Origin of the sequence: Arthrobacter sp. efr-133-TYG-120 (genome assembly GCF_030209785.1) — a bacterium.
GTDB lineage: Bacteria > Actinomycetota > Actinomycetes > Actinomycetales > Micrococcaceae > Arthrobacter.
Map to the genome: position 1 here is coordinate 1 of NZ_JARVRI010000003.1, position 115343 is coordinate 115343.

At 64.0% G+C, this 115343-nt stretch carries 107 protein-coding genes (1 of these 107 running past the window's edge); 36 read left to right on the forward strand and 71 right to left on the reverse strand.

Features of this window, described 5'->3' with window-relative positions; genetic code table 11:
- The 4 genes from QRN51_RS02515 to QRN51_RS02530 all read right to left on the reverse strand — a co-directional run.
- Positions 1 to 3054 (reverse strand): fibronectin type III domain-containing protein (locus tag QRN51_RS02515; protein ID WP_284988490.1); only part of this gene is annotated, 3054 nt, incomplete at its 3' end.
- A gap of 230 nt (positions 3055 to 3284) precedes the next feature.
- Positions 3285 to 4667 (reverse strand): NAD(P)(+) transhydrogenase (Re/Si-specific) subunit beta, encoded by a 1383-nt coding sequence (locus QRN51_RS02520; protein WP_284988491.1) that lies wholly within the window; start codon positions 4665 to 4667, stop codon positions 3285 to 3287.
- A complete protein-coding gene (locus QRN51_RS02525) occupies positions 4664 to 5005 on the reverse strand; it encodes an NAD(P) transhydrogenase subunit alpha part 2 (RefSeq protein ID WP_284988492.1) in 342 nt (113 codons plus the stop codon). The genes QRN51_RS02520 and QRN51_RS02525 overlap by 4 nt, the downstream gene beginning before the upstream one ends.
- Positions 5005 to 6195, reverse strand: a complete 1191-nt coding sequence (locus tag QRN51_RS02530) for a Re/Si-specific NAD(P)(+) transhydrogenase subunit alpha (protein ID WP_284988493.1) — start codon at positions 6193 to 6195, stop codon at positions 5005 to 5007. Before QRN51_RS02530 ends, QRN51_RS02525 begins: the two co-directional genes overlap by 1 nt.
- A 228-nt stretch (positions 6196 to 6423) precedes the next feature.
- On the opposite strand from QRN51_RS02530, the gene QRN51_RS02535 reads away from it, so the two are divergent.
- Together QRN51_RS02535 and QRN51_RS02540 are read left to right on the forward strand one after the other, a co-directional pair.
- Positions 6424 to 7035 carry an NADPH-dependent FMN reductase gene (locus QRN51_RS02535; RefSeq protein WP_284988494.1) on the forward strand — a complete coding sequence of 204 codons (612 nt, stop codon included), beginning with the start codon at positions 6424 to 6426 and terminating at the stop codon, positions 7033 to 7035.
- A gap of 146 nt (positions 7036 to 7181) precedes the next feature.
- Positions 7182 to 10853: an RCC1 domain-containing protein gene (locus QRN51_RS02540; protein WP_284988495.1), complete on the forward strand. Its 3672-nt coding sequence runs from the start codon at positions 7182 to 7184 to the stop codon at positions 10851 to 10853.
- Between the two features lie 23 nt (positions 10854 to 10876).
- Here the strand turns inward: QRN51_RS02540 and QRN51_RS02545 are convergent, their stop codons facing one another.
- From QRN51_RS02545 to QRN51_RS02600, 12 genes are all read right to left on the reverse strand, one after another.
- Positions 10877 to 11698, reverse strand: coding sequence for an IclR family transcriptional regulator domain-containing protein (locus tag QRN51_RS02545; protein ID WP_059388800.1), 822 nt, complete (start codon positions 11696 to 11698; stop codon positions 10877 to 10879).
- Positions 11699 to 11784: 86 nt separating this feature from the next.
- Positions 11785 to 12456 (reverse strand): 3-oxoacid CoA-transferase subunit B, encoded by a 672-nt coding sequence (locus tag QRN51_RS02550; protein ID WP_059388801.1) that lies wholly within the window; start codon positions 12454 to 12456, stop codon positions 11785 to 11787.
- 1 nt (position 12457) lies between these two features.
- A complete protein-coding gene (locus QRN51_RS02555) occupies positions 12458 to 13117 on the reverse strand; it encodes a 3-oxoacid CoA-transferase subunit A (RefSeq protein WP_234752852.1) in 660 nt (219 codons plus the stop codon).
- A 5-nt stretch (positions 13118 to 13122) separates the two neighbouring features.
- Positions 13123 to 14346, reverse strand: coding sequence for a thiolase family protein (locus tag QRN51_RS02560; RefSeq protein ID WP_284988496.1), 1224 nt, complete (start codon positions 14344 to 14346; stop codon positions 13123 to 13125).
- A gap of 72 nt (positions 14347 to 14418) precedes the next feature.
- Positions 14419 to 14874 (reverse strand): 4-carboxymuconolactone decarboxylase, encoded by a 456-nt coding sequence (gene pcaC / locus QRN51_RS02565; protein ID WP_284988497.1) that lies wholly within the window; start codon positions 14872 to 14874, stop codon positions 14419 to 14421.
- The gene (locus QRN51_RS02570) at positions 14871 to 15686 is read right to left on the reverse strand and encodes an alpha/beta fold hydrolase (protein ID WP_284988498.1); all 816 of its coding nucleotides are present in this window, start codon (positions 15684 to 15686) and stop codon (positions 14871 to 14873) included. Before QRN51_RS02570 ends, pcaC begins: the two co-directional genes overlap by 4 nt.
- Positions 15679 to 17124, reverse strand: a complete 1446-nt coding sequence (locus QRN51_RS02575) for a lyase family protein (RefSeq protein ID WP_284988499.1) — start codon at positions 17122 to 17124, stop codon at positions 15679 to 15681. The genes QRN51_RS02570 and QRN51_RS02575 overlap by 8 nt, the downstream gene beginning before the upstream one ends.
- Positions 17121 to 17687 carry a protocatechuate 3,4-dioxygenase subunit alpha gene (pcaG, locus tag QRN51_RS02580; RefSeq protein WP_059388804.1) on the reverse strand — a complete coding sequence of 189 codons (567 nt, stop codon included), beginning with the start codon at positions 17685 to 17687 and terminating at the stop codon, positions 17121 to 17123. The genes QRN51_RS02575 and pcaG overlap by 4 nt, the downstream gene beginning before the upstream one ends.
- A 3-nt stretch (positions 17688 to 17690) precedes the next feature.
- On the reverse strand, positions 17691 to 18563 hold the full coding sequence (gene pcaH / locus QRN51_RS02585; RefSeq protein WP_284988596.1) for a protocatechuate 3,4-dioxygenase subunit beta: 873 nt from the start codon (positions 18561 to 18563) through the stop codon (positions 17691 to 17693).
- Positions 18564 to 18617: 54 nt separating this feature from the next.
- Positions 18618 to 20558, reverse strand: a complete 1941-nt coding sequence (locus QRN51_RS02590) for a bifunctional sugar phosphate isomerase/epimerase/4-hydroxyphenylpyruvate dioxygenase family protein (protein WP_284988500.1) — start codon at positions 20556 to 20558, stop codon at positions 18618 to 18620.
- A complete protein-coding gene (locus QRN51_RS02595) occupies positions 20558 to 21481 on the reverse strand; it encodes a shikimate dehydrogenase (protein ID WP_284988501.1) in 924 nt (307 codons plus the stop codon). Before QRN51_RS02595 ends, QRN51_RS02590 begins: the two co-directional genes overlap by 1 nt.
- A gap of 169 nt (positions 21482 to 21650) precedes the next feature.
- A complete protein-coding gene (locus tag QRN51_RS02600; protein ID WP_059388805.1) occupies positions 21651 to 22421 on the reverse strand; it encodes an IclR family transcriptional regulator in 771 nt (256 codons plus the stop codon).
- A gap of 208 nt (positions 22422 to 22629) precedes the next feature.
- Here QRN51_RS02600 and QRN51_RS02605 point away from each other — a divergent pair, with 208 nt between their 5' ends.
- Together QRN51_RS02605 and QRN51_RS02610 are read left to right on the forward strand one after the other, a co-directional pair.
- A complete protein-coding gene (locus QRN51_RS02605) occupies positions 22630 to 23946 on the forward strand; it encodes an MFS transporter (RefSeq protein WP_284988502.1) in 1317 nt (438 codons plus the stop codon).
- A 184-nt stretch (positions 23947 to 24130) separates the two neighbouring features.
- Positions 24131 to 24367 (forward strand): hypothetical protein, encoded by a 237-nt coding sequence (locus QRN51_RS02610; protein WP_059388807.1) that lies wholly within the window; start codon positions 24131 to 24133, stop codon positions 24365 to 24367.
- Positions 24368 to 24383: 16 nt separating this feature from the next.
- On the opposite strand, the gene QRN51_RS02615 is transcribed toward QRN51_RS02610, so the two are convergent.
- The 7 genes from QRN51_RS02615 to QRN51_RS02645 form a co-directional block, all read right to left on the reverse strand.
- A complete protein-coding gene (locus tag QRN51_RS02615; RefSeq protein WP_284751077.1) occupies positions 24384 to 24671 on the reverse strand; it encodes a MoaD/ThiS family protein in 288 nt (95 codons plus the stop codon).
- Positions 24672 to 24679: 8 nt separating this feature from the next.
- Complete coding sequence (locus tag QRN51_RS02620) at positions 24680 to 25846, reverse strand: WD40/YVTN/BNR-like repeat-containing protein (RefSeq protein WP_284988503.1); 1167 nt, start codon at positions 25844 to 25846, stop codon at positions 24680 to 24682.
- 57 nt (positions 25847 to 25903) lie between these two features.
- Entirely contained in the window at positions 25904 to 26104 is a 201-nt protein-coding gene (locus QRN51_RS02625; protein WP_059388808.1) for a hypothetical protein, read from the reverse strand.
- Positions 26105 to 26438: 334 nt separating this feature from the next.
- On the reverse strand, positions 26439 to 27830 hold the full coding sequence (locus QRN51_RS02630; RefSeq protein ID WP_284988504.1) for a GntP family permease: 1392 nt from the start codon (positions 27828 to 27830) through the stop codon (positions 26439 to 26441).
- A gap of 22 nt (positions 27831 to 27852) precedes the next feature.
- Positions 27853 to 28488, reverse strand: a complete 636-nt coding sequence (locus tag QRN51_RS02635; RefSeq protein ID WP_284988505.1) for a bifunctional 4-hydroxy-2-oxoglutarate aldolase/2-dehydro-3-deoxy-phosphogluconate aldolase — start codon at positions 28486 to 28488, stop codon at positions 27853 to 27855.
- Entirely contained in the window at positions 28478 to 30136 is a 1659-nt protein-coding gene (locus QRN51_RS02640) for an N-acyl-D-amino-acid deacylase family protein (protein ID WP_284988506.1), read from the reverse strand. Before QRN51_RS02640 ends, QRN51_RS02635 begins: the two co-directional genes overlap by 11 nt.
- 10 nt (positions 30137 to 30146) lie before the next feature.
- Positions 30147 to 31481, reverse strand: coding sequence for a type III PLP-dependent enzyme domain-containing protein (locus QRN51_RS02645; protein ID WP_284988507.1), 1335 nt, complete (start codon positions 31479 to 31481; stop codon positions 30147 to 30149).
- Between the two features lie 248 nt (positions 31482 to 31729).
- Here QRN51_RS02645 and QRN51_RS02650 point away from each other — a divergent pair, with 248 nt between their 5' ends.
- Genes QRN51_RS02650 through QRN51_RS02665 form a run of 4 tightly spaced genes read left to right on the forward strand, consistent with a single transcriptional unit; the run spans position 31730 to position 35343 of the window.
- Entirely contained in the window at positions 31730 to 32761 is a 1032-nt protein-coding gene (locus QRN51_RS02650; protein ID WP_284988508.1) for a sugar kinase, read from the forward strand.
- The gene (locus QRN51_RS02655; RefSeq protein WP_059388813.1) at positions 32758 to 33519 is read left to right on the forward strand and encodes an IclR family transcriptional regulator; all 762 of its coding nucleotides are present in this window, start codon (positions 32758 to 32760) and stop codon (positions 33517 to 33519) included. Before QRN51_RS02650 ends, QRN51_RS02655 begins: the two co-directional genes overlap by 4 nt.
- Positions 33516 to 33920: a RidA family protein gene (locus QRN51_RS02660; protein WP_059388814.1), complete on the forward strand. Its 405-nt coding sequence runs from the start codon at positions 33516 to 33518 to the stop codon at positions 33918 to 33920. Before QRN51_RS02655 ends, QRN51_RS02660 begins: the two co-directional genes overlap by 4 nt.
- A 34-nt stretch (positions 33921 to 33954) precedes the next feature.
- Positions 33955 to 35343 (forward strand): sensor domain-containing phosphodiesterase, encoded by a 1389-nt coding sequence (locus QRN51_RS02665; RefSeq protein WP_284988509.1) that lies wholly within the window; start codon positions 33955 to 33957, stop codon positions 35341 to 35343.
- 9 nt (positions 35344 to 35352) lie between these two features.
- Here QRN51_RS02665 and QRN51_RS02670 read toward each other — a convergent pair whose 3' ends face one another.
- The 6 genes from QRN51_RS02670 to QRN51_RS02695 are packed head-to-tail and all read right to left on the reverse strand — an operon-like array spanning position 35353 to position 41474.
- Positions 35353 to 35802, reverse strand: a complete 450-nt coding sequence (locus QRN51_RS02670) for a rhodanese-like domain-containing protein (protein ID WP_284988510.1) — start codon at positions 35800 to 35802, stop codon at positions 35353 to 35355.
- 8 nt (positions 35803 to 35810) lie between these two features.
- Positions 35811 to 36626: an IclR family transcriptional regulator gene (locus tag QRN51_RS02675; RefSeq protein ID WP_084784493.1), complete on the reverse strand. Its 816-nt coding sequence runs from the start codon at positions 36624 to 36626 to the stop codon at positions 35811 to 35813.
- 7 nt (positions 36627 to 36633) lie between these two features.
- Positions 36634 to 38244: a beta-N-acetylhexosaminidase gene (locus QRN51_RS02680; RefSeq protein ID WP_284988511.1), complete on the reverse strand. Its 1611-nt coding sequence runs from the start codon at positions 38242 to 38244 to the stop codon at positions 36634 to 36636.
- Positions 38241 to 39149 carry a carbohydrate ABC transporter permease gene (locus QRN51_RS02685; protein ID WP_284988512.1) on the reverse strand — a complete coding sequence of 303 codons (909 nt, stop codon included), beginning with the start codon at positions 39147 to 39149 and terminating at the stop codon, positions 38241 to 38243. The genes QRN51_RS02680 and QRN51_RS02685 overlap by 4 nt, the downstream gene beginning before the upstream one ends.
- Positions 39146 to 40138, reverse strand: a complete 993-nt coding sequence (locus tag QRN51_RS02690; protein ID WP_284988513.1) for a carbohydrate ABC transporter permease — start codon at positions 40136 to 40138, stop codon at positions 39146 to 39148. Before QRN51_RS02690 ends, QRN51_RS02685 begins: the two co-directional genes overlap by 4 nt.
- A 43-nt stretch (positions 40139 to 40181) precedes the next feature.
- Entirely contained in the window at positions 40182 to 41474 is a 1293-nt protein-coding gene (locus tag QRN51_RS02695; protein ID WP_284988514.1) for an extracellular solute-binding protein, read from the reverse strand.
- Positions 41475 to 41689: 215 nt separating this feature from the next.
- On the opposite strand from QRN51_RS02695, the gene QRN51_RS02700 reads away from it, so the two are divergent.
- From QRN51_RS02700 to QRN51_RS02710, 3 genes are all read left to right on the forward strand, one after another.
- On the forward strand, positions 41690 to 42091 hold the full coding sequence (locus QRN51_RS02700; protein WP_284988515.1) for a metal-sensitive transcriptional regulator: 402 nt from the start codon (positions 41690 to 41692) through the stop codon (positions 42089 to 42091).
- A gap of 49 nt (positions 42092 to 42140) precedes the next feature.
- Positions 42141 to 42380 carry a heavy-metal-associated domain-containing protein gene (locus tag QRN51_RS02705; protein WP_059388821.1) on the forward strand — a complete coding sequence of 80 codons (240 nt, stop codon included), beginning with the start codon at positions 42141 to 42143 and terminating at the stop codon, positions 42378 to 42380.
- A gap of 71 nt (positions 42381 to 42451) precedes the next feature.
- Positions 42452 to 44905: a heavy metal translocating P-type ATPase gene (locus QRN51_RS02710; RefSeq protein ID WP_502870843.1), complete on the forward strand. Its 2454-nt coding sequence runs from the start codon at positions 42452 to 42454 to the stop codon at positions 44903 to 44905.
- A 98-nt stretch (positions 44906 to 45003) separates the two neighbouring features.
- On the opposite strand, the gene QRN51_RS02715 is transcribed toward QRN51_RS02710, so the two are convergent.
- Positions 45004 to 45276 carry a DUF2277 domain-containing protein gene (locus tag QRN51_RS02715; RefSeq protein WP_284988517.1) on the reverse strand — a complete coding sequence of 91 codons (273 nt, stop codon included), beginning with the start codon at positions 45274 to 45276 and terminating at the stop codon, positions 45004 to 45006.
- A 40-nt stretch (positions 45277 to 45316) separates the two neighbouring features.
- Complete coding sequence (locus QRN51_RS02720; RefSeq protein WP_284988518.1) at positions 45317 to 46342, reverse strand: EamA family transporter; 1026 nt, start codon at positions 46340 to 46342, stop codon at positions 45317 to 45319.
- A 70-nt stretch (positions 46343 to 46412) separates the two neighbouring features.
- Here QRN51_RS02720 and QRN51_RS02725 point away from each other — a divergent pair, with 70 nt between their 5' ends.
- Positions 46413 to 46961, forward strand: a complete 549-nt coding sequence (locus QRN51_RS02725; RefSeq protein ID WP_284988519.1) for a CGNR zinc finger domain-containing protein — start codon at positions 46413 to 46415, stop codon at positions 46959 to 46961.
- Between the two features lie 128 nt (positions 46962 to 47089).
- On the opposite strand, the gene QRN51_RS02730 is transcribed toward QRN51_RS02725, so the two are convergent.
- From QRN51_RS02730 to QRN51_RS02740, 3 genes are all read right to left on the reverse strand, one after another.
- Positions 47090 to 47440, reverse strand: a complete 351-nt coding sequence (locus QRN51_RS02730) for a hypothetical protein (protein WP_284988520.1) — start codon at positions 47438 to 47440, stop codon at positions 47090 to 47092.
- A gap of 67 nt (positions 47441 to 47507) precedes the next feature.
- Entirely contained in the window at positions 47508 to 48062 is a 555-nt protein-coding gene (locus QRN51_RS02735; RefSeq protein ID WP_059388826.1) for a hypothetical protein, read from the reverse strand.
- 9 nt (positions 48063 to 48071) lie between these two features.
- Complete coding sequence (locus QRN51_RS02740; protein WP_284988521.1) at positions 48072 to 49415, reverse strand: MATE family efflux transporter; 1344 nt, start codon at positions 49413 to 49415, stop codon at positions 48072 to 48074.
- Between the two features lie 193 nt (positions 49416 to 49608).
- Between QRN51_RS02740 and QRN51_RS02745 the strand changes: the two genes are divergently transcribed.
- The gene (locus tag QRN51_RS02745; protein ID WP_059388828.1) at positions 49609 to 50043 is read left to right on the forward strand and encodes a DoxX family protein; all 435 of its coding nucleotides are present in this window, start codon (positions 49609 to 49611) and stop codon (positions 50041 to 50043) included.
- Between the two features lie 104 nt (positions 50044 to 50147).
- Positions 50148 to 51116: an acyl-CoA thioesterase gene (locus tag QRN51_RS02750; RefSeq protein WP_284988522.1), complete on the forward strand. Its 969-nt coding sequence runs from the start codon at positions 50148 to 50150 to the stop codon at positions 51114 to 51116.
- 180 nt (positions 51117 to 51296) lie between these two features.
- Here QRN51_RS02750 and dnaB read toward each other — a convergent pair whose 3' ends face one another.
- Entirely contained in the window at positions 51297 to 52676 is a 1380-nt protein-coding gene (gene dnaB / locus QRN51_RS02755) for a replicative DNA helicase (RefSeq protein ID WP_184739940.1), read from the reverse strand.
- Positions 52677 to 53303: 627 nt separating this feature from the next.
- Between dnaB and QRN51_RS02760 the strand changes: the two genes are divergently transcribed.
- Both QRN51_RS02760 and QRN51_RS02765 read left to right on the forward strand, forming a co-directional pair.
- Positions 53304 to 53783: a hypothetical protein gene (locus QRN51_RS02760; RefSeq protein WP_059388831.1), complete on the forward strand. Its 480-nt coding sequence runs from the start codon at positions 53304 to 53306 to the stop codon at positions 53781 to 53783.
- Positions 53784 to 53786: 3 nt separating this feature from the next.
- Positions 53787 to 54362, forward strand: coding sequence for a hypothetical protein (locus QRN51_RS02765; RefSeq protein WP_284988523.1), 576 nt, complete (start codon positions 53787 to 53789; stop codon positions 54360 to 54362).
- A gap of 25 nt (positions 54363 to 54387) precedes the next feature.
- Here QRN51_RS02765 and QRN51_RS02770 read toward each other — a convergent pair whose 3' ends face one another.
- From QRN51_RS02770 to rpsF, 7 genes are all read right to left on the reverse strand, one after another.
- Positions 54388 to 54747 carry a TFIIB-type zinc ribbon-containing protein gene (locus QRN51_RS02770; RefSeq protein ID WP_284988524.1) on the reverse strand — a complete coding sequence of 120 codons (360 nt, stop codon included), beginning with the start codon at positions 54745 to 54747 and terminating at the stop codon, positions 54388 to 54390.
- Between the two features lie 76 nt (positions 54748 to 54823).
- Positions 54824 to 55450 carry an FMN reductase gene (locus tag QRN51_RS02775; protein WP_284988525.1) on the reverse strand — a complete coding sequence of 209 codons (627 nt, stop codon included), beginning with the start codon at positions 55448 to 55450 and terminating at the stop codon, positions 54824 to 54826.
- A 100-nt stretch (positions 55451 to 55550) separates the two neighbouring features.
- A complete protein-coding gene (locus QRN51_RS02780; RefSeq protein ID WP_284988598.1) occupies positions 55551 to 56387 on the reverse strand; it encodes a PhzF family phenazine biosynthesis protein in 837 nt (278 codons plus the stop codon).
- 187 nt (positions 56388 to 56574) lie between these two features.
- Complete coding sequence (rplI, locus tag QRN51_RS02785; RefSeq protein ID WP_059388834.1) at positions 56575 to 57027, reverse strand: 50S ribosomal protein L9; 453 nt, start codon at positions 57025 to 57027, stop codon at positions 56575 to 56577.
- 17 nt (positions 57028 to 57044) lie between these two features.
- Positions 57045 to 57284, reverse strand: a complete 240-nt coding sequence (rpsR, locus tag QRN51_RS02790; protein WP_003800144.1) for a 30S ribosomal protein S18 — start codon at positions 57282 to 57284, stop codon at positions 57045 to 57047.
- 125 nt (positions 57285 to 57409) lie between these two features.
- Positions 57410 to 57985 carry a single-stranded DNA-binding protein gene (locus QRN51_RS02795; RefSeq protein ID WP_078107100.1) on the reverse strand — a complete coding sequence of 192 codons (576 nt, stop codon included), beginning with the start codon at positions 57983 to 57985 and terminating at the stop codon, positions 57410 to 57412.
- A 55-nt stretch (positions 57986 to 58040) separates the two neighbouring features.
- Entirely contained in the window at positions 58041 to 58346 is a 306-nt protein-coding gene (gene rpsF, locus QRN51_RS02800; protein ID WP_028267876.1) for a 30S ribosomal protein S6, read from the reverse strand.
- A 259-nt stretch (positions 58347 to 58605) separates the two neighbouring features.
- On the opposite strand from rpsF, the gene QRN51_RS02805 reads away from it, so the two are divergent.
- Both QRN51_RS02805 and QRN51_RS02810 read left to right on the forward strand, forming a co-directional pair.
- On the forward strand, positions 58606 to 58944 hold the full coding sequence (locus tag QRN51_RS02805) for a YnfA family protein (protein ID WP_059388837.1): 339 nt from the start codon (positions 58606 to 58608) through the stop codon (positions 58942 to 58944).
- 171 nt (positions 58945 to 59115) lie between these two features.
- Positions 59116 to 59787 carry a DUF1345 domain-containing protein gene (locus tag QRN51_RS02810; RefSeq protein WP_284988526.1) on the forward strand — a complete coding sequence of 224 codons (672 nt, stop codon included), beginning with the start codon at positions 59116 to 59118 and terminating at the stop codon, positions 59785 to 59787.
- 1 nt (position 59788) lies between these two features.
- Here the strand turns inward: QRN51_RS02810 and QRN51_RS02815 are convergent, their stop codons facing one another.
- From QRN51_RS02815 to QRN51_RS02840, 6 genes are all read right to left on the reverse strand, one after another.
- Positions 59789 to 61090 (reverse strand): M18 family aminopeptidase, encoded by a 1302-nt coding sequence (locus QRN51_RS02815; RefSeq protein ID WP_284988527.1) that lies wholly within the window; start codon positions 61088 to 61090, stop codon positions 59789 to 59791.
- A 54-nt stretch (positions 61091 to 61144) separates the two neighbouring features.
- The gene (locus QRN51_RS02820) at positions 61145 to 61840 is read right to left on the reverse strand and encodes a response regulator (protein ID WP_059388839.1); all 696 of its coding nucleotides are present in this window, start codon (positions 61838 to 61840) and stop codon (positions 61145 to 61147) included.
- The gene (locus QRN51_RS02825) at positions 61837 to 63123 is read right to left on the reverse strand and encodes a sensor histidine kinase (protein ID WP_284988528.1); all 1287 of its coding nucleotides are present in this window, start codon (positions 63121 to 63123) and stop codon (positions 61837 to 61839) included. Before QRN51_RS02825 ends, QRN51_RS02820 begins: the two co-directional genes overlap by 4 nt.
- 64 nt (positions 63124 to 63187) lie before the next feature.
- Positions 63188 to 64078, reverse strand: coding sequence for an ABC transporter permease (locus tag QRN51_RS02830; RefSeq protein ID WP_284988529.1), 891 nt, complete (start codon positions 64076 to 64078; stop codon positions 63188 to 63190).
- Positions 64075 to 65073, reverse strand: a complete 999-nt coding sequence (locus tag QRN51_RS02835) for an ABC transporter ATP-binding protein (RefSeq protein ID WP_284988530.1) — start codon at positions 65071 to 65073, stop codon at positions 64075 to 64077. Before QRN51_RS02835 ends, QRN51_RS02830 begins: the two co-directional genes overlap by 4 nt.
- Positions 65074 to 65240: 167 nt before the next feature.
- The gene (locus tag QRN51_RS02840) at positions 65241 to 66746 is read right to left on the reverse strand and encodes a bifunctional phosphatase PAP2/diacylglycerol kinase family protein (RefSeq protein ID WP_284988531.1); all 1506 of its coding nucleotides are present in this window, start codon (positions 66744 to 66746) and stop codon (positions 65241 to 65243) included.
- Positions 66747 to 66783: 37 nt separating this feature from the next.
- Here QRN51_RS02840 and QRN51_RS02845 point away from each other — a divergent pair, with 37 nt between their 5' ends.
- The 5 genes from QRN51_RS02845 to QRN51_RS02865 all read left to right on the forward strand — a co-directional run bounded on the left by QRN51_RS02845 (position 66784) and on the right by QRN51_RS02865 (position 71541).
- Positions 66784 to 67491 carry a phosphatase PAP2 family protein gene (locus tag QRN51_RS02845; protein WP_284988532.1) on the forward strand — a complete coding sequence of 236 codons (708 nt, stop codon included), beginning with the start codon at positions 66784 to 66786 and terminating at the stop codon, positions 67489 to 67491.
- A gap of 57 nt (positions 67492 to 67548) precedes the next feature.
- Positions 67549 to 69087, forward strand: coding sequence for an efflux RND transporter periplasmic adaptor subunit (locus QRN51_RS02850; protein WP_284988533.1), 1539 nt, complete (start codon positions 67549 to 67551; stop codon positions 69085 to 69087).
- A 6-nt stretch (positions 69088 to 69093) separates the two neighbouring features.
- A complete protein-coding gene (locus QRN51_RS02855) occupies positions 69094 to 69822 on the forward strand; it encodes an ABC transporter ATP-binding protein (RefSeq protein ID WP_284988534.1) in 729 nt (242 codons plus the stop codon).
- Positions 69819 to 71066, forward strand: a complete 1248-nt coding sequence (locus tag QRN51_RS02860) for an ABC transporter permease (protein WP_059388845.1) — start codon at positions 69819 to 69821, stop codon at positions 71064 to 71066. The genes QRN51_RS02855 and QRN51_RS02860 overlap by 4 nt, the downstream gene beginning before the upstream one ends.
- 61 nt (positions 71067 to 71127) lie before the next feature.
- On the forward strand, positions 71128 to 71541 hold the full coding sequence (locus QRN51_RS02865) for a hypothetical protein (protein ID WP_284988535.1): 414 nt from the start codon (positions 71128 to 71130) through the stop codon (positions 71539 to 71541).
- A 75-nt stretch (positions 71542 to 71616) separates the two neighbouring features.
- Here QRN51_RS02865 and QRN51_RS02870 read toward each other — a convergent pair whose 3' ends face one another.
- The 9 genes from QRN51_RS02870 to QRN51_RS02910 form a co-directional block, all read right to left on the reverse strand.
- On the reverse strand, positions 71617 to 72810 hold the full coding sequence (locus tag QRN51_RS02870; RefSeq protein WP_284988537.1) for an MFS transporter: 1194 nt from the start codon (positions 72808 to 72810) through the stop codon (positions 71617 to 71619).
- Entirely contained in the window at positions 72807 to 73577 is a 771-nt protein-coding gene (locus QRN51_RS02875) for a DeoR/GlpR family DNA-binding transcription regulator (protein ID WP_284988538.1), read from the reverse strand. The genes QRN51_RS02870 and QRN51_RS02875 overlap by 4 nt, the downstream gene beginning before the upstream one ends.
- A gap of 294 nt (positions 73578 to 73871) precedes the next feature.
- Complete coding sequence (locus tag QRN51_RS02880; RefSeq protein ID WP_284751030.1) at positions 73872 to 75554, reverse strand: ABC-F family ATP-binding cassette domain-containing protein; 1683 nt, start codon at positions 75552 to 75554, stop codon at positions 73872 to 73874.
- A gap of 34 nt (positions 75555 to 75588) precedes the next feature.
- The gene (locus QRN51_RS02885; protein WP_284988539.1) at positions 75589 to 76167 is read right to left on the reverse strand and encodes a TetR/AcrR family transcriptional regulator; all 579 of its coding nucleotides are present in this window, start codon (positions 76165 to 76167) and stop codon (positions 75589 to 75591) included.
- A gap of 23 nt (positions 76168 to 76190) precedes the next feature.
- A complete protein-coding gene (locus tag QRN51_RS02890) occupies positions 76191 to 77471 on the reverse strand; it encodes an FAD-dependent oxidoreductase (protein WP_284988540.1) in 1281 nt (426 codons plus the stop codon).
- Between the two features lie 204 nt (positions 77472 to 77675).
- Positions 77676 to 77966 carry a hypothetical protein gene (locus QRN51_RS02895; RefSeq protein WP_284988541.1) on the reverse strand — a complete coding sequence of 97 codons (291 nt, stop codon included), beginning with the start codon at positions 77964 to 77966 and terminating at the stop codon, positions 77676 to 77678.
- Positions 77967 to 78014: 48 nt separating this feature from the next.
- Positions 78015 to 80006, reverse strand: coding sequence for a penicillin-binding transpeptidase domain-containing protein (locus QRN51_RS02900; protein WP_284988542.1), 1992 nt, complete (start codon positions 80004 to 80006; stop codon positions 78015 to 78017).
- 191 nt (positions 80007 to 80197) lie between these two features.
- Positions 80198 to 80857, reverse strand: a complete 660-nt coding sequence (locus QRN51_RS02905) for a response regulator transcription factor (RefSeq protein ID WP_284988543.1) — start codon at positions 80855 to 80857, stop codon at positions 80198 to 80200.
- On the reverse strand, positions 80854 to 82110 hold the full coding sequence (locus QRN51_RS02910) for a sensor histidine kinase (RefSeq protein WP_284988544.1): 1257 nt from the start codon (positions 82108 to 82110) through the stop codon (positions 80854 to 80856). The genes QRN51_RS02905 and QRN51_RS02910 overlap by 4 nt, the downstream gene beginning before the upstream one ends.
- A gap of 268 nt (positions 82111 to 82378) precedes the next feature.
- On the opposite strand from QRN51_RS02910, the gene QRN51_RS02915 reads away from it, so the two are divergent.
- Both QRN51_RS02915 and QRN51_RS02920 read left to right on the forward strand, forming a co-directional pair.
- The gene (locus QRN51_RS02915; RefSeq protein WP_284988545.1) at positions 82379 to 83470 is read left to right on the forward strand and encodes an ABC transporter permease; all 1092 of its coding nucleotides are present in this window, start codon (positions 82379 to 82381) and stop codon (positions 83468 to 83470) included.
- 39 nt (positions 83471 to 83509) lie between these two features.
- Positions 83510 to 84208 (forward strand): ABC transporter ATP-binding protein, encoded by a 699-nt coding sequence (locus QRN51_RS02920; protein WP_284988546.1) that lies wholly within the window; start codon positions 83510 to 83512, stop codon positions 84206 to 84208.
- Positions 84209 to 84280: 72 nt separating this feature from the next.
- Here the strand turns inward: QRN51_RS02920 and QRN51_RS02925 are convergent, their stop codons facing one another.
- A complete protein-coding gene (locus QRN51_RS02925) occupies positions 84281 to 84673 on the reverse strand; it encodes a winged helix-turn-helix transcriptional regulator (protein ID WP_284988547.1) in 393 nt (130 codons plus the stop codon).
- An 82-nt stretch (positions 84674 to 84755) separates the two neighbouring features.
- Between QRN51_RS02925 and QRN51_RS02930 the strand changes: the two genes are divergently transcribed.
- The gene (locus QRN51_RS02930) at positions 84756 to 85361 is read left to right on the forward strand and encodes an NAD(P)-dependent oxidoreductase (RefSeq protein WP_284988548.1); all 606 of its coding nucleotides are present in this window, start codon (positions 84756 to 84758) and stop codon (positions 85359 to 85361) included.
- 200 nt (positions 85362 to 85561) lie between these two features.
- Here QRN51_RS02930 and QRN51_RS02935 read toward each other — a convergent pair whose 3' ends face one another.
- The 5 genes from QRN51_RS02935 to QRN51_RS02955 form a co-directional block, all read right to left on the reverse strand.
- Entirely contained in the window at positions 85562 to 87007 is a 1446-nt protein-coding gene (locus tag QRN51_RS02935) for a phytoene desaturase family protein (protein WP_284988549.1), read from the reverse strand.
- Positions 87000 to 88553, reverse strand: coding sequence for a glycosyltransferase family 87 protein (locus QRN51_RS02940; RefSeq protein ID WP_284988550.1), 1554 nt, complete (start codon positions 88551 to 88553; stop codon positions 87000 to 87002). The genes QRN51_RS02935 and QRN51_RS02940 overlap by 8 nt, the downstream gene beginning before the upstream one ends.
- Before the next feature lie 191 nt (positions 88554 to 88744).
- Entirely contained in the window at positions 88745 to 88885 is a 141-nt protein-coding gene (locus QRN51_RS02945) for a hypothetical protein (protein WP_284988551.1), read from the reverse strand.
- Positions 88886 to 89466: 581 nt separating this feature from the next.
- A complete protein-coding gene (locus tag QRN51_RS02950) occupies positions 89467 to 90051 on the reverse strand; it encodes a histidine phosphatase family protein (protein WP_059388855.1) in 585 nt (194 codons plus the stop codon).
- Positions 90052 to 91548, reverse strand: a complete 1497-nt coding sequence (locus QRN51_RS02955; RefSeq protein ID WP_284988552.1) for a CCA tRNA nucleotidyltransferase — start codon at positions 91546 to 91548, stop codon at positions 90052 to 90054.
- A gap of 216 nt (positions 91549 to 91764) precedes the next feature.
- Here QRN51_RS02955 and QRN51_RS02960 point away from each other — a divergent pair, with 216 nt between their 5' ends.
- From QRN51_RS02960 to trxA, 5 genes are all read left to right on the forward strand, one after another.
- Positions 91765 to 92265, forward strand: a complete 501-nt coding sequence (locus QRN51_RS02960) for an NUDIX hydrolase (protein WP_059388857.1) — start codon at positions 91765 to 91767, stop codon at positions 92263 to 92265.
- Positions 92266 to 92325: 60 nt separating this feature from the next.
- The gene (murJ, locus tag QRN51_RS02965; protein ID WP_284988553.1) at positions 92326 to 94389 is read left to right on the forward strand and encodes a murein biosynthesis integral membrane protein MurJ; all 2064 of its coding nucleotides are present in this window, start codon (positions 92326 to 92328) and stop codon (positions 94387 to 94389) included.
- Between the two features lie 143 nt (positions 94390 to 94532).
- Entirely contained in the window at positions 94533 to 96179 is a 1647-nt protein-coding gene (locus tag QRN51_RS02970; protein WP_284988554.1) for an ABC transporter substrate-binding protein, read from the forward strand.
- 268 nt (positions 96180 to 96447) lie between these two features.
- A complete protein-coding gene (gene trxB / locus QRN51_RS02975; RefSeq protein WP_284988555.1) occupies positions 96448 to 97404 on the forward strand; it encodes a thioredoxin-disulfide reductase in 957 nt (318 codons plus the stop codon).
- A 36-nt stretch (positions 97405 to 97440) separates the two neighbouring features.
- On the forward strand, positions 97441 to 97767 hold the full coding sequence (gene trxA / locus QRN51_RS02980; RefSeq protein ID WP_059388860.1) for a thioredoxin: 327 nt from the start codon (positions 97441 to 97443) through the stop codon (positions 97765 to 97767).
- Positions 97768 to 103863: 6096 nt separating this feature from the next.
- Here the strand turns inward: trxA and QRN51_RS02985 are convergent.
- From QRN51_RS02985 to rpmH, 8 genes are all read right to left on the reverse strand, one after another.
- Entirely contained in the window at positions 103864 to 105060 is a 1197-nt protein-coding gene (locus QRN51_RS02985) for a ParB/RepB/Spo0J family partition protein (protein ID WP_284988556.1), read from the reverse strand.
- A 67-nt stretch (positions 105061 to 105127) separates the two neighbouring features.
- Positions 105128 to 106183 carry a ParA family protein gene (locus QRN51_RS02990; RefSeq protein ID WP_253257323.1) on the reverse strand — a complete coding sequence of 352 codons (1056 nt, stop codon included), beginning with the start codon at positions 106181 to 106183 and terminating at the stop codon, positions 105128 to 105130.
- An 86-nt stretch (positions 106184 to 106269) separates the two neighbouring features.
- Positions 106270 to 106920, reverse strand: a complete 651-nt coding sequence (gene rsmG / locus QRN51_RS02995) for a 16S rRNA (guanine(527)-N(7))-methyltransferase RsmG (RefSeq protein WP_059388861.1) — start codon at positions 106918 to 106920, stop codon at positions 106270 to 106272.
- Positions 106921 to 106926: 6 nt separating this feature from the next.
- Positions 106927 to 107502 carry a Jag family protein gene (locus QRN51_RS03000; RefSeq protein WP_284988558.1) on the reverse strand — a complete coding sequence of 192 codons (576 nt, stop codon included), beginning with the start codon at positions 107500 to 107502 and terminating at the stop codon, positions 106927 to 106929.
- A complete protein-coding gene (gene yidC / locus QRN51_RS03005) occupies positions 107502 to 108476 on the reverse strand; it encodes a membrane protein insertase YidC (protein ID WP_059388863.1) in 975 nt (324 codons plus the stop codon). Before yidC ends, QRN51_RS03000 begins: the two co-directional genes overlap by 1 nt.
- A 17-nt stretch (positions 108477 to 108493) precedes the next feature.
- A complete protein-coding gene (yidD, locus tag QRN51_RS03010; protein ID WP_284988599.1) occupies positions 108494 to 108883 on the reverse strand; it encodes a membrane protein insertion efficiency factor YidD in 390 nt (129 codons plus the stop codon).
- Between the two features lies 1 nt (position 108884).
- Positions 108885 to 109292, reverse strand: a complete 408-nt coding sequence (gene rnpA / locus QRN51_RS03015) for a ribonuclease P protein component (RefSeq protein WP_084784496.1) — start codon at positions 109290 to 109292, stop codon at positions 108885 to 108887.
- 40 nt (positions 109293 to 109332) lie between these two features.
- The gene (gene rpmH / locus QRN51_RS03020) at positions 109333 to 109470 is read right to left on the reverse strand and encodes a 50S ribosomal protein L34 (protein WP_011776797.1); all 138 of its coding nucleotides are present in this window, start codon (positions 109468 to 109470) and stop codon (positions 109333 to 109335) included.
- A gap of 456 nt (positions 109471 to 109926) precedes the next feature.
- On the opposite strand from rpmH, the gene dnaA reads away from it, so the two are divergent.
- From dnaA to QRN51_RS03045, 5 genes are all read left to right on the forward strand, one after another.
- Positions 109927 to 111348: a chromosomal replication initiator protein DnaA gene (gene dnaA, locus QRN51_RS03025; RefSeq protein ID WP_059388864.1), complete on the forward strand. Its 1422-nt coding sequence runs from the start codon at positions 109927 to 109929 to the stop codon at positions 111346 to 111348.
- 536 nt (positions 111349 to 111884) lie between these two features.
- Positions 111885 to 113009, forward strand: coding sequence for a DNA polymerase III subunit beta (gene dnaN / locus QRN51_RS03030; RefSeq protein ID WP_059388865.1), 1125 nt, complete (start codon positions 111885 to 111887; stop codon positions 113007 to 113009).
- Between the two features lie 96 nt (positions 113010 to 113105).
- A complete protein-coding gene (gnd, locus tag QRN51_RS03035; protein ID WP_059388866.1) occupies positions 113106 to 113990 on the forward strand; it encodes a phosphogluconate dehydrogenase (NAD(+)-dependent, decarboxylating) in 885 nt (294 codons plus the stop codon).
- Positions 113991 to 114013: 23 nt separating this feature from the next.
- Positions 114014 to 115207 (forward strand): DNA replication/repair protein RecF, encoded by a 1194-nt coding sequence (recF, locus tag QRN51_RS03040; protein ID WP_284988560.1) that lies wholly within the window; start codon positions 114014 to 114016, stop codon positions 115205 to 115207.
- Positions 115194 to 115343, forward strand: the 5' portion of a protein-coding gene (locus tag QRN51_RS03045) for a DciA family protein (RefSeq protein WP_284988561.1). The gene runs 405 nt beyond the window's last position; the window shows 150 of its 555 coding nt (coding positions 1-150); it begins with the start codon at positions 115194 to 115196; its stop codon lies off the right edge, out of view. The genes recF and QRN51_RS03045 overlap by 14 nt, the downstream gene beginning before the upstream one ends.

Here is a 115343-nt window from a genome sequence, read left to right on the forward strand (position 1 = left end):
GCCGGTGGTCCAGGCGGTGAGCCCGGATTCGAAGCCGCCGTTGGTGATGGCCGAGGTCGTTGTTCCCGTGGGGGTGACCGGTGCCGAGGCCGCCGAGGCCGGGGAGGTGCCGACGGCGTTGGTGGCGGTGACGGTGAAGGTGTAGGCGGTGCCGTTAGTGAGTCCGGTGATGTTCGCCGTCGTCGCGGGCGGGTTGCCGGTGACGGGGACCGGGGCCAGGGTGGTGGTTCCGGCGTGCGGGGTGACCGCGTAGGAGGTGATCGCCGAGCCGCCGTTGCCCGGCGCGGTCCAGGACACGGTGGCTGAGGCGTTCCCGGCCGCCGCGGTGACCCCGGTGGGGGCTGCGGGTGCCGTGGTGCCTGCGGTGGGGGTGACTGCGGCCGAGGCCGCCGACGCCGGGGAGGTGCCGATGGCGTTCGTGGCGGTCACCGTGAAGGTGTAGGCCGTGCCGTTAGTGAGTCCGGTGATGTTCGCCGTCGTCGCGGGCGGGTTCCCGGTCACGGTGACCGGGGCCAGGGCGGTGGTTCCGGCGTGCGGGGTGATGGCGTACGAGGTGATCGCCGAGCCGCCGTTGGCCGGGGCCGTCCAGGTCACGGTGGCTGAGGCGTTCCCGGCGGCCGCGGTGACCCCGGTGGGGGCTGCGGGTGCGGTGGGGGTGGTCTGGGTGTTGGTGAGGGTGACGTCGTCCAGGTACATCCAGGTGTCATCCGCCGGGCTGGAGCCGTCGAGGTGGACGTTGAACCAGAGCACGACGGTTTGGCCGTTGTAGGCGGAGAGGTTCGTGCTGAGCTGGGTCCAGGTGCCGGAGTTGCTGCTGAGCTTGAACAGGCTCGCCAGGGTGGTGCCGCCGGTGGTGCGGACTTGTGCTTCCATCCAGTCGTAGCGGCAGGCGGTGCCGGTGCAGGTGTCGTCGGCGGTGTGGGGCTGGTACCAGAAGGACAGGGTGGAGGTCCCGGTGGCGGGCATGGTGAGGGTCTGGGCCAGGGTGCTGTCACCGAGCGGTTCGGTGCCGGAGGCCAGGCCCAGGAGCGCGGAGCCGGTGCCGGTGTGCGCGGTGGTGGAGGCCACGGGTGCCCTGACGCCGCCGGTGGTCCAGGACGTGAGCCCGGATTCGAACCCGCCGTTGGTGACCCCGGGAACCGGGGCCGTCGGGGTCACCGGAGCCGACGCCGCCGACGGCGCGGAGGTCCCGACGGCGTTCGTCGCCGTCACCGTGAACGTATACGCCGTGCCGTTGGTGAGTCCGGTGACGGTCACCGTCGTCGAGGGCGGATTCCCGGTCACCGTCACCGGAGCCAGGGCCGTGCCACCGGTGGAAGGCGTCACCGCATAGGAGGTGATCGGGGAGCCGCCGTTGCCCGGCGCCGTCCACGACACGGCCGCCGAGGCGTTTCCCGCCGTCGCGCTCACGCCGGTGGGAGTCCCCGGAACCGTTGGGGCCGTCGGGGTGACGGGAGCCGACGCGGCCGACGGGGGTGACATCCCGACGGCGTTCGTTGCCGTGACGGTGAAGGTGTAGGCGGTGCCGTTGGTCAGCCCGGTGACGGTCGCCGTCGTTGAGGGCGGGTTACCGGTGACCGTCACCGGAGCCAAAGCCGTGCCACCGGACGAAGGCGTCACCGCATACGAAGTGATGGGGGAGCCGCCGTTGGCCGGCGCCGTCCAGGACACCACCGCCGAAGCGTTACCCGCCGTCGCGGCCACCCCCGTGGGAGCAGCCGGCGCCGTCGCCGCGGCCTGGGTGATGTCGATCATCGAATAGTCGTCCGTGGTGATCGAACCGTTGGATTGGATGTTCAGTCCGTAGCTGATTCCCGAGGCACCTGCCGGGAGCGCCGGTGTGGTCCACGTGATTTGCGTCCAATTACTGCTCGCGTTGAACAACGGGCTCGCCGTCCAATAGGTCCAGTACCCCGTTCCGGTGCGGTAGTAGACCTCGAATTGGGTGATGATGTTGGATTTATACCAAGCGCTGAGCTGATAGATATGACCCGGAGTGCCCGTGGGAGAACAGCCGCCAAGATCCAGGGCTGGCAGGAGTTTCGCGTCACCGCTGACGTAGCCGCTCATAGTCAGTCGTTCTGCGTTATTGCCCGTGTGGCCAGGCGAGACCACTGAAAAGCTGGGGGTGTTGGTGCCGTATCCACCAGCAGCCCAGCACAGCGGAATCCCGCTGGTCAGTGTCTCGAGGCTCGGGTTCTGGATCATGTTGGTCCCCTGGGGAGGCGGGGGCGGCACCGGCGGGCCGGAGACGAGGGGCTGGACCGCGCCACCGATTACCTGGTCAACCGTCTTCACGGCGATGCTGCCCGCTGCCTGTTGTTGCGCTAGCCAGGAAGCGAATTGGTTGAACAGGCTGGGGCTGATGGTAAGGGTGGGATCGGTCCCCACGGCGATGTGGTGGAACGTCAATTGAACCCAGCCACCGCCGGCGGCCTGGGCCCTGGTCACGGAGTTTTCAAGGTTGGACAGCGTCCATGTGCTGTCCACTTCCTCCGGGGCCGCGGTGTCATAGGGGTTGGCGGGCGGAATGGTTTCGGCAGCCGGGAGCCCGGGATCGTCCTTGCTGTAAAGGTCCCCGAGCCCGCGTGCACTGTTGAACCCGCAATTCTTTACGATGGTCTGCACGGCGGGGTCCAAGGAGGCGAAGGGGTAGGCGAAGCTGGTGACCTTGAAGCCCATGTTTGCCAGGGCCACCCTGCCGTTGCACACCTGGCGCGTCACTTCATCCGAGGTCAAGGTGACCAGGTCGGGGTGGGTGACCGTGTGCCCGGCAATCTCATTTCCGTCGGCGAAAAGTTGCTGCAGGTTCGCCGAGGTGAAATAGCTCGGCTGATCGACCCATCCGGAGGGGACGAAATAGGTGCCGTGGAGTCCGAGGTTCTTCAGCGTGGCTGCGGCGGTCAGTTGGTCGGCGTTGCCGTCATCGAAGGTCAGCGTGATGACGGTGTTTGCAACCGCATGAGCCGGCAAAGCAAAGCCACTGAGGAGTGCCAGGACCATTGCCGCGCACGCTCCAACGGCGGCCCAACGGACGCCGATGCGCCGCGTCACCGCCTGCTCCTGAATCGAGAGTCCAGCCACTCCGCTCACCGTCCATTCGAAGCCCGGGCAACCGTCAAGGGCGGGAGCGTTCCCACCCTAGGTCTTCGGCCGATGATAGGGCCTTGGATTCTTCCGCGTCTTGAGTGGGCTCACCCGGCTGGGCGGCAGCTTCGCCTAGCGATCCTGAGTGTGCTCACCCGATTGGGCAGCAGAAAGGCCGGCGGGCACCCCAGATTTGATTAACTAAGCTTGAGCGCCTTGACCGCACTCAACACTTTGGTGAGGGATTCCTTCGCGTCGCCGAACAGCAGTGTGGTCTGCGGTTCGTACATGAGTTCGTTCTCGATTCCCGCGAATCCCGGCCGCATGGAGCGCTTCAGGAAGACTACTTGTCGCGCGTCGGCCACTTCAAGGATGGGCATGCCGTAGATCGGCGAACCCGCGGTGGTTTTCGCGGCCGGATTGACGACGTCGTTCGCGCCGACCACCAGCGCGACGTCGGCTGTCCGGAATTCCGAGTTGATCTCGCCCATTTCCTTGAGGGACTCATAGGGCACATTGGCTTCGGCAAGCAGGACGTTCATGTGCCCGGGCATGCGGCCGGCCACCGGATGGATGGCGAAATCCACGTCGATGCCCCGCGCCTCCAACGCAAGGGCCAGCTCGGCCGCCGTGTGCTGCCCTTGTGCTACAGCGAGCCCGTAGCCGGGAACAATAATGACCCGTTGCGCATAGCCAAGGAGCACGGCCACGTCTTCGGGGCTGGAGGAGCGGACGGGGCGGTCGCTCACCGCCGTCGACCCCGCCGTCGAGCCTCCTTTGAACGCGCCAAAGAGGATGCCGGCAACACTGCGGCCCATGGCCGCGGCCATGGCCCTGGTAAGGATGGTGCCCGAGGCACCCACCAACGTGCCGGCCACCACCAAAAGCACATTGCCAAGCACCAGGCCCGAGGCTGCCACGGCCAGGCCGGTGAAGGCATTCAGCAGCGAGATGACGATCGGCACGTCCGCGCCGCCTACAGGGAGCACCAGCAACACGCCCGCCGCCAGACCGAGCACCAAAAGCAGGAATGCGAGCGCGATGGAACCGCTAAAAACGACGGCGACGGCGGCACCCACCGCCGCTAGCAGCACCGCCCCCATGAGGGTCGGCAGACCGGGGAACACCACGGGGCGGGTGGTCATGAGCTCCTGGAGTTTGGAGAACGTGATGGCGGAACCCGCGAAGGACACCGCGCCCACCAGCAGCGTGAAGACGATCGCCACGCGCACCCAGTGGTCCTCCGTGTGCGCAAGTTCCAAGAGTGCAACGAGCGCTGCGGCACCACCGCCCACGCCATTGAAAAGCGCGACGAGCTGCGGCATCTGGGTCATCTTGACCTGGCGCGCGACCGGCGCGGCCACGCCCGAACCGATCACCATGGCGCCCAGGATCCAGGGAACGTTGTCCATCTTGACCGAGAGGAAGACCGTGGCGACGGCGAGTGCCGCACCGAATGCGCCCACCAGGTTGCCTCGCCGGGCGGTTCGTGGCGAATTGAGTCCCTTGAGCGCGAGGATGAAACAGACTGCGGCCGCGAGGTAGAGGAGCGAAGTCCACACCGGATCGATGAGGGTCATCGCGTGCGCTCCTTGGACGCAGCGTCTATGGACTCCGGCTTCCCGCCGGGCGGCGCAACGCGTTTACGGCCGCGGAACATCTCCAGCATGCGGTCGGTCACCACGAATCCGCCTACCAGGTTGGCCGTGGCGAGGACGACGGCGAGCAAGGCCACCGCGAGGACCCATGGGTCCGAGGCCTGCCCTGCGACGATGATCGCGCCCACCAGGATGATTCCGTGGATGGCGTTCGCGCCGGACATCAAGGGAGTGTGCAGTGTGCTTGAGACCTTGGAGACCACTTCGAAGCCCACGAAGACGGCCAGAACGGTGATGGTGAGCAGGGCGATTCCGTCCATCAGGAAACCCCCTCGTTTGCAGAGCTCACGGATTCCGCCGTCTCGGCGGAGAGCGCAGCAAGCGCCTCGGCCGTCGGACCGTGCCGCACCTCGCCGTCGTGCGTCAGGCACGCACCCGCCACCACCTCATCGCCGAAGTCCGGGACGACGGCACCATCACACGTCATCAGGGCCAGCAGGTTCGCGACGTTCTTCGCGTAGAGGCGCGAGGCGTCAGCGGGCATGGCGGAGGCGGCGTCCTTCATCCCCACCAGGGTGACCGTGCCTTGGCCGTCCGCCGTCGGGATTTGAAGATCCAGCCCCGGTACCGAGCCCTCCACATTGCCGCCGGACTCTGCGGCGAGGTCGACGACCACCGAGCCCGGGCGCATGTGCTGGACCATTTCGCGGCTCACGAGGAGAGGGGCCCGCCGTCCGGGGACCGCCGCCGTCGTGATGAGCACATCCGCCTGGGCCACGTGCGGGGCGAGCAGCTCACGCTGCAGGGCACCGCGGTCGGCGCTGAGTTCGCGCGCGTAGCCGCCGGACGATTCGGCCGTCTCCACGTCAAGTTTGATGAAGGTGCCGCCCATGGATGCGACCTCGTCCGCCGAGGCGGGCCGGATGTCGTTGGCGGAGACGCGTGCGCCCAGCCTTTTCGCGGTGCCGATGGCCTGCAAGCCTGCCACGCCCGCTCCCAGCACCAGCACACGGGCCGGGGGAATGGTTCCGGCGGCCGTCATGTAGAGCGGAAAGAAGCGCGGGAGCCGCATGGCCGCCTCGAGCACGCAGCGGTACCCGGCCACCAGGGCCTGGGAGGTGAGCGCATCCATGGATTGTGCCCGGGAAATGCGCGGCACCAGCTCAAGCGCGAAGGAGGTCACGCCCGCTTCGGCGAGCGCGCGGACGGTGGGAAGTTCCGACGACGGCGAGGCCAGGCCAACGGTGACGGCGCCCCGTCGCAGCGCGGCCGCCGTCGTTGGTTCGAGTGGGCGGACGTGAGCGTAGACGTCCAGTCGGGCCAGGTCCAAGTCGGGGACGATGAGCGCGCCTGCTTGGCGGTAGTCCTCGTCGCTGTGGCCCGCAGCGCCTCCGGCTCCGCTTTCGACGACGACGTCCAGTCCCAGTCCGGCCAACTGCGTGACCGTCTCCGGCGTCGCAGCCACACGACGTTCACCATCGAGCCGTTCCCGCGCTATGCCAAGTTTCACCCGCGCTCCCTTTCCGAAACCCCAACGTCCTTCTGAACAGCATTGTCCCGAGCCGTTGTTGGCTTGAGTCTAGGACGCGGAAGGCCCGGGCGGGAGTAGGTGTGGCGGCGGCGTCCGGCCATTCCCATCTTCGGGCTGCTCTAATAAGCTCGCTGTGGGCTGGGAGACTCCAGTTACCGCACCGTCGATGAGCCGGTTCCGGCCGCGCCGTCGGGAAGGAACACAGTCATGGCAACGTACAAGATCGGATACTTCGTCGGCAGCCTTTCAAGCCGCTCCATCAACCGGGTCCTGTCCAAGGCGCTCATCAGTGTAGCGCCGGAAGAGCTCGAATTCACCGAGATTCCCATCAAGGACCTGCCCTTGTACAGCCCGGACTACGACGCCGACTACCCGCCTGCCGGCCGGGCCCTCAAGGACGCGATCGCGGCGTCGGACGGCATCCTGTTCGTTTCCCCCGAGTACAACCGCTCCGTCCCCGGCGCCTTGAAGAACGCCATCGACTGGGGATCGCGGCCGTGGGGAACCAACTCCTTCGCGCGCAAGCCAACAGGAATCATCGGCACATCACCCGGAAGCATCGGGACGGCCGTGATGCAGGCATCCATGCGTAGCGTCCTGAGCTTCCTCGACGCACCTCAGCTGAATGCTCCCGAGGCCTACATCAAGTTCAATCCGGCGGCCTACAACGAGGACGGATCGGTCAGGGACGAAGGCACGGCATCCATCCTGCGCCACTACATGGAGGAGTACAGCGCGTTCGTCGAGCGCGTCCTGGCCGCCAACGCTCCCGGGCACATCGGCGACGAACACCCGGACGGCGCCAAGCTGACGCGGTGATGCGGTGGGCGCAGCTTCGCCCGCGCCGCGAGCCCACGCGCTACAACGCGCCGTGGCAACCACGCCCGGATCTACCCATGTGGTAATTTTCGCGAGGATCAATACCGGCTTGCCCGTCATCGGGAGCCCAGTCCTTCGGAGATTTCATGGGGTCTTTGCGTGCGTGGCTGAGGCGTGGTGCCACTGGCCTTGCTGGCGCAATGGGCGTCCTGCTGATCTTGTCCGGCCTTGCGGCGCCCGGCGCCTGGGCTGCCGGCACGGGCGGTTCCACGAGCGCGCCGGTCGCCGTCGTGGGAACTTCGGCGAGGCCGACGGCGGCCGGAGCCTTCATTCCGATCTCACCCGCCAGGCTCCTGGACACCCGTACCAGCACGCCTGTGGGCCCCGACGGGACCGTGTCCTTCCAGGTGGGCGGCATGAACGGAATTCCCGCTGCGGCCGCGGCGGTGGTCTTCAACCTCACCGTCACCGGCCCGCAATCGTTCGGATTCGTCACGGCCTACGCTTCCGGTGCCGCACGGCCGAACTCCTCCAACGTGAACTTCGCTGCCGGCCAGACCGTACCGAACTCCGTGACTGTACCGGTCGGCGTCGACGGCAAAGTCACCCTTTTCAACCGCTCCTCCGGCAGCACCCAGCTGATTGCCGACGTGTCCGGGTACTACCTCCCCGGAACGCCGACCGTACCCGGCGCCTTCGTCCCGATAGCCCCAGCCAGGCTGCTGGACACCCGCGGCAGCACGCCTGCGGGCCCTGACGGAACAGTGTCTTTCCAAGTGGGAGGCGTGGGCGGGATTCCGGCTTCGGTCTCGGCGGTGAGTTTCAACCTCACCGTGGCGAATCCGACGTCGTTCGGGTTCATCACGGCCTACGCCTCCGGAACCACGCGGCCGAACTCTTCAAACATCAACTTCGCCACAGACCAAACGGTTCCGAACTCCGTAACGGTTCCAGTGGGCGTCGACGGCAAAGTCACCCTCTTCAACCGTTCCTCCGGCAGCACCCAGCTGATCGCCGACGTCGCCGGCTATTTCCTCTCAGGGACCCCGAGCGCTCCGGGCGCTTTCGTTCCCGTGAATCCCGCACGACTCCTGGATACACGGAACAGCGCGCCGGCAGGTCCGGACGGGACGGTGTCCTTCCGCGTGGGCGGCGCGGGCGGGATTCCCGCCAACGTCGCGGCCGCGGTTTTCAACCTGACCGTCACCGGCCCGCAATCGTTCGGGTTCATCACCGCTTACGCTTCGGGGAGCATCCGGCCGAATGCGTCCAATGTGAATTTCGCGAGCGGCCAGACTGTTCCGAGCTCCGTCACCGTCCCCGTGGGGGCCGACGGCAAGATCACCCTCTTCAACCGTTCCGACGGCGCCACGCAGCTGATCGCCGACGTCGCGGGCTACTACCTACCCGGAGCGTCAAGCGGTTCAGCTGTCACCTGGGGTAACAACCAATCCAGCCAGCTGGGCAACGGGACCACCCCTTACCTCGCCAACCCTGCCGCCGTTACCGGCCTCTCCGGAGTCAAGTCGATCGCCGGCGATGGTTCCACCAGTTACGCGCTGCTGGCCGACGGGACCGTACGCGCCTGGGGCAGCAACCAGTCCGGGCAGCTCGGCAACGGAACCACCAACGACAGCAGCACTCCCGTGCAAGTCCAGGGCCTCAGCGGAGTCACATCGATCACGATCAACGGTCGCACAGCGTACGCACTCCTCGGCGACGGGACCGTACGCGCTTGGGGCGAGAGTTCCACCGGACAACTCGGCAGCGGGATCACCTTCAGCAGCACCCCCATCCAGATCCAAGGCCTCACTGGCGTCACCGCGATCACGGCCACTTATTACGGCGCATATGCCCTGCTCAATGACGGAACCGTCCGTGCTTGGGGTTCCAACTTCGTGGGTCAACTCGGCAACGGCACCACAGGAATCGGAAGCAGCGCGCCGGCCCAGGTCACCGGCCTCACGGGGGTCGCCGCCGTCACCGCCAGCGACTTCAGCGCCTACGCACTGTTGTCCGACGGGACCGTCCGGGCATGGGGCGACAATTCGAGCGGGCAGCTTGGCAGCGGAACCTCCGCCAACAGCAGCAACAGACCGGTTCAGGTCCAAGGCCTCAGCGGCGTCACCTCCACCGTGGCCAGCAACTACAACGCGTACGCGCTACTGGCCGACCGGACCGTGCGTTCCTGGGGCGCGAACGGGAGCGGCCAGCTCGGAAACGGGACGACGTCGGAGAGCTACACCCCGGTCCGCGTCCAGGGGATCAGCAACGTCACGTCCATGGCAGCCGGCAAAGGCAGCGTATACGCCGTACTTGGCGACGGGACAGCACGGGCATGGGGCCTCAACCAGTCCGGGCAGCTCGGCACCGGGACCACCACCAACAGCACCACTGCCATCCAGCTAAGCGGCCTCACCACGGCCTTGTCCATCACTGCTGGCAAAGGGGACACCAACAACCCGGTGGCGTATGCCGTGCTGCGTGACGGGACGGTCCGTGCCTGGGGCGTCAACCCGACCGGACAACTCGGCAACGGCTCTACCGCTAACAGCAATGTTCCCACCCAAGTCACGGGTCTCACCGGCCTAGCGGGAACAGCATCGATCTCGGCGGCACGAGGGACCGCATTCGCCGTGCTTGCAGATGGAACCATCCGCGCATGGGGTGACAATTACAACCACCAACTCGGCGTTACCGGCACAACTTCGTTCAGCAACGTGCCGCTTGGCGTCACGGGACTGTCCGGGGTCGCCATGGGAGCCCAAGGTCCCAGCACCAAGTACGCCGCGCTGGTCAACGGAACAGCGTGGGCCTGGGGCGGAAACAGTTTTGGCCAGCTCGGAAACGGCACTACGAGCGATAGCAGCGTGCCCGTCCAAGTCAGCGGACTCTCCGGAGTCGTATCCATCACCGCCAGCGGAGGCACGGCCTACGCCCTGCTGGGCGATGGAACAGTATGGGCATGGGGAGACAATTCCTCCGGCCAGCTCGGCAATGCAACCACCAGCAACAGCAGCGTCCCCGTCCAGGTCCAGGGGGTCACCAGGGCCGGCTCCATCACAGCCAGCGGGGGCTCCGCCTACGCGGTTCTGACTGACGGGACGGTGCGCGCCTGGGGCAGCAACCAATCCGGGCAACTGGGCAACGGCACCAACGCCGACAGCAACACCCCGGTCCAAGTCACCGGCCTCACGGGCGTCTCCTCCATCACGGCCAGTTACGGCACGGCGTACGCAGTCCTGGCTGACGGGACGGTCCGGGCCTGGGGCTACAACGGCTACGGCCAGCTGGGCAACGGCACCAACGCGAACGCCAACACCCCGGTCCAAGTCTCCGGTTTGGCAGGAGCCGTGTCCCTCGCAGCCAACGGCGGCACGGCTTACGCGGTGTTGGGGAACGGGACAGTCCGGGCTTGGGGGGCCGGCACGTATGGCGAGCTAGGCAATGGCACCGCCAGCAGCAGCGTGCCAGTCCAAGTTCCGGGTCTCACCGCAGTCGCGAGCGTCGCCGCAAGCGAAATCTCGGCGTACGCGGTCCTCAAGGATGGAACAGTCCGCGCATGGGGTGCCAACTGGTATGGCCAGCTGGGGAACGGCACCACCACTGACAGCCCCGCCCCGGTGCAGGTCCAGGGCCTCACCGGGGTGAGCTCGCTGGCATGCACCATGTACGACGCATTCGCTGTGCTCAGTGATGGAACGGTCCGCGCCTGGGGTGACAACGCGCAGGGTCAACTTGGCAACGGCGCCGCGACCAGCAGCAACACACCCGTCCAGGTCCAAGGCCTCACGGGCGTGACGAGCTTGTGGCCCTAGACATTCGGCCCCGAGCGCCTCTGCTAGTGCTTGGCGGCAATATCCGCCGAAATCAGCCCGGCAGTGCGTACGATTTCGTCGCGAACCGACTCGATATAGGCCCGCGGATCACGCTGCGCGGCGACGTTTTGGGCCTGGAGCGAGACGTTGACGGCGGCCACCACCTTGCCGGCAGCGTTGCGAACGGGCGCTGCCACGGACATAAGTCCGAGCTCCAGCTCTTGGTCCAAAACGCACCAATCCTGCCTGCGCACGCGGTCCAGCTCGGCCACCAGCTCTTCGCGGGACGTGATGGTCCGCGGCGTCAGGGCTTTGAACTCCACCGAGGACAGGTACTCGTCCAGTTTCTGCGGCGTCAGGCCAGCCAGAAGCACCCTACCCATGGACGTGGCGTAGGCGGGAAAGCGGGTGCCCACCGAGATCCCGACCGTCATGATCCGGCGCGTGGTCACGCGGGCCACGTAGAAGATGTCCGCGCCATCCAGTACCGCGGCCGACGTCGACTCCCCCAGTTTGAGGGAAAGTTCTTCAAGGTGCGGCTGTGCGAGCTGGGGCAGGGACAACGCCGACAGGTACGAATAGCCAAGCTGCAACACCATCGCCGTGAGGGCGAAGGTCTTGCCATCCGTGCGGACATAGCCCAGCTCAACCAGGGTATGCAGGAACCGTCGCGCCGTGGCACGCGTCAGGTTAGTGCGTGCCGCCACCTCACTGAGCGTCATGACGGGGTTGGCCGCGTCGAAAGCGCGGATCACGGACAATCCGCGTGCCAGCGATTGCACGTACTGGTCGCTGGCCTGGGGAGCACCCGCCTGCGGGGCTCCGGCTACTGCTGCGTCGGTCATGGTTACCAATCTTATTGGCGCGAACTGGCAGCACTTGCCCCGTGGATTGCTTCCAGAGGGCATCTGCTGCCAGCTCGCGCTGCCCTTTAGACGCCGACGACGGCGCCCGCCGCCTTCAGCGGGACCGGCACCAGGGCTTGGAGTTCTTCGAAGGTGCAGCCAAACGTCTCACGCACGGTCACGCCGTCGGGCCCTATCAGGAAGACTGCTTTGTCCGTGTACACGCGCGTCACGCAGCCCACGCCGGTGAGCGGGTAGCTGCAGTGCTCCACGAGTTTGGACACGCCCTCGCGGGTCAGGAGCGTCATCATGACGAACACGTCCTTCGCGCCGGTGGCCAGGTCCATCGCCCCGCCGACGGCCGGGATGGCGTCCGGTGCTCCAGTGTGCCAGTTGGCGAGGTCCCCCGTGGCGGATACCTGGAACGCGCCGAGCACGCAGATATCCAGATGCCCGCCGCGCATGATCGCGAAGGAATCGGCGTGGTGGAAATACGAGGCGCCGGGGAGCTCGGTGACGGGGATCTTGCCGGCGTTGATGAGGTCGCCATCGATCTCCTCGCCCTTGGCCTCAGGGCCCATCCCGAGCATCCCGTTCTCCGTATGGAGGGTGATGTTCTGCTCTTCGGTGAGGTAATTGGAGACGAGCGTGGGCTGGCCGATGCCGAGGTTCACGAACGAGCCGGGAGCGATGTCCCGCGCCACGAGCCGCGCGAGATCGTCGCGTCCCAAGGGTGTTGTTGACGTTTGGATGCTCATGTCAGGCCACCTTCACGATGCTGTTGACGTAGATTCCCGGGGTCACCACGTTCTCCGGGTCCAGGGCGCCGGTCGGGACGATCTCCGACACCTGGACGATGGTGTGTTTGGCCGCGGCGGCCATGATGGGGCCGAAGTTCCGGGCGGTCTTGCGGTAGACGAGGTTGCCCTTGCCGTCGGCCTTGAGGGCCTTGATGAGTGCGACGTCGGCGTGGATGGGCGTCTCGAACACTTGCCATTTGCCGTCGAGGAAGCGCGTGTGCTTGCCTTCCGCGAGCATGGTGCCGTAACCGGTGGGGGTGAAGAACCCGCCAATACCCGCGCCCGCGGCCCGGATACGCTCGGCGAGGTTCCCTTGCGGGACGAGTTCCAGTTCGATTTCGCCGGCCTTGTACTTGGCGTCGAAGTGCCAGGAATCCGACTGGCGCGGGAAGGAGCAGATCATCTTCCGGACCCGCCCTTCCTTGATCAGCAGTGCAAGGCCTTGGTCGCCTTGGCCGGCGTTGTTGTTCACCACGGTGAGGTCGGTGGCGCCGGAATCGAGCAGCGCGTCGATGAGTTCGAACGGCTGGCCCGCATTGCCGAAGCCCCCGATCATGACGGTTGAGCCATCCTTGATGCCGGCGACAGCCTCGCCCACGGTGTCAATGAATTTCAGCATTTCCTCTAGGCTCCTTTTCCGGCTACGCCGGAGGTGACGTTCTCCAGCACCACGGCCAGTCCTTGCCCGACCCCGATGCAGATGGCCGCGACACCCCATCGCTCACCAGAAGCCTGCAGGCTGCGGGCCAAGGTGCCCAGGATCCGGGTGCCGGAGGCGCCCAGCGGGTGGCCCATCGCAATCGCTCCGCCGTGCCGGTTCACGATGGACGGATCGATACCCCACGCATCGATGCAGGCCAGGGACTGCGCGGCAAAAGCTTCGTTAAGTTCGACGGCGCCCACCTGCTCCCAGCCGATTCCCGCCTTCGCGAGTGCCTTGTTGGCGGCCTCAACCGGGGCGGAGCCGAAGAACTGCGGATCGTTTCCGTGTGCTCCGCGGCCGGCGATGCGGGCCAGCGGCTCCAGCCCGAGCAGCCCGGCGGCGCTTTCGCTGCCGATCCACGCCGCGGACGCGCCGTCGGACAGCGGAGAAGCGTTGCCCGCCGTGACCGTTCCACCCTCCGGACCGCCGGCCTCGGGCCGGAACACGGTCTTGAGCCCGGCCAGCTTCTCCGCCGTCGAACCCGCCCTAATGCCTTCGTCACGGACCAGCTCCGTGCCCGGAACCTGCGTCACCAGCTGGTCGTAGAAGCCCTCGTCCCACGCCGCGGCCGCGAGGTTGTGCGAGGCCGCCGCGAACTCGTCCTGGCGTTCCCGGGTGACTCCGTACTTCTCACGCAGCCGCTCGGTCGCCTCGCCCAGGGAAATGGTCCAATCCTTCGGCATCGCCGGATTCTCGAGGCGCCAGCCCAGCGTGGTCGAAGCCAGGGTCATGTCCCCGGCAGGGTACGGCTTGGACGTCTTGGGCAGCACCCAGGGTGCACGGGACATCGACTCGGCCCCGCCCACCAGGACCAGTTCGGCGTCGCCGGCGTTGATCTGGCGGGAGGCGATGATCGCGGCATCCAGGGACGAACCGCACAGCCGGTTGACCGTAGTGCCCGGGATCGACGTCGGGAGCCCGGCCAGCAAGGTGGCCATGCGGGCGATGTTGCGGTTCTCCTCGCCGGCGCCGTTGGCGTTCCCGAACACCACCTCGTCGATCCGCTCAACATCCAAAGCAGGGGCCCGCTTGACGGCTTCGCGCACCACGTGGGCAGCTAGGTCGTCCGGGCGCACCCCGGCCAGGCCGGAGCCGAATTTTCCAAAAGGTGTGCGCACGGCGTCGTACACATACGCCTGGTTCATGGGGTCTCCTCTAAGTTTCTGTGATCCCAACCAACTCGCAGTTAATGTCGTTATGAGGGCTCAAAACGACATCTAATGCGAGTTAGTTGGGTGGGTGGGGGCTTCAGGGGTGTTATCGAGCTCCGCGAAGACGCCTTGAGCGGTCTTGAATGCGGTGTTGGCGGAGGGGACTCCGCAGTAGATGGCGGTCTGTAGCAGGATTTCCTTGATCTCGTCCCTGCTCAGCCCATTCGTGATGGCCGCGCGGATGTGCATGGCCAGTTCTTCCCAGTGGCCGTGCGCCACCATCGCGGTGATGGTGACGGCGGAGCGCATCTGCCGCGTCAGGCCGGGCCGGGTCCAGATGCCTCCCCAGGCGATGCGGGTGATCATGTCCTGGAAGTCTTCGGTGAATTCGTCCTTCTTGGCGTTGGCGCGGTCCACGTGCGCATCGCCGAGCACTTCGCGGCGGACCACCATGCCGGCGTCGTAGATTTCCTGCGAGCTAGCGTCGCGCTGAACGGCGCCTTGCGAAGAATCAGTGCTCATTTTCCGGCCTCCGTCATGAATGTCCGCATGAGGTCCGCGACGACGGCAGGCGTCTCCGCGGGCGCTAGGTGCCCGACGCCGTCGAGCGCTACGGCAACAGCGCTGCCGCCACCTGTGTTGAATCTGGAGTTGATGCCCGCGGCAATTTCTTCAGCGAACGACGGCGGCGCAACGGTGTCCTCGACGCCCGCCAGTGCCTGCGTGGGGACTGTGATGCTGCCGAGTTCCGCGCGGACGTCGAATCCGGCGAGGGCTTCACAGCAGAAGGCGTAGCTGAAGCGGTCGGCGTCCCGCAGGGCATGCAGGAGTCGGCTGCTGACCACGGGCTGGCGATCCATGAAACCGGGGGCGAACCAACGCTGCGCGGAACCCTGGATCATCACCGCGGTTCCTTGTGCGCGGACGGTTTCGGCACGTTCCAGCCATCCCTCGGGCGTACCGAGCTTCGCTCCGCTGCACTGCACGGACAGGGACTTGAGCCGTTCTCCGTGCTTGATGCCGAGCTGCAGTCCGGTGGCACCGCCCAGGGAATCGCCGGCGTAGTGGAACACGGCACCGGGCGCGATCGAGTCCACCAAGTCAATCACCGCGTCCGCGAGTTCGGCGACGCTGAACGTTTCGGAGGCCGCGGGCGAGACGCCGTGGCCGGGCAGGTCCCAGCCGATGACGTCGAACTCGTTGCCGAGCAGGGCAGCGGCCTCGGTCCAGAGAACGGTGGACGTTCCGAGCGAGGGCCCCACCACCAGGAGCGGCTTCTCCCCCAGCGTGCGCTGCGGGGACAGCAGCACCGCCTTGACGATGGGCTTAGCCACGATCGGTTCCCTTCAGGTTGGTGTGTGTGAATTCCGGGTACGCGGCGAAGATGCGACGGCTGATCTCGGCAGCCTCACCGACGTAGTTCGCAGGGTCTAGAAGGGCCTGCAGTTCCTCATCGGACAGCTTGCTGGCCGGGACGGCTTCGCGGAGGAGCTTGGTGTAGATCCGGGCTTGCTCGGCTGCGGGTGCTTGCAGGGTCTCGTCGACAACGGACTGCAGCTTGGCCTTCGCCTCGCCCCTGTCCGCGCCGAGGAGCGGAGCTACGGAGGATGCGACGGCTTCGCTGAGGAGTAACGGCCCGGAGATTTCCAGGTTGCGGCGCATTGCCTCTGGGAAGACGCGGAGGCCTTCGGCGAGCTCGCGCAGCTGGGTGGCTGCGCCGAGTGTGAGCCGAAGCAAGCCACGCAGGGCAGGCCATTCGCTGTGCCAGGCGCCGTCCGGGCGTTCGTCGTTGAAGTTCGCGGCTGCAAGGTGCAGCTGCGAAGCCAGCCCGGGCGCCTGGAGCGCCGCGCTGCGGATCAGCACGGACAACACGGGGTTCTGCTTTTGGGGCATGGCCGACGAGACTCCGCGGCCAGCGGCAAGGGGCTCACCGAGCTCGGCAACCTCGGGTCGGCTGAGGAACAGCAGGTCCGAGGCGATCTTGCCGAAGGAGTCCGTGAGGGAAGCCAAGGCGTCGCCGAGTCCAGTGACCGCCAGGCGGTTGGTGTGCCACGGCGCAGGAACGGGAGCGAGGTCCAGCCTTCCGGCCAAGGCATCCGCCAGCGCAAAGGGGCTCGACGACGAGCCTTCCGTGAGTACGGTGCCGGCGGCCAGGGTGCCGCCGGCACCGCCGAACTGCACGGGCAACTCCAGCGCTTCGAGGCGACGGGCCGCGGCTGCCACTCCGTGGAACCACTGCGCCGCCTTGAGCCCGAAGGTGAACGGAAGCGCGTGCTGCGTCAGGCTTCTGCCCACGCACAGCGTGTCCGCATGCTGTTCCGCAAGGGCGGCGAGCGCCGTCGTCGTACCTTTTACTTCGGCGAGAAGCGCCGAAAGCACGCGGTGCGCGAGCAGCATCAGGGCCGAATCCAGGACGTCTTGGCTGGTCAGGGAGGTGTGCACCGCGGCAAACGCGCCGATCGGCCCGCCGGGGCGCCCAGCCTCGAGCTGCCTGACCCTCCCCCGGAGATCGGCCAGCAGCGGAATGACCGGATTGGCGCCACCTTGTGCGCGTTCGGCGATGGAAGCGGCGTCGTAGGCCCAGGATTCCGTGGCCTCGGTGACGACGGCGGCAGAACCGGCCGGCGCGAAGCCCGCCTCTTCGAGCACGGATGCCCAGGCGGCTTCGACGTCGAGGATGGCCGCGATCACCGCACGGTCACCTGTCAGCGCCACGACGGCGGGCGACGCCGAAACCGGGCTGAGCAGCCCGAAATCGCCGTCGCCACTCACTGGGAGGCGCCTTCGAAGTCGAGAAAAACAGTCTCGTTCCGGCCCTGCAGGCGCAGATCCCACGTGAGTCCGCCATCCGCGTCGCGACGCGCGATCAGGGTCTTGCGGCGCTCGGGATCGAGGGAGTTGAGCAGCGGGTCGGCAGCGAGCGCTTCCTCGTTTTCCGGCAAGTAGATGCGGGTGAACAGGCGGTTCATGAGGCCACGCGCAAAAACGGCGACGGAAATGAACGGAGCCGCGCCCGCTTCGGTGGGGCCGGGGTTGACCGTGGTGAACGTGAACACACCGGAGTTGCCCACCGCGGCGCGGCCCCAACCGGTGAAGGTGTAGCCGTCGCGGACCAGGGAGCCGGTGCGCTGGACTACCTTGCCTTCGGAGTCCGGCTGCCAGATCTCCAGGATGGCGTCCGGGATAGCTTCTCCGGCGCCGTCATACACGGTGCCTTGCAGGCGGATGCTTCCGGCGCTGCCCGGGGCGAGGAGCTCGTTGTCCTTATTAAAGGGGAGCGCGTAGCCGTAGAACGGGCCAACGGTCTGGCCTGGTGTGGGTGTCAGCTTGCTCATGTTCTACTCCTCGTCCCCGGCGTCGCCAAAGGCTTCGTTTTCGGTCCAGGTCCGCTTCGAACCGCTCAGGACGATGTCCCAGTTGTAGCCGAGGGCCCATTCGGGGCTCGTCAGCTCGTGGTCGTACTTGGCGACGAGGCGGTCGCGGGCGTCCTGGTCCACGATCGATTGGTAGATGGGGTCCAGCGGGAACAACTGGTCGCCCGGGAAGTACATCTGGGTGACGATGCGCTGCGTGAAATCCGTGCCGAAGAGGGAGAAGTGGATGTGCGCCGGGCGCCAGGCGTTGAGGTGGTTCTTCCATGGGTAGGCGCCGGGCTTGATGGTGGTGAATCGGTAGGTGCCGTCCGGTCCGGTGATGCAGCGTCCGACGCCGGTGAAGTTCGGGTCGAGGGGGGCGGGGTGCTGGTCACGCTTGTGGATGTAACGGCCGGCAGCGTTGGCCTGCCAGATCTCTACGAGTTGGCCGGCAACCGGGCGGCCGTCGCCGTCGAGCACTTTGCCCTGAACGATGATCCGCTCGCCCTGGGGTTCACCGTTGTGCTGGATGGTGAGGTCCGACTCCAACGCATGCACGTCCTGGTGCCCGAACGCCGGCGAGTACAGCTCGATAGTCTCAGGGTCCGCGTGGTGCAGGCTCTTGGTGGGGTGGCGCAGGATGCTGCTGCGGTACGGCGCAAAGTCCAGGCGGGGCTGGGTCTCCGGCGCGGCACCGTTCTTGAGCGCCTGGGCGTACGCTTCGCCGATCGCTTTGATCTCGGCGCTGAGATCCGCTTGGGTTTCGGCTGCGGCGTCCAACGGCGCGTGCCCGGCATGCGGTTCGGCCGCAGGTACGAGCTCGTCGTCTTGGTAGTGCCCGGCATTTGCGTCTAGCAGCACGGCCGGCTCCTTTCGGGTGGTTTCTTTCGTTGCTTCTGGTTGAGTTTCTGCTTAGCGCTGCACGTGGTGGGCGTGAAGCGAGTCGTACTGGACGGCGTGCCGCACGGGGGCGTTGGGGGCGCCGTAGCCGTCGTAATTGCCGCGGCGTTCCACCATTTCGAAGAACACGCTGCCCACTGTGGCGGTGTAGAAGTGGAGGAATTCACCGTTGGCGTCCCTGTCGTAGAGAAGGTTCAATTCCTTGAGGGTGGCCAGGAAGGCAGGATCCAAGGCGAACCGCGCATCCAGGTCCTCGTAGTAGTTGGCCGGTATCCGGAGGAAGTCGAGTCCCCGTGCCTGCGCCGCCCGGGCCGTGGCCACGAGGTCATCCACCGCGAAGGCGATGTGTTCCTGGTAGCTCTTGCGGGCGCCGTTGCCCTTCTGGCCGGGCTCCTGCTGAAGCATCGGAGCCAGGTTCAGCACCATGCGCACGGCACGGTCGGACGTCACCATGACCTGCGAGCGCACCAGGCCGCTGGGACTCGGCACTTCGGCGAACGGTTGAGGTTCCAGCGCGAGGGCACTCGTGTAGAAGAGGACGGCTTCGTCGAAATGCTGCCACGGCTGGGCCAAATTCACGTGGTCGATCGCCGCTTGCGCTCCCGCTGTAGGGTGCTTGAGGCCTTCGCCGAATTCATGGGTCTGCCCGAATTCGCTGGTCCATGCCGCGGTCCCGTCCGGGCTGCCCTGGCACAGGAAGATCTCGGTGGAGTCCGGGGCGGCGATGCCTTGGAACACTTCCTCGTCCGCCTGCACCTTGCGTGGCACCACGGGAGCCTTGAGCTGCTGGGCGCGGGCCGAGGCAATCACCGGAGAGTCGACGTCGAACCCCAACGCCGCGATGGCGGGTTCACTGTGCGACGGCGCTTGTTCGTTGATGATGACGCGGGCGTGGCCCATGGACCACAACTGCACGTCCTTGGTCCGGTGCCGGCCGTCGAATTCGAAGCCGAGTTGGCCCAGGAGAGTTTCGAGCTGTGCGGGCTCATCGGTTTTGACTTCTGCGAAGTTGAACCCGGCCGGTTCGGCGACCTTGGGCAGCGTGGCCAGTTCCATGGGATAACGACGGCGGCCGGCTGCGTTGGCGGGCGAGTCACCAGAGACGCCTTCCGCCGCAAGGGATGCCGCTTTCGCGTCGAGCCATTTGGCGCTTTGTTCCTCAAGCCAGATCAGCGAGCGCATCGCGTCGACGGCCGTGCGCTCCACATCGGACTGGCGGAAGACGTCGTTGAAGACCTCCAGCGAGACCGGGCCGGAATAGCCCGCGCGTGCCACGTGGCCCATGAACTTGGCCAGTTCAAATTGTCCTTCGCCCGGGAACACGCGGTAATGGCGGCTCCAGGACAGGACATCCATGGAGAGTTTCGGGGCGTCGGCCACCTGGACGAAGAAGATCTTCTCAGGCTTGATGGCCTCGATGGGTGCGGTGTCCCAGTCGCGGGAAAGGATGTGGAAGGAGTCGAGGCAGGTGCCCAGGTTGGGGTGGTCCACGGTGTCCACCAAGCGGTGCGCGTGCTCGTAGTCGTTGACATACTTGCCCCAGGCCAGGGCCTCGTACGCCACTTTGACGCCGTGGTTCCCGGCCAATTCCGCCAGCCGGGATAGCTGCTCGGCCCGGAGGCTGTCGTCGTCGATCGTGGCGGTTCCCACGTTGGTGCACACCAGGATGGTGTCCATTCCGAGGCGGGACATGAGCTTGAACTTGGCATCCGCCCGGCGCAGGTTTTCCTGCAGGATGTCTTCGGAGACACTGTCAAAGTCGCGGAACGGCTGGTAGAGGTCCAGTCCGAGTCCCAGGTCAGCGGCCATTTTCCGCACGTCCTCCGGGCTAAGCGGGGAGGTGACGAGGTCCTGTTCGAAGATCTCGATGCCATCGAAGCCCGCGATAGCGCAGGCCTGCATCTTTTCCTTGAGCGTACCGGAGAGGCAGACGGTGGCGATTCCCGTGCGCATCAGTGCCCCGCCCCGGCGAGCGCCTTGTCGGCCTTGGACTCTTCGGCCCTGGATACCTCGGCGCCCACAAGCTCCAGGAAATGCGCCCGCATCCGTTCTGGATCGGCATCGCGGCCGGTGAAGATGCGGAAGGCGTCGGCGGCCTGCCCCACGGCCATGCGACCGCCGTCGAGAACGCGGCAACCCTTGGCGCGGGCCTCGAGCACCAGCTGCGTTTCGATCGGCCGGTAGACGATGTCAGCCACCCAGTGGCGGGGTTCCACGAGGGACATGTCCAGCGGGAGGCCTGGATGCGCGGCCATGCCCACCGGGGTGCAGTGCACCAAACCGTCGGCCAGCGGCATGAGTTGCGGCAGCTCCGCCGTCGTGCGCGCCGTGACGGTGCTGCCCGGGAACAGCGCGGCAAGTTCCGCCGCCCGTTCCGCGCAGCGCACCGGATCGACGTCCACAAGGTCCAGTGACTTGACCCCCGCGGAAAGGAGGGCGTATGCGACGGCGGAGCCCGCACCCCCGGCGCCGAGCTGGACGACTCGCTCCAGGCCGGCGTCGGGAAGGCCGCTGGCCAAAGCTGAGCCGAAGCCGGAGAAGTCCGTGTTGTGGCCGGTAAAGCGGCCGTCCTTGATCAGCACGGTGTTCACAGCGCCGAGCCGCCTTGCGTCCTCGGAAACCTCATCCAGGAACGGCAGCACCAATTGCTTGCACGGATGCGTGATGTTGAGGCCGTTGTAGCCAAGCCGGGAAGCAGCGGTCAGCAAATCGCCGACGGCGGAGCCGGGCAGGGAGAGCTCCAGCAGGTCGATGGGCCGGTACAGGTAGCGCAGCCCCTGGACGTCCGCCTCCCTCTCATGCATGGGCGGCGTCAGTGAAGGCGATACGCCTTCACCGATCAGGCCCACCAGGAAGGATTCGGCTCGGTTGCTCATGCTCATTGCTCCTTTGACAACTGCACCCGCGGATTGGCCCTCCCTGGATTCCCTCGGGACGTCCAGAGCGTGCTGCTCCGCCGGGCGGTATGAATCAGACTACACAAAATGTTCACATCTTGCACTAGTGTTCTTATCGCGAACAAAAGTGATAACTATTAACGCGCCGTTATCGCTGCGGCAGGCGGTCGGCAAGCTCTGACGCCGCGCTCTTCAGCAAGGGGACCACCGCCACCAACTGCTCCACGCTCATTCGGAAGACAGGGACGGCGGTGGCAAGCGAGGCGAACGCAACGCCCTGGGAATTGAGGACCGGGACGGCGACGGCGCGCATGCCCACCTCGTTTTCCTCGTCCATGATCGCGTAGCCCTGGCGCCGGACCTTCTCGATTTCCAGGCGGAAAGCGTCGCGGTCGGTAATGGAGAACTCCGTCAGCGGCTCCAGCTCAAGCTCTTCCACCAACTGCTTCCGCTCGTCGTCGTCCGCGAAGGCAACTAGCGCCTTGCCCACGGCCGTGGTGTGCAGCATTCCAAGATGCCCCGGATCACTCGTGACCCGGAACATCTGGGGACCGTCCACCTTGTTGACCGTGAGGTGGTGGTGGCCATCCCTGACTGAGAGGATGGTGGCCTCACCGGTCCCCTCCGTGACGCGCTGCAGGATGGGCCGCGCGGTACCCGCAAAGCCATGGTGATTGGACACCCGCTGGCCCAGCTGGAAGACGCGAAGCCCCAGGTGGTAGCGGCGGCCGTCAGCCTCGTAGTCAACGAATCCGTCGCGGGTCAGGGATCCGAGCAGCCTGTAGGTGGTACTGAAGGGCAGCTCCGCCTGGCGGGCGAGCTCCGAGGCGCTGGCCCCCTTCGGCTCATTACCCAGCAATACCAGGAGGCCCAGGGCCTTGCCGATCATGTCGGTTTTTGTGTCTTCCTTCACATCCATACCTAAAGATTGCCACATCGTGAGAGCTATATCTAGATGGTGAGTAAATATCTTGACAAGTGACTGCGCTCACAGTCATTATTGCTATATCGCACAAGTAGCTCTCACAATGTGGCTACAGTGTGAGGCCGCTGCCGGACCCACAACGACGTTCCAGGTACGCACATTTCAGCCAGATGCGACATCGCCGTCACACAAAAGGAACACCATGAGTCACACGATCCCGTCTACGACGCCGGGCACTGCCACGGCAGGAACGCCGAAGAAGGCCGCCCTCGCCAGCTTCCTCGGTAGCGCCGTCGAGTACTACGACTTCTTCATCTTCGGTTCGGCCGCGGCCCTGATTTTCCCGCACGTCTTCTTCCCCAGCGCCGACGCCAACGCAGCCATTATGTCCTTCGCGACGTTCGGCTTCGCCTACGTAGCACGGCCCGTTGGAGCCATCATCCTGGGGCACTTCGGCGACCGCATCGGCCGCCAGCGCGTGCTGATGTTTACCCTGGTGCTCATGGGCGGTGCGACGTTCATCATCGGCTGCCTCCCCGATTTCAAGTCCATCGGTTGGTGGGCTCCGGCGCTGCTGGTCTTCGCACGGCTCTGCCAGGGCCTCTCGGCCGCCGGTGAACAAGCCGGCGCTTCATCCATGACGCTGGAACACGCGCCGGACAACCGCCGCTCCTTCTTTACCTCCTGGACCCTTACCGGAACCCAGGGCGGCCAGATCCTCGCAGCCTTGGTCTTCATCCCCGTCGTCGCCCTCCCGGACGAGGTCAAGTACGGCATCGGCTGGCGGATCCCGTTCTGGCTCAGCGCCGTCGTGGTCCTGGTAGCGTTCTTCATCCGCCGCACCCTGCACGAACCACCGGCGTTCGCCGAGGCCAAGAAGAACAACCAGATCGCCAAGCTTCCCGTGGCCGACCTTCTGCGGCTGCACTGGGCCGACGTCCTGCGCGTTATCTGCTGCGCCTTCATCTCGGCGGTGAGCACGGTCTTCGGAACCTTGGCCATTGCCTACGCCAAGGACGTGGCCCACGTGAACAGCACCATCACCCTGTGGCTCGTCGTGGCGGCAAACGTCGTCGCGCTTGGCACCCAGCCGGTCTTCGGCCGGATGGCTGACCGGATCGGCCGCAAGCCCGTCTTCATCTACGGCGCCGTAGCCAGCGCCATCATGACGCCGGTGTTCCTCTTGACGCTCGAATCCGGAAACGTGCCGCTCATGTTCCTGGTCTCCGTGGTGTACTTCTCCCTCGGATACGCCGCCGCAAACGCGGTATGGCCCTCCTTCTACGGCGAAATGTTCAGCACCAAGGTCCGCTTCTCCGGCTTGGCCATCGGCACCCAGATCGGCTTCCTCATGGCAGGCTTCGCCCCGACCATCGTGACGGCAATGGGCGGCACCAAGGCCGGCGGCTGGGTCCAGATCAGCATCTTCACCGGCGTCATCTGCGTCATCGCGGCGGTCTCCGCGATGACCGCCCGCGAATCCTTCAAGACCCCGACGGCGGAGCTCGGCCTGAAGTAGGACGCTCCCTCCAAACAAATCCGTGGTTCCACACCGGCCGCCCTCTGGGCCCGTGTGGAACCACGGATTTTCTTTGTCCCGGAAGTCTTACCCACGGCTAACCCGCACGAAACCACACCGCAACATTGGCCCGCCACACTGGAATAGCCGGCAAATGCTGGCAGCTCCAGCCAGGGAGGCCACCATGTTGAAGGAAGTATCAACCCACCCCACAAGAATCCGCGCGCTTGACCAGCTGCACCGCGGCGACCAGATCGAAGCCCGCCTCTCCGTCGGACCCTCCTACGATGACGTTGTCATCCGCAGGGGCAGCGTCCAGGAAACGGCCCCGGGCATCGGCGTCGTTTGGATCATGGATCAGCTGACGGGCCTGCGCAAGGCCATCAATACCGACGAATGCACAGTCTGGCGAGTGGCCTGACCTGGCCCCGAACCACTCAGCCGCCAGCCACGGACTGGATGATCAAGACCTCCTGGCCGGCAGCTACCTCAGTATCCAGACCCTTCAGACGCCGGACCTCCTCGCCGTTCACGTAAATATTCACGTAGCGGCGGAGCGAACCGGTTTCATCCCGGATCCTCCGGGCCAGCACCGGGTAGTCCCCGGTCACAGCATCAAGCAAGCTTTCCACGGTCACAGCTCCGTCGGCGGGCGTAGTCAGGTAGGACTGCCCGCCGGCGAGGGGCTGGAGAACGCTGGGCAAAAGCACCGTAATGTCGGGCAACGTACGTCCTAGGCCGGCAGGCTGGATGCTGCGGCGGCAGCGGCCAATTCGTCTGCCACATCTGCGGGGACGACGCCGGAGACAACAGCAGCCCGGACACACAAAACATCAGGTAGATGCGAGGCGACTTCGATGAAGGACTCGCCCTCATCAGCGCTGGCGTAGACAGAACCGCCGCGTGTTCCGAAGTACACCCCGGCAGGTTCAGCAGAATCCACCGCGGCTGCGTCACGGAGCACGGCGTTGTATTCATGGTCCGGGAGGCCCACATCCAAACGCTTCCAGGTATTCCCGGCGTCGTCCGTGCGGTGCACCGCGAGATGGCCGTCCGGCGGAATCCGCTCACTATCGGCCTTGATCGGGATCACCCAGGCGGTCCCTTCGCGGCGGGGGTGGGTGAGCATCACGAAGCCGAAATCAGCGGGAAGGCCGTCGGCGATTGAAACCCAGTTCTCGCCGTTGTCGTCCGTGCGGTACACGCCGTGGTGGTTCTGCGCATACAACCGGCCTTCGACGGCGGCATCCGCGGCGATCTTGTGGACGCACTGGCCGAACTCGGGATTGGGATCGGGCATGAAGTAGGCCGAGATCCCCTTGTTGCGGGCCTCCCAGGAGGTTCCGCCGTCGAGCGATCGGTAGACGCCGCCCGTGCTCATGGCGACATGGACGTTCTCCCCGGAAGGATTGACCACGATCGAGTGGGCGGCAGCGCCACCGTAACCCGCGCCCCACTCGCTGCGATGCGGGTGGTCCCAGAGGCCGCGGTTCAACTCGAAGTGTTCTCCGCCGTCGGTCGATTTCCAGACAGAGATCGGTTCGCAACCTGCCCAGACCACGCCGGGCCGGGATGCGGAGTCCGGGTAGATCTGCCAGATCCGTTCCAGAGCGGCATCCGTGCCGTCCGGGAATTTGATGGCGCCTTGTTCGGGCTCGGTCCATGTGGCGCCCAGGTCATCGGAGTGGGCCACGGTGGGACCCCAGTGTTCGGAGCGCACGCCCACCATGATCCGGGGCTTGTCCCCGCGCGTATCGATCCCGATGCTGGGGATCTCGCTCATGAGGAAGTGCGGACCGGAAAGGGACCATTCCTTGCGGTCTGTGCTGCGTGCCAGCCACAATCCTTTTTTGGTCCCGATCGCCAAGACATAACTCTCTGCGGTAGCCATGAACCCCATGCAACCATCCCCGCGCGGGAGCCGCAACGGTTTTATGAACCGGTCTAGGAAAGCGCCTCAGTCCACGAACTCGGACTGCGTCTCAATGAAGTCCCAGTCGGCGTCGCTCAGCCCGCCGGCCAGCTCTTCAAGGCGCGGACCTCCGACATCCGCAATCCGTTGCAGAACTTCCAGTGGAAGCTCAGTGGCACGAAGGTTTTCGCGCAGCCATTCCTTGCTCTTAAGGTCTATGTCCAGCCACCACATGAAGATCTCCACGTGGACCACCCCTTCCTGTGCAAGTTAACGCTAGGCCCGCGCCGGGTGCACTACAAGGGGCCGGGTACCCCGATCAAACGCCGGGTTTCGCCGTGAACCCGGGACCGGAAAAAGTAAAGTGAAAGTAGTTATTCAGATTGGTAGCGGAGTGCTGTTGGGGCACGTAAGCTATTTGTCAGCAGGAACCCCCAAGAACCTGCTCCAAAGTCCGCTCCGGAGTGCGTATCCCCCAATAACGCACTCCGGAGCTCTTTGTTTAAGCCTCGCGACACGCAAAATCCCTGGCGCCCACGGAATTCCGGGGTCGCCAGGGATTTTCCGTGTCGCTCAGCGTTTAGACGAACTGGTACAGCAGCGCCGCCATGCCGAAGCCCACTACCGAGAGCACGGTCTCCAGCACCGTCCACGTCTTCAGGGTGTCCTTGACTGACATGTTGAAGTACTTGGAGATGATCCAGAATCCGCCGTCGTTCACGTGGCTGGCGATGATGGAGCCGGAGGAGATGGCCATGACAATCAGGGCCAATTGCGGCTGCGAATAGTGTCCGGCCGTGAGCGCCGGGGCCAGGATGCCGCCGGTGGTCACGATCGCGACCGTGGCCGAGCCCTGGGCGAGGCGCATGCCGCAGGCGATCACGTAAGCGGACACGATCACCGGCAGCCCGGCCTTGGCCAAAGTGTCCGCCACCGCGTTGCCCACCCCGGTTGCCGAGAGCACGGCGCCGAAGAATGCGCCGGCTCCAACAACAAGCAGGATCATGCCGACCGGCTTCAGCGAGGCCGAGCTCAGTTCGGAGAGGTCCTTGGCGCTCATGCCCCGGCGCGTGCCCAGGAGCCACATGGAGAGTGCAACGGCAACGGTGAGCGCAATGGCCGGGTTGCCGAAGAACACGAGCGCATCGCGGAACCCACCGGCGGGCAGGAAGACATTGCCGAAGGTGGCGCCAAGGATCAGGAGCATCGGCAGGCCGATGGCAAGGGCAACAACGCTCATAGGCGGCTCGTGGCCCACGGCTTCCTCTGCCTCCGGGATCACGCGGTCCTCCGGAACGGACACTTGCACGCGCTTGCCGATCCACTGGCCCCAGAGAATGCCGGAAGCGAACCAAGCGGGGATACCGCAGGCGAGGCCCATGATGATGATCCAGCCAAGTTCAACGTGGAACAGGCCAGCCGCTGCCACGGGACCCGGGTGCGGTGGCAGGAAGGCGTGGGTCACCGAGAGGCCGGCGAGGAGCGGCAAGGCATACAGAATCAGGGATTTTCCGCCGCGTACCGCCGCCACGTAGACGAGGGGCGCGAGCACGAAAATACCGATGTCGAAGAAGACCGGAATGCCGAGGACAAAACCGGTGACGCCCATGGCCAGCGGCGTTCCCTTTTCGCCGAAGATCTTCACGAGCCTGCCCAGCAGGACCTCCGCGCCACCGGAACGTTCCAGGATAGCGCCCAGGACGGTGCCCAGGCCGATGATCAACGTGATGTGTCCGAGGATCCCGGCGAAGCCCTTCTCGATGAGGGCGTCACCGCTCTTGATCGGCGAGCCGACGAGGGCATCGATGCTCACGCCGCCCGCCAGCGCGACGAGCACGCTGGTACCCACCAAGGCAATGAACGGTTCTACCTTGACTTTGATGATCAGAAACAACAGGAGGGCAATGCCGGCCCCTGCCAGGAGAAGCAGGCCGGCGGTATCGTGCCGCAGCCAGTTCAGGAATTCATTCATGGAGGTTACTTTCTGGGGATTCCTACGCGAGGGTGGCGGTGAAGGCGGCGGCCCTGGCCGAAATGTCAGCCCAGTCGCCTGCGGCCACGGCGGAGGGAGGGACCACGCTGGTTCCACAGCAGACCGCTGCGGCGCCGGCGTCGAGATAGCTCTTGGCGTTAGAGGCGTCGATCCCGCCGGAGGGCAGAAGCCGGATGCCAGGGTAGGGACCCTGGAGATCCTTGAGGTAGGCCGGGCCGAGCTGCCTGGCCGGGAAGATCTTGACTGCCGCGGAACCGAGGTCAAGGGCCTGCGCAACCTCCGTGGGTGTCATGGCGCCCAAACTGAAGGGAATACCGGCGGCCGCAGCCACCGCCGCAACCTCGGGGCGAAGGCCGGGCGTCACCAGGAATCGGGCACCGGCGTCGATTGCTGCCCTTGCCTGCTCGGCCGTCATCACGGTACCGATTCCGACGGCGGCGCCGTGCTTCGCGGCGGTGTCCGCCGCCCGCCGCACATGCTTCAGCACGTCCGGGGTGGTGAACGTCAGTTCGACGCTGCGGATGCCGGCGCCGGCCAGTGCGTGGCACAGCTCGGCGGCGTCGGGGATCAGCGGCGCACGGACGACGGCGAGGGTGCGGTCGGCTTCAAGCTGTTCGACGAATTCTTCAGGAGTCATGCGATTCCGTACTTCCTGCTCGGGTGCGTCCGTCGGGGCTGCGGCGCAGGGCGCGGCCGGCACGGGCGCCGGTGGGCTTCCCGCCGTCGATCGCTGCCGTCCCGTTGACGAACACGTAATGGATGCCAGTGGCTGGCTTGCGGGGGTTTTCAAAGGTGGCTTCGTCACGGACGGTGCGCGGATCGAAGAGGACGACGTCGGCCGCGTAGCCTTCGCGGACGAGCCCGCGGCGGTCGAGCTTGAGCCGCTTGGCGGGGCGGCCGCTCAAGTGGTGGACCATTTCTTCCAGGGTCAGCAAGCCCAGGTCGCGGCTGTAATGGCCCAGGTAGCGGGGAAAGGTTCCCCAGGCACGCGGGTGCGGCTTGGCTCCGACCAAGAGGCCGTCGCTGCCGCCGGTGTGCGTGCGATGGACCATGATGGCCTGCACGTTTTCCTCGTGTCCGACGTGCTGCAGGATGCCGGTGCCCAAGCGGTCCTCTTGGAGGATCCGAACGAACACGTTGAAGGGCTCAGCGTTGGATTCGGCGGCGATTGCGGCGATGGTCTTGCCCACATGGCCGGCGAGTGCCGGGTTCTGGACGCCGCTGATCTCCAGGGTGTGCCACTCGGCAACCACGCCATGGCAGCCGTCGGAGCCGTAGATCTCCACGCTTTCGCGGATCCTCGCTAGCGTAGCCGGGTCAGCCAAGCGCGCGAGTGTGGCCTCGGTGCCGCCGGAGGATGACCAGCTGGGCAAGATGGCCGCGAGCGTGGTGGCTCCGGGGAGGTAGGGATAGGTGTCGAGCGTGATATCGGCGCCGTCGTCGAGCGCTGCGTCGATGAGTTCAAGAAGCTCGCCCGCCCTGCCCTTGTTTTCGGCGAAGTTCATGGTGGCGTGGGAAAGGTGCAGCGCGCAGCCGGTGTCCCTGCTCAGTCCGATCATCTCAGCGTAGGCGCCGAGCGCGCCCTTTCCGTAGGAGCGGTGGTGCGGGGCGTAGAAACCACCCAGCTCCCCCACGGTCCGGCATAGTCCTGCCAGTTCCTCCGTGCGGGCGTACATTCCGGGGGTGTAGGTCAGTCCGGAGGACATCCCTACGGCGCCTTCCTCCATGGCGGTGCGGACCAAGTCCTGCATCCGCTCCTGCTGCTCAGGTGTCGGGTCCCCTTCGGCGAAGCCCATCACGAGGGCCCGTACGGTTCCCTGCGGCACGAGGTAGGCGGCGTTGGTGGCGATCCTCTTGCCGTTTTCGGACGCGTCGAGGCGGTCCAGGTACTCGCCCACGGTTCGCCAATCCCAGTCGAAATCCTGCGGGTTGTCGTTCCAGCCGGCGATCTTCTCGCGGACTCCGGTAAGCGTGGCGTCGTCCACCGGAGCGTAGGACAGCCCGTCCTGGCCCAGCAGTTCGGTGGTGACGCCTTGGCTGAGCTTGGCGTAGTGGTCTTTGTTGACCAGCAGCTGCAGGTCCGAATGGGCGTGCATGTCGATGAAGCCGGGGCTCAGGACGAGTCCCGTGGCGTCGATGGTCCGCCCGGCGCCGGTTCCGCTTGCGGTGAGGGATCCGGCGTCGGCGACGACGGCGATCACCTCGCCGTCCAGCAGGACGTCCGCGGGACGGCGGTCCGTCCCGGTTCCGTCCACCAGGATGGCGTTGCTGATGAGGGTCTTCATGGCGAGGGTCCTAGAAGAAGGTATGGATGAGGTCGACGACGGTTTGGTCACCGTCGGTGTCCGCCAGCACTGGGATGAGGGTCCACTTGTCAAAGGCTGTGCACGGATGCGAAAGTCCGAGGCGCACGACGTCGCCGGGCCGCACGGTGGTGGTGCGGGCGTCGAAGGTCATGAAGCAGTGCTGGTCGTTGACGGCGGTGATCTCGGCACCGCCGAGGGGCAGCATGGGACCACCGAGCGCGGGCCCGATCAGCTGTGGACGCGGCAGGCCTTCGTCAACGGGCAAGTCCCGTTTGCCGGCGTCGAGGATGGCAAGGCCGGGTTCGGGCTGGGACACGACGCGCGCCCAGCCGTGCATAGCTGCCATGAACGGCTGGCCGCCGTCGCGGGAAAACGGCGAGATGCCCCGGTAGAAGCCGTCGTCGTGGATGATGTAGGCGCCGCTGCGGATCATGAGTTCCACCCGGGGGCTTGCCTCGGAGCCAGCGGTGGCGTAGGGCGAAAGGACGTCGACGACGTCGTCGAAGTAGGCGCTGCCGCCTGCCGTGAGGATGACGGCGTCGGATCCGTAGAGACCTTCCTCGAGGAGCCGTTGATGCAGCTCACCCATCTGGCCCAAGAAGCCGCGGACGGCGGCGAGACTGTGGGCGTCGGCCATGTGGGCCAGCGATCCTTCGTAGCCGCTCACCCCCACGAGCCGCAGGTGCGGGGAGGCACTGACGGCGCGGGCGACGTCGAGTGCAGCCTCCACGCCTCGTGCCCCGGTGCGGCCGCCGATCCCGCCGAGCTCAACGAGGACATCCAGGACGGCGTTGCTTCCAACGGCTTCCAAGGTGCGGCCAATAACCTGCACGGTAACGGTGGAGTCCACCCAGGACAGGATCGGCTGGTCCGGACTCGCGGTCTTGGCGACCCATTCGATCGCGTGCGGATCGCTCAGGCTGTTGGCCAGTTGCAGGCGCCGCACGCCGAACGCGCGGGCCACGCGGAGCTGGGCGAAGTTCGCCACGGTGATCCCCCAGGCGCCACGGCTCAGCTGTTCCGCCCAAAGCTGCGGCGCCATGGTGGTCTTTCCGTGCGGAGCCAGCAAGACGCCGTGCTCAGCACACCACGAGGCCAAGCGATCGGCATTGCCGCGGAGCGCCCCGGCATCAAGTGTCAGCAACGGCGTCTGGAGGTCCTCGAGCTTCGGGGCTGTGGAGAGGAACTCGCGGTGGCTGGTGCCGTTGGCTGTGGCGGGCACGGCTTTGTGCCGCCAGTCGAGCCGGACATCCGCCAGGCGCGCCACGGCGTCCGCTGCAATTGCCCCGGCCTCTGCTCCGGCCCCGGACGTGGAAGTGTTCACCAGTTCGATCCCTTCACGATGCGCAACTTCACTGTGCGCAATTCACTGTGCGCATTCTGCTCTCAAAACCCGTGCGTTGCGTATTTTGCAACGCAGGTTGCAAAGCTGTTGGTGATATGTCTAACATGGTGCAGGATTGGGAGTCAAGGCCGCGGCGTGGCCCGGCACTCCCTGACCAGGCCACGGAAATCCCTTCTTCATTGGGTGTCGAGTGCCGCTGGAAGCGGCAGAGGGAGCGCGCGAGTTTCATGCTTTCAGCTGTATGTGTGGGCGAGACGATGGCCATGCTCACCCCGGTGAAGCCCGTCCCGCTGCACCAAGCCACGGAGCTGCACTGCGGCATCGGCGGCGCGGAATCGAACGTTGCCATGGGCCTGGCTGCCATGGGCCTGGACTCCCACTGGGTAGGCCGGGTGGGCAAGGACGGATTCGGTATCCGGATCCTGGAGGAACTCAGCAGCCACGGAGTAGGCGTTTCCGGCGTCGAGGTCGATCCCGGACGGCCCAGCGGGCTTTACGTCAAGGTGCCAGCCCAGGAAACAGACCCCGACGGCGGCAGTTCAGTTTTGTACTACCGGCAGGGTTCCGCCGCATCAGCGATGAGCCTGGGCACCCTGGCGAATCCCGCCGTCGAGCGTTTGCTTAACGAAGCATCGCTCATCCACCTGAGCGGCATCACAGCGGCGCTCTCGGCCGAATGCCTCCAGCTCATGGAAGCCATCCTCGCCGCCCCGAGGCACGGCCGCCTCATCAGCTTCGACGTCAATTGGCGCGCCGCGCTCTGGGCCGGGCAGGACCGTTCCGTACTGCGCCGCCTGGCCAATCTCGCCGACATCGTGCTGGTGGGCAAGGACGAAGCCGAGCACGCCTTCGGCACTACGGACGAAACTGAACTGCGGCGCCTCATGCCGGATCCCGCCGTCGTCGTCATCAAGAACGAAGCCATCAGCGCCATCGCGCTGGAACGGGACGGGACGCGGTCCGAGGTGTCGGCATTGTCCGTGGACGTGCTCGAGCCGGTGGGCGCGGGCGATTCCTTCGCGGCCGGGTACCTCAGCGGCGTGCTGTTCGGCCTCGGGCAGAAGGCGAGCCTTCGCCGCGGTCACGTCGCTGCAGCCTGCACCCTCACCGTGCATGGCGATCGTGGCCCGCTCCCCGGCTCCGCCCTGCTTTCGGCCATCCTCGATTCCACAGACGCCGAATGGGCTGCGATCCACGTCGCCGCAGGACACTTCAGCAGCCATGACCGAAGCCTTCACGATCGGAGCACAGCACCATGAGCCAAAGCCTGATGCGGGCCATCGACCTGCTAGCCGAGCTTGCGGCCAAACCGGCCACCCTGGATGAGCTTGCCTCCAAGGCTTCGGTACACAAGACAACCGTCATGCGGCTCCTGCACGCCATGGAGGAAAAGCGATTCGTTGTCCGCGATGAGGACCAGCGGTTCATGCTTGGATCCAAACTGTTCGAGCTGTCCTCGCTCGCCCTGGAGCAGCGGGACATCCGCAAAGTGGCGCACCCGTACTTGGCTGAGCTGAACGGAAAGACCGGGCACACCGTGCACCTTGCCGCGTTCGAGGGCAATGACGTCGTGTACATCGACAAATTCGAGTCGCACCATCCCGTGCGGATGTACTCCCGGATCGGCCTGACCGCGTCCCTGCATTCGGCCGCCGTCGCCAAAGTCCTGCTTGCCGACATGCCGCGCAGCCGGCAGGAAAAGATCGCGGCGGGACTCGACTACACAAGAATTACCGACACCACCCTGACCTCGCCGGAGGCCCTTTTGGCCGAACTGGAGCAGGTCAGGGTCCAGGGCTGGGCCCATGACAACGCCGAGCACGAATCCTTCGTGCACTGCATCGCGACCCCCATTCGCGACGCGAGCGGCGCCGTCGTGGCCGCAGCCTCTTGTTCGGTACCGGTGGTGATGCTCAGCTACGAAGGACTGCTTGAGCTGCTGCCCGACCTCAAAGCCAGCACCGAGGCCATCTCCCGCGACCTCGGCTGGATCAGCCACGAAAGGAACTCCGCATGAGTGAAAAGACTGTAGTACTGACCGAAAACGCTCCGGCCCCGGCGCACGTATTCTCCCAAGGCATCCAGAAGGGCGGCCTGTTCCAGGTCTCGGGCCAAGGCCCCATGGATCCCGCCACCAACCAGTACATCGGCGAGGGCGACGTCCGAGTCCAGACCCGCCGCACACTGGAGAACGTGAAGGCGATCCTCGAAGCCGGCGGCTCCTCAGTGGAAGACGTCATCATGTTCCGCGTCTACCTCACCACCCGCGACGACTTCGCCGCCATGAACGAGGTCTACGGCGAATTCATCACCGAGAACGTCCCCAGCGGCCAACTGCCTAGCCGCACCACGGTGTTCGTCGACCTCCCGCACGAAGTCATGCTCGTGGAAATCGACGCGCTGGCCGTTACGGCGTAAGCCCCGGAGCCCGGCTTGGTGGCACTATTGGGTGATGCCCTTCATGCGCTTTCCCCGGCTTAAGAGGGCGTCTTCCCGGGAGGGACGCCAAGCGAACCGGCTGGCGTCGGCCTCAACCGGATGGTGGCTGCTGGTTGTCGTATTCATCGAGGCTGCAGTCGCCTTGTCTATCCGCCTGCCCTTGGCTTTCGGGCTTCCGCCGTGGGGCGGCATCGATGAAAAGACCGGATTCCCCGCGCTTCTCGCACTGCTGATCGTGCCCCTGGTGGTACTGGCCGCGTGGCGTCTCATGCGGCAGCAGCAGCGGGAACGCAGCCAGGCGTTCCGGACGTCGCGCTTGATGGACACCGTGCTGCACACAAGCATGGACTGGCTGTGGGCCACGGGGCCCGATGGACGATTTACGTTCTGCAGCCCGGCGTGCAAGGACATCACGGGGTACGAACCCTCCGAACTGCTGGGGAGGCACATCACCCGCGTGATCGACCCCGGGGACCTGGCAGACGCACGGGTGGACTGGAAAGCCAGGGAAAGCGGCGACTCCTCGTGGTCACGTGTAATCACCGTGTGCCGCCACCGGGATGGCAGCCGCGTCTTGATTGATGTAGCCGGAAGGCCGATTCGCGACAGGGAGGGCAGGGACTGCGGTTTCGAGGGCACCTGCCGTGTCTTGAATCCAGAGGCAACACGTTCGCGGGCGGAAGTCACTGTCCGCATCCAGGCCTTGCTCAATGACGGCTCACTCATCACAGCATTCCAGCCGATCCGGTGCCTGGAAACGGGCAACGTCGTTGGAGTGGAATCCTTGACAAGGTTCAGCGGTTCCCAGGAGTTGTCCCCCGAGGTGCGTTTCATGGAGGCCGCCTCGGTCGGCCTGGATATCGAGCTTGAGATCCTTGCCCTCCGGACGGCGCTGACCACCGCGGCAGGGCTCCCACCGGATCTGTACATCGCGGCAAACCTCTCACCCCGGGCGTGCCTTGACCCCCGGCTGGCAGCCGCGATTGTGGAGTCGGCCATCCCTCCGCGACGCATCGTTCTTGAGGTCACCGAACGCCATGAGGTGGCCAACTATGAGCCGCTCGCCGAAGCGTTGGCACCGTTGCGGCGCGCCGGGCTCAGAATAGCTGTGGACGACGCCGGTGCCGGCTTTGCTTCCATGCGCCACATCCTGCAGCTCAAGCCGGACCTCATCAAACTCGATCGCGAAATCATCGCCGGGATCGACACGGATCCAGGCCAGCGGGCATTGGGAGCTGCGATGGTCGGTTTTTCCGCCGAAATCGGAGCCGCTCTGGTAGCCGAAGGGATCGAGACCGAGGCCGAGCTGGCTGCGGTCACCAAGCTCGGGATGACCGCGGCCCAAGGCTACCTTCTCGGCCGCCCGTCGCTCAGGCCTGAGGACTGGGCGGCTTGGAGGTAGCGGGGGCCGCTACCCCTCGGGTTGGTGCGCCGTGACCAGCCCATCGAAGTCCCGAACGACAACGCCTGTAGCAGTCTCCACCGGGAGGCCGTTCCGCGCCCAATACTCAATGCCGCCGATCATCTCCCGCACCGGGTACCCGAGCTCGGCGAACGCCAGGGCCGCGAAGGTACTTCCGTTGCAGCCGGGTCCCCACGAATAGACCACTACTGAGCTCCCAGCGGGGATCAGCTCAGCGGCCCGCGCAGGGATCTGGGCCGTCGGCAAATGTACTGCACCGGGGATATGGCCGTGGTCCCACGACGACTGCCTTCGGGTATCCACGAGCACGAAACTGCCGGGAGCCGCATCGGCGACGTCCATGACGTCGATCTCGAACCGCAACTTCGCCCGGAAGTAGGCGCCTGCGGCACCGTCCGCCCCAACCGCAGCACCGGCGTCGTTCATTGGCGTTTTCATGATCCCCTCTAAGCGAGCTTGGCGAGTTTGGCGCCTGCCCGTCGCGATCCCAGCTTGGCCGAGATGCGCAGGCTGGTTTCGGCGGCCATGGGACCTACTTCCCGGACGCGTTTGGCGGTCATGCGGGACGACAACGATGAAACGCTGAGGGCGGCCACCACGTGATCATCGTGGCCAAAGATCGGGGCGGCCACGCACCGGACCTCGGGTTCGTTCTCACGGTCGTCGATCGCGTAGCCCCGGCGTCGGATCGCGGCGAATTCAGTCCGCAACTGCTCGGGATCCGTGATGGTCCTGTCGGTGATCGGCACCAGATCGCCGGCCAGGATCGGAGCCACCACTTCCTCCGGACTGAACGCCAACATGGCTTTGCCGACTGCAGTGCAATACGCCGGCATGGTCGCCCCAACACGCGATGCCATACGAACTGTTGCCTCATCTTCAACTTTGTCGAGGTAAACCACATCATGGCCGGACAAGACCACCAAGTGGCAGGTGCTTTCCGTAGCCCTCATCAGCACCCTGAGCTCGGCGTTCGCGACGCTACGCAAATCGAGCCGGTCCAGGTATGACTGTCCCAAACGCAGGCAACCATGGCCCAGCCGGAAGCGGCCGCTCTCGGCATCGCGTTCCAGCAGGTTTTCGTCCAACAAGGGCGCGGCCAACCTCAGGACCGTGCTCTTGTTGAGTCCGGAGAGCTTGGTCAGCTCCACCAAGGCGAGTCCGTCCGCGCTCACCGGATGCTCCGCCACCACCGCCAGCAAAGCCAGCGCCTTCCGCAACGAAGCCGAGGAGTTCCGGGCCTCCATGCCTTCAGTACCCACGTGTGTCCTATCCAGCGGCAATGCGCTGCTCGGCGTCGTAATCGCGTTTCCAGCCAGCCACTCCAGGCCTCAATTGCCAGGGATGCGGTCCGGACAGCGGCCGGTATTCCACTCCCATGGCCTCCAGGCGTTCCAGATGCGCGCCTTCGAGCCTGGCCAGGAAACCATCGTAGTCCCGGTTCTCCGGCTGGGACCAGAGCACCTCCGCCACGGCGCTCAGCCGCGGAAACGCGGCGAAGTGGACCCGTCGCGGGGAATCCAGGTGTTCCGTCCAGATGTTGGCCTGCGCCCCGAGGAGCCTGCCCGGGAACGCCTCATCCGCACCCTCGGGCAGAGGTTCGAAGCCGTAGACATCCTGCAGCGTGGTGACAAAACCCACGGGCACGGGTTCGTCGTCGCCGTCGGCCTGCCGGTGGTCCAGGTAGAGCCTGTGCTCAGGGCACATGACCACGTCATAACCGCTTTTGAGCGCGCTCATACCGCCTTCATAGCCTCGCCAGGAGGCCACCAACGCACCACCCGGCAGCTCGCCGTCGCCGATTTCGTCCCACACGGAGGTAGCCCGCCCACGTGCGTCAAGGTGCCCCGCCAACTGCCCCACAAACCAGCTGTGCAATCCCGAAACGTCCGGCATCCCGAGTTCGCGGGCTTTGGACTGCGCCTGGGCGCTGGATTGCCACTGGGTGAGCGGAACTTCGTCTCCGCCCAAGCTGATCCAGCGGGATGGGAAGATCTCCACCACTTCATCGAGCACGTTGCGGTAGAACTCCAACGAGGTTTGCGAGACTTCCAGGACCGTCTCGTTGATTCCCCAACGGGTCCACACCCCGGGGGCCGCGCCCGTTCCCAGTTCCGGGTAGGCGGCGATGGCGGCCTGGCTGTGTCCCGGAACGTCAATTTCGGGGATGACTGTGATGTGCCGCTCGGCAGCGAACGCGACCACTTCGCGGAGATCGTCCTGGCTGTAGAAGCCGCCGTGCGGAAGCCCGTCGAAAACCCCTGCCCGCCACGAACCCAGCGATGATTCGCGCCGCCACGCCCCGGTCTCAGTGAGCTTCGGGTAGCGGTTGATCTGGATCCGCCAGCCTTGGTCGTCCGTGAGGTGCAGGTGCAGGACGTTGAGCTTGTGCATGGCCATCACCTCGATGAACCGGAGCAGGTTGTCCTTGGGCATGAAGTGCCGGGCCACGTCCAGCATGGCCCCGCGGTACCCGAAACGCGGGTGGTCCAGGATGGATACCTTGGGAACCGGCCATGCGCCGCCCGTCTCCGGAACGGGCGCTTGCCGCAACGCGGCAGGTCCCATCAGCTGCAGGAGCGTCTGCGCGGCATAGAAGGCTCCGGCCGGACCGCCCGCATGAATCACGACGGCGGCGCCCACCTCCAGTCGGTACGCCTCGGCGTCGAGCTCCGGGTCAAGCAGGAGGCTGATACCCGCGTCGGCGGCGGCCGGGAACAGGTCCCAGCCAGTGGCCGCGCCGAGGGTCCGGGCGAGCCAGCGGCGCGCATTGTTGAGCTCCGGATCGGCGGCCAGCGTGGTGGTTGCGTCCAGTTCCAGGAAACCGCCGCTGGACTCCACCGAGGACGGAACAGGAACCAGCAGATCCGCGGCGCTCATCCCTTCACCGCCCCGGCCAGGCCGGATACGAGTTTTCGCTGCACTGCGATGAAGAAGATCAGCACCGGAATGGTCATGATCACGGAACCGGCCATGATGGCGCCCCAATCGTTCTGGTCGGGTTTGAAGAAGGTCAACAACGCCATGGGCAGGGTCTGGTTCTCCTGGGCGGAAATGATGAATGTCTTGGCGAAGAGGAAGTCGTTCCACGTGGAGATGAAGGAAAACACCGAGCATGCCACCACCCCGGGCGCCACGAGCGGGAAGAGGATCGAGCGGACAAAGCGGAAACCGCTCGCGCCGTCTATGCGGGCTGCCTCTTCGATCTCCACCGGCACGGCTGCCACAAAGCCACGAAGCATCCAGATCGCGAACGGAATACTGAAGCCCACGTGGACCAGCACCAGGGAGCCGAGCTGGTTCAAGCCCACCAACGGTACGGCCTCCCCGGCATTGCGCAGCAGGAAGAACAACGGAATGGTGAGCGCTTCGACGGGCACCATCTGGGACACGAGGACCACGATCAGCAGCTTGGTGCGCATCTTGAATTGGTAGCGGGTCAGTGCCACGGAGGCCAAAAACGCCAGCACAGTGGAGACGATGACGACCACGAGCGCCACGATTACGCTGTTGAGGAAGTACCTGCCGAAGTTGTTCACTGACAGGACCCGCATGAAGGAGTCGAAGGACGGTTCCAGCGTGAACGGTGCCGCATCGCCGGCGTCGAGCGCCGTCTTCGGCTTGAGGGCCGAAAGGACCATCCAGAACAGGGGGAACGCGACAAGAAGCGCGGTGGCGAGTGCCGCCACATCGGCGCCGAACCGGCGTCGTCCGCCCTTGCGGAACTGTTGCGGCGCGACCGGTGCGGGCCGGTTCTTGCGGAGCGGAACGTCGACGGCGGTCACAGGACTTCTCCCGTTCTCTTGAGGATGCGGAGGTAGACGAGGGTGATGATCATCAGCAGCGCGGTCATGATGACGCCAAGGGCCGAGCCGAGGCCATAAAGGCTGGCCGCGAAGGCCTGCTGGTAGCCGTAGACATTCAGCACGAGGTTCTGCCCGGCAATACCGCCGCCGTTGGTCATGATGTAAATCTGGGAGAAGATCTTGAAATTCCAGATGATGGACTGGATGGTCACCACCATCACGATGGGCCGCAGCATCGGAAGCATGATGCTGCGCGCGATCCGGGGCATGGAAGCACCGTCGAGCCGCGCCGCCTCAATGACTTCGGTGGAGATCGCTTGGATGCCGGCGTAGACCGTCACGAGTACGAACGGGAACGAACACCACACCACTTCGCTGGCCACCAACCCGAAGGCGGACCATTTGTCGTAGGTCCAGGAGTAGCCGTTGAACTGCGTCAAGCCCACCGACACGAGCGCCTTGTTGACGAGCCCCAGCGTGGGGTCGAAGAGGAACAACCACACGGCGCTGCCGGTGACGGCCGGTGTGGCCCAAGCGCCCAAGGAGACTACGAACAGTGCGCTCCGGACCCAGGGCCGGAGCCGCGTGGCCAAGACCGCCAACGACGTTCCCACGAGCAGCGTCAGGACAACGCAGGCGCCTGCGAACAGCACGGTGTTGCCCAGGACGGACCAGAACTCCGGATCGGCGAACAGTTTCTGGTAGTTCTCCAGGCCCGTGAATTGCAGTGGTGCCTTGCCACTGACTTGGGCCTGGCGGTAGTCGTACAAAGAAACGTTGATGAGCTGGAAGATCGGGTATCCCAGCAGCGCGATCAGGACAATGAAAGCCGGGGCCAGGTAGAACCACGGTTCCAAGCCGCGCTTGCCTAGCGCACGACGGCGGGACGTCCCCGCCGTCGTCGGCTTGCGGTTCTGCTCGCGGTTGGCCCCGTTCGTGTCCGCCTTCGCGGACGCGAACGCCGTCACGCCGCGCCGCCTGGCGCGGATCGGCCGTGCTTCACGAACCTCGTCATTTGGATCCGAAGACCTTGTTCATGGCCGCTGCCGCATCCGCAGTAGCGGTATTGACGTCAGCCTTGCCCGTGACGATCTTCTGGTACATGCCGGTGAAGATGCCCTGGGCGTCGATGGTGGACCAGGTTTCGGTCACGGGGACGAAATTGGTGCCGGCGGCGAGAGTCTTGATGAAGGGGTCAAGCTGCGGATTGGACGCGGCAACAGACTTCTGGACGTCGCTGAATGTGGGCAGGTTGCCCATGGCGTCGAACATCTTCTGCTGGTACTTCTTGCCTGCCAACAGCTCGACGAACTCGGCTGCGAGGGTGTGGTGCTTGCTGCTGTTGAAGACGCCCAGGTTGTTTCCGCCGGCAAACGCTGGGGCGATCGAACGAGCCGTATTGCCCGGAACCGGAACCACCGCGAACTTGTCCTTGACCGCACTGGCCGCTACGGCCTTGTAGTTGAAGTCGCCACCGATGGTCATGGCCGATTTTCCGGCGATGAACTGCTGGACGCTGGCGTTTCCGCCGAATTCGGCACACGTCTGGGGCGGGCAGATGTCGTTCTTGAGCAGCCGGGCATAAGCGGAGATGCCGTCCCGGGATTCGGCCGAATCCAAGCCGGAGACAAAGGCGCCACCCTTCTTCGTGGCAATGTTGCCGCCGTTGGCCCAGAGGTAGGGCATGGCGGAGAACTGCGCAGCTCCACCGACCGAAATCCCGAGCATGTCCGGGTTTGCTGCGCGGACGGCGCGGGCCACGGTTTCGACTTCGGCGAGGGTCTTGGGCACCCCCAGTCCGAGCTTCTGCAGCAGATCGGTGCGGTAGTAGAGGGCCCGGACGCCGACGTACCAGGGCACGCCGTAGTTCTTGCCCCCGACGTCCGTGGTGGCCAGGATCTTGCCGTCCAGGTCCTTGGACTCATCCCAGGCCTTGATGTCCGCAGTCATGTCGGACAATCCGCCGGATGCAACGTAGCTGGCAAGGTCTGTGTTGCCGAACTCGGCGACGTCGGGAGCGCTCGAGGGGTCGTTGAACGCGGCCTTGAACCGTTCTGCCCGGCTGTCGACGGGAATGTACTGGACGTCGACCTTGACGCCGCTGTGACTGGCTTCGAAATCGGAAACCGCGGCCATGACTACCGCGGATTTTGGGTCCTGGTTGACTTCCGAGAAGAGCCAGACGCGGATGGTGCCGGACTTCTCATCCGAAGATGACGCGGCATTGTTCGACGTGGGCGGGGCGCAGGCCGTCAGCGCGAGGGCGGCGAGGGCAATGGCAGCCGCAGAGCGTGCGATTTTCAATGGATCCTCCATGGAGAAAAGGGTTAGGTGCCCGGCGGTCCCCCGCTTCGGGTATGGAAGGAAACTTTACAAACATACTTTTGTGAGCGGAAGCACAAGCGGCAAAAGGTTTGCATTGCAAAACGGGAATTTGTAAACAGACGATCTTTCGCTGGATGGCCGATACCCCCTGGGGGTACTTGATTTTATACCCCTAGGGGGTATACCTTTGGGGCATGAACACGATCGATGTGAACTCCACAGATGTGAACCCGGTTGACTTGAACCCGGTCGACTTGAACGTTGGCCAGCCGGGCATCGACGTTGAGGATGGAGCGCATGCCCAACACGGCTACTCTTCCAACAAGGACGCCTACTTGCGGCGCCTTAAGCGGATCGAGGGCCAAGTACGCGGTATTGCGCGGATGGTGGAAGAGGACAAATATTGCATCGACATCCTCACCCAAGTCTCGGCAGTCACTAAAGCCCTGCATGCCGTGAGTCTCGGGCTCGTGGAGGAACACATCGGGCACTGCGTCGTCGGAGCCGCCTCCGAGTCGGATCCCGTCGTGCGCGCGGAGCAAATCGACATCAAGGTCAAGGAGGCAGCCGATGCCATCGGGCGCCTGCTGCGGTAACCCCGCAAGCACTCACCACACCATTCAACTCACCACCAAGGAGCACGCCATGGGCCACACCGCCACCATCCAGACGAACGTCAGCGTTTCCGGCATGACCTGCGGGCACTGCGTTTCCGCAGTGAGCGAAGAAATTGAGTCCTTGGCGGGAGTGGAAAATGTCGAGATCGATCTGAACGCCGGCGGAATCTCCACCGTCACCATCACCTCCACCCAGGAATTGTCGCCGTCCGAAATCGGCGAAGCCGTCGCCGAAGCCGGCTACCTGGTAGTCGCCAACGAGGCCTAGGGGCCAATGTGAGCAATCACGACATCCTGCACCAAACGGGCACCCGCATCATCGAACTCGACATCGAGGGCATGACCTGCGCATCATGCGTGGCCCGCGTGGAACGGAAACTGGGCAAGCTCGACGGCGTGGAGGCTTCCGTCAATCTCCCCCTCGAATCAGCCCACGTCACAGTCCCGGACAACGTCACGGACCAACAAATCGTGGACACAGTAAACGCAACGGGCTACAAAGCCTGGATCCGCGAATCGAGGCCCAACCCGTCCACGGCCCCCTCCGCCGACCACACCCACGATCGCGAAACCGATATGCTCGGCGCGCTCGAGTCCAGCACCGAAGGCAGCCCGGGTGACGGCGGCGCTGTAGAACATGACCACAGCAATAGCGCGCCGGAACATGACCACAGCGACGGTGCCGGTGTTATGCGGCAGCGTGCGTCTAAGGGAGGAACGACCGAGCACGCCGAGCATGGCGCCGGTGGCGGCGCGCAAGGCGACCACGGTGCCAGCGAAGACCACATGCATCACGGCCCTGCGTCCCGCCAGCTAAGGCCAAGACTGATTGCCGCCGCCATACTGACGGTTCCGGTCTTCGCCATCTCGATGATTCCAGCTTTGCAGTTCCCGCACTGGGGTTGGGTCGCCGCTGCACTGGCACTTCCCGTGGTGACGTGGGCTGCCTGGCCCTTCCATCGTGCGGCCGCCATTAACGCACGCCATTTCGCTTCGACCATGGACACGCTCGTCTCGATTGGTGTCTTGGCCGCATACCTCTACTCCGCGTGGCAGCTCTTTGCCAACCCCATGATGACCGAACACCCGGGCATGGAGTCCACGGGAGGCATGGGCGGCGGGCTGTACTTCGAAGTTGCCGCCGTGGTCACCACGTTCCTGCTTCTGGGCCGCTATCTCGAGGCCAACGCCAAAGCGAAGGCCGGCGACGCCCTTAAGGCCCTCCTGAACCTGGGGGCGAAGGACGCTACGGTGCTGCGCGACGGCGTCGAGCACAAGATCCCGGCCGAGCAACTCGTAGCCGGGGACATCTTCGTGGTCCGCCCGGGAGAGAAGATCGCCACGGACGGCCTGGTGACGAGCGGTTCATCCGCCGTGGATGCCTCCTTGGTCACCGGTGAATCGGTGCCCGTGGAGGTCGGCCCGGGAAGCCAGGTCACGGGCGCCACCATCAACACTTCGGGCCGTTTGCTGGTCCGCGCGACGCGCGTCGGTTCCGAGACGACGCTGGCCCAGATGGGGCGGTTGGTCAGCCAGGCGCAGACGGGCAAAGCCCCGATCGCACGGCTCGCCGATCGGATCAGCGCCGTGTTCGTGCCCGTCGTGCTGGTCATCGCCCTGGTTACTTTCGTAGTCTGGCTCGCGCTGAGCGGGGACCTCAATGCCTCGTTCACGGCTGCCGTGGCGGTGCTCGTGATTGCCTGCCCGTGTGCGCTTGGGCTCGCGACTCCCGTTGGCCTCCTGACCGGGACCGGCCGGGGTGCGCAGCTCGGCATCCTCATCAAGGGCCCACAGGTGCTTGAAGATACGCGCACTGTGGACGCCATCCTGTTGGACAAGACCGGAACCGTCACCAGCGGCAAGCTGGCCGTCGGACATACCCTGGCCTTGAACGGGCACTCCCCCGCCGACGTGCTCTCTCTCGCCGGCGCCGTCGAGGCAGCGTCGGAGCATCCCATCGCCCACGCGATTGCCGCTGCCGCCAAGTCCGCAATGCCCGACGCCGGCCCGCTCCTCGCGGTGAAGGACTTCAGTTCCGCCCCGGGCGGCGGAGTCCGCGGGATGGTTGCGCTGAACGGAGCCGGAAACGGCACTGAGCGAACGGTCGTGGCCGGCAGGACTGGCTGGTTGGAACTCAACGGAATCTTCCCCGACGATGCACAGCGCCGGGCCCTGGCAACTGAGGAAGCCGGCGGCGCAACCGCTATCTGGGTTGCTGTGGACGGGGAGCCCGCCGGGATCGTGTCGCTAAGGGACACTGTCAAACCCGGTTCGGCGGCAGCCATCGCGAAGCTCAAGGAACTCGGGATTCGCCCTCTCCTGCTGACCGGAGACAACGCCGCGGTCGCCGCCCAAGTGGCCACCGCCGTCGGGATCTCCCCGGAAGATGTGTTCGCGGGCGTCCTGCCTGAAGGCAAAGTGGACGCGGTGCGGATGCTCCAGGCCCAGGGGTCCACTGTGGCCATGGCCGGAGATGGAGTCAACGACGCCGCAGCCCTGGCGCAAGCCGATCTTGGCATCGCCATGGGATCGGGCACGGATGTGGCGATCGAGGCCTCGGATCTGACCGTGATGGGCAGTGACCTTGGCCAGCTGGTGCAAGCCATCGAGCTGTCCCGGAAGACGCTTGCCACCATCAAGACAAACCTGTTCTGGGCGTTCTTCTACAACGCCATCGGTATCCCGGTGGCAGCCCTTGGTTTGCTCAACCCGATGATCGCCGGTGCGGCCATGGCTGCGAGCTCGGTCCTGGTGGTCGCGAACTCGCTGCGGTTGCGCTCCTTCGCAAAGTAGCCCCGACCCACCCAACTAGCTCGCAGTTGTTGTCGTTATCCGGCGCGAAAACGGCAACAACTGCCAGTCAGTTGGGGGAGCTAGCAGTTTGGGGGCAGCTAGGCCGTCCCGAACCGAACGGCCGCGCGGGCCCTGGCTTTGGCCGCCTCCTCGTCGCGATTGCGCGCTGGCGCATGGGTCACGAGGGAATCGAGCAGATGCTGGGTGATATGCGCAATCTCATGGACAGCCTCGGCGAAGGCCTCCTCGTTGGCCTTTGACGGCTTGGCGGTGCCGCTGATCTTGCGCACGTATTGCAGCGCTGCGGCTTCTACCTCTGCGGAGGTGGCTCGTGGCTCGAAATTGTGGAGGGTGTGGATGTTCCGGCACATATCAACATGCTAGGCCCAGTCCCCCATCAAGGCTCGGTTTTTAGAGCACCCTCTCCGAGGGCACCGGCTCGACGTCGTTCGCGTGGTCAAGCTCGGGGGCTACTTCGCCGAAGCCGGCAGCATCACGCTTGTCCGCCCGCAGTTCGTCGATTCGCACCAAGACCACTCCGCACACAATGAGTGCCCCGCCCACGAGCTGGATGGCTCCGGGCAGTTCGGCCAGCAACAGCCAGGCCCACACCACGGCGAACAACACTTCAGTGAGCGAGACGAAAGATGCCACCTTGGACCCAAGGCTTCGGGCTGCCATGATCCCCGTGACGTAGGACAGCACGGTGGACAGGATGACAAGGCCGGCGATCGAGACCCACCACGGCGTGGTCCACGGCCCGAGGTGCGTATCCGCCGTGGCGAAAGTCATGGATACCAGACCGGTCCCGCCGGCAATCCAGATAAGGATTGAGCCTGCCATGAGACCGCCGGCGGCCAGCACGATGGGCGGCAAGGTGTCGTTCTGCTTGGCCGTGATGAAGAAGTAGATGACCAGGCAGACGGCCGCGGCCATGCCCCACAGGACGCCGACGAAGTCGACCTTCACGGCGCCGGTGAGATCGAGCACCAGGACGAGTCCGCCGAGGGAAAGCAGCGTTCCAAGGGCGGTGAGGGCCCTGGGTCGGCGTCGGCTCGCGGCCCACAGCCACAAGACGATCATGGTTGGCGCGAGGTATTCGAGCAGGAGGGCGACCCCCACGGACAGCCTTGACACCGCATTGAAGTAGAAAAGCTGGCACCCCGCAACTCCGATCACGCCGAACAACAGGATGGTGAGCCAGTTGTCCTTGAGCTGGTGCCAACGGCCCCGGAGAGCGATGACGGCCGGGATTACCAAGATGAGTGATGCGCCGCTCAATCGGATGGCAACTGCCGCGCCGGGGGTCCACCCGGTTTCCAGGAGGGACTTGGCGAACGAGCCGGACAAGCCGAAAACCGCTGAGGAAAAGAGCGCGAGCCCCAGGCCCGACGCCATGAAGCCCGCAGCACCAGCCCGGTTTGTTGCAGCTGACACAGCAGCCTCCTGTCAGGAGTAAAATTGGTTACGCTGCTGACAATACTCCCGAGAGATGTAAGGAGTCAAAGTGCTTTTTGCACCTGACACTGAAGTCGCGCTTCGAACCGTGGTCAATTTGATCAATACGGCCGCCAACGGGACCGAATCCCTCACGAGTGCCGCCGAGCTCCACGCCTTCCTTGACGCGGAAGAATTCACGGGGACCAGGGAGGGAACCGAGGCGGAATTGGCCAGCGTGAAGCGACTTAGGAGCCAGTTGGCTTCCCTGTGGACGGCCGATGAGGACGCGGCGGCAAAAACCGTCAACCAACTCCTCACCGACGCGCGCGCACTTCCCCAGCTGGTCAAGCATGATCATTGGGATTGGCACCTACACGCAACCACCCCTGAGGCGCCCCTCGCGGAACGCATGGGCACGGAAGCTGCCATGGCACTTGTGGACGTCATCCGCAGCAAGGAAATGGACCGCCTGCGGGTGTGCGCAGCGGACGATTGCGACGCCGTCGTGCTGGACCTGAGCCGTAACCGCTCCAAGCTCTATTGCGACACGGGCAACTGCGCCAACCGGACGCACGTCGCCGCTTACCGGGCCCGGAAAGCATCGGGGGCCGAATAAGGGGAGGGCGTCACGTCGTGCAGCTTTTCAAGGTGCACGACGGCGGCCTGCCCCGAGTTTCCCGGGTTGCCGCGGTGGCCATCCGGCAAAAAGTTGCGTGGCGCGATGCGATAGGAGGCTAGGACGGCCTAGTCGGCGTCGGGGGTTTCCGTTTCGCTGCCCGCTTGGGGGGCCGCAGAACCGTGACCTTGGCCCGGTTTCCTGGAACTGAGGTTGACGCCCGAGCCCTTGCCGAGGTGCTCGGCGTTTTCCTTGTGGCTCATGGAAAGCATGGCGGCGAGGACGAGACTCACAATGAAGGCGATGCCGGCGCCGGTAAAGGCGAGGTCAAAGCGCGGAGTGCGGGCGCTGCCGCCGGAGGCGAAAATCAGCACAGCGAAGAAGATCACGACGCCCCAGAACGCGGAGAACATCAGCGGTCCCTTAACCGAGGTCCGCATCTTGCGCGGCTCTCTTGGTTTTTGGTCAGCCAAGGTCATTCCTCCAATGTGGGTGCTGGCGCCGTTCGCGCCTTGAGAGTTCTACGCAGGGTAGAACGTACGACTACTAGTTTACGGCCTCAGCGGAGGGGGTTCGCCCATCGTGCCGCAGGCTCAGCCCGGACAGCACCCACAAGACTCCCGAGATGATGGCGCCACCGCCGGCAACACCGAGAAGCGCGTGCGCTCCAAGGCTGATGAAAAACGGCAACGCAAGGGCGGTGCCGATGCCCACCACACCGGAAATGCTCCAGTCGCGGGCAAGCAGGTGACGTCCGCGGTGCCGGAATCCCTTGACCAGCTCAAACACCCCGAGCACCAGCAACCCGACGAGCGCGGAAACGCCAACGCCCGTGTCGGACTGCGTAATCAAGGCACCCACCCCTGCCAGGCCAACGACGGCGGCCGCGGCCGCCGGAACACTCGTAGCCAGGAACGCGGCGCCCGCGGTTGCGAGCAGATAGAGCCCGGCAGCCCAGGCCAGAACGTGAACGGATGGCGAGCCCCAGAAGACGGTCACGGCTCCAAACACCAGCGCAGCACCGGCGCGGAGAAGTACGGGCTTCCAGAGGGCGGCTGCTGCGGGCGTGGATGAAGTCGCTGAAGAGGCGGGGAGAGTCACCAGTCCAGTTTAGTGCGAACCGAGGACCATCCATTTGTCGGAGCGGGCGCGTAGCCCCAGAGTGACCCCGCGGGCCAGCATGTAGCCCAGCGCGAACGCGGCCCAGAGCCACACGAGCCCCGCCGCGCCGTCGGGCCTGGTCAGGTGGACTGCCGCCAACAGCGGCAGATAGACCGCGAGGTTCACGACGCCGGCAAGCGCCAGGTAGCGGGCATCGCCCGCGCCGATCAGGACGCCGTCCAGGACGAAGACGTATCCGGCGAGGGGCTGCCCGACGGCGAGTACCCACAGTGCCGCGGTGAGCGCGGACTGGACGCCGGCGTCGGAGGTGAACAGGAAGCCCGCCCACGGAGCGGCGCCCGCGAGGACTACACCGGTCACGACGCCGAAGCCCACGCCCCAGCGGATCATGGTGCGGGTGAGTTCGCGCGCACGCGCCGGATGGGAGGCGCCGAGTTCCTTGCCGATGAGGGCCTGCGCAGCAATCGCCAAGGCGTCCAGGGCGAAGGCGAGGAAGGAGAAAATGGTCATCGCGAGCTGGTGCGCGGCGAGGTTCACGGACCCTTGGGACGTGACCACCAGGACCGTGGCCAGGATAGCCAGGCGCAGGCTGAGGGTGCGGAGCATGAGCCATGAACCCACGGTGGTCATCGTGCGGATTCCGCGCCAATCCGGGCGCAGCGAAACGCCGTGGCGCCGGGCGTTCCGTCCCACTATGGCCAAATAGACGGCGGCCATGGCCCATTGAGCGATGCTGGTGCCGATGGCTGACCCCGCCACGGACAAATGGAGGCCGTAAACCAGGAACCAATTCAGGGCGATGTTGATAGCGAACCCCGCTGTTGCGACCACCAAAGGCGTGCGTGTGTCCTGCAATCCGCGCAACACGCCGGTTCCGGCGAAGATCAGCAGCATGGCGACGAGTCCCGGCATGGACCAACGCAAGTACTCCACACCGTATGCGCGCACCTCGCCGCTCGCTCCAAGCAACCCGACCAGCGGCTCAGCCGCGAAGAAGCCCGCCACTGCGAGGACGGCACCCAGCAGCAACGCCAGCCACACGCCGTCGCGCCCTGCGGCCAGCGCTTTGGCGAGCTTTCCGTCCCCGATGGCCCGGGCCACCGCGGGAGTTGTCGAATATGCCAGAAACACCATAAGTCCGACGGCGGTGTACAGCAGGGTGGAGGCCAGCCCCACGCCCGCCAGCTGAGGGACGCCAAGATGGCCCACAATGGCGGAATCGGCCAAAAGGAAGAGGGGTTCCGCGATGAGCGCCCCAAAGGCGGGGACAGCCAAGCGCAGGATCTCGCGGGCAGTGGAGGGCGCGATGGGACGGGTCACTGTTTGGGGCACTTTCCCAGCCTAGCGGGAGCCGCCGACACGCAGCTTGGGGGCTTATGCGGGACCGCGGAGGCGGTCTGACTGCGTCACCGTTGTTTGACACTTCCAGCAAAGTTCGAAAGGCTTGAGTTGAAGCTTCAACAAATTGGGCCTTGGCCTTGGAGCTTCACGACAGCCAACCGCTACCCGAAAACGGTGCAAAAACATGAACCAGTCCACCCTGACCAACACAGCCCTTACTGTCCTGCGCGTCATCGTCGGCTTCATCTTCGCCGCGCATGGCTGGCAGAAATTCAACGAGTTCACCATCGCCGGCACTCAGGCCGCCTTCGGCAAGATGGGCGTCCCCGCCGCCGATGTCGTGGCCCCGATCGTGGCAACCATCGAACTTGTCGGGGGCATTGCCCTCATTGCGGGCGTGCTGACACGCGTCTTCGCCGCCGTCCTTGCGCTGGACATGCTCGGCGCCCTGTTCCTGGTCCACGCTCCGGCCGGCCTGTTTGCGGACAAGGGCGGGTATGAACTCGTCCTGGCCCTCGCTGCCGCAGCCGCGGCTGTGGCCCTGACAGGCGCCGGACGGATCTCCATCGACGCCGCGGTCTTCGGCCGGAGGGGTTCAAAGCTGCGTATTCTCGCCTAGGATCGCGTGCACCACATCGCTGGCGACACCCAGGCCTGTCCGCTTGGGTGTCCCCAGCCCGTCATACAGCGCGCCGGTATCCACGCCGTCGATACACTCACGTCATGAGCGAGCTCCCCTCCCACTCCGTCACCCTGCGGTTCCTTGCTTCCCCCACCGACGTCGGACATAGCGGGTCCGTCGACGCCGGCACAGTCCTTGAGTGGGTGGACAAGGCCGCCTACGCGGCAGCCGTTGGCTGGGCGAAGTCCTATTGCGTCACGGCATATGTGGGCAACATCCATTTCGCCGACCCCGTGAACAGCGGAGACATGGTCGAGGTCGAAGCGACGATCGTCTATACGGGCCGCTCTTCCATGCACATCCGGACCATCGTGTCCTCCGGCGATCCCAAGGGCGGGCCGGCCACGATGCGCAGCCAGTGCCTGGTGATCTTCGTCGCGGTCGGTCCCGACGGGCGCCCGGTTCCAGTCCCCCAGTTCGAGCCTTCGACGCCGGAGGAAATCGAGCAACGCGACAACGCCCTCGCGCGGATTGCCGTGCGGGAAAAGATTGTCGAAGCCATGAACGCGCAGGAATATACCGACGCCGGCACAGCCGAACGCGTTGTCCTCCGCTTCATGGCGGCCCCCACTGACGTCAACTGGGGCGGAAAAGTCCACGGCGGTATTGTCATGAAGTGGATCGATGAGGCCGCCTACGTCTGCGCTTCCCGCTATTGCGGCAAGGACACCGTGGCCGTGTTCTCCGGGGGCGTGCGCTTCTACCGGCCATTGTTGATCGGCGATGTGGTGGAAGTCGAAGCCCGCCTCGTCTACACAGGCCATAAAGGCATGCATATTGCCGTGCACGTTCGCTCCGGGAACCCGAAGAGCCGTGAGATGAATCTGACCACCTACTGCCTCACGGTCATGGTTGCCAGGGACGAAACCGGCACGTCTGTTCCTATACCTCCCTGGGTGCCGGAAACCGACGAGGACCGGCGCCTTCATGCCCATGCCCGCGAACTGCTGGAGATCCGGGGACGGGCTCCCGGAAACCGGAGGCCGGATCATTTGCTTAACGGCCGGTAGGCGTTTCGTCCGGGTCTGGCGCCGCGAAGTTCAGGGCGGGAAGATGTCCTCATGGTGCCCGAGGAACGGTTCAATGAAGGAGTGGCTCACGGTCACCGCCGAGGATCACGAGTCGTGGCTGGCACTGGCCCGTGAGGCCCTCGACTTCGTAGGGTCTGCGCACCACCAGGCAACCAGCGGCTAGAACCCGCCGCCGGTCTCGCCCGCCATGTTCGCGAAGCGGGAGTAGTGTCCCTGGAAGGCAACCACGATGTCCTTGGTGGGACCATTACGGTGCTTGGCGATGAGGATGTCGGCCTCTCCGGCACGGGGGGATTCCTTGTCGTAGACGTCTTCGCGGTGGAGAAGGATGACCATGTCGGCGTCCTGCTCGATGGAACCCGATTCACGGAGGTCCGAAACCATGGGCCGCTTGTCTTGGCGCTGTTCGGATCCACGGTTGAGCTGCGAGAGCGCGATGACCGGAACCTGGAGCTCCTTGGCCAACAGCTTGAGGGCACGCGAGAACTCGGAGACTTCCTGCTGGCGGGACTCCACCTTCTTGCCGGAGCTCATGAGCTGGAGGTAGTCGAGGATCACCAGTTTGAGGTCGTGCTGCTGCTTCAGGCGACGGCACTTTGCCCTGATTTCCATGAGGGACATATTGGGGCTGTCATCGATGAACAGCGGGGCGTCGTTCATGCGGCCCATGGTGGTGGCGATCTTTGACCACTGCTCGTCCTTGATGGTGCCCTTGCGCAGGTCCTGGAGGCCGATGGTGGCTTCCGCGGACAGCAGGCGCATCGCGATTTCGTTGCGTCCCATTTCCAGGGAGAACATCACGGTGGCGAGGTTGTTCTTGATGGCAGCGGAACGGGCGAAGTCAAGCGCGAACGTGGACTTACCGACGGCGGGGCGCGCGGCGATGACGATCATCTGGCCCGGGTGAAGACCATGGGTGAGCTCATCGAGTTCGTAGAACCCGGTGGGTACGCCCGTCATGCCCTCCCCGCGGTGGCCGGATGCCTCGATCTCATCAACGGTGGATTCCATGACGTCCTTGAGCGCCACGTAGTCTTCCGCAGTGCGGCGTTCGGCCACGGCATAGATCTCGGCCTGGGCTTGGTTGACGAGGTCTTCGACCTCTCCGTCCTGGCCGTACCCCATCTGGACGATCTTGGTGCCGGCATTCACGAGCCGGCGCAGGACGGCGCGCTCAGCAACGATTTCGGCGTAGTAGCCAGCGTTGGCCGCCGTGGGCACGGTCTGGATCAGTTCGTGCAGGTAGGCAGGGCCGCCGATCCGGTTGATCTCGCCGCGCTTGGTGAGCTCATCGGACACGGTGACGGCATCGGCAGGTTCGCCGCGGCCGTAGAGGTCGATGATGGACTCGTAGATCGTCTCGTGGGCGGGACGGTAGAAGTCATGTCCGCGCACAATTTCCACGACGTCGGCGATGGCATCCTTGGACAGCATCATGCCGCCGAGAACTGATTGTTCAGCGGGGATGTCCTGGGGAGGTTTGCGGCTGGCGTCCGAGGTCCGGCCGCCCTCGATCGAATCCAAGTGCGTAACTGACAAAGCCGTCCTCCATTGTGTACCGCGAAGATAACTGTTCCCGGCGGTGCGGTAGGCCAATGTCCCGTGTGGGTTGCTCCGACCGCGCCGTTTATGCCGGCTGGTCCAAACTGTTCCGTAGGGCACCGACAATTTTGGTTTTCCCAAGATTTCCACAACTTATCCACAGAAAGGTCCGCAGGCGCGCTGCTTTTCAACGGCACCAAGGTGCCGTCCACAAGAAACAGGGGTTTTCCAAGTACCTAAAGCAGGTACTCAGCCACGTTAGCCCTGCTTTTCCGAGGCACCAAGCCGGACCTGTGGATAAAGTGTGGAATACATACCCCTACTTGTGCACAGTCTGTGCATGACCCTGTGGAAAGAGAAATTCTTTTTCCGGCAAATAGCCTCTGAGCTGGGAAAACGTTCTTCGAGCCATGTGGATCAAAAGTATTTTCCTCCACGGATCATCCACAGGGCGATTCGCTCAATCCAGGCTCCGGTCCCCGCCTGACGGCCGAAAGGGGGATAAATATTCCAAAAATGTGATACTCCCCACAAATCAGCCTGAAATTTGACAGTCGGCTCTCAGAAGCTATGCCAAAGCAGGAATGTGCTGTGGATAACCGCGTTCTGACATAAGCTCTAGGTATGGGTTTCACCATTGGGGATGTACTGCTGGTCGCAATGCCCGTTGTCATCCTTGTGGCCGTGATTTGGGCCCTGACGGCGGCATTCAAGCCACGCAACTCGGGGCTGTCAGACGCCGAACGATATCAACGGGAGCTGGCCGCCCGCTCGGCAGCCCACCAGGCCGCCCAAGTGCAAGCGGCGACGGCAGCGAGGGCCCGCATCGATGCATCCACACGGCCCAGCCAGAATGCGCAGCAACAGTCCCAGCAGGACAGCCAGTCGCGGGCGGCACTGAGGGCTCAAGCCGGGGCTGGCCCGGGAGTCGGCCAGGCCGGCTACAACGGTCCCATCCTCCCCAACGGGCAGTTGAATCCACAGTTCGCCCTGCAGCTGCAGGGCATGGTCCGCAGCGGGCAGAAAATCCAGGCCATCAAGCTCCTGCGCCAGACGACCCACTCGGACTTGTTGACCGCCAAGAACTACATAGATCGGCTTTAGCGCATGTCTTCCCTACTCGTTCCGGTCTTGATCCTGGCGGCCGTCGTCGTCGGCGTGCTGCTGATGAGCCGTGTGCTCGCCCGCCGCTCAGCGGAACTCCGCGGAAATGCGGCCACCCACAAAGCTGCCGTGGATCCCGTCGAGCTGGCCCGCGAGGCCGCCGCGAAGCTCAGCGAGGATCAACACCGGCAGCTGTATTCCCTGATCGCCCAAGGTCAGGCCATGGCGGCCATCAAGCTGTACCTCAGCGCCACCGGAGAGGGCCTGCGCGCCTCACGGGACGCCGTCGGCGCCCTTGCGGCGCACCCGCAGCCCTTCCGCAAGCCCGAACCCGCCCCGCAGGACCTCATGCCCGACGACGACGAGCCGGAGCACTTCCCGTACCGGTACCGCGCAATCGTCAGCAAGGGCGACGTCACGCGTGAAGTGAGCAGCAATATGCTCAATGACGAGATCTACGGCCGGATCCGCACCCTGGCCAAGAGCGGCGACGTCGAAGCCGCGGCATTGGCCCTGACCAAGCATTCCGACATCAGCATGAAGCAGGCCAGGGAGTTCATCGAGCTGCTGGAGGACTAGCCCGGGCCGGGCGAGCCCTCACGTCCTAGAAGTCGAACAGGTCCCCCAACCAGCCTTCCTTTTTCTTGGGCCGCCGACGGTCATAGTCGCGGTTGTGACCTTGCTTGCCGTAGTTCCGGTCGTCAAGGCGTGGCCTGTCATTCCCGGCATAGCGGGGATCCTGGGTCTCGTAGGCCGGGTTGCCATACAGCGGCGGTGGCGTGAGTCCGTCCACCGGAGCCGGCGGCGCGGTGGATCCAGCCCCGAATCCGCCGGCGGCACGGTCAATAATCTTGTCGAGCTCGCCGCGGTCCAGCCACACTCCTCTGCACTGCGGGCAGTAATCGATCTCCACACCGCTGCGCTCACTCATTACCAGGTCAATTGAATCCACGGGACACTTCATGTTCGGGTCAACGAGCCGGCCGCCGGAAAAGTTCGGCCGGCTCGCCCTGTGGCGAACCGGCCTCGGACTACCTCGCCTAGCGTGCCGCGGTGATCCCCGCGAGGAGCTGCTCAAAAGGCAGGGATTCCATCGCGTCCGCCTTGCGGTGCGGCTGCTCGCCGCTCAGGAGCCGGGCAAGCTCGCCGGCCGCGCGGTCCACGCGGACCGATAGCGGCGACGCGCCGTCGTCGGTGTTTCCCCAGTCCTGGGGTCCGGCGAAAACGGACGTCTGGGTTATCCGGGTCCGAAGGTAGGTGAAGAGCGGACGCATGGCGTAGTCGAGCACCATTTGGTGCCGGTCGGTGCCGCCCGTGGCGCCCAGGAGGACTGCCTTCCCGTCCAGGGACTTGGGGTCCAGCACATCGATGAAGGACTTGAACAGCCCGCTGTAGGAGGCGCTGAAGACGGGAGTGACGGCGATGATGCCATCGGAATCCTCGACGCCGGCGATCACCTCCGCGAGGCGCGGCGCGGCATAGCCGGTGACGAAGTTGTTGGCGATATCCACCGCCAGGTCCCGGAGTTCGACAATGTCCACGCGGACCTCGTAGCCGGCATCGCCCAGCTGGCGCTTGGCCGACGCGGCGAGCTGGTCTGCAAGGAGCCTGCTCGACGACGGTACGCCAAGTCCGGCGGAAAGGACGGTTATGCGGCGGGTCTCCATGGCTGTCTCCTGTTGCTAGGCGGTTCGATGGCTTCAAACCAGAGTACATGCGTTTGCATCTATACTCCCAAACTGCAGCTCCGCGCCTTTTATTCCCCCGCTACAGGCGGACCGTTCCCTGGATGCACATCACCGAGCTCCCACCCACCCAGGTCTCGCCGTCTTCCACCGCGACGTGGATCCGTCCCGCCCGGCCCAGGACAGTGCCCTGCGCGGCGACGTATTGCTCCGGAGCCCGGCCGCTGCCGATCAGCCACTGGGCAGCCCCCGCATTGAAACTTCCCGTGACGGGGTCCTCCACCATGGCGTCTCCCGGAATGAACGTCCGGACTTCGAAATCGACTCCGGCGCCCGGTTCATGAGGACCGATCACACCGACCTTCAGATCCCCCAACGCCGCAAGGTCCGGCTCAAGGCCAAGGACCTGCTCGGCCGATTCGAGCAGCACGCCGATCCATTGAGGCCCGTTGACAAGCCACGATGCATCCAGGAGCGCCGCTTGGGGCAGCCGGAGGCCGGCGGCCAGCTGTTCGATGGTTCCTTCGTCCACGGGCCCGAAGCGGGTCAGTGGCGGAGCAGCGAACGCGAGCCGGCCGCCGTCGAGCTTTACCTTGACCAAGCCTGCGCCACATTCCTGAACCAGCATCCCGTCCTGTTTCGGCACTCCGCCGGCCGCCAGCCAGGCATGCGCCGAGCCAAGCGTCGGATGTCCCGCGAAAGGAAATTCCTCGCTGCCGGTGAAGATGCGAACGCGGTAGTCGGCCGCAGGATCGCTCGGCGGCAGCAGGAAGGTGGTCTCGGACAAGTTGGTCCAGTGGGCAAAGTGCTGCATCTGGTCCGCGCTGAGCCCCTCAGCGTCGACGACGATTGCAAGCGGATTGCCGAGGTATGGCACGTCGGTGAAGACATCCACTTGCGAGAAGGGCCTGGTGCGCATGGTTTCAAGGTTCACCCCGGCAGGCTATCAAGTTCCCCCGTCTTCCTTGGCGCGAACTGGCAGCTAATGCCCGTAGCGAGGCCGCCGGAGGGCATCTACTGCCAGTTCGCGCCCCCGAAAGCGCATATAGCAAAGGACCCCCGCCTCCGGAAACCGGGGACGGGGGTCCTTCGAGCTACGTCAGAGATTATTTCCCTGCAACGACCTCAAGGTCGATGACAGCGGAAACGTCCTCGTGCAGGCGGACGTTGGCCTGGTACGAACCAAGGGACTTGATGTGGTTCGGCAGTTCAACGTTGCGCTTGTCGATGGAGCCGAGGCCAGCGGCCTCAACTGCAGCAGCGACATCAGCCGGCTTGACGGTGCCGAAGAGACGACCGGACTCGCCGGCCTTCACTACGAGCTTGACCTTCTTGGAAGAAAGCGCAGAAGCCTGGGCCTGTGCAGCTTCAACCGAAGCGTGGGCACGAGCAGCGCGGGCAGCCTTGATGGACTCAACCTGCTTCTCGCCACCCTTGGTCCAGGTCAGAGCGAAGCCGCGGGGCAGCAGGAAGTTACGTGCGTAACCGTCCTTGACCTCGACAACATCGCCAGCAGCACCGAGACCGGTTACTTCGTGGGTCAGAATGAGCTTTGCCATGTTAGTTAATCCCTTCCTTAGCCGCGGCCAGCGCCGGAGTAAGGCAGCAGAGCAACTTCGCGGGCGTTCTTGATTGCCTGGGCGATTTTGCGCTGTTCCTGCACCGTGACGCCAGTGACGCGACGGGCGCGGATCTTTCCGCGGTCGGAGATGAACTTGCGCAGCAATGCTACGTCCTTGTAGTCGATGACGGTGATGTCAGCGGCCTTCAAGGGGTTGGACTTTGGTTTGGGCTTACGGAGTTCAGCCTTAGCCATCGTGGAGCTCCTTTTCTATGGAGCCCGTGGAATGGATCCACGGGATGGTGGTGCTCGACGGCGGTCGCCACCCGGGTGCCTTGCGGCACGTCCGGCGGGTTCCGGCGTCGAACTTTTATGAGTATTTAGAAGGGAGGTTCGGAATCCGGGCCGTTGCCCCATCCACCCGCATTGCTGACGCCCGGGGTAGCCCAGGGGTCTTCCTGCGGTGCGGATTGGCCGCCGCCCCACGTTCCGCCGGAGTTGCCGCCCTGGTTTGCACCAGCGCCGCCACCTCCGAAGCCGCCGCTATTGTTGCCGCCGCCGAAGCCGCCCTGGCCACCCTGACCGCCGGAGCGCTGGGTGCGGTTGACCTTGGCATTGGCGTAACGCAGGCTCGGGCCGATTTCATCGACTTCGAGCTCGATAACGGTGCGCTTCTCGCCTTCCTTGGTTTCGTAGGAACGGCTCTTCAGGCGGCCGGAAACGATCACGCGCATGCCCTTGGTGAGGGATTCGGCGACGTTTTCGGCTGCTTCGCGCCATACCGATGCGCGGAGGAACAGGGTTTCCCCGTCCTTCCACTCATTGGACTGGCGGTCGAAGGTCCGGGGAGTAGAAGCGATGGTGAAGTTCGCTACCGCCGAGCCTGACGGTGTGAACCGCAGTTCGGGGTCATTGGTGAGATTACCGATGACCGTAATAGTGGTTTCGCCTGCCATCTACTGCCTCCTTGTTCGTTCCTGCGGGGTAAAGAATGAAAGCCTGGAGCTGAAATTACTCAGCAACGACCTTCTGCTCTTCGGGGCGGGTGATCTTGGTGCGCATGATGGTCTCGTTGAGACTCAGCTGGCGGTCAAGTTCCTTGGCGGTTTCCGGCTTGGCGGTGAAGTTCACCACAGCGTAGATACCTTCGGACTTCTTCTTGATGTCGTAAGCGAGGCGACGGCGGCCCCAGATGTCAACCTTTTCGATGGTTCCACCATCGGTGGTGATGACATTGAGGAACTTCTGAAGCGACGGCTCTACGGTACGCTCTTCGACCTCGGGGTCGATGATTACCATCAATTCGTAAGGACGCATATGTGAACCCACCTCCTTTGGGCTAAGCGGTTACGGCATTTCCGTAACAGGAGGTTCATTTGCGATGAACAGTGCTGATGACCGCTTCCAGAAGCGGAAGCAGGCGCAGCACAGACTTCAATATCTTAGTCCATTTCCCGCCTCTAAGCCTATTCGGCGTGTCGGCATGGTGGAATGCGCGGCGCCGCGTATGTGGATAACCCAGATATGTGGATAACCCGCGTGGAACGGCGACGCCAGGCTCAGGCAGACTGAACCCATGACCGTCCTCAAATCCGTCGCACTCTTTATCCTCGCGGCCATCGCCGAGATCGGCGGGGCCTGGCTCGTGTGGCAATCGGTCAGGGAGGCCAAACCGTGGTGGTGGGCGGGCCTCGGTATCGCAGCCCTGGGTATCTACGGTTTCGTGGCGGCGTTCCAGCCTGACGCGCACTTCGGCCGCGTGCTTGCCGCCTACGGCGGGGTGTTCATCGCCGGATCGTTGGCTTGGGGAATGCTTATGGATGGCTTCCGCCCGGACCGTTGGGACATCATCGGCGCCATGATCTGCATCTTCGGAGTGGCCGTCATCATGTTCGCGCCCCGGCCGGGCAGCTAAGGCGTCACGGCAGCTAAGCCGTCAACGCCGCTAAGCCGTCACGCTGTGCAACTTTCTGGACCGTCCGACGTCGGGATCCCCCGGTTTTCCGGGGCGCTGCTCCATGCCTGAGCCCAAAAGTCTGCGTGGCGTGACGCCTGAGCCTCCAGCCAGGCGTGCCATGATCTGACTATGAACGCCGCAGCAAAGAACCCAGGTCCGAAGTCTGCCCGTGCCAAACGTTCCCGATTGCGATTCTTGCTGATGATCGTCACCGGCATCGCTGCCGCAGTGGCGACCGGAATTTGGGGACAGTGGATCTACGCGCCCGCGGCGGGCTGGGCAGTGGCCGCGGTGGTCTACAACATCTTCGTGTGGACAGTCATCACTCGGATGAAGGCCGATCAGACCAGAAGCCACGCCAGGGAAGAAGATCCACGGCGTTCCACGGCCGATCTCCTGATCCTGTGTGCCGCCGTCGGCTCCCTCGCAGCCTTCGTCCTGGTGATGTTCGGCGCGAAGGACGCGCACGGCGTCGACAAATTCATGCTCGCCCTGCTGGCCCTCGTCGGTGCCGTGGCGTCGTGGCTGCTGGTGCACACCCTCTTCACCCTGCGCTATGCCGAGGTTTACTACACGTCCGATCCGCCCGGCGGCATCGAGTTCAACCAAAAGGAACCGCCGCAATACACGGACTTCGCCTACATGGCGTTCAGCCTCGGGATGACGTACCAGGTTTCGGACACGTCGATCACCACCAGGGCAATGCGGTCTGCCGCCTTGCGGCACAGCCTGCTCGCCTACGTTTTCGGCGTCGGGATCCTGGCCACCACCATCAACCTCGTGGTGAGCCTGGCGTCTTGAGCTAGATCGCCGTGCGGAAGAACGACTCCGTCACCGTGGCCAGGTGGCGCGGGTCTTCAACGCCGCATAGCTCGCGTGCCGAGTGCATCGACAGAAGGGGCACGCCGACGTCGACCGTCCGGATCCCCAGGCGGGTGGCCGTCAGCGGACCGATGGTGGAGCCGCACGGGACGTCGTTATTGGAGACGAACTCCTGGTAGGGGATACCCGCCTCGCCGCAGAGCCGCGCCCAGAATGCCGCGCCGGTAGCGTCCGTGGCGTACCGCTGGTTAGCGTTGATCTTGAGAAGCGGTCCGCCATTGAGGATCGGCCGGTTGGCCGGATCGTGCCGCTCCGGGTAGTTGGGGTGGACGGCGTGGCCGGCATCCGCGGAAACACAGAACGACGCCGACAACGCCTGGCGCCGTTCGCTCACCGTTGCGCCCAATCCCTCGGAGATCCGGGTGAGGATGTCTTCGAGGATGGGTCCGCAGGCGCCCGAGCGCGAGGCAGAGCCGATTTCTTCGTGGTCGAAGGCGGCCAGGACCGCGATGGGGCCGGCAGCCGGCGCGCCCGCGGTTGCGTGCGCAATGAGTGCCGCGAGCCCGGCGTGGGTTGAGGAGAGGTTGTCGAGCCGCCCCGATGCAAACAGTTCGCCCTTGGCACCGAACTGCTCAGGTGCCTGGGTGTCCGCGACAACGATGTCGTAGCCGCCGATCTGCGCCGGATCCACGGAAACCCCGGCCACCGAGTCCGCCAGGATTGCCAGGACATCCGCGGAATCGGGATCGCCGAGGCCGAACACGGGGTTCATGTGCTGTTGCTTGTCCAGCGTGAGGCCGTCATTGACGGCCCGGTCCAGGTGGATGGCCAATTGCGGGAAGCGCAGGAGCGGTCCGGTTGCCGTGAGGTGCTGGGTGCCGTCCAGCATCACGAGCCGCCCTGCGAGCCGAAGCTCACGGTCCAGCCAGGAGTTCAACAAGGGTCCGCCGTAGACTTCGACGCCGGCCTGCAGCCAACCGAACTTGCCCGTTGTCGGCTTGGGCTTGAGCTTGAAAGACGGAGAATCCGTGTGGGCGCCAAGGATATTGAATGCCGTGGTCGGAGTGGCGCCTTCCGGCGTCACCCATGCAATGAGGGCGCCGTCCCGGATCACGTAGAAGCTGCCGGCCCCGCCTTCCCAATGCTGAAGTTCATCAAGGGCCGTGAAACCGGCCGCATCGAGCCGGCGCGCGGCCTCGTTGACGGCGTGGAAGCTCGACGGCGATGCGCTGACATAAGCGCCAAGGTCCTGGATGTGTTCTGCAGCGGAGTTCGAAGGCATGGCTCCGAGTCTAGCCGCGGCCGCGGACGTCGCCGGCGAGGCGGTATCGCGTCACTAGTAATCCGGGTTGCTCGGGATCACGAGTCCTGTTTCGTAGGCGTAGACCACCACTTGGACCCGGTCCCGCAGGTGCAGCTTGGTGAGGATGCGCCGGACGTGGGTCTTGACCGTGGCTTCGGACAAAAAGAATTTGTGCGCGATTTCGGCGTTGGACAGCCCTCCGGCGATAGCCTCCAGCATCTCGGTTTCGCGGGGCGTCAATTCTTCGAGCAGTGGATCGCGGGCCGGGGCTGCGGCCTGGCCGGGAACGCGGCCCCCGCGGACGTAGGTTTCCAGGAGCCGCTGGGTGACCCTCGGAGCAACCACGGCGTCGCCGCTGGCCACGAGCCGGACGCCTTGGACCAACTCGGCAGGCGCAACATCCTTGAGCAGGAAGGCGGAAGCCCCAGCTTGCAAGCCGGAGAAGGCATACTCGTCGAGGTCGAAAGTGGTCAGGATGATGATCCTGGCGTTGGTTGACGAGGCCGTGATCCGCCGTGTGGCTTCGATTCCATCCATGGCGGGCATCCGGACGTCCATGAGCACGACGTCGGGTTCCAGTTCCTTCACCTTCCGCACGGCTTCGGCACCGTCGGAGGCTTCGCCCACCACTTCGAGGTCGTCCTCGCCTTCGAGGATGAGCCGAAATCCCATGCGTAGCAGGGGCTGGTCGTCGACCAATAGAACCCTGATGGGAGCATTGTCTGTCATGATTTCCCCTTGTCGCCATTCCATTTCAGCTCCGCATGGACCCGCCATCCGCCGTGGATTCCAGGACCGGCATCCACGGTTCCGGCATAAATTCCCGCACGTTCACGCATTCCCGCGATGCCTTGGCCCGTGCCCAAGGCCGCCTCTTCGGTTCCCGGCTCCCGGGAGCCCCTGCCGTCGTCGAGCACGTCAATGGTGACCGAGTCACCCTCCCGCACGATCCGCACATCCACTTGGCTCAAGGAGCGCCCGTACCTGAGCACGTTGGTCAGGGATTCCTGCACGATCCGGTAGACCGTGAGTTGCAACGCCGGGTCTTCAGGAAGGGCAGGGCCCGTGTGTGAATAGTGCAACGGCAGCCCCGCCGTCCGGAATCCGTCCAGGAGTTTGCTCAGGTCGTGCCCGGAAACCAAGGGCTCCAGGGGCGCCGGGCGCGCGGAGTCTTCCCGCAGTACGCCGAGGACGCGGCGCATATCAGCCAGCGCAGTCCTGCCGGTGCGCGAGAGTTCGCCAAGCACCTCACCCGCGCGCTCAGGATCCTTCTTGACCACGACGGCGGCACCGTCCGAGAGGCTGATCATGACCGTCAGCGAGTGCGCCACGACGTCGTGCATCTCGCGGGCGATCCGGTTGCGTTCGGTGACGGAACCCAAGCGAGCCGTGCGGGCAGCCCAGGCCCTGATTTCGCTCTCATGCTCACGCCGCTGCCGCACCGAAATGCCGATGCCGGTGGCGATCAGGTTGGACAACAAAATACTGACCGCCGCCGCAATGTTGCTGATGAGGTGGAAATTCTCCGGAATCGCCTCTCCGTTGGCAGGGGCAGCCGGACTGGTCCACATGAAGAGATACACGAGCGTCAGGGGCAGGCTCGCCGCGCCGAACACCGTCAACGCGAAGGTCCGGGCCCTCGCCACGGCCACCGCATACAGCGCAAACCACAATCCCGCCGAGACGTTCGAACCCCAGGGATTCAGCAGCGTCACGGCCACTTCGAGGACCGCAACGGTCGCGGTGACACTCAGCGGATTGCGGCGTCGAAGGAACAGGATGGCGGCGATGGCAACGAGCAGCAGGGCGGCGAACCATTTGCCGTCCACGATGGAGCTGATCAGCGTAGGCAGTGCCAGGAGCGAATAGCAAAGCACCACCACCGCGTCCATGACGCGCGGGTGCTCAAAGAGATAGCGGCGGATCCTGCCACGGCGCCGCAGCGTGATTTCAGCAAAGGACGCGTCGGCCACGTGGGCCGACGCGTCCTGTGCTGGCAACTCTTCACTCATGGCTTGAGCCTAGTGGCCTTGCCCGGAGTGGTTGTCCATGGATCGCGGATCACGCGATTGCGAATCAGACGTCCCGCTTCTTGAGCGCAATGAGGGCAGGAACCATGAACAAGATGACGTAGCCAAGGAACACGAGGCCGCCCGCCCACGGATCCAGGGTGCCGTCGACGTGGCCGATCGACAAGAAGCGGCCGCCGGCTTCACTGGGCAGGTACTGGGGGACGTACTTCCAGAAGTCTCCCGGTGCGAAGCTGAGGAACTGGCCTGCGAACGGGAGGACGAACATGATGCCCACCAGGACGGTGATGCCGCCGGCAGGGTTCTTCAGCAGTGTTCCGAGCGAGAGGCCGATCAGCGCGACACCGGAGACATAAAGGCCGCCGGTGAAAACGCTGTAAAGGACGCCGTCCGTGTTCCAGCCGAGGTCAAGGCCAAAGTTGGCGAACATGGGTGAGGCCAAGAGGAAGGTCACGACGCCGGCCACGACCGAAAGGATATAGGAGACCACAACCAGGACCACGGCTTTGGCACCGAAGGTGGAGAGCCGCCCCGGCGCCGCATTCATGGTTGACCGGATCATGCCGGTGGCGTATTCAGAGGCGATGAAGAGCACGGCCAGGGATCCCATGACGAGGATGCCGATGTTGAGTCCGGCGTTCGGCAGGTTGTAGAGGCTGAATCCCGATCCCGGCGGGAAGGAGTCAACTGCTTGCTGCACCGTTTCCTTGTGACCCTGCCGGCCGACTTCGACCATCTGGTTGATGAAGTTCCACCGGACGAGGGCTGACAGCAGGCCGATGCCGACAATGGCCACGAAGGTGAGGAGCAACAGGATCTTGGTGCTCATGAGGGTCCGGAACTTGATGGACTCGGAGTTCAGCACACGGAGGAAAGTGACGCCACCGGTCCCGGCTGACGGGATCGCATGTTTCTTGCTGACGGTGGTGGTGCTCATGATTGGATCCCTTCCATGGTGGCAGCGGATGTGGCGCCGGCGCTGGCAGGGCTTCCGTTCAGCGTCCCGCCTGGCGCTGCCGGTCCGCCGGTGATGTGCGAATGGTATTCCACCTCGTCCTTGGTCAGCTGGAAGTAGGCTTCCTCCAGTGACGACGTGAGCGGAGTGAGTTCGTAAACCAGCACGCGGTTGTCGAGGGCGAGCTCTGCGATGCGGATCGGCTCCACACCGTAGATTTCCAGGGTTTCACGTTCGTTCTGCTCCACCCGGACACCGTCGCGGGCCAGCAACTCGGACAAGCGGGTGGTCTCCGAGGTACGGACCAACGTGCGCTTGCGGCTCTGGCTCTCGATCAGCGCATCCACCGTGGTGTCGGCAATGATCTTGCCGCGACCGATCACAATGAGGTGGTCGGCCGTCTGGGCCATCTCGGACATCAGGTGGCTGGAAATGAAGATGGTCTTGCCCTGGCTTGCCAGGTAACGGGCGAGGTTCCTGACCCACTGGACGCCCTCGGGATCCAGCCCGTTGACCGGTTCGTCGAGGATGAGCGTCTGGGGATCACCCAGCAATGCGTTGGCGATGCCAAGCCGCTGGCCCATGCCGAGGGAGAACCCTCCGGCCTTCTTCTTGGCAACTGCGGTGAGGCCGGTCATCTCGATGACTTCCTCAACGCGCGAGTTTGGAATCCCGTGGGTCGCTGCCATTGCGCGCAGGTGGTTGTACGCACTGCGGCTCGTGTGAACCGCCTTGGCATCGAGCAGCGCTCCCACTTGGTGGAGCGGGGCTTTGTGCTGGGAGTAATGCCGGCCGTTGACAATGACGTCGCCCGACGTCGGGCGGTCGAGACCCATGATCATGCGCATGGTGGTGGACTTGCCGGCGCCGTTCGGGCCAAGAAAGCCCGTGACTTTCCCGGGCTGTACGGTGAAGCTGATTCCGTCCACGGCTGTCTTTGCGCCGTAGACCTTCCTCAAGCCTGTTGCCTCAATCATGGAAGCGTTCCCTCCGCTTGCTGCAGCTATGTGGTGACTGTACGTACAACGCTATCCACCGGTACGGCCGAATTCGCCGGTCTCAGGGATGATTCAGGGGCAGGTCAGGGTAGTCCCTATGGATGATGCCGGCCGCGCCCAGGGCTTGCAGGGCACTTGGGAGAGCATTAGGCAAGCGGTGAATACACCCGAAGCGCACGACGGCGGACCGTGAACTCCGCGGTCCGCACACCCGGCAACGGCTCGCCGTCGACCGCAATCACGAGCGGCTCTCCGATCGCTTCGATGCTGATTTCCCCGGCCTCGCTGAGGTGGGTCACCTTCGATGTACTCACGGTTCCAGTGAGGACCGCCCACAGCAGACGCAACCGCGCAAAGGGCTCATCGGCCGTGACCATGCGGATATCCAGCACCCCGTCGTCAAGCACGGGCCGCGTCAATGGTGCCAGGTCCCGCGGGTAGTAGCGGCCGCGGCCTATGTAGAGGATCCACAGCTTGTGGTGCACTCCGTTGATCAGGAGAGTGGTGGGGGTTGCCGCCCCGAAGGTGCGCAGACCCGCGACGAGTCCCGCGAGGGGTTTCCCCATGGCAGGCTGAAGCCGCTCGCGGCGGCGCACCAAGTTGGGGTACACGCCAACGCTGGCAGTATTCAGCATGATGAGCTCCGCAACCTCGTCCTTGCCGTCGATCCCACGGCCGGCGCTCACGTGGCCCAGATCTGTCCACGCCGCGGCGCCCGTTTTGGCGGCCTTAAGGGCGCCTTCGAGGGACCGTGCGTCCACGTCGCGAGCAAAGTGGTTGAGCGTTCCGCCCGGTAGCACCAGCAAGGGCAGTGAGTGCTCGACGGCGGCCGCTGCGGCCGCGCCGACAGTTCCATCACCGCCCCACACGCCCACGGCCTTCGTCCCGGGCCGCCCTGCTGTGGCCTGGATTGCGGCAGCCACGTCATCGCCATCGGAAATCAGGTTTATATACGCCTTGGGGAATATTTCTCGGAGTTGGGTTTCGGTGTCCGGCGAGTAGGAACCGCCGAGGGCGTTGACCGCAATACTTAGCCCCTCGCCGTCGCCGACTGCAGGCGCGTCGGCCGGTGAACGGTCCGTGTCCGGAACCGGAGGCCGGGCCGGCCACCACTTTCGCGTCAGGAGGGCCGCTCCGGCGCCGATCGCGGAGCCCAGCACGACGTCGGAAGGCCAGTGGGCGCCCGTATGGACCCGGGAATACGCCACACCCGCCGCAACAGGAGCCAAAACTGCACCAAGGCCGGGATCCACCAGCGCGACGCCAAGAGTGAATGCCACCGCAGACGCGGAATGGCCCGAAGGCATCGACGAGCTTGTGGGCTGCGGGTTCACAAAACGGAAGACCGGAAGGTGCTCGGGCAACGGCCGCGTCCGTGGAAGAAGCGTCTTGAAACCCAGATTGGTGACGGCGGATGCCACCCCAAGGGCCAGGAGTCCATGGATCGCGGCCTGGCGCGGCTTACCTGGAATTGCCGCACAGACGCCAGCTACGGCAAACCAGAGCTTGCCCTTGGTAGCGGCCTCCGAGAGGTTTTTCCAGACAGCATCGTGCCGGCCCTCCGGCCACCGGGAAACCGCCCGGACAATGGCGCGATCGAGCCGCGCCACGTTTCTCACGTCCCAATGGCCCCATCGCAGCTTGCTTCCCATCCCACCAGACTATCGGCGGGCTGGTTAGGATGTGGAGATGGTGAGGGTCATTCTCCCCCGCAAGCTCGATCAGGGACGCACCATTGTCATCTCGACTGTGCTGCTCGCAATCGCCGCGGTCCTCGGCGGCATTCTGCTTGCGGGGGATCGAAACCCGCCTTTCCAGGGCGTGGACGACGCATGGCAAGCATTCATGGCGACCCTCCACACACCGTTCTGGGACAGCCTGAACATCGCCCTCAACTGGACCGGCTACACGGGAATGCTGGTCTTCCACATTCTGCTCGCCTTGGCGTTGTTGATCCGGAGGAGACCCCGGTCGGCCGTATTCTCCGCCATGGCAGGACTCAGCGTGATGTTGCTGACCCAGTTGCTCAAGTTGGTCATTCACAGGCCGCGTCCCCTCAATGCGCATGTGGCTACGGACACCTATTCATACCCATCGGGGCACGTATCCGCTACCACGGCATTCGTTCTGGTGATAGCGCTCCTCATCGGCCGCGCCTGGACTTGGCTGCTCGCGATCGGCGGAATGCTGGCCATGATGATCAGCCGGATCTATTTGGCTGCCCATTGGTTCACGGATGTGGTGGGTGGCGCTTGCTTGGCGTCCGCCGTCGTGCTTCTCTGGTGGCTGGCCTGTCAGAAAATATGCATTGTGGAGAATATAGACGCACGGCGCGCCCTGGAGTGGAGATCGAGGGTCGCGCGCCGCAAGCGGCACGTCGAGCGGAGCGTCACGTAGGGTAAACCATCAGGTAGCACTCGGTCTTCTCCAAGAGAGCGACAATAGTCTTCGGGCATGCTCTCAAAACCTCAACTCATCAACGGCGGCATCGGGGTGGCCGTCGTGGGCATTGCCGCCGGTGCCTTCTTCGTGCTGAACGGTGTGCCGCAAACGGCCGCCGATACCACCGCCCGCACCGTCGCGGTCAGCTCAGCGGACCTCGCCGCGGTTTCCACGGCGAGCGGAAACGTCTCGCCCGCAAGCACCACCGTCATCAATGCGCAGAACTGCACCGGGCCCATCGCCACTGTCTCTGCGGTGACCGGTCAGCAGGTCACGGCCGGGCAGGTGCTGGTCACCATTGATCCGACGAACGCCCAGAACGCGCTGGCCGTTGCCCAGGCGCAACTGGATTCCGCCGCGGCGCAGGCAAACCAACAACAGGCCTCAGCCAGCAACCAGGTGGCTTCGGCAAGCCAGAGCCTCACCAACGCCCAGCAAACGGCCAACCTGGACGCGAGCCAGCAGGCCAGTGCCGTGGCCGCCGCGCAGACGGCCGTGAACAATGACAATGCGACTGTCGCCACGGCCCAGGCCGCTGCCAGCGCCCAGCCGAGCAGCCAGCCGGCCCAGAACGCGCTCAGCGCAGCACAGGCCCAGCTCGCGAAGGACAACCAAGCACTGACCCAGGCAGCCAACCAGCAAGCCAGCTCGGCCCTCAAGGACAAGGAGCAGATTGCCTCGGCAGCCACGGCCCTCAATTCCGCCCAAAGCGGTGGCGGCGCCACATCCAACACCACGTCTGCCCAGATTGCCGTTGATACCGCAACCAAAAACCTGGCGTCCTGCTCACTCGCGGCCCCGGTTTCAGGTACTGTCACCGCCGTGAACGCCGTCGTCGGCGGCAACGCCGGCAGCAGCTCCGGCTCTTCCGGATCCTCGGGTTCCGGCTCGTCCGGAGCTTCCGGCTCCTCCGGCAGCTCTTCCACGAGCGCCGCGAGCACCTCGTCCTCCGGACTGATTACGATCAGCGACACCGCGCACCTGCAAGTCATCGCCAACTTCGCCGAATCGGACATTGCCGCCATGAAGACCGGCGACTCGGCCACCTTCACCTTCCCGGCGCTCAAGACCGACCCGTCCGCGGCACCGGTCACAGGTACCATCACGGCGATCGCCCAGAACGCCACAACCACCAACAACGTGGTCAGCTATCCCGTGACGATCTCCATCAAGAACCCTCCGGCTGCCCTGCGGCTCGGCCAAAGCGCAAACATCTCCGTAACCACGGCGACCGCCAAGAACGCATTGACAGTGCCTTCGCTGGCCATTACCACCACGGGAACCAGGCAGACCGTCAACGTGATGAAGAACGGGACGGCGACGGCGGTGACCATCACCACCGGGATCACGGACAACGGCCGCACCCAGGTGCTCACCGGACTCAGCGCGGGCGACCAGATTGAACTCCCGGCTATCTCATCCACCCTGGACACCACCGGCACCACCGGACGGACCGGGACGGGCGGACTTGGCGGTACGGGCGGATTCGGTGGTACCGGCGGCGCCGGAATTACGGGCGGCACCGGTGGCACACGTGGAAATGGCGGGTAAGCAGCCGTGAACGACGCTGTCATCCAACTGGAGTCCGTGAGCAAGATCTATGGCAAAGGGGAAGCCGAAGTACGGGCACTCGATTCCGTCAGCATCTCCATTGACCGGGGCGACTTCGTGGCCATCATCGGCGCCTCGGGCTCCGGAAAGTCCACCATGATGAACATCATCGGCTGCCTCGACGGCGCCACCCAGGGGACGTATCACTTGGACGGCATCGATACCGGGACCCTGGATGAATTCCAGCTCGCGCAGATCCGCAACCGGAAAATCGGCTTCGTCTTCCAGAACTTCAACCTGATACCGCGCACGCGGGCCGTGGACAACGTCTCCATGCCGCTCGCTTACGCAAAAGTGCACCGCAAGGAACGGCGCGAGCGGGCCCTGGAAGTACTCGATTCAGTGGGTTTGGCTGAGCGGGCGGACCACAAGCCTTCGCAGCTGTCCGGTGGACAGCAGCAGCGTGTTGCCATCGCCCGGGCACTCGTGACCAACCCGGTGTTGCTCCTGGCCGACGAGCCCACGGGAGCTTTGGACACCAAGTCCTCGCACGAAATCCTGGATCTCTTCGAGTCCTTGCACGCCAACGGCCGGACCATTGTGATGATCACCCACGAGGCGGACGTCGCGGCGCGGGCCAACCGCGTTGTGCGCTTCCAGGACGGTCACATCATTGAGGATCACAGGATCCGCGCCGTGAATGCCCACCCTGTAGCCACGGCGGTGCCGGCATGATGATCGCCGAATCCGTTCGCTTCGCCCTGACGGGGGTGATGGCCAACAAGATGCGCTCCATCCTCACCACCCTGGGCATCTTGATCGGCATCGCATCCGTCATCATCCTGCTGGCCGTAGGAGCCGGAACCTCCAACGCCATCAAGGCCCAGATCGGCAAGCTGGGAACCAACGTGCTTACGGTCAGCCGCCAGACGACGGCGGGCGGCCGCGCAGCAGGCGGCGGACAAGCCGTCACCGGTCCGCGCTCCCGCGGCACCAACCTCACGCTCCAGGACATGGCCGCGCTGACAGATCCCGTTATGGCCCCCGACGTCGCCGCAACAGCGCCGGTAGTCACGGCACAGAACGTCACGGGTACTTACCAGGACGCAACCCATGCTGTCGCAACTTTCGTGGGGACCACGCCGTCGTACTTTTCCATTTCGAACGACACGCTTGCGGCGGGGTCCTACTTCAGCGACGGTGACGCCAGCAGCGGCACCGCAGTGGCCGTGATCGGCAATACCGTGGCGCAGGACCTGGTGGGAAGCTCTGTGACCTCGGCCGTTGGGCAGACCATCGCCCTCAATGGCCAGAATTTCGTGGTCTCCGGCGTCCTGGCTCAAAAGGGGTCCTCGGGGCTCAACGATCCAGACGACATTGTGGTGATCCCCTACAGCGCAGCCCAGGACAAGTTCACCGGGTACTCGCCGTCCCTTGCCTCCATCACGGTCCAGGCGAAGTCAGCGGACGTGATGAACCAGGCCCAGAACGAGGTTCAGATGATCCTCGATGCCAGGCACAACGTCACCTCCGCCAATCGTGACTATCAGGTGCGGAACCAGGCGCAGATCCTCACGACGGCCACCACCACCACGGCCACGCTGACCATCCTCCTGGGGGCCGTGGCCGGCATTTCGCTCCTGGTTGGCGGAATCGGCGTCATGAACATCATGCTCGTCACGGTCACTGAACGCACCCGCGAAATCGGCATCCGCAAGGCGATCGGAGCCTCGCGCGGCAGCATCGTGAGCCAGTTCCTGATCGAATCGCTCATCATTTCGCTGATCGGCGGGGTGCTGGGAATTGCCGCGGGCTACATCGGCAGCGCCTTCCCCCTGCTCGGAACGCAACCCGAAGTCCAGTGGTGGACGGTGTGGCTGTCGTTCCTGGTATCCGCTGCGATCGGCCTGATTTTCGGAATCTACCCGGCCAACAAGGCGGCGAAACTACGGCCGATCGACGCCCTGCGGTATGAATAGCCGCCCACACTTCCACCCCCCCAGCAACTCAAAAAAGAAATAGCCAACAGGAGATCTACAAATGTCCTATTCAGCACCGGAGCCCGGCCCCACGAACCAGCCGGAGCCCCAGCAGCCCTACACCCAGCAGCCCCACGCCGGACAGCCCACCGCGGTCCTGCAGGCCACCGGCCAGGAACCCACCGGGCAGGGTTGGGGCCAACCCCAGGCGCCCGAGCCGTTCGTGCCCAAGAAGCGCTTCCAGATGGGCCGCCTGACGCAGATCCTCCTTGCCGTGCTTCTCGTCGCCGTGGGCTTCTTCGGAGGCGTCGGCGTCACCAAGCTCATGGATGCTGGCCAGGCCCGTCCGGGCCGCGGCCAGTTCCAGAACTTCAACGGCCAGGGCGGCCAGGGCCGGAATCGGCAGAGCGGAGCTCCCACCAACGGGGCATCGCCGAGCGCCATTCCTACGGCCCCCGCAACCTCGGCCCCGTAGCACCGCTCGTTGTAGCCACCCAACGGACTCGCAGTTGTTGTCGTTTTGACGCGTCATAACGACAACAACTGCGAGTCAGTTGCTTTTAACGAGGGGCTTCGCGGCGCCGGCCAGCCACAGGGCAATCAGGATCGGCACCCCGATGGCAAGCAGTGCCATGTGGATACCGGTATGGTCGCCGAGGTATCCCAGAAGCGGCGGGCCGGCTAGAAACGCCACATAACCGATGGTCGAGACCACCGAGACGCGTGCGGCCGCGTGTTTCGGGTCATCGGCAGCAGCGGACATGCCCATCGGGAAGGCCAGGGCTGCGCCGATACCCCAAAGGGCCGCACCCACCCCGGCAAGGACGAGGTTGCCCGCGAAAACGAAGAGAGCCAGGCCCACCGCTGCGGCGGCCATGCTGACCCGCAGCACGGCTACGCGTCCGAACCGGTCGATCGCACGGCCGCCAACGAAACGCATCAAGGTCATCGCCGCCACGAAGAGCGCGAACAACAGAGCGCCCGTCGATTCGGAAGCATTCAGGCCATCCACCGATGCCTTAGCGATCCAGTCGTTTCCGGCGCCTTCCGTCAGGGTCGCCCCAAGGACCACGACGCCGATCAACAGGGTGCGGGAGTCCCGCCAGGCGGAGGGACCCTTCACGGCGGGCGCGCCGTCGTCGGGCGCCGTTCCCGTGGTCTCGTGGGGCATGAAGTAGCGCGGCGCGGTCAAGGTGAGAAGAACCACGACGCCGGCAATGACCAGCAAGTGCTCCGGAAGTCCGACGCCTATCTCGGAAAGCCATGCACCAATCAGCGCACCAACAAAGGCGCCCCCGCTAAAGGCTGCGTGGAACTGCGGCATGATGGTGCGCCCGAGGCGATGTTCGACGTCGGCCCCCTCAATATTCTGCGAAACGTCCCAGAGACCGACTCCCACACCGAAGAAAAACAGCGCCAGGGCGGTGCCGGCCACGGATCCAGCCATCAGCGAGAAGGCAATAGCCGCTCCCGCCGAGGCGGCCAGCAGCCCGGCTGCGCGGACGGTATTGGCCGTACCGATCCTGCCGACAACCCACCCCGCGGAGGGCAGCGCCACAAGGGACCCGACGGCGGTGCACAGCAGGAGGGTGCCCATCTGTCCGGACGTCAGGTGCAGGGTCTGGGTGACGGCGGGGATGCGCGCCGCCCAGCTGGCAAATACCAGCCCGTTCATGCCGAAGACCAGGAAAGTGGCGATTGCCGCGGCCTTGACGTTCGGAGCGGTTCGGGTGCTGGTGGTCATACGATCACAACTTCCACGGAGAGATTTTCAAGTAGGGTGCGTTCTTCGGTGCTTGGCTTCCGGTCCGTCACAATGACATCTACCGCGTCCATGGCTGCAACCAAGGCCACGGCCTGTGCATTCCATTTGCTTCCTGTGCAGGCCACGATCACCCGGCTGGCCGATTCCAAGCCTGCCCGCTTGATCGCGGCGTCCTCGAGATCGTGCGCCAGCAGGCCGTCCTTGAGGTTGATGGCACACGGCGTCACGATGGCCGCATCAAAGCGCAATGAGCGGATGTTGGCCTCTGCCATTGGTCCCCGGAATGACTGCTCTCCGGGAACCAGGCTGCCGCCGGGCAACAGGAGGCCCGGACGCCGTCCCGAGGGAAGGTCCGTGGCCAGGAACTCCACCGCGCGTAGGGACATCGGCATGATGGTCAGTTCACGCTGCGCGAGCCGGCGCGCGATCTCCGTTGCCGTTGAACCGCTGTCGAGCCACACATGATCGCGGTCGCGGAGCAGCCGTTCGACGGCGACGGCGATTCTCTCCTTGGCGTCCTGGTCCTCGAGTTCGCGCTGCCCGTAGCCGGCGTTGTCGCCGCGGTCAACGAGGCTGCGGGCCCCGCCATGCACCCGGCGCAGGACACCGTGGGACGCGAGGATTTCCAGGTCGCGCCGAATAGTGGCCCCCGATGCCCCGCATTCGACAACCAGTTCGTCAACGGTAATCTCTTCGCGCTTGCGCAGCAGCTCGCCAATGAGCCGGTGGCGGTCAGCAGTCCTCATGCTCATATGCTATCCAGAAATGATCATTTCATCATCTTTGGTGATCATATGGCCGCGTGGGTGGGGCGTGTAAACCGGTCGCGTGAGCCGGCAGGCACCCTGCGTGCCGAACGACTCAAACGCTCGCTCACCTATGGGGCACTTTCCACCGACGCTCGCTCACCTATGGTGAGCGAGCGTTCCGCGATCACACGCCATAGGTGAGCGAGGGTTCGAAGGCGCGGGACGGCGTCGTGCGTTCCCGGGCCCGCATCGGGACCCGCGCCCGCCGCCCCCAGAGGAAGCGGCTGGAAGCTAGCGCGCCCGCTCTACCCGCGACTCGTCCCAGACGGGCTCGTCGGACTCGTAGACTTTGCCGTCGGATCCAAAGACGAGGAAACGGTCGAAGGACTTCGCGAACCAACGGTCGTGCGTAACCGCAAGAACGGTGCCCTCGAACGCGTCGATCGCGCGCTCCAAGGCTTCGCCCGAGTGCAGGTCCAGGTTGTCCGTGGGTTCATCCAGGAGCAAGAGCGTGGCTCCGGAGAGCTGGAGGAGCAGGATCTGGAACCGCGCCTGCTGCCCACCCGACAGCGACTCGTACTTCTGCTCGGCCGAGCCCACCAGCCCGTAGGAGTCGAGCGCGCCCGAAGCGGCTTCGCGGCCCAGCCCGGAACGGTGTTCGTCACCGCGGTGCAGGATGTCCAGGAGCGTCCGGCCCAGGAGGTCCGGGCGGGAATGGGTCTGCGCGAAGAATCCGGGTCGGATCCTGGCACCCAGTTTGACGGTGCCTTCGTGCGGAACTTCAGCGATTTCGACGTCGGAAACCGGCAAATGTTCGCGCTCCGGGTCGGTGCCACCGGCGGCCAGGAGCCGCAGGAAGTGGCTCTTTCCCGAGCCGTTGGAACCCAGCACGCCGACCCGGTCTCCGAACCAGATCTCGGTGGAGAACGGCTTCATCAGTCCCGTGAGTTCAAGCTTTTCAGCCACCACGGCGCGCTTGGCCGTCCGGCCTCCCTTGAGGCGCATGTGCACGTTCTGCTCGAGCGGCAGGGCCTCGGGCGGCCCGGCCTCCAGGAACTTGGCGAGCCGCGTCTGGGCGGCCTGGTATTTGTTGGCCATGTCCGAGCGGAAGGCCGCCTTGGTCTTGTACATGATGACGAGTTCCTTGAGCTTCAGGTGCTCCTCGTCCCAGCGCTTGCGCAGTTCCTCGAATCGCGCATTGCGGTCGATCCGCGCGTCCACATAGGTGCCGAAGCCGCCGCCGTGCACCCAGGCGCCGGCGCCGTTGATGCCGGGTTCCAGCGTCACGATGCGGCCTGCGGCATTGTTGAGCAGCTCGCGGTCGTGGCTGATGAAGAAGACGGTCTTCTTGGATTCGTTGAGTTTGCTTTCGAGCCAACGCTTGCCGGGAACATCGAGGTAGTTGTCCGGCTCGTCGAGGAGGAGCAGTTGGTCAGGTCCGGAGAAGAGCGCCTCAAGCACCAGCCGCTTTTGCTCGCCGCCCGAAAGGCTCGACGCCGGGCGGTGCTGTGCGCGGTCAAAGGGGATGCCCAGTGCGGCCATGCAGACCTCGTCCCAGACGGTCTCGACGTCGTACCCTCCGGCGTCTCCCCAGTCCACGATCGCCTGGGCGTACCGCATTTGGGTGGGCTCGTCGTCGTGCTCCATCATGGCGAGCTCGGCGTCCTCGACCGCCTTGGCGGCCGCGGCGAGAGCCGGCGGCGCAGCGGAAACGAGCAGGTCACGGACGGTGGATTCGTCGCGGACCTGGCCGACGAACTGGCGCATGATGCCCATCGTGCCGGAACGGCCTACCACTCCCTCGTCAGGCGTAAGGTCGCCCGCGATGATCTTGAACAGGGTGGTCTTTCCCGTTCCGTTGGGCCCGATCAGGGCTGTTTTGCTGCCGTCCGGGACCTTGAAGGTCACACCGTTGAGCAATTGGGTGCCGTCGGAGAGGAAGTAGTCGATGCCTGAAACGTCAATATGGGCCACGCGTTCAATCTTCCCACGGACCGCGGGGGACTCCTCAGCCGCCCAGGTGGTCCGCACCAACCGCGCCAGTGAGATACCGCTGGATTGTCGGCCCCAACGCCCGGACGACGACGGCGTGCGGCGCCGAGGCGATCGGCTCCAGTTTAACGAGGTAGCGGGTCAGGATGAGTCCGGAAAGCTGCGATGCCACCAGGTTTCCGCGCCACGAGGCCTCTTCCGCAGGCACCCCCAGGCCCGCGAGAAGCGGTTTGATAGCGCGGTTCAGGATGAACTCGCGGACCAGCGCGGCACTCCACTCGTGCTGCATCGCCGTGCGCAAAACCGCGACGCCGGCTGCCCCCGCTGGCGAGTCCCACACGGTCAGGAAGCGGGTCACCAGCCTCTCCCCGACGTCCTCCCGTGGCCCGTTCAAGACAGCCGACACGTGGTCCTTGGGATCCACGGGTGATTCGAGCGCAGCCATGAACAGCTGCTCCTTGGTGCCGAAATGATGGTTGATCATGGACGGATCCACGCCGGCCTCGGCCGCGATGGCCCGGACTGTTGCGGCGTCATATCCTTTGCGGCTGAACTGTTCGCGGGCCGCCCTGAGAACTGCGTCCCGGCTGCTCACTTGTCCGGGGCGGCGCCCCCTGTTCACACCGGCTTCCGCGTCACGGCGGACTTCCGGCGCGCGAAATCGGGGGCGTGCTCCGGCCGCGGGCCGAAGGCGATCATGAGTGCTGGAAGTTTCCGGAACCAAGGAACGTGGAGCGCGACAAAGACCACTGGACTGGGCGGGCCCGTCAACCGGCCTTTCACAGCGGGACCGAAGACCGCTTTCTGAATGACAAGCTGCACATTCTGGATCACCACGGTGGGGAACCATCGCCGCTTCTGCACCGAAGCGAGATCTGACTCGCCAAGGGTGCCTTGAAGCAATGGGCGGGCGATGCGCTGGGCAGCGGCGACGGCATCCTGGATGGCGAGGTTGATCCCCACACCGCCCGCGGGAGACATGGCGTGGGCGGCGTCTCCGATGAGGAGCAGACCTGGCTTGTGCCACGGCTTGATCCGGTTGAGCTTCACGTCGAGCAAATGGAGATCGTCCATCGAGCTGATTTCGTCCACGCGGTCCGCGAGATCCGGGCGGATGCGGGCCACGCGGGCACGGAAGCTCTCCACCCCTTCTGCGCGCAATTGCGGGTCCTTGCCCTTCTCCGCGATGTAGGCGATCTGGTAAAAATCCTTGCGGGTCAGGCTGAGGAGGACATCGGCACCGGAGAAGCGGGGCATGATCGAGGCCAACTGTTCCTGCTCGTCCGCGTGCCGGGAGAGCCTGAACCACCAGGTGTCGAACGGCACGGGGAACTCGCGGGGGACCAGTCCTGCCTTTTGCCGGAGCACCGAGCCGCGGCCGTCGCATGCCACCGTCAACGTCGCGCGAAGCTCCCCCGTCCCGGTTTCGACGCCGGATGCCGCGTCCCGGGTGCGGTACGCCACCCCGGCGACCTTCCCGCCGTCGTCGTACAGCAGGTCCGTGGCCTCAGTGTTCATCCGGAGCGTGAACTGCGGTTCCTGCTGGGCGGCGTCCACCAGGAAGTTCAGGAGGTCCCACTGCGGAACCATGGCTACGTAATCGTAGGGCGGCTTGAGGCGGTCGAAGTCGGCCAGGGTCACTTCCTTGCCGCCCGCCGGGAGTTTGAAATTGCCAAGCTTGCTTTGCGGCAAGGCCCGGAATCCTTCGCCCAGCCCGAGCTCATCCAAGAGCCGGATGGTGGAGGCATGGACGGTGTCGCCGCGGAAATCGCGCAGGAAGTCGGCATGCTTTTCGAGGACCGTGACCTCGACGCCTGCCCTTGCCAGCAAGAGTCCGAGCATCACCCCCGCGGGACCGCCACCCACGACGACGCATGTGGTGCTTTCAGGCTGGTTCATGGCCACTCCCGGAGTTGAACTTCATTGCCGCAACTAATTCAACAAGCGTTGAATTAAGTGTGCACCCGCCGGAAATACCTGTCCAGAGGGCGCCCCTCCCCCCTGCGACGCTCGCTCACATATCGCCCCCTTTCGGGCGACCCTCGCTCACATATCGCGGCGAATCCCGTGCAGCTGGGCCTGCCGCGGTCAGGAAATGTTCCGTTACGAGCCGGTGCGGCCCGGGTACGGGGTGTGTGGCAAGTTCGCGATGATCGCTGCGAACAGGACAATGTAGGCAACGAAAAACAGGACCCATAAGATGAACAGGCCGATCCCCACCCAACCGAGGATCTTTCCATCCTGGGCCGCTACCCCGAATCCCTCGGCTTTCTTAGCCTGCATAATGGCCAAGGGTCCGAAAACAACGCCCAATGAGAAGATTCCGATCACGCCGAACACGGCCGCCAGGCGCGCGTGCCTCATGCCCTCCATGTACCACTGCAACTGACCCATGCTCACAGGGCGCTGATCGGACGGTGGTGGGTCAGCGGTCTGCGGCGCTCAGCCGGCCGCGGTCAGGAACGACTTGAGCAACGGGCCGCTGGTTGTTGCACCGAGGCCGCCGTCTTCCACGAACACTGCCACGGCGAGGTCTCCATGCACTGCAACGATCCAGGCATGCGTCTTGGGCGGGTTGTCGTTTCCGAATTCGGCCGTCCCGGTCTTCGCGCCCACGGGCGCCCCCGGCACCGAGGCGAGAAAACCGGCGTGGCCGGAGGTCACCACAGCCCTCATCATGTCGCTAAGTGCTGCTGCCTCCGCCGGGGTGACCGGTTTGTCGGACGCCGGCGCGGCGGGAGACGCTGGCGCGGCGAGGGAGGCCGACGACGACGGCGAGCCGGACGCCGTCGGGGTGGCACCCGCGGAGGGTGAGGCTGCGCCGGGGTTCAGGACGAGTTGCGGCGACACCGGCGCGCCATGTGCCACCGAACCGGCCATGATAGCTGCGGCGAGGGGAGAGAGCAGCACTTTGCCCTGGCCGATCATCGAAGCTGCGTGCTCGGTGCCGTCGGCGTTTCCCGGGACGGATCCCAGGAAGGCATCGGCCCCCAGCTTCGGGGCTTGGACTGCCACTCCCAATGAAGTTGCCGCCGACTCGAGCTGCGCTTGGCTGACCTTGTCCCTGGAACTGATGAAGGCCGTGTTGCACGAATGCGCGAAAGCGTCACGCAAAGCAACAGAACCAAGAGACGACGCCGGATAGCCTTCGGCGTTCTTGAAGGTCCGGCCGTCCACCGTAATTGTCGGCGTGCATTCCACCTTGGAATCCGGCGTCATTCCATTGCGGATCAAGGCGAGGGAATCGACGATCTTGAAGGTGGAACCCGGAGCGTATTGGCCCAGCATTGCCGTGTTGTAGCCGTTGCTTCCGGGCCCGGAGGCCGCTGCCAGGACGGCGCCGGTGGAGGGGCGGAGCGCCACAATTGCCGACGCCGGGCCAACCCCGGCCAAGGTGTCTTCGGCGAGCTGTTGCAAGCGCGGATCTAGGGTGGTCCTCAGCGGATCGCCGGCCTTGGCGTCGGCGGCAAAAAGCACCCGGCGGGGGTCGGGCTTCGCGGCCTTGATCTGGTCGTCGGTCATGCCTTGCGGCCGGGCCTTGATGGAGACCCCATCCTGGCCACGGAGCTGGCTGTCGTATTGTTCCTCCAGGCCGCCGGTCCCGACGACATCTCCCGCCTTGAGGGCACCCCCGGCTTTTTGGATCTGTTCGGCGCTTGCCTCAGCGACGCTACCCAACACGGCGCGGGCGAAGGTACGCGTCGGTGCCAAAGGCAGGGAATCAGGAATGCCACGGGCCCCCGGAATCGCAGCAATCTGCTGGTCAGTGATCGTGCGGCCCTCTTGACGCAGGGTGATGGCACTGACGAATGCCTGTGGGCCGGACGCCTGGACCTGCTTCACATACGCGGCTTCGTCCACGCCGACCAGTTGCGCGAGCTTCGCCGCCGAAGCCGCGGGATCCGCCGATCCAATCGCGGTCTTGTCGATGCCCACCTGAACCACTGGACGGTAGCTGATCAATTTCGCGTCCCCTGCGCCAAGGATCTCGGCCCTGGATGGCGCAGTGACGGTCTTGTCCAGTACCTCGCCGTCCTTAAGATCCGGCTCCAAGAGTGCCGAATTCCATTGGACGGCCCATTTGTCGCCCGATTTCTTCAGGGCGGCCTGGGAGGTGTACTTCCACTCCGCAGTTCCGATCTTCCACGTGAAGTTGAGCGGAACCGAGGCTTTGTCGCCGTCGAGCTTTACCGCGCCGCTTTCAACCGAAGGCTTGGCCGGATCGAGGGCCGCGAACACCGCCTTGAGCTGTTCATTCGCCGCTGCGGCATCCTTGCCGTCGACGGCGAGCGATCCGACGTCGAGCGCCGCGAGGGACGACGCGAGCTGCTTGGCAGCGCCCTCCGCCCCAGAGCGGCCGTCATCACATGCGGCCAGCGAGCCGGCGATCATCAGGGCGGCAAGCCCCAGGACAAGATTCTTGGTTTTCCCCATTTGCGCCATTATGCCTTCTCGGGCCGACAGGAATGATACAAATCACAGCACGTTGCGCTTTTGTGATGGTTGAGGCGCTCAAGAACCAGGCCTCGCCCAACTAACTCGCAGTAAGTGTCGTTTTCGGGTGTCAAAACGACACTTACTGCTAGTCAGTTGGGTCCGACAGGCACCCAGGCTGCGCGCCAACCCTACTGACTCCGGATGATCCTGCGCTGGGTTGCCGCCGCGATGGCCGCGGTCCGGTTGTCGACACCCAGCTTGCCGTAAATGTGCACCAAATGGGTCTTGACCGTGGCCTCGGAAATGAAGAGTTGCTTCGCCATCGCACGGTTGCTCATTCCGGTGGCGAGGAGTTCCACGAGTTGGACTTCACGCGCGCTCAGGGCGTGCACCGGATTGCGGATCCTGCCCATGAGCCGCGCGGCAACCTCGGGCGCAAGGGCCGTCTGACCCGCGGCCGCAGCCACCACGGCCTGCCGGATTTGCTCAGGTGGAGCGTCTTTAAGCATGTATCCGCTCGCTCCGGCTTCCACTGCGGCGAGGATGTCGGCGTCGTTGTCATACGTGGTCAGGATCAGGACCGGCGGCGGGGGAGTCCCCGCCTCACCGGCTTTGATCTTGCCGGTGGCGGTGACGCCGTCCATCCCCGAGCCCATTTGCAAGTCCATGAGGACTACGTCCACAGGTTCGCCGAGGGCGTGGAGCTTCGAGAGTTCCGCCAATGCGGCTCCGCCGTCGGCCGCTTCCGCCACGACCTGGACTCCTTCGAAGTCGGCAAGCATGGCCCGGAGCCCCGCCCGCACCACGGGATGATCGTCAACCAGCAAAACCCTGATGTTGTTGGTCATGGGGACGCCTCAAGGGCTGCGTTGCTAGTGCCCAGCGGCAGCCGGATTGCCACCACGGTCCCCTCGCCGGGAGCCGACTCGACGTCGAGCGTTCCATTCAGGGCCGCTAGCCGCTCGCGCAGGCTTTTGAGCCCGACGCCGGTTCCGTCGCCACGGGTTGCCGCGGCAGCGGCCGCTGCGGGATCGAAGCCCGCACCGTCGTCGAACACGTCCATGGTTACCTCGGCATCCAGGAAGGACAGGGTGACGACGGCGGTCCTCGCCTGGGCATGCGCCCACACGTTCGCCAGGGAAGACTGAGCCGCGCGCAACAAGGTGGTCTGGTAAGGGTTGGGCAGCGCCACTGGCGTGCCCTGGAGCTCGAAACGGCAGCGCAACGTAGCTCCGCGTGCGGCCGCCTCGGCCTCGGTCTTGGTGCAGAGGCGCCGCAGCGTGTCTGCGAGCGAGGACTCGACCAGCTCCGGGGACCCCAGTCCCCGGACAAAATTGCGGGCTTCCGCCAGGTTGCTGGCCGCTGTCTCGCGGACAGTCCTGAGCCGATCGCGGGCCGCGGCGTTGTCACCGGCGTCGAGGGCTTTCTCCGCCGAGCGCCCCATCAAGACGATGCTCGAGAATCCCTGTGCCAAGGTGTCGTGTATTTCACGTGCGAGCCTTTCGCGCTCGGCCAGCGCACCGGCGTCGTGCTGGCTTTGTGCCAGCTCGGCCCGGGTCCGGCGCAATTCCTCAGCGGCGAGTCGCTGGTTCTCCGCCTCGACGTACAGCGCCCGATACGCCAGGCCGGTGACAACCGCGAAGGCGGCCCCGAAAAGAGGCCCGAGGACCATGGCAAGTTGCAGGGCATCCGCCCCGGCACCACGGTTGTGGAACCACATCGCCGCGATCAGGAGTGCGGTGCTGACAGCAATCGCGGGGAGGGCGATGCGCCGCGGCAGGATATGCAGTTGCAGGAAGAACAACGGGAAAGCTATCCAAGCGAAATCCGGACTGATGAGCATGAGCAGCAGCCACAGGAAACCAACGACGGCGAGCCACCACCGCGCGTAAGGCTTCGGATCGAAGCGCTCAGGATGGCCGGCGTGCCTCTTTTCAAGGACCGTCCCCAAGAGGTAGACGGCAGCGAGCAGCAGGGCAAGGCCGAGGCCTGCCCAAGTGGCGAAGGGCGAAAGGCCCGCGATCGCAAGCCTGACGACTGCCACGAAGAGAAGCACCGCAAAACCAACGTGCAGGCTGACGCGCAGGACGCGCAAAATCATGGCCGAGCCACTTGGCTGCTGATGTGGCGCTGGCTGCGGCTGCGCCGTGGCTTGGGGCGAATCGTCTCCCTGCATGCCTTCCAGCGTAGCCTCGCCCGCCGACAGTTTTACCCGGATTCGGCGGTATGCGGGCCCAATCAACCGAATGGTTGATCCGCGGGTCAATCAAGGCGACTGGAGGAGTCCATCCACTTCCCGATGTTTCACGCGCCCCCTGCCCGGAGAGTTGAAACAGGACCAGAAGATCGCCTCCGACCAAAGGAAACCCATGTTTCTCGCCATACGCGACATCCGCTTCGCCAAGGGCCGCTTCGCCCTCATGGGGAGTGTCGTCGCCCTCATCACACTCCTCCTCGTCATGCTCTCCGGGCTTACAGCGGGCCTAGGCAACCAGTCGACGTCGGCCATTGCCGCACTTCCGGCGCAGCAAATCGCCTTCGGCGCGCCAGCAGGAGGCGAGGCCAAGGCCTCCTATACGGAATCGGAGGTCTCCAACAAGCAGCTCGAAGCTTGGCGGAACCGGCCGGGTGTTGCCTCTGCCGAAGCCATTGGTATTAGCCAGACGCGGTTCCAGTCCCTCGATTCCGCCAATAATGCTGCCGGCACTGCGAACGTGGCGGTCTTCGGGGCCGACGGCGGCATCTCACCTGTGGCGGTGAAGGAAGGCGAAGTGGTGGTCGGGGAGTCCTTGGCGAAGGAACTCTTGCTGAGTACCGGGAGCAGGGTGACGGTAGGCGGTACGGGTCTGACGGTTTCCGCCATCACCCAGGACGAGTGGTATTCACACACCGGAGTCGTCTGGACCTCCCGGGCTACGTGGCAGAAGCTCGCACATATTCCTGCCGGGGAATCGATTGGGACAGTCCTTGCCGTGGAGTACGGCGCCGGAGCCACCGTGGATCTTGACGCCGCCAATGCGGTGGCCGGCACTGTCAGCGCCACCCCGAGCGGCTCGTTCCAGGCCCTCGGCTCCTACAAGAGCGAAAACGGCTCCCTCATGCTCATGCAGGCCTTCCTCTATGGCATCTCCGCGCTTGTCATCGTTGCATTCCTGACCGTCTGGACTGTCCAGCGCACGCGCGACATCGCGGTGCTCAAGGCCATGGGCGCTTCGTCCGGCTACGTGGTGCGGGACGCGCTGGTCCAAGCTGGAATCGTCTTGCTCGCCGGCGCGGGATTGGGTGGCGGCCTTGGCGTTCTGGGCGGCTTCTTTGCTGCCAAGGCGGCCCCGTTCCTCGTGACCCCGCTAACTACCCTCGTCCCGATCGCCGGGATCGTGCTCCTTGGGCTTGGCGGTGCGGCGCTGGCAGTACGCAGCATCACCAGAGTGGATCCGCTCATTGCCCTCGGCGGCAACTAGGCCAGCGTCGAAACTTAATATTCTACGAAAGGCATATCAATGAACCCCGTACTCAACCTCGTCAACGTCACCTTGGAGTATCCGGACGGCGATTCCACCCTCAAGGCCCTGGATGCCGTGGACCTCAGCGTGGACGCCGGCGAATTCTTTTCCCTCGTGGGCCCATCCGGCTCCGGGAAGTCCTCGCTTCTCGCTGTGGCGGCAACTTTGGTCCGGCCGGGTTCCGGGCTCGTTATCGTCGACGGCACGGTTGCCACGGAACTCAAGGACACCGAACTCACTGCCCTGCGCCGGGAAAAGGTGGGCATCATTTTCCAGCAACCCAACCTCCTGCCTTCGCTGACCGCCGTCGAGCAGTTGATCCTCGGCGACCATTTCCGGGGGAAGCCGGCCAAAGCGGCCCGCAAGCGCGCTACGGAACTGCTCGACGTCGTCGGGCTCGGGCCTTCTCTCAATAAGCGGCCGCACCAGCTCTCGGGAGGCCAGCGGCAGCGCGTGAATATCGCGAGGGCGCTCATGGGCCAACCCAGGGTGCTGCTCGTCGACGAGCCGACCGCGGCCTTGGATCACGAGCGTAGTGAATCGATCGTGCGGCTGCTGCGCGAGGTCACGGACGAGTTCGCGACGGCGACCGTCATGGTCACGCACGACACCGAGTTCCTGCCGCTCACCGATTCGGTCGCGACCATGCGGGACGGGCGCCTCGGTGCGGGCGTCCCCGTCGGGACACCCAACTGACTCGCATTAGATGTCGTTCTGAGCCCTCAAAACGCCAACAAATGCAAGTCAGTTGGGCGAAAGCGCGAACGGTCAGCCCCCGATGACAGCCTCGTCCTGGGCATCGTCATAGGCATCGCGGGCCTTGAGAATGCTGGGCACGTGGTCCTCCGCCCAGAGGCGCAAAAGGGTCAATGGTTCCAGCAGGGATGCTCCAAGCTCGGTCAGTTCATAGTCGACGCGCGGAGGCACCTGAGCGTGGACGGTCCGGGTGATGAGACCGTCGCGCTCAAGGGTTCGAAGGGTCTGGGTCAGCACCTTCGGCGTCACGACGTGGACCATCTTGCGAAGCTCGGAGAAGCGGATGGGACCGTCCGCGAGGACCTGGACTACCAACGAAGCCCATTTGTCACCGATGCGCTGAAAGATCACCCGGGACGGGCAATCAGGGTCGAGGACGTTTGCCGGCAGGTCGTTGGTATCCATGAGGTAACTAAGTTCCTTTGAAGCTATCAGTATCAATTAGATACTGTTTTGATATTGCAAGGATAGCAACCCAAGGAGAGTCATGAAAATCGCAGTTTACGGCGCAACAGGCATGGTCGGAAGCCAGATCGTCAACGAATCGCTCACCCGCGGCCACGAAGTCACCGCTATTTCCCGCAAGGGCTCGGAGGTTGCCGGAGCGAAGGCCCTCGCTGCCGATCTCGCTGATGGCCATAGTTTCGCGGAGATCGCCAAAGAGCACGACGCCGTCATCCTCGCCACCGGCCCGAGCCGCACCGGAGGCGACCACGGAGAGTGGCTTGCGGCAATGGACACCGCCTACAGCAACGCAGAAGGCACCCGCCTCATGATCGTCGGCGGAGCAGGCACGCTGGAGATCGACGGCGTTCGCCTCCTCGATTCGCCCGACTTCCCTGAGGCCTATAAGGCCGAAGCAACCACGGCGGCCGCAGCATTCGCCGCCGTCAAGGAAACTCCAGAGAGCCTGGACTGGACAGTGCTCGCACCCGCGCCTGTCATCCAGCCAGGTGAGCGCACGGGAAAGTACTCCACTGCCAAGGATTCCCCAGCAGGCAACACCATCTCCACCCAGGACTACGCCGTAGCCATGCTGGACGAAATCGAAACTCCTGCCCACCGCCGGGCCCGCTTCACGGCAGCCAACTAACCCAACGCTCGCTCACGTATAACAGCCCATTTGCCAACGCTCGCTCACATTTGAGGGAAAAGCACCGATCGCTCCTGCAGATCATCTGCAGGAGCGATCCGCCGGTCGGCCTCATAGGTGAGCGAGCGTTTCGGATTTCGACGGCATAGGTGAGCGAGCGTCGAGGAAAAAGGGCAGATACGTGAGCGAGCGTCGAGGGGTTACGCGCCCAAACCCAGCCCGGGTACCTGCTGTCCAAACATGTCCTTCAAGGCATATTTAGCAGCGTGATACCCCGGCATTCCTGTTACTCCGGGTCCTGGGGGTGTGGACGAGGAGCACAAATACACCCCCGGCAAAGGGGTCCGCCACGGTACCGGAGAGAGCACGGGACGCTGCACGAGCCCTCGAATGTCCATAACGCCCGCGCTGAAATCGCCGCCTAGATAGTTCGCGTTGTAGTCGGCCAAGCCTGCCGCCGTCGTCGTCTTCCAGCCAACCACCACGTCGCGGAAGCCCGGCGCGAATTCCTCGATCCGGGACATGACCGCCTCGGCCATGTCCGTGGTCGAACCCTTGGGTACGTGGCAGTAGGACCAGAGAATGTGCCGCCCAACGGGAGCCCGCCCGGGATCCACGATGGAGGGCTGGGCCACCAAGACGTAAGGCTTCTTGGGATGTCGGCCGGCCGCTACCAAGTTCTCGGCCTCGGCCATGGCGGCGCGCGTGCCACCCACGTGCACTGTCCCGGCGGCTGCCAGCCCCGGAGCTGCCCAAGGCACCGGCCCGGACAGGATGAAATCGACCTTGCACGCTGCATTCCCGAAACGGAATGTTTCAAGCGACCGCCGGTAGCGATCGGGAAGCGCCGCACCCGCCATGCGCAGCAGTCCTGGGGGCGCAACGTCCAGCAGGATCGCCTTCGCGGGACGCAACTCTTGCAGTGCGTCTATTTGCACCCCGGTTTCAATCACTCCGCCGTGGGCCTCGATGTCCCGGACCATGGCCTCCGCAATAGCAACGGAGCCACCAACGGGAATGGGCCACCCGCCGGCATGAGCCAACCCACCCAGAAGGAGTCCCGCCCCCGCGGCAGCGAGCGAAGGCAGGGGAGCGACGGCGTGCGCCGCGACCCCGGTCAGGAGTGCGGGAGCCGCATCCCCGGCGAAGCGCCGGTTCCACCACGGCGAACCCTGCTCCAAGGTTGCAAGGCCGAGTCGCAACGCCGCCACCGGATCGGCAGGCATCCGCAGCAATTGGTTCTGCGTCACGTCCAGCACCCCGCCGAGCCGCTCCACCAGCGGTCCCATCAGGCGGGTAAACGCAGCTCCGTCGGCCCCGAGTTCAGAAGCGGTCCGCTCCAGTGAGCGATACGCGAGGGCTGCCCTGCCGCCGTCGAGCGGAGTTCCGTATTGGACCTCAGGCAAACGCAGCGCCACGCGCCGCTCGAGTTCGAATTCCCGGAAGAAACGCGAAGCCAGCGCCATCGGATGGACCGCGGAACAGACGTCGTAGACGTGCCCCGGTTCCAGCAGTTCTGCCGTCCGCGTGCCCCCACCGATCGTCTCGGCGGCCTCGTAGACCCGTACAGCCAGTCCCGCGCGGGCCATGACTACCGCTGCGGCCAAGCCGTTCGGTCCGGAGCCGACGACGGCGACCTCAGCCATCGCGTTCGGCCTCGCCGTGCGTAGACGGCACTGAGTCGTGCCCGGGCGGCGCGGCGTGGTCAGTCGCCCGGGACGCACCCGAGAGCACAGTCGCCCTCCGCCAAGGCAGCACTGATGCCGCCGGACTCTTGAGGTCTATCCGGAACCAATCCTGGGCCCCGTTGAACACACCACCGTGAGGATCATCCACCCCCTGGACTCGGAGGGGATCCAGATGGGGTTCCCAGATGTCCCACGCAACCCGCAGCATCAAATATGCCGTCGCGGCCATGTGTAGCATCACGGCCATGACGTAATACGGCATATCGATATTGTTCTGCGCGGCCCCGCCGCTGCTCGTCTGGCCCAGATACATCCATGTGGCGGTCCAATGCAACGCCTCGGCGGCCTGCCAGATCAGGAAATCGCGCCAGTTGGGTCTCGCCAAAGCCAGCAATGGCACTAGCCAGAGCACATATTGCGGCGAATAGACCTTATTGCTCAGGATGAAGGCCGCCACTATCAGGAACGTCAACTGGGCTAGCCGCGGGCGCCGTGGCGCTGTCAGCGCCAATCCAGCAATCAAAACGCAGGCAATGAGGAACATGTCCATCGCCAGGGCATTGATGGCTTCCGGGCCAAGCTGCACCAGTTGAAGTCGCTCCGCAACGAGGTTGTAGGCGAACCAGGGCGAGCTGTAGCCCGCGGGGCGATCACGGGTGTAGTCGAAAAAGTAGCGCCAGCCGGCCGGATTGACCGCCGCGACCGGCACATTGACTGCCAACCAAGCCACCGTCGCGGACAGGGTGGTCACAAACAGGACCCGCAGCCGGCCGGTGCGTAGCGCGAGTAGGAAAACTGCGCCGAGTATGAGCAGCGGATAGAGCTTGGTTGCCGTCCCCAAACCGATGAACAGACCGGCCAGGACGGGACGTTCCTTAGCGAAGAAGTACATCCCCACCGCAAGCATGGCCACCGCCCACATGTCCCAATTGATGACTCCGGCCAGCACAATCCCGGGCGCCAAGGCCACCATGGCCGCGTCCCACGGCCGGCGCCGGTTGATGCGTGCGGTGGCCAGGACAACCACGATCCACATGGCCGCAATCAGCGTGGCATTCACATCGAAATAGCCAAGGATCCGGTCCGGGCTGGCACCGCGCCCTGGCACGAGCCATGCAGTGATACCCGCTATCAGCCCCGTGATCACGGGATATTCGAAGAGGGCCTTCTGGTCGAAGAGCGGAAACACGCCATCTGCAAGGCCCCGGCTGCTGAAAAGTTCGGGGAAATCCGAGTAGCAGGTGGCGTAGAACTGCTGCGGAGTGTGCCAGCCGTTAACGCGGCAATAGCCCTTGATCAGTATCGACAGGAGTGCCGCAACGATCGTGAGGATAATCAGGACCCGTTCAACCGTGAAGAATCCCGGGGAGACCGCTCCAGGCGAGGACCGCTGCCCGAGGGGTCCTCCGATCAACTCGGTGAAGTTCCTGAGCAAGGAATCACTACGGCTGGGAACCACAAAGCGAGCACGTTTTTCCGGGCTGTGCGGCTTCGTCTCCTGCATGGAATCGAGCTTAGCGCAGGCGCGGGGGACGGGATCCGGCCAGGCGCGGGGGACGGGATCCGGCCGAGGACAGCCCTTCCCAACTCGGGCCATTAAAAGGCGGAAGCCCACGCATAGCCGCGTGGGCTTCCGAGGCGAACGGTCCGATGTGTGCCATCAGTCCCTCCTGAAGTGCAATGGTGGGGGGACACTTAGCGGATGATGCCCATTTGGTGCAGGACGACGTAGACATCTTCGCGGCGTTGATCCAGCAGTTGTCCGTTGAAGAGGGTCTTGTCTTTGACGACGGGCTTGCCGTTGAAGACCATCAGGTACTTGAGGCGCTTGGCCAAGGTTCACCTCCTTTCGTAGTGAAGAGAATTGCCGGAATTCGGGCATGACAATTAAGCCCCCCTGAATTCGAAGAAAACAAAGGCGGAATTAGGCATGTGAATGCCGGCGATGGTGGGTGGATTAAGCGGATCTATCGAATGACCGTAAACAGTACCGAAGCGTGGAGTTCCGGTACCTGGTATCCAGGGGCAGCCGTCCCCAACAAGAAGCTGGTTCCGAACTATGAGGAAACTGCGCACCACGTCGATCGCGTGATACCGCTCAATGGCAGGCCCGACTCGAAGCCTGATTGCACTGTGAACCGCCCCGAGGAATCAGGGGAGGAAGTACATCAGGGGGAGTTAGGCCGCAAAACGGCGTCGAGCAGCAAAGGCCGGGGTGCCAGCAACGGTCATCTTCCATCCGCTAGTCAAAGTAATCATTTTCCCAACCTCCTTTTCTGCTTTGGCACTACCGCAGTTGACTGACTGGATAGTGCACGCCTCAATCCCGGCGAATCGCTCTGGGATCAAAAATAAAGTTACACCATGAATCGCACTGTTGACCAGCCAATTACAAAGAATTTAGAAATTAATTCTTCCTACAGTCCCCAGCGAAGAATAGCAGGCGTCCGCTTGTCCCATCCCAAGGTACAAACTTTGGCTGTTCCCAGGACAAAATGGCGTCCTTCCCGGGCATCCAATTCAAGCCAGCGGGCCGTGAGGATGCGGGAGAAATGGCCGTGGGCCACAATCAGGACGTTGTCCATTCCGGACTCGAGGACGCGGGCAATGATCTTGTCGGCACGGGCCGCCACGGAGTCGAGAGTCTCGCCGTTGGGAACGCCGTCGAACCAGATGAGGTAGTCAGGGTTGTCTTTGCGGATGAGGTCCGAGCTGATGCCTTCGTAGTCGCCGTAGTTCCACTCCACAGCGAGCGGTTCATGAACGGCGTCGGGGAAGCCCGCCAACTCCGCGGTACGCCGGGCTCGGCGCAGCGGCGACGTCAGGACCAGGTCGAAGTCGATGCCTTCCAGGATCTTGCGGGCTTCCACCGCCTGCTGTTCGCCTTCCACCGTCAAGGGAAGGTCCGTCAAACCGGTGTATTGGCCACTCTTGGACCATTCGGTCTCGCCGTGACGCATGATCCAGAGCTGTGGCCGGGAAGGCTTGGCTGCAGGGTTCACTTAGGACTCCTCTGGTTCGGCGGTGCCTGCTTTGGCATCGACGGCTGGTTCCGATGAAAGTTCGACGGCGGACTCGGGTTGCCCGGCCCACCACGCCAGGAGCTTGGACTCGGCATCCTCCTGGGACAGCGGACCGTTTTCCATGCGCTCCTCCAGCAGGAACTTGTAGGCGCGGCCAACCACGGGCCCGGGTTTGAGTCCCAGCAAAGCCATGATCTGCGCTCCGTCCAAGTCAGGCCGGATGGCATTGAGCGATTCCTGTTCGGCCAGGACCTCAATCCGTTGCTCAAGGTCATCGTAGGCAAAAGAGAGCCGCTCCGCCTTGCGCTGGTTACGCGTGGTGACGTCGGACCGGGTGAGTCGGTGCAGGCGCTCCAACAAGGGGCCGGCGTCGGCGACGTAACGGCGGACCGCGGAATCGGTCCAGCCCGCGTCTCCGTAGCCGTAGAAACGCATGTGAAGCTCCACAAGCCGGGCCACGGCCTTGATGGTGTCATTGTCGAAGCGCAGGGCCTTCATGCGTTTTGCGGTCAGCTTGGAGCCCACCATGTCGTGGTGGCGGAAGCTCACCGCGCCGCCCGGTTCGAAACGGCGCGTCGCCGGCTTGCCGACGTCGTGCATCAACGCGGCGAAGCGCAACACAAAGTCCGGACCAGGCACCGGGCCGTCCGGGCCCGTCTCGAGCGACGCGGCTTGCTCCAGGACCTGCAGGGAGTGTTGGTAGACATCCTTGTGGCGGTGATGCTCATCGGCTTCAAGGCGCAGCGCGGAAACCTCGGGGAGGACGAATTCGGCCAGTCCGGTCTCCACGAGGAGGTCGATGCCCGCACGCGGGTGCGCACCGTTGACGAGCTTGACGAGTTCCTCGCGCACGCGTTCGGCGGAAATGATCTTGATCCGCTCGGCCATGCCGGACATGGCGAGGCGGACGTCGTCGTGCACTGCGACGCCGAGCTGTGCGGCAAAGCGGGCAGCACGCATCATGCGCAGGGGATCGTCGGAGAATGACGATTCGGGAGAGCCAGGGGTAGCAAGCACCGAGGCGTGGAGGTCGCGGACCCCACCGAATGGATCCACGAGTTCCAAGGAGGGCAGCCGGAGCGCCATGGCGTTGATGGTGAAGTCGCGGCGTAGGAGGTCGTCCAGGAGCGAGGAGCCGAAGGCCACCGCGGGCTTGCGGGAATCGGCGTCGTAGGCCTCGGCGCGGTAGGTGGTGATCTCGATCTGGAAGCCGGACTTCTTCATCCCGATCGTTCCAAAAGCGCGGCCGATCTCCCAGAAATTGTCGGCCCACCTCTTGATGATGGAAAGGGTCTGGTCCGGCGTGGCGTCGGTGGTGAAATCCAGGTCCGGCGAAACACGGCCCAGGAAGAGGTCACGCACGGGCCCGCCAACCAGCGACAGTTCGAAGCCAGCGTCCACAAACCGCTGGCCGAGGTCCAGGACCACTGGATCCATCTGGAAATTAACTGAAGAACTGTCCAATACTTGCGCCATAGTTCCTTAAGCTTGTCAGATTTCGCCGCACCATCACACCGGATCCTTGTCATTGCGCTGTGATTGCGTGGCGACTGCACCGGGATCACGGCCGAACGCCATCCGCACGTCACCGTGAGTCCATGTCCCGGTCATCACCAACGGGCAAGAGTCGTTAGAGTGGACTTCATGGCCAACCCGATCCCGAGTGCTCCTGGCAGGAGGACGAACGCACCATTGCCGTCGGCAATTGGTGCCCACGTCGCGCCCGCTCCGCACCCGGCACAGGCCGCCCTTCCGACCGTGGAAGAAGTCTCCGCCGGCGGCGTCGTAGTGGACACGTCCGACGGCGAACTGAGGGTTGCGATCATCGCCCGCCTTAATAGGGGTGGCCGGCTCGAGTGGTGCTTGCCGAAGGGGCATCCGGAGGGCAAGGAAAACAACGAAGAAGCAGCCGTGCGCGAGATTGCCGAGGAGACCGGGATCGAAGGCAACGTCCTCGCTCCGCTCGGCAGCATCGACTACTGGTTCACCGTAAGCGGGCACCGCGTGCACAAAACGGTGCACCATTTCCTCCTGCGTGCGACGGGCGGAGAGCTGACCATCGAGAACGATCCCGACCAAGAGGCGATCGATGCCGCTTGGGTTCCGCTCCAGGAATTGGCCCGCAAGTTGTCCTTTCCCAATGAGCGGCGCATCGCCGATCTTGCCCGGGAAGTCCTGCCCGAACACCTCTAACGCGGCCTTTTGTATGGTCTTGACGCATCAGGCAGCCCGGCTCATGGGACGATAATGACAATGTCTGCCGCCAAAACAACCCAGTCAACCCAGTCCGGAGAAACCCGTTCCAGCGCCGTCATGGCCGCAGGGACGCTCGTTTCACGGTTCCTCGGCTTCGCCAAAACCTGGATGCTTGGCGCCGCGCTGGGCCTGGGATCGACGGTTAACGACACGTTCATCAACGCCAACAACCTGCCCAACCTGATCTTCCTCCTGGTGGCGGGCGGTGTGTTCAACGCCGTGCTTGTCCCGCAAATCATCAAAGCCAGCAAGGGCCCGGACCGCGGCGCGGACTACATCAGCCGGCTGCTGACGCTGGCGGTGCTGGTTCTCTTGGCGCTGACGGCGCTGGTCACACTGGCCGCGCCGATGGTTATCGACCTCACGACCCAGGGCTATTCACCCCAGCAGAAATCGCTGGCCGTAACCTTCGCGTTCTATTGCCTGCCGCAGATCTTCTTCTACGGTTTGTATGCGCTCCTGACCCAGGTCCTCAACGCCAACGGCGCCTTCGGGCCCGCCATGTGGGCGCCGATCCTGAACAATGTGGTGGCCATCGCTGGACTGGGCATGTTCATCTGGATCCTCGGCGCCAACATCACCAACCCCCACACTTTGGACAATTGGGGACCTTTCCAGACCTTCCTGATCGCGGGATTCTCGACCGTCGGCGTGATCGCGCAGACCGCCATACTCCTCGTCCCGGTGATCCGCCTGAGGCTCGGGCTCCGGCCGCGTTTCGGCTGGCGGGGCGTGGGACTGGGCCAGGCAGCAAAACTGAGCGTCTGGACGCTCCTGACTGCCGCCGTCGGGCAGCTCGCTTTCCTTTACGTCATGAGGATTGCCACGATTCCCGGCTCCGAGCGGCTCCGCCTGGCACACGAAGGGGACCCTGCTGCCGCCACCCTCCCCGGTAACGCGGTCCTGGAAGTCGCCAGCCAGCTGTACTTGCTCCCGCACTCGATCATCGCGTTGTCGCTCGCCACGGTGCTGTTCAACCGGATGGCCCACGCCTCCCAGGCAGGCAACAAAGCAGAGCTCCGCGAAGCACTTTCGCACGGACTGCGGACCATGGCCGTCGCCACTGTCTTCGGGGCACTGGCCCTGTTCGCCCTCGCCGGACCGCTGGGCATGTTCTTCTCCGGCGGGAACCCCCAGGACGGCGTCATGCTCGCCCAGACGCTGACGATCCTCGCGCTGAGCACGCCGTTCATGAGCGCCAACTTCATGATGTCCCGGGTCTTCTACGCCAACGAAGACGCCCGGACGCCCTTCTACATCCAGCTCATGCTGGCCCTGCTCAACGTTGTGGGTGCGTTCATCATCCAATTCCTGCCGGTGGGCCGGATCATCTTCGCGATCGCCGTCCTGTATACGCTCGGCAATATCCTTTCCGTGGTCATCAGCGTCTGGTTCCTGCGTCGCCTCCTCGGCCACGTGGACGGCCCCCGGATCGCAAACTCGTACATTCGCATGGGCTACGCCGCTCTGGGATCGGCGATCGCCGGCGCCTTGGCCCTATGGCTCCTGGGCAGCTATCACGCTGACGGCTTCGCCTGGAGCAGCAGGCTCGCCGCTTTGGTGACGGTGGTCGTCGTCGGACCCGTCATGCTCGTTGCGTATCTGTTCCTCCTGCGCGTCTTCCACGTCAGTGAGCTGCGCGATTTGCTCCGCCCGGTGCTCGGCCGGCTCGGCCGGGGAGTTCCGGTCGCCAAGGCACCGTCCGCGGGCGGAAAGCAGCCCACGACGGCGGTCCGCGCCACAGTTTCGGACGACACCGGGCTCATTCCGCGCATCTCGGGCGAGTTCGACGCCGCATCCTTCCGCGCCGGACCCGCCTTGCAGACCATCCCTTCCAAGGACGGGTGGGATGACGTCCGCGATGGAGCTACTGCCGAAGGGAAAGATAAGGTGGACGCTTGGTCCGACGTCGAGAAGGCATACCTGCCGGATGAAGACATCCCCAGCACCGCGCAGGGGGCCGCAGGCCGCCCAGGCATCCCGTTGCCCGGCCGCCGCACCTATCAGGGGACGCTGGGAAACAACCCCTATTTCCGCGGTGGACCCCGCCGCAAAAGGTGACGCATCCTCGCAAACCGGGAGCCAGAACGGCCCAATCAGCTAGGATCAGAAACTAATACAGGTAGTTGCAGACCACGGGTCACCCGGCTGGCCGGATCCCGTATTCAGGACCCGCAGCTTCCGGACAGTCATAGGAGGAACCCGTGTCCCACCCGATCGATGTCGGATCAGTGCTTGGCGGCCGCTACAAAGTCACAGCCACCGTGTTGACTTCGCACGACCAAGATCTGGTGCTCGACGGCGTGGACCAGGTCCTCAACAGACCCGTCAGCATCCTCGTGGCGGGCCCCGGAAACGCCGATCAGGTTGCCAAGAGCGCCCGCGAGGTAGCCACTGGCGAACGGCCCGGGCATGTCCAGATCCTCGATCTCGGCGTCAGCGACAGCACCACGTACCTCATCACCAACCACAGCAGCGCTCCTGACCTGCTGGACCTCGTGGTGGCTACCAACCCGCCTTACGTCGAACCGTTCTTCACGGACACCCTCGGCAGCGAGATCTTCGGCCAGGCCCGGTCCCACGAGCCCGAGACCTACGACGGACTGTACGACGACGAAGAGCACGACGCCGAGTACATCAGTTACGACGAGGTCGAGCCGAATCCGGCCGGCGAACCACTACCAGGCGCCGCGTCACCCGCGGACCCGCGCCGCCCGGTGGTTCCTCCCATGCCCGCCAGCCGGCCGGCGTCGGCCCCGGGAGGCATCGGTTCCCGGATCGCCGCTGCGGCAGCCGGAGCAGGGGCGGCTGCCGCTGCGGCCGCGGCCGCCGTTAAGGGCACCGGCAAGTCAAACAGCGACGACGGCGAAGCCGCACCTTCGGCTGCCGCCCCATCGAACCGGGCCGATGAGTCTAACCGGACCGCTCCCCAGCAAATCCAGGCGCCCCCTGCCACGCAGGCTGTTCAAGCGTCCACCCCTCCCGCGCCTACCTCCGCGAACCCCGCCCAGGAATCCAAGGTCTCCCTCTGGTCCGAAGACGACTACGGCTTCGTTAACGACGACGCCCGCTCCCGCGGCGCAGGCGCTTCCCGCGACGCGGCTGCCGCTACCGGCGGATACAGCCGAGGAGCATCGAGCTTCCCGTCGACTGCGCGTGAGCAGGCAGAGCCGCTCGACGAGGACGAATACTACGACGAGGAACCAGTACGCGAGCCCCGTTCCTTCCGTTGGCTCGTGGGCGGGGTCCTTGCCGCCGTCTTGATCGTGGGTTTGATCCTGGCTGTCACCAACCTCGGCAACCTGATCCCCGGCGGGTCGCCTGCTGCCAAGCAATCCTCCACAGCGTCCCAAACGGTGACCGGCCAGCCGAGCAGCAGCGCATCAGCACCTCCGGTCGCAGCGCCTCCGGCCATTGATGGAGTCACTCGCATGGGCGATTTCGAGTTCGCTGCGACCTACGACAAAGACCTGGTCAAGGCTTACGACGGCAATGCCGCGAGTTACTGGTCGGACATGGAGTTCGCGACTGCCGACTGGGGTGGACTCGCTCCTGATGGAGTTTCGCTGCTCGTCAAGCTCAAGGCACCCTCGCAAGTGACATCCGTCACGTTGAGCCAATTGGGTGCTTCCGGTGGAAACATCAACGTTTACACCAATGACCGTCCGGCTATGGACGGCGCCAAATTGGTTGGCACCAACAGCTTCACCTCACCGGAGCTCACCATGCCGCTCAGTTCCCCTGTAACGGCCCAATACGTCATCATCTCCATTAAGTCCCTGCCCAAGCTGACCGCGCCGAAGACGCGCTACGGTTTCGGCCTGCGCCTTGCGGAGATCAAGGTCCAGTAGCCGACGGCGGGAGGACCCTTCGGCCGCTTGTCACCGCTCTGGCGTTTGCTTCCGATGGGAGCTTGGGGCGCGTGCGTCCCGGGCGGCCGTCAACTCCGGTAACGGAGCCTTGCTCCTTCGATGCCTTGTGCTCCCGGAAGGTACCCTGAATGGTGGCGGATATTAGGGTCCCCGGGAACATCGGAATATTCCGCGCCGACATAGGGTTGTGCCATGTGGCCGGCCGCAAGGATCCGGTGCATCGACTAAGGAAGAGGTTCACCCACCAGTGAGCAACGCAGAAAACACCGCGTCCAACGTACGTGATGTCATCATCGTAGGCTCAGGGCCTGCCGGTTACACGGCGGCCGTCTACACGGCACGCGCCAACATGAACCCGCTGCTCATCGCCGGTTCCGTGACTGCAGGTGGCGAACTGATGAACACAACAGACGTCGAGAACTACCCCGGTTTCCCCGAGGGCGTCATGGGACCTGATCTCATGGAGAGCTTCGAAAAGCAGGCGGCACGCTTTGGGACTGAAATCCAGTTCGAGGACGTCACCGAACTGGACCTCGACGGCGACATCAAGTCCGTGACCATCGCCACGGGGAAGACCTTCAAGGCACGTGCCATCATCCTCTCCACGGGTTCCGCATACCGTGAGCTCGGCCTCGAGAATGAAAAGCGTCTTTCCGGGCACGGCGTGAGCTGGTGTGCAACCTGTGACGGTTTCTTCTTCAAGGACCAGGACATCGCAGTGATCGGCGGTGGCGACTCTGCCATGGAGGAAGCGCTCTTCCTCACCAAGTTCGCCAAGTCCGTCACGGTGGTGCACCGCCGCGACACCCTCAAGGCTTCCAAGATCATGGGTGACCGCGCCCAGGCCCACGAGAAGATCAACTTCGTGTGGAACACCGCCGTCGAGGACGTCATCGGTGGGGACAAGGTGACCGGCTTGAAGCTGAGGAACCTCGTCGACGGCACCGAGTCCGAACTCGCCGTCACAGGCGTTTTCGTGGCCATCGGCAACGATCCCCGCACGGAGCTCGTCAAGGGAAAGCTGGAGCTCGCTCCTGAAGGCACCATCGCCGTCGACGGCCGCAGCTCCAAGACCAGCATCAAGGGCGTCTTCGCCGCCGGCGACGTAGTGGACCCCACTTACCGGCAGGCCATCACAGCCGCTGGTTCCGGTTGTGTCGCGGCCCTGGACGTCGAGCACTATCTTGCAGACCTGCACGCCTAATCGGCACAGCAGCCATCCATTCGAAGGGAAAGAATTATGAGCAACGCTAAAAACGTTACCGACGCCAGTTTCAGCACCGACGTCCTGGCCGCTGAAAAGCCGGTCATTGTGGACTTCTGGGCAGAGTGGTGCGGCCCGTGCCGCAAGCTGGGTCCCATCCTCGACGAGATCTCTGTCCAGTACGGAGACAAGGTCGATGTCGTCAAACTGAATGTCGACGACAACCCAGCCATCGCCGCTGAATACGGCATCACGTCTATTCCGGCGGTTTACCTCTTCAGTGGGGGAGAAGTGAAGAGCACGGTGATCGGCGCCAAGCCGAAGCAGTTCTTCGAAAAGGAATTTGAATCCGTCCTGTCCTAGGACGTCTGGCGTCCCTTAGCGGGCGCCTCTGATTCGGCCGGTGGTTTTCGCTCTTGAGCGAAGGCCACCGGCTTTTTCGTGCCTTCTGGCACACGGTCCTGGGTCCAAAGCCTCGCCGCCGGTGGTGATTGCTGGGGTATTGGTGGTCACTGGTACGCGCGCCGGCTGTCTTAAGTTTGGCTCCGCCATTTGCGACCTATTTCAATTTCAAAACAGGCAGTTCTTTTGGGAGACGGCATAGATAGTCGTGAGTTCCGTTGCTGAGCTGGAACCGGGCAGTGGTGGGGCAATTGCCTGGAAAGTACGGCCCAGGCCAAGAGCAAAGGGGACAGGGGGACTACTGTCGAGTCTCCTAAGGCAGGACCGATGCCGAGGGGTCCACACGCCTGCGTGGCCCGCGGGATCGGTCAACGACGAAGTCCTCTATTCCACTGTTTCACGTGAAACCGCGTTGTCCACTCATACGATCTAGGAAAGCTCCCAAATTGAACCAATTCCAGACAGGTACTTTTTGCACTCGGTACACGCACCGTTTCACGTGAAACGTAGCTACGGACTCTTGTCCTCGAACTGCACGTCGGTTTCCAATTCCGAGTGGCCAGAAATGCATGAAAGTAGAAACTGACGCGGTTTCACGTGAAACGTAATAGCTGATCGATTCGAGAGCTGCGGGCACGTTCGGGGCTGGCGGGCTCCAGCGCTGCCGCACTCAAGTTGGGCTAGGTTCCCGTTTTCTCGGAACCACTGAACGCCGCTTCCTGCTCGCCACTTGGAATCACCACTTGGTGAGTGCACGTGCACGCTCCGGGCCATTCGACACCGGTACATATGCGTATCGCCAGCGCGCCCTTCCGTGCTTCATGTTTCACGTGAAACGGCGATCTGTCCGGAGAGCATCCCGCACATCATTCGGGCTGACTGGGTGCGGGCTGACGGACGATTCGCGCGTAAGGTCCCGCCGCGACATGCGTCAACACGGCGACTCACGCATGGCCGAGGGAAGCTTCAGTTCCCAATCGCGGGATGACTGGTCCTTGGTAGTCTCCGCTTCATCTTGCGGATGCCAAGGCAATTAGCCTGGGTCTTGGGTTCGTCGCACGCACTGCCCGGCGTATCCAGACGGCGCCCTCGGTGACGCGATGATGCATCGAGGCGCCTAGTTCCTGCGGGAACCGGTTTTATACAACCTTCGATCATTCAATTTAGGGTGTCTGTCTGCATATATGCGGGCTTGCGCGCCCAAGGACTCAGTCCCTTCCTGTGCAGCGTCCGCAGTAGCTTTCCGATCGGAGACTTAAAAGAAGGCTGCTGACAAGGGACTGAGCGAAGATGATCCACCGGTGCACTTGGGCTGGATACTGGGCCCGGAATTGCCCATTGGCACCGTGAGGCGTGCGGGAAGGCATTGTGCAGAGACATCCCTCTCAGTGGCGCCAGGACTGATGTTTGGCATCTTGCAGCGTGACGTTGGCTTCTTGGCGCGTGAGAGTGGTTCAGATTCGCGCGCGGCCCTGTCGCCGGCCGCGCGCCTGCCTTCGAGGGCAGCTTGCATGGTGAACCCACAAGGGCGACATTGAAGCTTACGCCTTCAGGCCAGCCGCCCGGATCTTCTCCAGCAGCCATCATTCGCACAGGGCAAGAACAACAGCATTGCATCCACCTCCTGCGGGGGCGGCGGCCGGGAAAACAGCACGCCCTAACAGACGTCCATTTGCCCCCGGCACGTCATTCGGGGGGTTGAATCGTGACCAGGCGACCGAACCATGCCCGAGCGTGGCGGTCTGCCTCTCGAAGGCCAGGCACGATAGACAGATCGTGTTTCCAATTGGCATGGGGTCCGGAATGGCTGAAGCCACGCCCCCGCTCACTAAGCTCGGCCGGCAGTTTCCACGCGCAATTCCAACGTAGGACAGTCGTCCGAGACAACTCAGTACCGCGCCGTAGGCAACTCTGCATCGATCCGGGAACAGTGGTGCTTGTTCATAAACCCCAAGCCCAGAACCGACGACGCACCTCCGCTGGGCGAACTATTGCCTGGACTTCGGCTGAATTTGCCCCTCCTTCCGACCTGGCAGCCTCACGGCGCGGAGGCACTCAGACACCAACTGCTGGCTCGTGGGGGTGATCATCCAGACACGCAGCAACCGCGGACACCGCATAGGGACAGGACATACCGCCCTGACACCGCTTCCATGAGCTTAACCACCCGGCACAGACAGGAGTGGGAACGCGCCGATTCGACCGCACGGAGCGCGGAACGTGGGGGCGATGAAGGGCATTCGGTACTTTCAGGGTGCGAAACGTCTAGCGTGTATTGAATGACCAGTGCACATCCTGGAGCGAAAGGTGCGCCCGGTTGTACAGGCTGAAGATCGGACCACAGATCCCATAGCTGAGGATTTGCTCGTCGCGCGTACATGGCGATCGTCCACCGAGCTTTCTACCGTGAAAGTCGGACTCAAGTTGGACCCAGGACAAGCGACCGTGACCTCGATATATCTCGAAGGCTGGCGCGACTACTCGCTGGTCCCGTGGACGGAAACTGATTCGGCGAACCAGGCTTCCGTCCAAGACCCATGTTGATGTACTCCCAGACCTGCATCCGAGACGTTTCGGTACCGCCTTGAGGGTCGAGAATTTCTACGTCGGCTGACGTCGTTTCACGTGAAACATGACTACGTCCGGCCGCTCAAAACGCCGGTCACGTTAGGCTTGGGAGCCCGTGGGGTCCCGTCGATCGGCGATCAAAGTGGCGATACTAGTCCCCAACATTGGAGAGCGTTCCACAGCGGCTGCATCGAGGCTGCGCCGGATATCCACCGTTCAGTCAGAAGTTATGCACAAAGTTATCCACAGTGATATCCACCGCATGAATGGGTCGGTTCGAACAACTCCTCCTACCCGGGTATTGGGCGCGATCAGTGCGAATCAAGGCGACATCCAGCTCCGCACGTCAAATCAGATAGAGCGCGGGCCTGAAATGCTCGCAAAGAGCGATCAACCGCCCAAAATCAGGCCCAATTCGGGTGAAAATGGCCAGCTTCAAGACCATGGCTCTGTTTCACGTGAAACAGAGCCATCGAAGAACACGAGCTTGAAAGGACTATGACCGCTAGCCAGATACAGACCCAGACGCTGCTCGCTGTCTACACTTCAACCTGGCAGACTTATCAACAAAGTTATCCACAGAGATATCCACCGCTGCCCTCAGACTTTTCAACAGCGGCTTCTCGTGGTGCAGGACGTGTACACATCCTGCGGGCGGAGCAAATTTTCACTTTCGTACACGGAGCCAGCTCCACACGACGCCTCCATCTTGCGTCATCGTCAGCCCTTAGGACCGTCAATATCTCCAGCCGATCTTCCGAATGAAGTGGCCGGGGCAGACTCAGTGTTCCTACGATGACGCGCTGAGAGACCGGTCCGCGTACTACCCCAGAATTCGGATGGTCAGGTGAAGCAGCGGACACAAACACTGCGCATCACCAACCAGTGCTCAGAGCCACACCCACCTGATTCGCGCGGGCACGAGGATGCCTTGTCGGGTCCAGGTTCACACGCGCCACCGCTTCCAGGGCTTTCAACAACATACTTGTTCATCCGCACGGGTTGCCGGCCATCCACCTTGCCTCGCGTCACTCACACAACGCGAACGCGTGAGCCAACGAAAGAACGGTCACAGCGAAAGCGCAGCGACGCAAGAGTTGGGCCCGGAGCCAGTAAGACCACATTCAAGGCACGAGGGCACACTCTGGTTACGAGCCTTGGGGGAGCAAACGCTCCTTCAACTCCTTCCCGGCGATCACGCGACTAGTACAAGGCCACGAATCACCCGTCCGACTCCCGGCGTGGAAGCTGGTCTCAGCTCCAACGAGAACACTCCTACACACGAAGCCGGCGAGTTCAGGCGTACAGAGGGAATGCGGTGAGGCTACGTCTGGATCCGCTGACCCTACCGGTCCTTGAGTCACGGCCCGAGCCGGCGGCACAAATTGGACGACTTCCATCCCACGGGCCGGGACGTTTGTGAGCAGTCTTGCCTGCTTACCTGCATCGGGCATGGAACAACGTTGATGTCTACCCAGACCGGACCGGCCTATTGTTCCGGAGCGAGATGCAGTATACCCAGAGGGCACTTTGCTTGTATCGATCTCACCTTCTATCCAAACAGGGAAGCGGTATCCGAGCGCCGACCTCGACCGCGCGTCGCATGTATCGGAGTTCACGAGGGTTCAGCATGGGCTCGATCCGCACCGCACGCTTGCCGTCATCGGTCGTCGACGCTTGCGACAGACACCTCCGGCAAGAGAACGACAACCCCTCACGTGACGCTGCGCTGTCGGAGGTAACTCCGCCGCGACCTTCCCACACACCGTGACCGGCCCCTGATCCTTCGGCGTTCAAGACTCGCTGGGCACCTTCCTGCATTGCACCTATTGGTGCCCGACCGCCACAGTGAGCCGCGCACCCGCCTGCACCTGACGCGATCAGAGCGCTATTGAAGCCCACCTCACGCTGGAGGGGAATTGGAGGAGGAAGATAAACGGACGCGCGATTGCCGGCATCAAGCGCCTAACAGAACTACTCCTTTGCCTTCCGCGCGCAGCCAACTGGCCTGGCGCTGAGTGTGATCGTAGTCCACCACAAGGGGAGGCAAGCGCCGAGAGGAGTCAGTTCGGCGCTCGAGAATGGCGGATGCGAAGGCATCATCGGGCCAGCGCCACCATCTGGGGGTTTCACTCAGCGGCTTTAGGCCAGGGCGCCAGCTCCTTTACAGGCCAGATGGCGGCGCCAAAATGCCGAAGCATCCCCTTATAGACGGTGAATTGAAAGAACCAAAGCGGAAAACCACCAGCCGCTGAGACACGCTACGAAGCCGCGTCTTGAGGATTCACGTCGTTCTGCGAGTCAACTACCAATTACCTTGGGTGTCTGGCCCTGAACCCCACAGCCCAGACTGCGCCGCTTCGTTTCACGTGAAACAGAGCAAGTCGCTATCCACTACAGAAGCACTGACTACAGGCCCACTGACAGACTAGTGTCCTAACCAACCGAGCTCACGGGGACTAGCCGAACGCCAGCTATGCGAGGCCCCGTCTGGTGCTCTTCCTGTTCCACGTGAAACAGTGGCCACTGCTGTGCGGGGAAGGAGTCCCTAACTGGCTGCTCCCGCATTCTGAACCATCCCTAAATACCGGGTGCCGTTGATCGGCATGGTCGCGATCTCTGCGCGCACGACATGGCAGCTGGACGTTGTTCAGCTCTTGTCCACAAGTCCGCCTCGCGCGGGTACAACACGAGAGAAGGGGACGAAGCTGAACCGAACGCCAGAGAACAAATCGATCCAGGACAGCAGATACCTGAGTCCGCAGCGAAGTGTTGGCGAAGCCCCTGCGCTCTAGCCGAGGGAGATCCGGGTGACGGTCAATTTGACGGCCGGCAAGCTGTGTTGTTTCACGTGAAACGCCGGGGTATGGGCCCATAGGGAACCTGGCGGCTAGGCATGAAGGAGCATATCTCGAACACGCCAGGAGCGGAGGCGAACTCTCAATCAGTGCGAAAGGGATGCAGGGAAGAAGGCACCCAAGTATTCAATCGCCTACTAGAGACTCGAACTGCAGCTCATCCGGTCAACGATAAGCGGACTCTTGCCCTCCTGTGCACTAAAGTCTGTTCGTTTCGCGTGAAACACCCGACTAGATCCGCAGCAGCCCCGATCGTTCCAAACGGGAAGATCGCTTGCCGCCGACCCCGCGTGCGCGAAGGCGCGCCACGTACGAGGGATAAGACGCAGCGGAAAGTCTTACAGCGAAGCATCGTTGAGAAGCGCGGGTGGCGGCCTGCTCCATTCCAGCCAAGGGCGGCCGTCACCTGACCCCGTTTGCAGAAAGGCAAACGGATCCCAGTTTGCTGCAAAAGCCATCCACAGCCCCCGGATGCACATCGAGGGCATCCGGGGAGCGAATCGTCGCCAGTCAGGACGACAAACGTGGCCGGATATCCTCCGAATGTCGATTCCCGCCTCGATCGACCGTTAAACGAAAAAGGGGGCTTGCCTCTTTAGAAGCAAACCCCAATTCCGTAGAGATCCAGCGACTAGCCTTCGTCCCCGGGCGACAATACATCCATGATGCGGTTCAGATCTTCAACGCTCGCGAACTCAATACTGACCCGCCCCTTACGCGCACCCAAGGTGATCTTGACGTTAGTGTCGAGTCGATCCGAAAGAGAGGAAGCAAGGTAGTCGAGACGCTCATGGCGTGCATTGGGGCGAGGGATGCTGTTCTTGGGCGGCACCGTAGGATCCTGGTACAACGCCACTGCTTCCTCGGTAGCCCGTACCGACATACCCTCGGAGACAATCTTCTGCGCGAGACGCTCCATCGCGGCTGCGTCCGGGAGAGCGAGCAGCGCACGAGCGTGGCCGGCCGAGAGCACGCTGGCTGCAACGCGCCGTTGCACCAAGGGAGGAAGCTTGAGGAGACGGAGCGTGTTGGACACCTGGGGACGCGAACGTCCGATTCGATCAGCCAGCTGCTCGTGTGTGGTGCCGAAGTCTTCCAGGAGCTGCTGGTAAGCAGCTGCTTCTTCCAAGGGGTTCAGTTGGCTCCGGTGGAGGTTCTCCAGCAAAGCATCACGGAGGAGATCGTCATCGTTGGTATCGCGGACAATCGCCGGGATAGTTTCGAGCCCGGCAGCCTGTACAGCCCTCCATCGACGCTCACCCATCACCAACTCATACGGTTCTCCACCCTTTTCGGTTGAAGTACGTACAACAATTGGCTGGAGAACGCCTATTTCCTTGACGGAGTGAACCAGCTCCGCCATGTCGTCCTCATCGAAGACGCTGCGGGGCTGCTTGCGGTTGGGATGAATGTCCCCGACCGGGATTTCGGCAAAGCGCGCGCCGGGAACCTCGACCAGCTGGACCTCGGACGCTTCTGTCGGAGCGAATTCAGAAACTGCTTTCCCAGCAGCAGCGGCAGGAGCCTCGGACGGTTCGGACGCGGACGGGTCTTCACCAGTGGTGACCTTCGCGGATGGCGACTTCGCAGCAGGCGTCTTTGCCGCCGTCGTACTCTTGGGCGAAGAGCCTCGCGAAGGCGAACTCTTCGCTACTTCGGTTTCAGGCACCTCAGGCGTATCCACCGCCTCCGGGGCTTTGCGCGCCTCAGGGAAGAAGAGGTCTACGGGGCGGGACGCCGGAACGCCATTGCCCGATGCACCGGCCGAAGCGGAGCTGGGAATGAGAGCCCCAAGACCCCTACCCAGGCCTCGTCGCTTTTCGCTCATTAGTATGTCCCTCCGGTGGAATGGCAAGAATAGAGCCCGCCAAGGATATTGCAGTGATTAAGGAAGTCTAGCGCTCGGCGATTTCCGCGGCGGCTTCCATGTAGGACAACGCGCCGCTGGAAGACGGATCGTAGGTCATTACCGTCTGTTGGTAGCTCGGAGCCTCCGAGATACGCACGGAGCGGGGAACTACTGCGCCAAGAACCTGGTTCGGGAAATGTTGACGGACTTCGGAAGCCACCTGCGCGGCCAGATTGGTGCGGCCGTCGTACATGGTGAGGAGAATGGTGGAAACGACCAGATCAGCATTGAGGTGCTTCTGGATCATTTCGATGTTCTTGAGGAGCTGGCTCAGGCCCTCCAAGGCGTAGTACTCACACTGGATCGGGATGAGTACCTCGCTGGCCGCGCAGAAGGCGTTGACGGTCAGCAGGCCCAGGCTGGGCGGGCAGTCGATGAAGATGAAGTCCAGGCGACCTTCACCGTTCTTCGCGCGCTCCTTCGAATAGACATCGATTGCCCGGCGCAGGCGCTGCTCGCGTGCCACGAGGGAGACCAGTTCGATTTCGGCGCCCGCCAAGTGAATGGTCGCCGGCGCACAGATGAGATTCGGAATATCAGGGCAAGGAGCCACAACGTCACGCAGCGGAAGGTCGTTGATCAGCACATCATAAATGCTGTCGACGTCGGCGTGGTGTTCAATACCCAGCGCGGTGGACGCATTTCCCTGAGGATCGATGTCGATCACCAGGACGTTGAGCCCAGCGGAAGCGAGGGCAGCCGCAATATTGACCGTCGTCGTGGTCTTTCCGACGCCGCCTTTTTGATTGGAGACGGTGAAAATACGGGTCTTCTCCGGCTTGGGAAGCTCGCGTCCCACCAGGCGCTCGCGCCGTCGGGTCTCGTTGGCGAGCTGCCGCGCGATAGGGCTGGAGTCGTCGATGGAGTCCATGACGTTGTCGTGTCCGACGATCAGCGTTTCACGTGAAACAGCGGCGTTCGCAACCGAATTCGTACGCATCAGCGCAGATTCAAAAGACGCCGAGGGTGCAGCCATGGCCCGAGCCGACCCCAAGGAAATAAATGGCGGGATCCGCTGGGTGGAGGTTTCGCTACTGCCCACTGTGACACTCTCACTCTCATTCGGCTCTAGCTGCCGTTCTCTAGCTTAACCGCTCAGTTGCGGACACGCGGGACACAGCGCCGAAGCTAAGCGATCTTCCGCTGTTTGTTAACGACGATCCTCACCACTGTGGTGGGTTCTTCCAGGAGCTCCTGCCCACAAACCACAACGGACGTTTCCACGCCGCCGAGCCTGCGGATCACTTTTGCTGCTTGCTCAATCTCCTCGGCAGCACTGCGGCCCTTGATCGCAACCACTTCACCCTTGCCGTTAAGCAAAGGAATGGTCAAGCCGGCAAGCTTGGACAGGGCAGAGACAGCCCTCGCCGTGACAACGTCCGCGTCTACCATGCCCACTGCGAGCTCGGCGCGGGTGCGCATGACCGTGACGTTGCCCAGCCCGAGGTCGTCCACCACTTCCTGAAGCCAAATGACGCGCCGCTCCAGCGGCTCGATCAGCGTGAGTTCAAGATCGGGACGTGCAATCGCCAAGCACAAGCCGGGAAGCCCCGCACCGGAACCGACGTCCGCAACATGGCTTCCGTGGGCAATCGCGGACTCGATGACGGCGCAATTGAGAACGTGCCGGCTCCATAGGCGGGGAACCTCGCGCGGGCCAATCAGCCCGCGCTCGGTTCCCGATGTGGCCAAATGTTCTACGTACCGCTGGGCGAGGCCAAGCCGGTCACCGAAAATCTTCTCTGCCGCCTGCAGTTCGGCTGCCGTGATTTCAACCATGATCCGTTAGTCGGCCGAAACCACGATGTGGCGGCCGGCGCCTTCGCCCTCGGACTCGGAGACGAAACCGAGGTCCGCAACAGCGTCGTGCACAATCTTGCGTTCGTAGGCGCTCATGGGTTCGAGTGCCACAGGGGCGCCGGTTTCCTTGACCTTCGCCACGGCGTCTTCGGCAATCTGCTGCAGATCGCCGGCGCGCTCCTTGCGGTAGCCATTGATGTCGAGCACCAGGCGGGAGCGGTTTTCGGTCGCGGACAGCACGGACAAGCGCGCGAGTTCCTGAAGGGCTTCGAGCACTTCACCGTCGCGTCCTACCAGGCTCTCAAGGCCCTCGGAGTCGTCTTCGGCTGCGATCGAGATGTAGGTGCGGCCATTGCGGATCTCAATGTCGATGTCGCCGTCGATGTCGGCAATGTCGAGAAGTTCCTCAAGGTAGTCTGCGGCGACGTCGCCCTCTTCCTCGAGGCGGCTCACGGAAGTGCCCTTACCGGCAACAGCGCCCTCTTCGGAAGTTTCTTCTGTGGCTTCTGCCAATTCCTCGGCGGCAGCGGCCGTTGCCTCTTCGGTGCTTTCAACAGACATTACTTCTTCTTCCTGTTCTTACGTTGTGGCTGGATGCGCTGCTGTGCCTTGACCTCGACGGCGGCCACCTCGGCAGCGACGTCTGCGTCCTTCTTGCCGCCCAGGAGCGGGATGGACGGCAGGCCCTTGGCGGCGCGACGCTCAGCGAGTGCCTTGGCTGCGGGGGATCCCGGCGTCGGCATGCGGCGGATGACAAAGAACTGCTGGCCCATGGTCCACAGGTTGGTAGTGGTCCAGTAGATGAGCACACCGATCGGGAAGTTGATGCCACCGACGCCGAAGACGAGCGGCAGGATGTATAGCATCATCTTCTGCTGGCGCATGAACGGGCTGGCCATGGCCTCTTCGGACATGTTCTTGGCCATGATCTGCTTCTGCGTGATGAACTGCGACGCCGTCATGGCCAGGATCATCACGATGGAGAGTATCCACACAACCGTCTGGTCGGTACCCGCAGGGCCGCCGTGAAGCAGGGACGCGGACAGGGGAGCGCCGAAGATGCTGGATTCGTCGAACTGCACCACCTGCTCATGGCTCAAGGCTCCAATACCCTGGCCGGCCTGGCGGGCCTGGGTAATACCGGAAAGCACCTGGAACAGCGCGAAGAAGAACGGCATCTGGATCAGCATGGGCAGACAAGCGGAGAACGGGTTGGTGCCGTGCTTCTTGTACAGCGCCATCTGTTCCTGCGCCATCGCCTGGCGGGAGAGCTGGTCCGTCTTCCCCTTGTACTTCGCCTGCATCTTCTTCAGATCGGGCTGAAGCAGCTGCATACCGCGCTGTGCCTTGATTTGCTTGACGAAGACAGGGATCAGGGCGGCACGGATCACCAGCACCAGGCCGATGATGGACAGTGTCCAGGTCCAGCCGTTTTCCGGCGGCAGGCCGATGAAACTCAGCCCGTCGTGGAACCCCAGCATGATCGCGGACACTAGCCACTTGAACGGGGCCAGAATTGTTCCAAAGATGTCCATACGTTTTCCCTATTTCCTCAGGCCGCTGTGCGGCGACCGTCTTCATCAGACCACACAGCCAGGAACTGGTCCGGGTTGTTCAGTACAACAATTGTGGGCGTCTGGCCTTCGGGCCAGTGACGATGTCCGGCGGGGACGTGGTCCACGCCGCCGGCGTTCCAGGGGTGGCACCGCGCAAGGCGCCGCATTGCGAGCCAACTTCCCTTGACGGCACCATGTACCGTCACCGCTTCGAGGGCATATGCCGAGCAGGATGGGAAGAACCGGCATACCTGGCCGTATAAGGGAGAGATGATCTTGCGGTACGTCTTCAACAAGATGATGAGGACGTTGCGCGGCAGCTCCCACAGAAATGTTCCGAGGATCCTCGGAGCGACTCTAAAGAAGCGGACGACGGCGGAGCTCAGCTCATGCACGCGGTGTCCCTTCCGTTGTGGTGCCCTGGGTGGGCGAAACAACCCGCGGAGAGGATCCGCCGAGCCGTTTCGTGGTTGCCGCCAAGGCGGCGTTGTAATCCGTCAACAGCTGGTCCCAGCTCGCCGTCGCAGCCGCCGGCAACGCCCGGACCACAACAGCAAGACCCGTGCCATGCCTTTTCAAGGACAAAGCACCTGCTTCTCTCAGTCTCCTCTTAACGAGGTTCCTGGTCACAGCGTTCCCGACAGCTTTGGAAACGATGAAGCCGATGCGGCTCGGTTCTCCGGCACCGATAGGTGCCGTATATAACACTAAGTTCCGGCGTCCATTGCGGACGCCGGAACGTACAGTTGTTGAAAAGTCGGTAGAAGTCCGCAGACGGTTACGGGTGGCTAGCACCTATTGACTCGCTTGGAAGGCTGACCGACGAGTCAGTTATTTAGGCCGACAGTTCGACGCGGCCCTTGCCACGACGGGCGGCCAGGATGGCGCGGCCGGCACGGGTGCGCATACGAAGGCGGAAGCCATGCTTCTTGGCCCGACGGCGGTTATTCGGCTGAAAAGTCCGCTTGCTCACGTTAGTTACTCCAGTGGATCAAAGGTGCGCCCACCCGATCAAAAGGGGAAGAACTGGCCGACGCTAAGTTTATTGAGTATCCGCCGCCGCCCAACGCCGGATTTACCGGAAGTGCGGGTGGTCAAAAAGCGGACACATAGGACTTCACAACGTTAGGGCAAAAAGACCCCCAAGGTCAAACTGGGAACCTCGGTGCCCGCTATCCCCAGCTGTGGCTAAGTACACCCCCAGCCTGTGGATGAAGCCGGTCACAGACCCCGTTTCAGAACCACAACGGTGTAATTATCCACAAGCCTCTTCCCAGCTATCTTCTGGAGTTTCCATCCCCTAGAGTGTCTCAGTAGCCGATTATCCACGGACTGTGCATAACCCTGTGGATTCGGTTCGGAATCCACTCATGGTTTGGACCTTCGGCTGCCGCAATCCAGGCAAGCAAGCACTCGAGGGAACCAATTGATGACGGTAGACGAAGCCAACCACGCCAACACGGTCGGAAGTTCCTGGCGGCGGGTGCTGAGCCTGCTGGAACAAGACGATCGCGTCACACCCCGGCAGCGTGGTTTCGTTATCCTTGCCCAGGCACAGGGCCTGATCGGCTCCACGCTCCTGGTGGCCGTACCCAACGAGTTGACCCGCGAGGTTCTCCAGACGCAAGTCAAGGACGCCCTCGATGACGCCCTCCGCAGCGTCTTTTCCGACGACATCCGGTGCGCGATCGACGTCGACACGGATCTAGTGCCCATCCACGAAGAGCCGGCCCCCGCCGTCGAACTCTCCTCCGTGAACGACCTGGCCGTGGAATCCAAGCCACAGCCCACCCCGCCGAGTACTTCGCACGAATTCGGCCGGCTGAACCCGAAGTACGTCTTTGACACCTTCGTCATAGGCTCTTCCAACCGCTTCGCCCATGCTGCCGCCGTCGCGGTCGCGGAAGCACCGGCAAAGGCCTACAACCCGCTTTTCATCTACGGTGACTCCGGACTCGGCAAGACGCACTTGCTGCACGCGATCGGCCACTACGCCCGCCGGCTCTACAGCGGCATCCGGGTGCGCTACGTGAATTCCGAAGAGTTCACCAACGACTTCATCAACTCCATCCGGGACGACGAAGGCGCCAGCTTCAAGACCACGTACCGCAACGTCGACGTGCTCCTGATCGATGACATCCAGTTCCTGGCTGGCAAGGACCGGACGCTCGAAGAGTTCTTCCACACCTTCAACGCACTGCACAACAACAACAAGCAAGTGGTCATCACCTCGGACCTCCCGCCCAAGCAGCTTGCCGGCTTCGAGGACCGCATGAAGTCCCGCTTCGAGTGGGGCCTGCTGACCGATATCCAGCCGCCGGAACTCGAAACCCGTATTGCGATCCTCCGCAAGAAGGCCCAGAGCGAGGGACTGTCCGCACCTGACGACGCCTTGGAGTACATCGCTTCCAAGATCTCCAGCAACATCCGCGAGCTCGAAGGCGCGCTGATCCGCGTCACTGCCTTCGCCAGCCTCAACCGCCAGCCCGTGGATGTGGCCCTCGCCGAAATGGTGCTGAAGGACCTGATCACCGACGACGGCGCCCAGGAGATCACGGCCGACCAGATCCTGAAGCAGACGGCCGAGTACTTCAAGCTCAGCATGGAAGAGCTTTGCAGCAAGTCCCGGACGCGCACCTTGGTGACCGCACGGCAGATCGCCATGTACTTGTGCCGCGAGCTCACCGACATGTCCCTGCCGAAGATCGGCCAGGAGCTTGGCGGCCGCGACCACACCACAGTGATCCACGCAGATCGCAAGATTCGCGAACTGATGGCCGAGCGCCGTGTGATCTACAACCAGGTGACTGAGCTGACCAACCGCATCAAGCAGCAGCAACGCGATTCCTGAGCCGGCTCGCTCGAGGTACTACATACCTTATTAACAGGCGCATGTGGATAAGCCTGTGGATACTTAAGGGGACAAGCGCGGTTAATGGGCTTAAAACCCTTAAGCCGTCTGTGGATCGTTAAAAACGGCCCTGGGGGTTATCCACGTCCACACCCTGTTTAAAACCCCTGTCACCCACATATCGTGAACAGGCCTTAACCGCGGAACTGCGGGTCCAGGGACGGTTATCCACAGTTTCCACAGGGGTTATTAACACTACTAATCCCAAAAAAATGAATTCCCTCAAATAACAATCTCCTTCCGCCCACCCACCGACGCAGCCCGTGGCTGCTTCGAACCACAAGCCAGCAGGCCGGGGATGGGTTAATGCCCGAAGTTCCGGCTAAGCTGTCTGCATCGCGTCCATCCTTGGCGCTGCTTTGTAGTTCGCTCAGTGCGGACCATGCAGCGTTCGGGTTCCGGGCGCTGGTTTTCGGGGCTCCTGGGGGAGTTTCCGGTGGAACACTGGCAGCAGCAATGAAAGGCGGCACCCTTCCGTGAAGTTCAGAGTCGAGCGGGATGTCCTGGCAGAAGCCGTCACATGGACAGCCCGGTCCTTGTCTCCGCGGCCGCCCGTCCCGGTACTCTCAGGTCTCCTGCTCAAGGCGGAAGCCGGAACAGTGAGCCTCTCGAGCTTCGATTACGAGACCTCCGCCCGTCTCGAGATTCCAGCTGACATCACCACCGAAGGAACCATCCTGGTTTCCGGACGGCTCCTGGCCGATATCTGCCGCAGCCTGCCCTCGGCTCCCGTCGACATCGAAACCGATGGCAGCAAGGTCACCCTCACATGCCGCCGAAGCAGCTTCCATCTCGCCACGATGCCGGAATCCGAATATCCGCCGCTTCCGGCGCTTCCCGCCATCAGCGGAACCCTGCCCGGCGACGCCTTCGCCCAGGCCGTTTCGCAGGTCATCATCGCCGCCAGCAGGGATGACACCCTGCCGATCCTCACCGGTGTCCGGATGGAGATCGAGGATGACATGATCACCCTCCTCGCCACGGACCGGTACCGCCTCGCCATGAGGGAAGTACCGTGGAAGCCCGTCACCCCGGGAATTTCCACGAGTGCCTTGGTGAAATCCAAGACCCTCAACGAGGTAGCCAAGACTCTCGGCGGCAGCGGCGACATCCATCTCGCCCTCGCCGACGACGACAGCCGCCTGATTGGCTTCGAAAGCGGTGGGCGCACCACCACTTCATTGCTCGTTGACGGCGACTACCCCAAGATCCGGTCCTTGTTCCCGGATTCCACGCCGATCCACGCAACGGTCCAAACGCAGGAACTCGTTGAAGCCGTTCGCCGCGTGTCCTTGGTGGCCGAACGGAACACCCCGGTTCGCCTGGCGTTCACGCAGGGCCAGCTGAGTCTGGACGCCGGTACCGGCGAAGATGCGCAGGCCTCCGAGGAACTGGAAGCCCAGCTCAGCGGCGAAGACATCACGGTAGCGTTCAACCCGCACTACCTGGTGGAAGGCCTGAGCGTGATCGAGACCAAGTTCGTGCGCTTCTCCTTCACCACGGCACCGAAGCCGGCCATGATCACCGCCCAGGTTGACGCCGACGGCGATGACAAAGGCGACTACCGCTACCTCGTGATGCCTGTCCGCCTCCCCAACTAGCTCACATTAGTTGTCGTTCTGGGCGCCCAAAACGACAACAAATGCGAGTCAGTCGGGTCAAGACCAAAACCACCAACGCAGGAAAGAGTTCACCCCGTGCACATCGGACTGATCGGCCTTGGAAAAATGGGTTTCAACATGCGCGAACGCATGCGGAAGGGCGGAATCGAGGTCACTGGCTTCGACCGCAATCAGGACATCGCCGACGTCGCGTCCGTTGACGAACTGATCGCTGCCCTTCCGGCGCCGCGCCTGGTCTGGGTCATGGTTCCCTCCGGCGAGATCACCGATGCCGTGATCAGCGAACTCGGCGAGAAGCTTTCCGCCGGGGACATGGTGATCGACGGCGGCAACTCGCGCTTTACTGAAGACCAAAAACACGCCACTTTCCTGGCCTCCAAGGACATCCGCTTCGCCGATTGCGGTGTTTCAGGAGGGGTCTGGGGCTTGCAGAACGGCTACGGACTCATGGCAGGCGGCGCGGATGAAGACATCGAACTCGCCATGCCGGTGTTCGACGCACTCCGTCCCGAAGGCGATCGTGCCGACAGCTTCGTCCACGTCGGCGGCGTTGGAGCAGGCCACTACGCCAAGATGGTCCACAACGGGATCGAATACGGCCTGATGCAGGCCTACGCCGAGGGCTACGAACTGCTCGCCGCCAAGGACATCATCAAAGACCTTCCCGGCACCTTCCGTGCGTGGCAAAAAGGCACCGTTGTCCGTTCTTGGCTACTGGACCTCATGGTCAAAGCCTTGGACGAAGATCCGGGACTGGCCTCCATCGGAGACTACGTCGAGGACTCCGGTGAAGGCCGCTGGACCGTTGAAGAAGCCATTGCCAACGCGATCCCTGCGCCGGCAATCACCGCTGCGCTCTTCGCCCGTTTCTCCTCGCGTGAAGACAACTCCCCGGCCATGAAGATGGTGTCTGCGCTGCGCAACCAATTCGGCGGCCACGCCACCCGTCCGGCCAACTAGGCCCCGGCCCACCAGCAGTACGCGTGTACCTCGAACATCTTTCGCTGACCGATTTCCGCAGCTACGCGCAGGTTGACCTCAAGCTCGGTCCCGGTGTGACGGTCCTGGTGGGGTCCAACGGCATCGGCAAGACGAACCTCATGGAGGCCATCGGATACCTGGCCACCTTGAGTTCGCACCGCGTGAGTACGGATGCGCCCCTCCTGCGCTTCGGCACGGAGCGCGCCTTGATCCGGGCGAAGCTTGTTCGCGGTGAACAATCGACCGTGGTCGAACTCGAGATCAACGCCGGCCGTGCCAACCGCGGCCGGATCAACCGCGGAAATCCTGTGCGCGCCCGCGACATCCTGGGCATTTGCCAGACGGTGCTTTTCGCCCCGGAAGACCTTGCCTTGGTCAAGGGTGATCCGTCCAACCGCAGGCGCTTCATGGACGAACTGCTGGTCAGCCTCATGCCGGTGCACGCGGCCACCCGCAGCGACTACGACCGCGTGCTCAAACAGCGCAACGCTTTGTTGAAATCTGCCCGCACCGGGAAATTCACCTCAGGCCACGAAGCAACGCTCGATGTGTGGGACCAGCACATGGCGCGGGCCGGTGCCGAGCTCCTGCATGCACGGCTGGAACTCGTGGAACTGCTTCGACCCCACCTCAAGAGCGCATACGCCCAGCTGACCGACGGATCGAAGGAAGCGGGCGCGGTCTATCGATCTACCATCCAGGGCGTGTTGGACGACGACGGCGGTCCCGCCGAGGGTCTCGCGGAAGGTTCGGAAGGGGTTGAGGACCTCCGCACATTGTCCGTGGAACAACTCACCGAGCGCTATGTCCAGGCTTTCGCTGCCTCGCGCCGGAAGGAGTTGGAGCGCGGAATCTCCCTGGTCGGACCCCACCGCGACGAACTCGAGCTGGTTCTGGGCCAAGCCCCGGCCAAGGGCTATGCCTCCCATGGCGAAACATGGTCCATGTGCCTCTCCCTGCGCTTGGCCTCCTACTACGTCATGCTCGATGACACCCGAACCGGCGGTTCTGCTCCGATCCTCATCCTCGACGATGTGTTCGCTGAACTGGACGTGCAGCGCAGGCGTAAACTGGCTGCAATAGTGGCCGGTGCCGAACAGGTTCTGGTGACGGCCGCCGTCGACGCCGACATTCCCGAGGAACTGGCGGGGCGGCGCGTGAAGGTTGTGCCCGGAGGCATTGATGGAGAAGGATAGCCCCGGCGGACGCCAGCCGGACAGGGACCCTGACGAGATCGACGCTGCCCAATCAGCGTTGAACCGGATGCGCGAAGCGGCCGCAGCGCGTGGCGAAATCCGCCGCGCTGCCCCGCGGACGGGCGCCGCTCCCAAA

Coding starts and splice junctions, on each gene's coding strand:
- dnaA (WP_059388864.1), top strand. CDS start 109,927: ATGACGGTAGACGAAGCCAACCACGCCAACACGGTCGGAAGTTCCTGG.
- QRN51_RS02935 (WP_284988549.1), bottom strand. CDS start 87,007: ATGGCTGAGGTCGCCGTCGTCGGCTCCGGACCGAACGGCTTGGCCGCA.
- QRN51_RS02680 (WP_284988511.1), bottom strand. CDS start 38,244: ATGAGCGCCGCGGATCTGCTGGTTCCTGTTCCGTCCTCGGTGGAGTCC.
- QRN51_RS02760 (WP_059388831.1), top strand. CDS start 53,304: ATGGGTTTCACCATTGGGGATGTACTGCTGGTCGCAATGCCCGTTGTC.
- QRN51_RS02930 (WP_284988548.1), top strand. CDS start 84,756: ATGAAAATCGCAGTTTACGGCGCAACAGGCATGGTCGGAAGCCAGATC.
- QRN51_RS02835 (WP_284988530.1), bottom strand. CDS start 65,073: ATGATTGAGGCAACAGGCTTGAGGAAGGTCTACGGCGCAAAGACAGCC.
- QRN51_RS02830 (WP_284988529.1), bottom strand. CDS start 64,078: ATGAGCACCACCACCGTCAGCAAGAAACATGCGATCCCGTCAGCCGGG.
- QRN51_RS02870 (WP_284988537.1), bottom strand. CDS start 72,810: ATGACCACCAGCACCCGAACCGCTCCGAACGTCAAGGCCGCGGCAATC.
- QRN51_RS02985 (WP_284988556.1), bottom strand. CDS start 105,060: ATGAGCGAAAAGCGACGAGGCCTGGGTAGGGGTCTTGGGGCTCTCATT.
- QRN51_RS02710 (WP_502870843.1), top strand. CDS start 42,452: ATGACCTGCGCATCATGCGTGGCCCGCGTGGAACGGAAACTGGGCAAG.
- QRN51_RS02940 (WP_284988550.1), bottom strand. CDS start 88,553: ATGCAGGAGACGAAGCCGCACAGCCCGGAAAAACGTGCTCGCTTTGTG.
- QRN51_RS02555 (WP_234752852.1), bottom strand. CDS start 13,117: ATGCTGAAATTCATTGACACCGTGGGCGAGGCTGTCGCCGGCATCAAG.
- rpsF (WP_028267876.1), bottom strand. CDS start 58,346: ATGCGTCCTTACGAATTGATGGTAATCATCGACCCCGAGGTCGAAGAG.
- QRN51_RS02820 (WP_059388839.1), bottom strand. CDS start 61,840: ATGACAGACAATGCTCCCATCAGGGTTCTATTGGTCGACGACCAGCCC.
- trxA (WP_059388860.1), top strand. CDS start 97,441: ATGAGCAACGCTAAAAACGTTACCGACGCCAGTTTCAGCACCGACGTC.
- rplI (WP_059388834.1), bottom strand. CDS start 57,027: ATGGCAAAGCTCATTCTGACCCACGAAGTAACCGGTCTCGGTGCTGCT.
- QRN51_RS02545 (WP_059388800.1), bottom strand. CDS start 11,698: ATGACCGACGCAGCAGTAGCCGGAGCCCCGCAGGCGGGTGCTCCCCAG.
- murJ (WP_284988553.1), top strand. CDS start 92,326: ATGTCTGCCGCCAAAACAACCCAGTCAACCCAGTCCGGAGAAACCCGT.
- QRN51_RS02890 (WP_284988540.1), bottom strand. CDS start 77,471: ATGAACCAGCCTGAAAGCACCACATGCGTCGTCGTGGGTGGCGGTCCC.
- QRN51_RS02535 (WP_284988494.1), top strand. CDS start 6,424: ATGGCAACGTACAAGATCGGATACTTCGTCGGCAGCCTTTCAAGCCGC.
- QRN51_RS02730 (WP_284988520.1), bottom strand. CDS start 47,440: ATGACCTTGGCTGACCAAAAACCAAGAGAGCCGCGCAAGATGCGGACC.
- QRN51_RS02925 (WP_284988547.1), bottom strand. CDS start 84,673: ATGGATACCAACGACCTGCCGGCAAACGTCCTCGACCCTGATTGCCCG.
- QRN51_RS02770 (WP_284988524.1), bottom strand. CDS start 54,747: ATGAAGTGTCCCGTGGATTCAATTGACCTGGTAATGAGTGAGCGCAGC.
- QRN51_RS02605 (WP_284988502.1), top strand. CDS start 22,630: ATGAGTCACACGATCCCGTCTACGACGCCGGGCACTGCCACGGCAGGA.
- QRN51_RS02910 (WP_284988544.1), bottom strand. CDS start 82,110: ATGATTTTGCGCGTCCTGCGCGTCAGCCTGCACGTTGGTTTTGCGGTG.
- QRN51_RS02865 (WP_284988535.1), top strand. CDS start 71,128: ATGTCCTATTCAGCACCGGAGCCCGGCCCCACGAACCAGCCGGAGCCC.
- QRN51_RS02825 (WP_284988528.1), bottom strand. CDS start 63,123: ATGAGTGAAGAGTTGCCAGCACAGGACGCGTCGGCCCACGTGGCCGAC.
- QRN51_RS02630 (WP_284988504.1), bottom strand. CDS start 27,830: ATGAATGAATTCCTGAACTGGCTGCGGCACGATACCGCCGGCCTGCTT.
- QRN51_RS02670 (WP_284988510.1), bottom strand. CDS start 35,802: ATGAAAACGCCAATGAACGACGCCGGTGCTGCGGTTGGGGCGGACGGT.
- pcaG (WP_059388804.1), bottom strand. CDS start 17,687: ATGAGCAAGCTGACACCCACACCAGGCCAGACCGTTGGCCCGTTCTAC.
- QRN51_RS03000 (WP_284988558.1), bottom strand. CDS start 107,502: ATGTCTGTTGAAAGCACCGAAGAGGCAACGGCCGCTGCCGCCGAGGAA.
- QRN51_RS02550 (WP_059388801.1), bottom strand. CDS start 12,456: ATGAGCATCCAAACGTCAACAACACCCTTGGGACGCGACGATCTCGCG.
- QRN51_RS02590 (WP_284988500.1), bottom strand. CDS start 20,558: ATGCGCACGGGAATCGCCACCGTCTGCCTCTCCGGTACGCTCAAGGAA.
- rsmG (WP_059388861.1), bottom strand. CDS start 106,920: ATGGTTGAAATCACGGCAGCCGAACTGCAGGCGGCAGAGAAGATTTTC.
- QRN51_RS02650 (WP_284988508.1), top strand. CDS start 31,730: ATGCTTTCAGCTGTATGTGTGGGCGAGACGATGGCCATGCTCACCCCG.
- QRN51_RS02780 (WP_284988598.1), bottom strand. CDS start 56,387: ATGCGCACCAGGCCCTTCTCGCAAGTGGATGTCTTCACCGACGTGCCA.
- rpsR (WP_003800144.1), bottom strand. CDS start 57,284: ATGGCTAAGGCTGAACTCCGTAAGCCCAAACCAAAGTCCAACCCCTTG.
- QRN51_RS02920 (WP_284988546.1), top strand. CDS start 83,510: ATGAACCCCGTACTCAACCTCGTCAACGTCACCTTGGAGTATCCGGAC.
- QRN51_RS02660 (WP_059388814.1), top strand. CDS start 33,516: ATGAGTGAAAAGACTGTAGTACTGACCGAAAACGCTCCGGCCCCGGCG.
- QRN51_RS02895 (WP_284988541.1), bottom strand. CDS start 77,966: ATGGGTCAGTTGCAGTGGTACATGGAGGGCATGAGGCACGCGCGCCTG.
- QRN51_RS02750 (WP_284988522.1), top strand. CDS start 50,148: ATGAGCGAGCTCCCCTCCCACTCCGTCACCCTGCGGTTCCTTGCTTCC.
- QRN51_RS02845 (WP_284988532.1), top strand. CDS start 66,784: ATGGTGAGGGTCATTCTCCCCCGCAAGCTCGATCAGGGACGCACCATT.
- QRN51_RS02595 (WP_284988501.1), bottom strand. CDS start 21,481: ATGAGCAACCGAGCCGAATCCTTCCTGGTGGGCCTGATCGGTGAAGGC.
- QRN51_RS02795 (WP_078107100.1), bottom strand. CDS start 57,985: ATGGCAGGCGAAACCACTATTACGGTCATCGGTAATCTCACCAATGAC.
- QRN51_RS02700 (WP_284988515.1), top strand. CDS start 41,690: ATGAACACGATCGATGTGAACTCCACAGATGTGAACCCGGTTGACTTG.
- QRN51_RS02955 (WP_284988552.1), bottom strand. CDS start 91,548: ATGGCGCAAGTATTGGACAGTTCTTCAGTTAATTTCCAGATGGATCCA.
- pcaC (WP_284988497.1), bottom strand. CDS start 14,874: ATGAGCACTGATTCTTCGCAAGGCGCCGTTCAGCGCGACGCTAGCTCG.
- QRN51_RS02540 (WP_284988495.1), top strand. CDS start 7,182: ATGGGGTCTTTGCGTGCGTGGCTGAGGCGTGGTGCCACTGGCCTTGCT.
- QRN51_RS02560 (WP_284988496.1), bottom strand. CDS start 14,346: ATGAACCAGGCGTATGTGTACGACGCCGTGCGCACACCTTTTGGAAAA.
- QRN51_RS02840 (WP_284988531.1), bottom strand. CDS start 66,746: ATGGGAAGCAAGCTGCGATGGGGCCATTGGGACGTGAGAAACGTGGCG.
- yidC (WP_059388863.1), bottom strand. CDS start 108,476: ATGGACATCTTTGGAACAATTCTGGCCCCGTTCAAGTGGCTAGTGTCC.
- QRN51_RS02915 (WP_284988545.1), top strand. CDS start 82,379: ATGTTTCTCGCCATACGCGACATCCGCTTCGCCAAGGGCCGCTTCGCC.
- QRN51_RS02815 (WP_284988527.1), bottom strand. CDS start 61,090: ATGCCTTCGAACTCCGCTGCAGAACACATCCAGGACCTTGGCGCTTAT.
- QRN51_RS02745 (WP_059388828.1), top strand. CDS start 49,609: ATGAACCAGTCCACCCTGACCAACACAGCCCTTACTGTCCTGCGCGTC.
- QRN51_RS02525 (WP_284988492.1), bottom strand. CDS start 5,005: ATGGACGGAATCGCCCTGCTCACCATCACCGTTCTGGCCGTCTTCGTG.
- QRN51_RS02520 (WP_284988491.1), bottom strand. CDS start 4,667: ATGACCCTCATCGATCCGGTGTGGACTTCGCTCCTCTACCTCGCGGCC.
- QRN51_RS02775 (WP_284988525.1), bottom strand. CDS start 55,450: ATGGAGACCCGCCGCATAACCGTCCTTTCCGCCGGACTTGGCGTACCG.
- QRN51_RS02600 (WP_059388805.1), bottom strand. CDS start 22,421: ATGGATGTGAAGGAAGACACAAAAACCGACATGATCGGCAAGGCCCTG.
- QRN51_RS02620 (WP_284988503.1), bottom strand. CDS start 25,846: ATGGGGTTCATGGCTACCGCAGAGAGTTATGTCTTGGCGATCGGGACC.
- QRN51_RS02635 (WP_284988505.1), bottom strand. CDS start 28,488: ATGACTCCTGAAGAATTCGTCGAACAGCTTGAAGCCGACCGCACCCTC.
- QRN51_RS02905 (WP_284988543.1), bottom strand. CDS start 80,857: ATGACCAACAACATCAGGGTTTTGCTGGTTGACGATCATCCCGTGGTG.
- QRN51_RS02610 (WP_059388807.1), top strand. CDS start 24,131: ATGTTGAAGGAAGTATCAACCCACCCCACAAGAATCCGCGCGCTTGAC.
- QRN51_RS02715 (WP_284988517.1), bottom strand. CDS start 45,276: ATGTGCCGGAACATCCACACCCTCCACAATTTCGAGCCACGAGCCACC.
- QRN51_RS02765 (WP_284988523.1), top strand. CDS start 53,787: ATGTCTTCCCTACTCGTTCCGGTCTTGATCCTGGCGGCCGTCGTCGTC.
- QRN51_RS02665 (WP_284988509.1), top strand. CDS start 33,955: ATGCCCTTCATGCGCTTTCCCCGGCTTAAGAGGGCGTCTTCCCGGGAG.
- QRN51_RS02655 (WP_059388813.1), top strand. CDS start 32,758: ATGAGCCAAAGCCTGATGCGGGCCATCGACCTGCTAGCCGAGCTTGCG.
- QRN51_RS02805 (WP_059388837.1), top strand. CDS start 58,606: ATGACCGTCCTCAAATCCGTCGCACTCTTTATCCTCGCGGCCATCGCC.
- QRN51_RS02850 (WP_284988533.1), top strand. CDS start 67,549: ATGCTCTCAAAACCTCAACTCATCAACGGCGGCATCGGGGTGGCCGTC.
- QRN51_RS02900 (WP_284988542.1), bottom strand. CDS start 80,006: ATGGGGAAAACCAAGAATCTTGTCCTGGGGCTTGCCGCCCTGATGATC.
- QRN51_RS02860 (WP_059388845.1), top strand. CDS start 69,819: ATGATGATCGCCGAATCCGTTCGCTTCGCCCTGACGGGGGTGATGGCC.
- QRN51_RS02810 (WP_284988526.1), top strand. CDS start 59,116: ATGAACGCCGCAGCAAAGAACCCAGGTCCGAAGTCTGCCCGTGCCAAA.
- QRN51_RS02875 (WP_284988538.1), bottom strand. CDS start 73,577: ATGAGGACTGCTGACCGCCACCGGCTCATTGGCGAGCTGCTGCGCAAG.
- QRN51_RS02640 (WP_284988506.1), bottom strand. CDS start 30,136: ATGAAGACCCTCATCAGCAACGCCATCCTGGTGGACGGAACCGGGACG.
- QRN51_RS02705 (WP_059388821.1), top strand. CDS start 42,141: ATGGGCCACACCGCCACCATCCAGACGAACGTCAGCGTTTCCGGCATG.